Source organism: Deinococcus aquaedulcis (assembly GCF_019693445.1).
Lineage (GTDB): Bacteria > Deinococcota > Deinococci > Deinococcales > Deinococcaceae > Deinococcus > Deinococcus aquaedulcis.
Genome location: NZ_JAHRBL010000003.1, coordinates 111,708 through 220,683 on the forward strand (window position 1 = coordinate 111,708; position 108,976 = coordinate 220,683).

Below are 108,976 nucleotides of genomic sequence, written 5' to 3' on the forward strand. Positions count from 1 at the left end.
GCCACGCCCACAGGTGACGCGCATTGCGGTGAGCACGCCGCAGAGCGTGACCTGGGGCCGGGCGAACTGGGGCATTCCCAAAACGCTGGCCCGCTTCGAGTGGCTGGGCACGCCAGAGCGCGGGCAGGTGCGCATTCAGGAGGAAGGCCGCCCGCTGGCCCACCTCGCGTTTCAGGGCTTTGGCCCGGCGCTGCCGGTGTCTGCGGTGCCCGTTCCGGCCCCCTGGCGCACCCTGGCCCAGCCCCGGCTGGACGGCGAAAACGGCTGGTGGCTGACCCGGGTGGGCCTGACCGGCCGCGTGCAACCCGCCCGCCTGAGCGTGGTGGACGCGGGGGCCCTGCGCCTGGGGCTGGACCGCGTGCGGCCCCTGGTGACGGTGGCGGTGCCGTCGGGCCACCTGCACTTTCCGGTCCCCACGCCTGCCTGACCGGTCGTTCGGGGTCAACCATCCCCGGGGCGCGGTGGAATAGTGCCGGATATGGAATACCGCAAGTTGCTGGGCACCGACCTGACCGTGAGCGCGGTGGGCTTTGGCGTGTGGACCGTGGGGACCACGTGGTGGGGCGTCAAGGACGAGGCGATGGGCAAGGCGCTGCTGAGGCGGGCCTTTGACCTGGGCATCACTTTCTTTGACAACGCCGACACCTACGCCTCGGGCCGCGCCGAGGAGCTGCAGCGCGAGGCCCTGGGGGAGCTGCGCGACCAGATCGTGATTGGCACGAAGTTCGGCTACGACATCTACAACCACCCCGACCGCCCCGGGCAGCAGGAGCGCCCCCACGACTGGTCGCCGGCCCACCTGCGCCGCGCGCTGGAAGGCAGCCTGAAGCGGCTGGGCACCGACCGCATTGACTACTACCAGCTGCACAACCCCCGCATGGACGCCATCCTGCGCGACGACCTGTGGGCCGAACTGGACCGGGCCAGGGCCGAGGGCCTGATTCTGGCCTACGGCACCGCCCTGGGCCCGGCCCAGCACGAGCGCCAGATTGAAGAGGGCATAGCCAGCGTGCGTGACCGCCGCGCGCCCACCCAGATCATCTACAACCTGCTGGAACAGGCGCTGGGCGAGCAGATTCTGCCCGTGGCCGAGGAGGTGGGCGTGGGTGTGATGGCCCGCGTGCCGCACGCCTCGGGGCTGCTGGAGGGCTACATGAGCCTGGACACCGAATTTGAACCCGGCGACCACCGCAACTGGCGCATGACCACCAACGCCCGCCGCAAGGCCTGGATGGAAGACGGCCTGAAAAAGGTGGAGCAGTTGCAGGGCGCCTTCGTGGAGGGCCGGGGCCGCACCATTGGCCAGCTGGCCATTCAGTTCGCCCTGCGCTCTCCGGCAATGGCGAGCGTGCTGCCCAACATCTATTCTGAAGACGGGCTGCGCGAGTACGCCGCCACCTTCGACGCCGCGCCCCTGACCGACGAGGAGTTCGAAGGCATTCAGACGCTCTACCGCGCCAACTTCGGCATGACCCATGACCTGCGCGGTCAGGTGGTGGCCCAGTGAGCGGCGAGCGGACAGAAGGCCAGCGCCCCGAGGGTCAGCGGCCAGAAGGCGCGCTGCCCGCTGCCGCTGGCGGGCGCCCCGGCGGCGCCCCCGGTGGCCGCCCGAAGATGATGGTGGACCTGGACCCCAGCGGGCAGGTGACGCAGAGAGAACCCGACCGCGCCCAGCGCCAGTTTCTGAACTACGCCTTTTTCAAGCTGGACCCCGCCTTTCGCCGCCTGCCCCACGCCGAGCGCGAGGAGTTGAAGGCCGAGTTCCTGGCCGCTGCCCAGGACTGGGTGGACGAGGCACAGGCCGAGCAGGGCCTGATTCAGCGGCCCTACTCGCTGGTGGGCGTGCGCGGCGACGTGGATTTCATGCTGTGGCGCATCGCTTTTGACGTGCGCGAGTTTCAGGATGCCCAGGCCCGGCTGAACCGCACCCGTCTGATGGGCTACCTGTCGCAGCCGTACAACTTCGTGTCCATGAACAAGCGCAGCCAGTATGTCAACCGCGTGGAGGGCAGCGGGCACGGTCTGGAAATTCTGCCGGGGCAGGGCAAATTCCTGTTCATCTACCCCTTCGTGAAAACGCGGGCGTGGTACGACCTGACCCCCCACAGCCGCCAGGGCATGATGGACGAGCACATCTACGCCAGCGGCCCCTTCAAGGGCGTGCGCATCAACACCAGCTACTCCTACGGCATTGACGACCAGGAATTCGTGGTGAGCTTCGACTCCGACCACCCGCAGGAATTTGTGGATCTGGTGCACCGCCTGCGCTACACCGAAGCCAGCATGTACACCCTGCAGGACACGCCCATGTTCACCTGCGTGAAGAAAGACCTGGCCGAGGTCCTGAACGACCTGGGCTGAAGCCAGCCGCTACCACGTCCATCCCGGGACTGCCCTGGGATGGACGTTTTGCTGTTCAGGGCTCACACTCCTGCTCATCATGACCGCCGATGCGCTCTTTACCGTTCCCCGCCTTCAGCCCGCAGAGGTTGGCGCGTGGGTGGACACCTGGCTGCGCCAACCGGGCGGCAATCTGGGGCTGGCCGATGGGCTGCGGCTAGCCCCTCGTCAGTGGGAAGGCCCGCTGCCGGTGGCTATTGCCGCCCTGCGGCGGGCCTGTGGGCCCGAACCCGAGATGGAATACCCGGAACCCACCGTGCGGTGGACCGCCCGGCTTGACGCGCTGATGCAGGCCCACCAGCGGGGAGCCCGCTTTGCCCCGCTGATCGTGCAGCGCCGGGGAGACGTGCTCTCCGTGCGCGACGGCAACCACCGCCTGGGGGCGCTGGAACAACTTGGGGGAACCGAAGCCTGGGTGCTTATCTGGTCGGACGGCGTGGGCTGAGAACCACAAAAACCTGCGGCGGTACGTGACGACAGGCCAAAGGCCACACCCTTCCGTCAGGGTGTGGCCTTTCCCCCTGCAGGCGAGCTCGGGGGGCAGATGGTTTCATACGGACTGCCGTCCATTTCCGTCACATCCAGAAAAGAACTGGATGTTCCCCGCCTTTGGCGCTGTGCCAGCCCAATTCCCGGAAATCCGTGTTTTCTCCCTCTCCCTCTGCTGCGCAGCTGATTCAGTCCGGTCAAATAAATTCCGTAACACGTGACGGAATTTTCCGGAAGTCGTATCAGGCGGTTAGCACAGCGATGGCCCGTTCCAGGGTTTCATCATCAATCTGGTGGTGCAGCACAAACCGCACCGAATCCGGGCCCAGGGCATTGGCCAGGACGCCCTGCTCAGCCCAGGTGGCGGCCCGCTGGGCGGCGTTCGGCACAGCGGCGTACACGATGTTGGTCTGCACGGCAGCCAGATTCACGCTGAAACCGGCGTTCACCAGGGCCTCGGCCAGCACGCGGGCGCGGCGGTGGTCTTCGGCCAGCCGGGCGGGGCCTTCCCGCAAGGCCACCAGCGCGGCGGCGGCCAGCACGCCCGCCTGCCGCATCCCGCCGCCCATCATCTTGCGGTAGCGGTGCGCCTGTTTCATGGCCGCCGCCGAGCCGGTCAGGACACTCCCCACCGGCGCGCCCAGCCCCTTGCTGAGGCACACGCTGACGGTGTCGAACATGCCCGTCACTTCGCGGAGTTCCACGCCCAGCGCCACCGCCGCGTTGTACACGCGGGCGCCGTCTAGGTGAAAGGGCAGGCCTTCTTCGGTGGCCACCGCGCGGATCTGGTGCAGGACTTCGGGGGCGATCACCGTGCCACCTGCTTTATTGTGCGTGTTTTCCAGGCTGATCATCCCGGTGGGCGACTGGTGAATGCTGCGCCGGATGGCGGCGCGCACGTCCTCGGGGGCAGGCACGCCCAGCGGCGCGGGCACAAAGCGCGGCACCACGCCGCTGAAGGTGGCCATCATGCCCAGTTCCCACTCGTAGATGTGCGAGCCCTCGGCGCAGATGACTTCCTCGCCCCGGCGCGTGTGCAGGGCAATGGCCACCTGATTGGTCATGGTGCCGGACGGCATGAACAGCCCCGCCTCGTGGCCGGTGAGGCGGGCCACCTCGGCCTGCAGGGCGTTCACAGTGGGGTCTTCGCCGTACACGTCGTCGCCCACGGGGGCCTGGGCCATCGCTTCACGCATGGCCGGCGTGGGCGTGGTGACGGTATCCGAGCGCAGATCAGCAATCACGGGCAGGGTCATGGGCAGGATGCTACGCCGGGCAGGGGGCCGTGGGTCAGGGGGCGTCCAGCCGGTTCAGCACCGCCGGCGGCACCGCTGGGTTCTGACGCAGGGCCGCCACCACCGCGCCCACCGGGTCCTCGGCCAGCCGGGCGGCGATGAGGGGCGGCAGGTCTGGGCGGGCTGCCACCTGCGCGCGGGTTTCGGGGCGCAGGTGGCGGGGCGTGACCAGTTTCTCCCACAGGTCCAGCGTCATGTGCGGCGAATCCAGGACGTGCATCACCAGCCCGTCCTCGCCCCACAGGCTGTTCCAGAACGAAAAGCGTTTCAGGCGCTGCATGATCAGGTCGCGCAGCATGGCCCCTGTGAAGTGGGGGTGCCGCAGCAGGGCGCCGTCGTGGGGCGACACCACCAGCCGGGCCAGGACCTCGGGCGGGGTGTGGGGGTCGGCGATCAGGGTTTCGATGGCCGCGCCGCCCAGGGCCCGCACCTGCTCCACCAGCGGTGAAGAGGGCGTCTGTGGATTCTGCGCCAGGGCCAGCAGGGTTTCCCCCGTGGCGAACTCGCTGTACACGCCCAGCAGCGGCGCTGGAATGGGGTCTTTGGTGTGCAGGTAGGGGTTGAGCACGCCGTGGCCCAGCCGCCGCAGGACCGTGCGGGCCACCGCTGGCGGCAAAGCAGGGTTGCGCAGCAACGTTTCGGCCACCCAGGCGGCCGGGTCGTCGGCCAGCCTCTGGGCCTGCGCAGGACCAGGCGGCAGATGCAGCGCCGCCTGGGCCCGGACCTGCTCGCTGGGGTCGGCCACCAGGGCTGCGGTCACGTCCTCGGGTAAGCCGGTAGGCTTGGCCAGAGAAGGCACGCTGGCCCGCAGGTCCTCTTCTGGACGTTGTGCCAGCCGCCGCAGCACCTCCGCTGAAAGGCCACCCCGCTCCGAAAGCCGGTAGGTGGCGATGGGCCCCGTCTCGATCAGGCGCAGCAGGTCGTCGTCGGTGACTTCTGGACGGTGCACGACCACATAGGCCTGCTGCGGCTGATTCAGCAGGAAGGCCAGCACGTCGGGGTGCAGATTGGGCGCATGCCCCAGCGCCCACAGGGCATTTCTCTGGTGCGGGCTGTGGGCCACCCGCCACTGCTCGGCCAGGGGCCAGGCCGGGTTGTAGGGCTCTTCCTTCTCTTCCATACGTTCCCGCACCGCCATCTGCACGTCCTCGTCGGGGTCAGCGGCCAGCACGGCCAGGGCCTGTGCGGGCGTGGCGGCGTGCCGGGCAATGCGCGCGCGCAGGTAGGGATCGGGGTCAGCCAGCCACCGGGACAGCAGCGCCCACGGGGCATCCTGGGCCTGGGCGATGGCCCGGCGGGTTTCGGGCCCCTCCACCCCACCCAGGGCGTCCAGCAGGGGTTCGCGCACTTCTGGCGGGCAGGCGGGGTTGTTCAGCACGGCCAGCGGAAAAGGCCACTGCGGCGCGCGGGCCAGTTCACGCAGCGCCGCGCCCGGGGTGCTGGGGTTGCGGGCGACGGCCAGCCGTACGCTGGTCCAGGAGCTGCGCGACAACGCATCCAGGGTGCGCGGCAGGGTCCGGGGGTTCTGGGCCTGCTGCTGCTCTGCCTCAAAGGCTGCGTGGCCCCGGCGTGAACCCATGGAGGACATCACTTCAAACACCAGATCTCCGTGCAGGGGCAGCAGCCACTCGTCGGGAATCGCCGGGTTCAGTGCCGCCGCGCGGCGCACGCTGGGGTCGGGATGGGCCACCCAGGCCTGCACCTGCGCCTGGGAAGGCGCCGTGGCCGCCGCCACCTCCAGCACCAGCTCTTCGTTGCCCTCAAAACGCACGGCATACGTGCCGTTCAGCGAATCGCCCGCCAGATACGTCACCTCGCCGAATGGAGCAATGAGGCCCGTGCCCAGGTCCCACAGGTAGGCGCTCTGGCCGGGCAGGTCGGCGTGCTCCACGGCCTCCTCTACCTCCCGCCGGAGGTCATGGTCCAGCGGCACGGCGCGCCCCTGTCCGTCCAGGGCCTGCACCTCATAGCGCGTTTCGTCCTCGTGCCACAGGTACGCCAGCCGCACGCGGGCCACGCCCAGGCGCGCCAGCTTGTGGGCAAAACCCGCTGGAATGGTCACAGCCCGTCCTCCTCGCTCAGGCGCGCGGCGCCCCGGGTCATCCAGGGGCGCAGGGGCAGATCGCCCAGCCAGTCCTGCACGGTGGGAATCTCGCCGCCCATGTCTTCACGCACATGCTGCTCGCCAATCAGCCGCACGGGCACCTGGCGGCCATTGCCCAGGGTCAGGGTGACGCCAAAGACCTGCTCGCACAGAAAGATGCCAAAACTGGAGTGCAGCAGCGCGCGGTGGCGGGCGTCCGGCAGGTGGGCCTTGGTCTGGTCGAACCAGTTGTGAATGGGCAGATACTCCTCCGGCTGCCCGCCAAAACGGCGGGCCGAACTGACCGCGTGGTGGTACGGGTGCGCCATGGCCCCACTTAATCACGTGGCAGGACACCGGTGAGGGGCTGGCGACCGCCCATCACCGCACCCCTGGCGCACCGAGCTGCCGGGGAACGTGCGCCGGGTGGCCCCTCCCCTGTTGCCTTCGCGGTGGGCACATCCCAGGCCCTGACGCTGCCGATGGCCGCTGCCCCTCCTGTACGCTGTCGGGCATGGCGCCTTCCGAGGGGTTCTTGCAGGCACTGGGCGCGGGTGTTCTTGCCGCACTGCTCCTGTTCGGCGTTCGCGCGGCCCGCAGCGGGACCGGAAGGCCGCGCCCCACCCGGGAACAGAAAGCCGAGGCGCGGCGGCAGCGACAGCGCCGCGACGCGCATGTTCGCGAGGTCATGCGCCCCGGCCTCATTCAGGCCGCCTTCAGCCGTGACCCCGTGACCCGTGGCGACTGGGACGTGTTTCCCTGGACATTGCTGCTCGTTGAACAGGACCTCCCGGTCTCGACTGTCCTGCGCGCCGCCATGGCGGGCACCCCGGCGCCCTCTGGTGGGGCGCCGAGCACGTGGCTCATTCGCCTGTATGAGCAATTGGAAGAACCCACGCGGTCGCCGGGCGGCCCGCTGACCCGTGACGGCCGGGTGCACGTGACCGATGTGGCCGTGGTAGGGGCGCTGTGGGACGGCCCCCGCCTGTTGGTCCCGGACTTTGCCGTCTCCAGGGTCGGTCGCGCCCTCCTGCACGCCCACGATCACGGCCAGGAAGACCCCGAGGCGCTCTATCAGGCCCAGAGGACCTGCCCCAACCCCCGGGAGGAATCCACTGACCGCTCCTACACGTATGACCCGGACAAGGTTGGGCCCCCGCAGAGAAGGCTGGTCAAGGGTTCACAGCCGTAGGCCAATGAAAGCGGTCCGTTCCGTCCCAGGGGGCTGACGCCCCCGCGTGGCAGCCACAGTTGACCCACCACCGCTATGCGCCGGCCAGTTCGCCTTTGCGCTCCTCGATGATCTTTTTCGCCAGGTGGTCGGGCACCGGCTGATACCCGTGCGCCTTCACGCTGAAGGCCCCCCGGTCGCCGGTCATCGAGCGCAGGTCTGCGCTGTACGTCTGCAGCTCTGCCTGCGGCACGATGGCGGTCACGGTGATCACGGTGCCGCTGGTGTCCATGCCCTGCACGCGGGCGCGGCGGGTTTGCAGGTCACTGATCAGGTCGCCGGTGAAGGTGGCGGGCGCCCGCACCCTGAGCTGCCAGACCGGTTCCAGCAGGCCGGGCCGCGCGCCCTCCAGAGCATTTTTCAGGGCCAGGCTGCCGGCCGTGCGAAAGGCGATGTCGCTGCTGTCCACATCGTGGTAACTGCCGTCGAGCACCGTCACATGCACGTCCTGAAGAGGGTAGCCCGCCAGCGAGCCCCGGAGCATGGCGTCCTGAATCCCCTTTTCGATGCTGGGCAGGTACTTGCCGGGAATGGCCCCACCGACCACGGCGCTGCGAAAGGCAAAGCCCTCGCCGGGTTCAATCCGGATACGGCAGTCGCCGTACTGCCCGTGGCCGCCACTTTGCTTCCGGTGTTTGCCCTGCGCCTCGCACGGGGCGTGAATGGTTTCCCGGTACGGAATGCGGGGCGTGCTGGTCTTCACGTTCACGCCCAGGGCCGCCAGTTTCTCCACGGCGATGCCCAGGTGCATGTCGCCCATACCCGAGAGCAGCTGCTCGCCGGTCTGGGGCTCCCGGACAAAATGCAGGGTGGGGTCTTCCTCGCGCAGGCGGGCCAGGGCCGCGCCCAGCTTGTCCTCGTCGGCGCGGGTAACTGGGGAGATGGCCAGCGTGTGGGCGGGGTCCGGCAGCCACAGCGGGTCGTAGGTGATGGGCTGGGCCGGGTCGGCCAGGGTGTCGCCCGCGTGCAGGTCGGCCAGCTTGGTCAGCACGCCAATGCTGCCAGCGGGCAGTTCGCCCACCTCGGTCAGGTCCTTGCCGCTGGGCACGTACAGGTGCAGAATGCGCAGCTCCCGGTCCTGGGACGTGTTGCGCACGGTGTCGCCGGGGCGCAGGGTGCCGCTCCAGACCCGCACGTAGGCCAGCTTGCCCACAAAGGGGTCCACAGACACCCGCCACACCCGCGCGCTGAACGGGGCGTCGGGCAGGGGCTCGCGGGTCTGGCCGTCCACGCCGGTCAGCGGGCCCCGCTCGCGGGCCGAGCGCAGGCCCTGGACCATCAGCCGCGCCAGGATGTCCACGCCCACGCCACTGTGGGCACTGACGGGCACGACCGGGTAGAGGGCACCCGCATGCACCGCGCGCACAAAGGCCGCCTGAAGTTCCTCGGTGCCAATGGCCTCGCCGTCCAGGTAACGGGCCATGAGGTCGTCGTCGCTTTCCACAATGGCGTCGGTCAGGGCTTCACGGGCCTCGCGCAGGGCCGGGTGCAGCGCGGGGGGAATGTCCTGCGGGGGGCTGGCCTCGCCAGTCAGCACGTCTACCACGCCGGCAAAGCCTGCCCCCTGGCCCAGGGGCAGCCACGCGGCGGCCACCGGTCCCCCCAGACTGGCTTTCAGATCGGCCAGAACGGCAAAGAAGTCCGCGCGCTCCCGGTCCATCTTGTTCACCACGACCAGCCGGGGCATCTCGAAGCGGTCGGCGGTGGCCCACACCCGCTCGGTGCCCACCTCCACGCCGCCCAGGGCGCTGAGCACCACCATGACGCTGTCGGCGGCGCGGATTCCGCCGCGAATCTCCCGCACGAAGTCCGCGTAGCCCGGCGTATCCAGCAGCGTGATATCGGTGCCGTCACACGACAGGCGCAGCACCCCGGTCTGAATGGAAAAGCCGTGCGCCTTTTCGGCGTCGGTGTGGTCGCTGTGGGCGGTGCCGTCTTCCACGCGACCGGCGCGGGCAATGGCTCCGCAATGAAAAAGCAGGGCCTCAGACAGGGTCGTCTTTCCAGCGCTGCTGTGCCCAGCAAGACTGACAACGCGAACGGGCATGGACATCACCAGACCTTTCCCGGGTCCTGGCCCCGGGGGCAAAGGAGGAGAAAGCCTGCGAACGCACGCCAACGGCAGAAGGGGGGTGTTGTGCGTGGAGTGTAAGCCTTTTTGCAGGCGAAGCGGGGCACGGGCCACGGCGAAGCGGCCGAGGTGTGGCCCCACACACCACCCGGAAGGCAACGGAAGGCCAGCCCAGCCCCGTCCTGGCCGCGCGCTTCATGGCGCGCGCGGGGGTGCCGCCTGCCCCCCAAGGAGGATGCCCCTGTTCCGGCGGCTCGGCCTTGTGCTGGCCACCTGCCTGACGCTGTCCCCCGCCCCGGCGGCCCCACCGCCCAGGACGCCATGCTGAAAAACGTACAGAGCGCCGGGAACCTGGTCCGCCTGACACTCGATGACGTCACGGAAGCCGCGTTTCCCCTGACCGGAGGCCCTTTGGCTTCAGCCCCTCTCTGGCCCCCCATCCCGTTGTCCCTGCGCCAGGGAGAGGTGCGGGGGCTGGAGGCCCTCCACACCTTCCCGGGGCTTCTGAGCTGGGGCGCGGCCCCCAGACCAGCAGCGGCACCCGCCCACCGGGTCTGGGACCACCACCCGCAGCGAGGGGGGGACTGCAGGTGCCCCTGCCTTCCTCATGGGCCGCAGGTACAGTGGGGGCCAGAGATGACGGCAGGTACAGGGCAGCAGAGCGGCGCGTGGGCACGGGTGCACGCCGCGCTGGAACTTGGACGCCCGGACGAGGCGGCGCGGCTGCTGTCACTCCTCCTGGCTGCTGAGCCTGACAATGCCGCGCTGTGGATTCTGCTCAGCAAGGCGCACCATGACGCCCACCGCTACCCAGAGGCCCTGAACGCGGCAGAGCGGGGCCTGCGTGCCGATCCCCAGAGCAGCCAGGCCCTGTATTACCGGGCGCTGGGGCTGTGGAATGCCAGGGTCCGGGGCCAGAACCTGCGCCGCCGGGCGGTCCGGGGGCAGGCGCAGGCGGCCCAGGCAAGTTTGCGCGAGGCGCTGCGCCTGGAACCTTTTCATGTGGGGTACCACGTCACGCTGGCCAGCCTGCTGCTGCAGACCAGGGATCTGGCGCCGGCCGAGGCGCACCTGCGGCAGGCCCTGGCGCTTGACCCGGCCCACACAGCGGCGCTGCTGACCCTGGCCGAACTCGCCCTGCAGCGGAAAAACGCCGCCGAGGCCCTGGCCCTGGCGCAGCGGGTACTGGCCCAGGAGCCGGACTCGGTGGCGGCGCTGGGCATCCTGGCCTGGGCCCAGTTGCGGCAGAACGAGCCGCATGCGGCGCTGCGCACGGCGCTGAACGGTCTCAGGATGTCGCCGGCCGACCCCGGGGCGCAGGCGTATTTCACGGCCCTGACGCACGCCTACCTGCCCCGGCCCATGGCACGGGGCAGCTGGGTCTGGCGCGTGGCGGTGGTGCCGCAGGTCGGGGTGGTCCTCCTGCCGCTGCTGGCCGCTGGGCTTGGCGCGCGCAATGTCTGGCGTTACCGGCGCCTGCCCCCGGACCTGCGCGGCGCCGTGGCACGCATCCGGCCCCTGCGGCGCGAACAGGGGGCCCTGCTGGCTATGACGCTGAGCGCCTTGCTGCTGGTTGTGGCGGCCGGCACACCGGACCGGGACACAGCAGGCGTCCTGCTGGGCTTGGCCAGCACCCTGCTGTGTGGCGTCACGCTGTACTGGCTGGGCTGGCAGGTCTGGAAACGGCTCAGACGACCCCGGCACCCCTGAGACACAGCACCCCCGAGGAGAGAAACATGACCAATGAAGCAGTGGTGCACAGCCTGGCGGAGAGCCTGAACAACGATCCAGACAACGACGCCCTGCGGCTTCACCTGGGCGCCGTGCTGCTGCAGCTGGGCCGGGCCCACGAAGCCCTGCCGCTGGCCCAGCACGTGCTCGCCCGGCACCCGGCCGATATCGAGGCGCTGAAACTGGCCTGCTGGTCGGCCGATGAAACGGGCGACCGCGCAAAGGCCGCCGGTTATCAGCAACTACTCAATGCGCTGACCGGCGTGCAGGTGGCCCGGCCGGGCGAGCACCCCGCGCTTGATCCCGATGGCCGGTACCCGTACCGCAGCCGGGATTTGACCCCCGGGGCGCCCAGCACGGCCCAGCCTCCCGCGCAGCCCCCCAACCGGGCCGAACCGCTGCGCGCCCACGAGCCTGGAACCCCGGACGAAGCCAGCAGTCTGCTGGAGTCCCACCTGCCGCGCGTGACGTTCGCAGACGTGGCCGGCATGCACGAGGTCAAGCAGCGCCTGGACCGCGCCCTGCTGGGTCCCATGCGGCATCCGGAGCTGGCGCAGATGTACGGCAAATCGCTGCGGGGCGGCCTGCTTATGTACGGCCCGCCCGGCTGCGGCAAGACCTTCATGGCGCGCGCTGTCGCCGGAGAACTGGGGGCCAACTTCCTCGCCGTGGGGCTGGCCGACGTGCTCGATATGTATATCGGGCAAAGCGAACGGAACCTGCACGCGGTGTTCAGAGAAGCGCGCCGCCGCACGCCCTGCGTGTTGTTTCTGGACGAGGTGGACGCCATTGGCCGCAAGCGCAGCCAGATGCGGAGCTCACTGTCCAATGTCGTCAACCAGCTGCTGGCCGAGCTGGACGGCGCGACCGAGTCCAACGAGGGGGTGTTTGTTCTGACGGCCACCAACAGCCCCTGGGATGTGGACCCGGCCCTGCGCCGGCCCGGGCGCCTGGACCGGACCGTGCTGGTGCTGCCCCCTGATCTGGAGGCGCGGCGCGCCCTGCTGGAGCAGCACCTGAGCCGGCGGCCGGCGCAGGGCGTCGACTGCGCTGCCCTGGCCGCCCAGACCGAGGGGTACTCCGGCGCCGACTTAGCCCATCTGGTGGACTCCGCCGCCGAACTGGCCCTGGAAGATTCGATCCGCCTGGGGCAGCCCCGGCCCATCGGCCCGCAGGACCTGAAAAAGGTGCTGCGCGAGGTCAAGCCCAGCACCGGGCCCTGGTTCGACACCGCGCGCAATGTGGCGCAGTTTGCCAACGACGACGGCACCTACGACGAGCTGCTCACCTATATGCGGAGCCGGCGCCTGCTCTGATCGCGGGACCCACATGCTCTGAAGGGGAACCCTCCAGGGCATGTGAGTTGAGCGGCGCGAGTGATTGCACCAGAGCGCAGTTGGCGTGGCGTTGAGGGGGATGCGTTCCTCCCTTCAACGGACCGGCATACCGCTGTGAGGCCGGTGGCGGCGGGACCGGCTGGGGCAGGCCCGAGGGGGGGTGGGGCGCCTCTCCCTGCCAGGCCAAGGACGAGACCGCAGCCCTCTCCGTCCCGCAACGCTGGCCCCCCCTCCTCTATCCTGGCCCCATGACCCGCGACGACCCGCCCGCCTACGCCCTGCTGCCAACGCCGGACGGGTCGCGCACCGCGTTCAACGCCCGCTTTGGTGAGGCCTACGGGTCGCGCCACGGCGCGGCGGCGCAGGCGCAGCATGTGTTTGTCGAAGGCACGGGCACGCACGCGCACCCGGCCCCCCGGGTGCTGGAAGTGGGCTTCGGGGTGGGCGTGAATTTCCGAGCCACGGTCGCCAGCGCGGCGGCGAGGGGCGCACCCCTGCGCTACCGCGCCTACGAATTCGACCCCGCGCCGCGCGAGGTGCTGCGGGTTGTGGCGGAAGGTGCCCAGGCCGCTGACCACCCGGCCTGGACCGCGCTGCTGGCCGCGTGGCCGGAGAGGGGCAGCGCGCGGGGTGAGGTGGAGGTGGAGGCCGGCGGCGTGCTGGTGACGGTGACCTTTGCCGATGTGCTGACGGCGGAGCTGCCCGCCGCGTGGGCCACCGCCCTGTATCTGGACGGCTTCTCTCCGTCGCGCAACCCCGAGGTCTGGACCCCCGAATTCACCGCCCGCCTCGCACAGACCCTGGCGCCGGGTGGCGTGCTGGGCACCTACAGCGCGGCGGGGCATGTGCGCCGGGCGCTGGCGGCGGCAGGACTGCGGGTGGAGCGGCGGCCTGGGGCACCGGGGAAAAGGGAATGTTTGCGGGCGGTGCGGGAAATGGAGGAAGGGCCGCTTTGAACGTTGTCGTGGTGGGGGCGGGTATTGCGGGGGCCTCGGCGGCCTATTTCCTGGCGCGGGGTGGGGCGGCTGTAACGGTGGTGGACGCTGGGGCGCACACCGCCAGTCACGTGCCCAGCGCGCTGATTAACCCGGTGCGGGGGCAGTCGGGCGGGGTGGACGCGCGGGCGCTGGCGGGCATGGCGTTCACCTGGGCGCTGGTGCGCGACCTGAACAGCCAGGGGCGGCCTGTTCCCCACGGGCAGGCAGGGGTGCTCCGCCCGGTGCCGGACGAGAGGGCACGCGCCCGCTTTGAACGCAACCTGCCCCCTGACCTTGCGCACAGGTGGCTGAAGCCCGAGGAGTCACCCGAGCCGCTGGCCCCTGGCTGGGCGCATGTGCTGTCGCTGCCGCAGGGCGGCTGGGTGGACGGGCAGGCGTTCACCGGGGCGCTGCTGCACGCTTCGGGGGCGCGGGTGGTGCAGGGACGGGCGGTGGCCTGGACGGCGCACGAGGTCCAGCTTTTGGGTGCTGACCCCCTCCACGCCGACGCCGTGGTGGTCTGCGGCGGGTCGGTGGGCGCCCACTGGGCTGGCGAGGCGGCCACCCACCGCATGGGCACGCTGCTGACCCTGGACCGCGCGGTCACGCGGCAGCCCGTCAGCTTTGGGGCGTACCTGGCGCCGGCACAAACCGGCGGCGTGCTGGGCGCCACCTTCGAGGCCCCTTCGCCGCAGTGGCAGCCCGAAACCTTCCCCCTTCCCTCGCTGGGCTGGCTGCTGGGCAAGGGACTGGCGCTGAGTGACCTGCGCGGGGCTCAGGTCATCGGCCGCTGGACCGGCTCGCGGCTCTCGGGGCTGAAGGCAGGCCCTCAGCCGGACGGGACCTGGCGCCTGGGTGGACTGGGCAGCAAGGGCTTCTTGCTGGGGCCGCTGCTGGCGCATGGTCTGGCTGGGGGGCTGCTGGCGTCACGCGGCGGGTAACGCGCCACTGCGTGGGGGACGGATGAAGCGTTTCCCACCCCTGGCTTACACTGCTCAGGTTATGGCGACCTACCGCATCTGCTTGATTGAAGGCGACGGCATTGGCCACGAGGTCATTCCCGCCGCCCGCCGCGTGCTCGACGCCGCTGGCTTTAGCGCCGAATACGTGCACGCCGAAGCCGGCTACGAGTACTACCTGGACCACGGCACCAGCGTGCCCCAGGCCACCTACGACGCGGTGGAAAACACCCACGCCACCCTGTTCGGCGCGGCCACCAGCCCCAGTGGCGAGAAACCCGCTGGTTTCTTTGGTGCCATCCGCCACCTGCGCCAGAAGTACGGTCTGTACGCCAACGTGCGCCCCACCAAGACCCGTCCGGTGCCCGGCGCCTACGAAAACGTGGATCTGGTGATTGTCCGCGAGAACACCCAGGGCCTGTACGTGGAGCAGGAACGCCGCTACGGCGACACCGCCATTGCCGACACCGTGATCACCAAGGACGCCAGCCTGCGCATCGGCAAGTTCGCCGCAGATCTGGCCATGAAGCGCGGCAAGCGCCTGACGGTGGTGCACAAGGCCAACGTGCTGCCCGTGACCCAGGGCCTGTTTCTGAACACGATTCTGGACCACGCGGCGGGCGTGGACGGCCTGAACACGAACACCATGATCGTGGACAACGCCGCCATGCAGCTGGTGCGTCACCCTCAGCAGTTCGACGTGATGGTGATGACCAACATGTTCGGGGACATTCTGTCCGACCTCGCCGCCGGTCTGGTGGGCGGCCTGGGCATCGCCGCCAGCGGCAACGTGGGCGACCAGTTCGGGATCTTCGAGAGCGTGCACGGCAGCGCACCAGACATTGCCGGGCAGGGCATCAGCAACCCCACCGCCACCATTCTGGCCGCCGTGCTGATGCTGGACCACATTGGCGACCACGACACCGCCCGCCGCATTGACACGGCCGTGAACAAGGTGCTGGTGGAAGGCCCCCGCACCCGCGACCTGGGCGGCACGGCTGGCACTGAAGAGTTTACGAACGCGGTGATCAAAGCGCTGGCGTAAAGTCAAAAGGGAAGGGCCCGGACATTCGCTGTCCGGGCCCTTTTCATGTCGCAACAGCTCTGAAACCCTGCCCGGCCGAGGGGTATGACAAGGGCTGACCGTGCCAAGTCTCCGGTGAATCTGCCAAGAGACGGGTCTCGTCTTTTCGAGGCACTGGAGGCTTGCCTCTGTTGACGTTGGCTGGGGTGGCCGTGTGCGCGGGCTTCAGGTTTCTTGCTGCTGAAGCCACTGCACACGCCGCTTCATGCGCTTGAGGATGGCTGTGGACTCGTCTTGGTAGGGGTCTCTGACGCCTTCTCCCTCTCCGGCTTCCAGCACCCCGACGCTCCACAGAAGCTGGCCGAATCGCTGGTCAGGCCCAGCTTCCACAGCCTCCAACAGACGCTCCAGAATCTCAAGATTGGCTTCCTGGCGGGAAAGCGACATGGAGCGAGTTTGCCACGCGCCGAGCTGGCGAGCCCTTGCCCTTCTCCGCTCTGCCTGCTACTATTTCGGTAGTTGCCTAATTAGCCAAATAAGGCAGGAGGATTCCATGTTGCCCAGCCCAACCGCCCATGAACGACGTCTTTAAAGCCCTGGCCGACCCCACCCGCCGCGAAATTCTGGCGGTGCTGCGCGAAGGCGAGCAGACAGCCGGCCAGCTGGCCGAACGCTTTCCCCTCAGCAAAAGCACCCTCAGCGGGCACTTCAGCGTGCTTAAGGCCGCCGATCTGGTGGTCAGTGAAAAACGCGGCACCACCATCATCTACCGCCTGAACACCACCGTTTTTCAGGATGTGCTGAGCCACCTGTTTGGCCTGTTTGGGCCGACCCCCGCCCCCACCAAGGAGACCCCCTGATGCGCCCCCTGCTCTCCCTACTTCCATTTGCCCTGAGTTTCGCCCTTGCCGCCTGGGCCCTGCCTCAGCAACCGGAGCGCGTGCCCGTGCACTGGGGGGTGAATGGCCAGCCGGACCGCTGGGGCAGTCCGGCCGAGGGTCTGTTTCTGCTGCCAGCCCTGCTGCTGGGCGCCGCCCTGCTGACCTTCCTGACCGAAAAAGCCGCCGAGGGCCGCAGCAACGCGGGCGTGCTGGGCAATCTGCGGCTGGGCCTGGGGCTGCTGGCCCTGCTGCAAACGGCCCACTACGCCCTGGGCTGGGACGCCCTGCGCACAGTGCTGGTGGGGGTGGGAGTGCTGTTCTTGCTCATCGGGAACGTCATGGGCCGCACGGCGCCCAGCGCCTTCGTGGGCCTGCGCACCCCCTGGGTGTACCTGAGCCGCCGAGCATGGCACGCCTCGCAGCGCCGCAGTGGGGTATGGTTTGCCGCTTTTGGCGGGCTGCTGGTGCTCTCGGGCCTGCTGGTGCCCGCCGCGTGGCTGATGCCCTGGGTGATGCCAGTGGGAATGGTAGGCGGCGTGCTGGTGCTGGTGGCGTACCTGACCTGGGCCTCATGGCACGACTGGAAAACTGACCCCGACCCGCAGCCCATTCGCCTGTAAGGCGGGCAAGTGGGGCGCGACCGGGCCAGAAGCCCTATGGTCGCGCCCCGCTTCCTCCTTTGTGCGGGCGCCGCCTATGCCTCTAGCGCCGCCTCAAACTCGCCCAGCAGATCGCCAATATCCTCAATGCCAATGCTCAGGCGCAGCAGGTTCGGTGTGATGCCCAGGCGGCGGCGCTCGGCTTCGGGCAGCGGGCGGTGCGAGGTGCCCCAGGGCCACGACAGCGTGGTCACCACGTCCGCGAGGCTGGGGGCCAGGGGAATCCGGCCCGCCAGGGCCTTCACAAAGCCGGGCGCGTCCTCAATGTCGGCGCTGAGCATGCCGCCAAACCCCTGCGGAAACAGATCCATCGCTAGGTGAAACTGCGGGTGGTCGGATAAGCCCGGGTGGTACACCGCCTTCACGCGCGGGTGGTTGACCAGCACGTCGGCCACCGCCTGCGCGTTGCCGCTGTGGGCGCGCATGCGCAGGCCCAGTGTTTTGAGGCCCTGCAGGGTCATCCAGGCGTCAAAGGCGCTCATGGTGCCGCCCAGGCGCAGCAATCGGGTGCGGGCCTGGGCAATCAGATCCGCGCGGCCACACGCCACGCCCCCAAAGGCGGTGCTGTGCCCACTGAGGTACTTGCTGACCGAATGGGTCACCAGATCGGCGCCGTGTTCGGCGGGGCGCAGCATGGCGGGGCTGGCGAAGGTGTTGTCCACGCTCAGCAGGGCGCCGCGTTCATGGGCCAGGGCGGCCAGGGCCGGCAGGTCCGGCACCGTCATCAGCGGATTGGTCAGGCTTTCCACGTGCAAAACGCGGGTGTTCGCCCGGAAGGCGGCGGCCACTTCCTCGTGGTTGCACGCGTCCACAAAGGACACCTCAATGCCCAGGCGGGGAAACTCCTCTTGCAGTAGGGCGTAGGTCACGCCGTACACGCGGGCGTCAGTGATCACATGGTCGCCCGCTTGCAGCACCCCCAGCAGCGCCGCGCTGATCGCCGCCATCCCGCTGCCCGCCACCAGGGCGGCCTCAGTGCCTTCCAGGGCGGCCAGGGCGCGCTCCAGTGTGGCGGCGTTGGGGGTGCCGTTGCGGTAGTAGAAGCTGGCCGGCTCTTCGCCACTCATGGCGCGGTCCAGGTCGTCCAGATCCGCGAAGGCGTAGACGGTGCTCTGGTAGATCGGTTCCACCAGGGGCGCCGAGCGGTTCGGGCGGGCCTCCTCGCCCGCGCGGGCGGCCAGGGTGGTCAGGTCAGGGGCAGGCTTGGGGGCGCTCACGCGAGCATTCTAGGGGCGCTTCAGCGCCGGGCCCTCATGGCTTTTATCCAGGCCGGAAGCTGCTTGAGGGGCAGCACGTCAGCGGGCCCCGTCTGGCCGTACCGGGTCAGAACGCCGTAGGCCACCGGGCCACTGACCAGCAGGCCCAGGCCGGTGCAGGCCACAGGAGAATAACGACCAGCAGGCATGGGGGTTCCGGTTCGCCAGTCCTTACGGGTCAGTGCCAGCACCCAGCGTGTGCCGACCGGATACTGGGTGACATACGGAAAAGGCGACATGCCGTCATCACCCCGCACAGTCAGCCGCGTGGCCCCCGGCTGGCCCACGTATGTGCCCAGCACCCGCACCTGCATGTCCAGCACCGAGGAAAACCCGGTGCCGGTCCGGGGCAGATGGCGCTCCACTTCCACCAGCGCAACCACCTCGGCCGCTTTGACCGCCTGATCAAAGGCCTGAAAGGCGCAGGACGTCCCCGCCGCCTGCCCAGCCGCCCACAAGATTCCCAGCCCCAGCCATCGGCGTTTCATGGACCACCCGTATCAGGCGTCACCTGACGGCGGATGAGCCTCGTCCTCCCCGGCCCACAGTCCCTGCCGCTTCAGGGCGGCCACCAGATGCACCTCGCGCGCTTCCATGCTGCCCCCCGCGCCAAAATAGGCGTTCAGCAGCCGCACCCAGTCACCGGGTTTGCCTCCGCGCGCGGCAATGGGATTCATGATCGCCACGGCCTCCTGCAGCTCGGCTTCGGTGCCGTCGCGGTATTCATCGGTGTGAATGACCAGCGGGCGCGGCACCCGGGGGCGCTGGGGCGGCGTTTCGGCCGGGCGGCCCACCGTGAGGCCCGCAAACGGCAGCACGCCGGGGGGCAGCTTGAGCAGGTCCAGAATGCCGTCCAGGCCGTTCAGCACCCCGCCAATCCAGCAGCCCTGGTAGCCTAGCAGTTCAGCGGCGGTCAGCAGGTTGGTGCCGGCCATCACGGCGTCGCCAATGCCGAAATGCACGGCAATGGCCGGCCAGTGCCCCGGGGTACGCCCCCCCGTTTCCAGCACCCGCCCGGTGCGCCGCACATCGGCGCAGACCACAAAGGCTTCGGAGGCGGTGGCCATGTGCGCGTTCGTGGTCAGTTCGGCCATACGGGCGCGCACCTCTGGGCGGGTCAGGCGAATCAGGGAATACAGCTGCGCGGTAGCGTCGGTGGGGGCGCGCTGCGCGGCGTGCAGGATGGCTTCCAGATGCGCGGCGGGCAAGGGCAGCGGCGAGCCGTCTGGGTGCGTTTCGTACTGCCGCACGGTGCGGTGGGCATCGTAAAAGGCGGTGACCTGTTCTGGGGTCAGGGGGTGGGGCGCACTCATGCGGCGCAGGATAGCCCCACTGACGTGGACGGGCGATGGGACGCACAGGACCTCAGCCGTCCGGGCTAACTTTGGACCCGCAGCTCACTCGCCCCCTACCACCCGTCAAGCCGCCCGATGCTTCAATCAGGAGTTCGGCGCAAATCATCCGGCCCCTCCGCCTCCAGGCCCATCTAGGGGCCCTTCTCCACCATGCTAGAGGGGAACCCATCCCAGTGTTCAACCGACGACCGTACTCGTGCGTCGGCCCAAGCTCAATCCCCTACCAGTACCCCTGGTCATCACGGGGACGGGAGCTTCGGCGGGGCCACGCGCGGCTGCGGTGGCGCTGGCCGTCCGGGGTGACCAGCAGGGCCGCGCAGCCGGGGGTCTGGTCCACCAGGGCCAGGCCGCTGCGCGCGCCCACCACGCCCAGCACCGTGGCCAGGGCCTCGGCGGTGGCGCCGTCGGGGGCGATGACGGTCAGGCCGGGCACCTGGGGCGCGGGACAGCCAGTGCGGGGGTCCACCGGCGGCCGGAATGGGGCCTCAGCCACTGCATACGCGGGGCGCGCGGCGCCGCGCACGGCCAGCGCCCCGCCCTGCAGCCGCACGCGCGCCAGACACGGGGCGTTGTCCATGGCGGTAAAGGGATCGGCCACCGCCACGGTGACGGGCCCAGGGCCCAGCACCCGCAGGGCCTCGCCCGCACGAATGGCCACGCGGCGCACCCCCGCCGCCCGCGAGGCCACGGCGGCGGCCCGGTCCACCATGTACCCCCGGGCCAGCGCGCCCAGCACCAGCGGCGCCCGGGCGTGCAGGGTGGCGCGGCCATCGGCGTGCAGGGTCCACGGCGGCCCCTGCAGGGCGCTGGTCAGCCGCTGCACCTCCTGCAGCGGGGGTTCCCGGCCGGCGTGGGCCGCGTGGCGCCACAGGTCACTCAGCACCCCGGCGCCCGGGTGCAGGGCGCCCCCACTGCGCACGCGCCAGTGGTCCGCGAGGCGCAACACCGCCGTCAGGTCCAGGCTGAGGGGCAGGGACGTCCCTTCAGGGTGCACCTGCCAGCGCCGCCACTCGCTCTGCGGATCGGTGTCGCCCAGCACGCGCCCCAGACGCTCCAGTTCGCTTAGGGCGTCGTGTTCGGCCTGCTCGGCCTGGGCGCGGGTGGCCGCCACGATCTGCACCTCCAGGGCCGTGTCCAGCAGACGCGTGTACTGGCCCCGCAGCCGGTAAGGCGGCCGCGTGCCCAGTCGCCGCGCCGCCCCCAGCAGCCCGATAAAGGTCACGCCCCTCATTGTGCGCCCCGGAGGCGGCTCTGCGCGAGTGGTGAGGCTGAACCTGTCCAGAACCTGAGGGCGATACCACGCGCCGGGGAGCCGCCCCTACAGGCAACAGAACGCGGCAGATGCGCCTGACCATTGTTGTCGCGCCGGCACTTACCCGCCCGGCTGGCGGCTGAGCTGCCCGAAAATCAGGGCGATCAGCAGCAGGTCCAGCGCCCAGCTGGCGGGGCGGCGCAGGCGTTCGTCGCGCCGGGCACGCAGCACCTGCAGGCCCAGCCGCAGCAGCAGGAGCCCGCCCACCAGCGCCGGACTGGGCATGGCGCCGCCTGTCAGCAGTGGCCACAGCAGCAGCAGCGCCAGCACCCCCAGCAGGGCAAAACTCAGCAGGGTCAGGGCGTCGGGCCCCGGGCGCGGGGTGGGGTCGGGGGCACTCATGGGGGTTATTAGAGCAGGTGCGTGGCCCGGCGCCACACCGCAGCGACGCCAACGGCACCTGAGGTCTGGCCTCCATACCTCTGGGGCAAACCCAGTGCCTGTTTGGCAAAGACAGCGGCGCGGGCCGGGCTCGCCTTCTGGCCCCAGGGTGGAGCTGGCAGAGACGACGGGCGCCTGTACACGCGCAGCTGGTTCTTGCTGGCCCACTCCCGCTGGTCACGGCGGCTTCAGAGAATGCGGCCCCAGGCCCGGCGTTACTGGAGGTCCGAGGCCACCTCTGCCGCTTCAGCTTCCGCGTCTTCCCCATCAGCCAGCCCGTGGGCCGGGCTCAGCACCAGCACGCTGTTGGGGGGCAGGTTCAGGCGCAGGTGGTGGGTCTGGCCATGCCACCCTTCTTCCTTGGCCAGCAGGTCGGGCTGCTGGGTGCCAAAGCCGCCATAGTCGCCGTCATCGGTGGAGAGCAGCAGGCGGTAGGTGCCACCCTGCGGCACACCTACCGGGTACGCCTCGCGGTACACCGGGGTCAGGTTGGCCACCACCACGCTCCAGCCCCCCCCCTGCGGATCACGCCGCACAAAGGCATACACGCTGCTCTCGGTGTCGTCGGCGCTCAGCCAGAGCATGCCTTCTTCCTTGGTGTCGCCCACATGCCAGTCGGGACGGGTGCGGTACAGGCCGTTCAGGCGCCTCACCAGATTCATCACGCCCCGGTGGTCGGGCACATCGGCCAGGTGCCAGGGCAGCGGCGCGTCGTGGTTCCATTCGGTGGGCTGGGCGAACTCCTGACCCATGAACAGCAGCTTCTTGCCCGGCGTGGTCCACATCAGGGCCAGAAAGGCGCGGTAGCCGGCGCGCTGGGCGTACCAGTCGCCCGGCATCTTGGCCACCATGCTCTTTTTCAGGTGCACCACCTCGTCGTGGCTGATCGCCAGCACAAAGTGCTCGCTGGTGCGGTACACGTTGAAAAACGTCAGGGCGTGGTGGTGGTGCTTGCGCCACAGCGGGTCCTGCTCGAAGTAGCGCAGGCTGTCGTTCATCCAACCCATCGCCCACTTGTAGTCAAAGCCCAGGCCAAACGGCGCCGGGGTGGTCACGCCCGGGAACGAGGTGCTTTCCTCGGCAATGATCATGCAGCCCGGGGCCATGTGGTGCGCGACCTCGTTCAGGCGCTTGAGAAAGGCAATGGCTTCGAGGTTCTCGCGCCCGCCGTGAATGTTGGGCACCCACTCGGTGCGCGAGAAATCCAGGTACAGCATGCTGGCCACGGCGTCCACCCGCAGGCCGTCCAGGTGAAAGTCCTGCAGCCACTTCAGGGCCGAACCGATCAGGAACATCACGACCTCGTTGCGGCCATAGTCGAAAATGTAGGTGTTCCAGTCCTGGTGAAAGCCCTTGCGGGGGTCGGCGTATTCGTACAGTGGGCCGCCGTCAAAGTGCGCCAGGCCCGCGTTGTCGGTGGGAAAATGGCCCGGCACCCAATCCAGCAGGACGCCAATTCCCAGGCCATGCAGGTGGTTGACGAAATACTTGAAGTCCTCGGGGCTGCCCATGCGGCTGGTGGGCGCGTAGTACCCGGTGACCTGATAGCCCCACGAGCCGTCGAAGGGATGCTCCATGACCCCCAGCAGTTCCACGTGGGTGTAGCCCATGTACTGCACGTAGTCGCCCAGGCGGTGGGCGAGGTCACGGTAATTCATGAACCAGCCGTCGTCGCGCCGCGCCCACGAGGGCAGGTGCACCTCGTAGATGCTGACCGGGCGCTCCAGTCCCGGCTCGCGGGCCCCCATCCAGCGGTCATCGGTCCAGGTGAACGGCTGGTTCCAGATGATGCTGGCGGTGGCCGGGCGCACCTCGAAAAAGGTGCCGTAAGGGTCCATCTTGTCCTCGGTACGGCCGTCCTGGGCGGTAATACGATACTTGTAGCGCTGGCCGTGGCGCGCCGCCGGTACAAAGGCCCCCCAGAAGCCAAAATCCAGGCGCTGCATGGGGTGGTCAAAGCCGTTGAAGCCGTTAAAGTCGCCCACCACACTCACATGGTGGGCATTGGGGGCCCACACGCCAAACCGCACGCCCTCTACCCCGTTTTCCGTGGTGGGGTGCGCGCCCAGCAGGTGATCAGGGCGCACGAGGTCCGCCGTGACCAGTTGTTGCAGGTGCCCATGATCCAGCGGAAGCGGTTCACTCATGGGGCAAAGTCTAGCGGCGCCCCGTTCAGGGCCGGCACAATCTGACGGGAAGATAAAGGTGGGGTGCGGGGAGCAGGAGGCGGTGAGGAATAGGCGGAGGTCGAGGAGTCTAGGGGTTGAGGGGGCGAGGAGGGGCGCAACTGCGGCAGCGCGGGTTGTCTCTGCGTCCTAGACTGGCGCGTGCCCCTGCGACTGGACGCCCTGCCCACCGACGCCGCGTTGCCGCTGGTGGAGCAGGTGCTGGCGGCTGACCTGAGCGCGCTGGGGCCGCAGCTGACCGGCGCCTGGGCGGTCTGGGCGCCCGGCGGCGCGCTGCTGGGGGCCCTTGCCCTGCGCCCCTCGCCGGCCCACGGGCAGGAGGTGCTGGGCGGCACGCTGGTGGGGACTGAGCAGCAGGAGGCCGCGCGGTTGCTGCTCACAGCAGCGCAGGCGACAGGGCCGCTATATGCCTACGCCGACGAGGCCCTACTGCCAGCCTCTGCCCTGCAGGCCCTGGGCTGGCGCGAGGTCGGCGCCTACGCCCAGCTCAGTGGACCGCTGCCGAAGGAAGTGCCATTGACCCTCGACGGCGTCACCCTGCTGCCCCTGGCCGACCTGCCTGACCTCGCCCAGCGGCTGGCCGCACAGCGCACGTATGCCGACCGCATCGGCCACACATTCGCCACAGAAGCGGACGTGCAGCCCGGCGCAGGGGGTGTGAATGAAGACCTGAGCCGCGTGGCCCTGGCCCCATCCGGCCAACCCCTGGGCATCTGTCGCGCGTGGCTGGACGGGCATGAGCTTGCCGTGGGCAGCCCCGGCGTTCACCCAGACTGGCGCGCTGGCCCACTGCGCCGCGCCCTGCTGCTGGCGGTATGCCAGGCCGCGCGGCCAGCAGGCACCACCACCCTGATTGTGGACACCTGGGGCGACACGCCCGAAGAACGGGCCGACGATCTGGCCCTGGGGCTAAGCGTCAGAACTTACAGCCCCATCTATGCCACCCGGTAACGACAGGACACAGTGGACGGAGGAAACGCCACGGGAAAACGTTGCGGGCGCCGCAGTGCAGTCAAGATCTAGTGACGCCTACGGGGTTCAGGCGCCCACTCACGGGAAAGTCAAGGTCTCGCCTGCACTGGTGGTCACCGTCAGCGTGGGCCGCTGTGGATCAGAAACATCCACACGGCAGCTCACGATGCTTTTGGGGGCGGGCACGGCGCCGCCCTGCCTCAGGCAGTCGCCCCCTTTCGCCTTGCCCGCCACGCTGTCGGCGTAGACGCTGAGGTAGGTGTTCATCACGTACGAGCGAGTGGCGGCCTCCTGCGCCTCGCCACGGGCTTCCAACATGCCTGGAATCAGAGAAGTGAAGAGGAACACGGCTTGCAGGCCCACCGAAAGCACCAGATGAACGCCGATGATGCCCCACTTCAGGGGCTGAGCCAGGGCGGGTCTGGCCCAGTCCTGAGCGGCCTCTTTGGCAAACGTGTCGCGGTAGTGCATCAGCAGAAAGGCGGTGACGACCAGGGCAACGACAGTGCCCGCCGTCCCCCACGACTCGGTGAACAGGGAAACCGCGCTGCCCGCCACCAGCCACGCCACATGCAGGGGAATGCGGTTGAGGTAAGTAAACCCCGCCCCAGGCGCAATGAAGGTCAAGAGCAGGCCCAACCAGTAGTTTGGGCGGCGAGCGGGGACAGGCGCAGCGGCCACAGGCAAAGTGGTCATTTCATGAGAATAGATTTAATCTTCTTACTTTTCTCTTTAATCAAGTCCTCTCTGTCATTCAAGCTTTGGCCACCACAGCAACGAGAAAGGTGAGGGGCGCGGCCAGGGTCTCTCCCCCACCGCGCCCCGCCTCCTGCCTCCCGCTGCCCTTACACCCTCACCAACCAGCCTTCCGGCGCCGGGCGGTCACCGTACTGAATTCCCGTCAGCTCGTCATACAGGCGCCGAGTCACCGGGCCGACTTCCGTCTCGCTGTAGAACACGTGGAACGTCTCGCCATGCTGAATCCCGCCAATAGGCGTGATCACGGCCGCCGTGCCGCACGCGCCGGCCTCGCTGTAGCCATCAAGCTGGTCAATGTATACGTCGCCCTCTACCACCTTCAGGCCCAGGCGGTGCTCGGCCAGGTGCAGCAGGCTGTACTTGGTGATGCTGGGCAGGATGCTGGGCGACTTGGGGGTGACGAAGGTGCCGCCGTCCTTGGTGATGGCGAAGAAGTTGGCGGCCCCCACCTCCTCAATCTTGGTGTGGGTGGCGGGGTCCAGGTAAATGGCGTCGGCAAAGTGACGCTCCTTGGCTTCATGACCGGCCAGCAGGCTGGCGGCGTAGTTGCCCCCCACCTTGGCCGCCCCGGTGCCGTGCGGCGCGGCGCGGTCATAACTGGACGTGATGAAGTTGTGCGGCGTCAGCCCGCCCTTGAAATAGGCACCCACCGGAATGGCGAACACGCCGAACAGAAATTCCGATGCCGAGCGCACGCCGATGTTGTCGCCCACCCCGATCACGTAGGGGCGCAGGTACAGCGCGCCGCCCGTGCCGTAGGGGGGAATCCAGTGCTCGTTGGCCTTCACGACCTGCCGGCAGGCCTCAATGAACTGCTCGGTGCTGACTTCAGGCATCAGTACGCGGCGGCAGCTGGCCTGCATGCGGGCGGCGTTCTGGTCGGGGCGGAAGAGGTTCACGCTGCCGTCGGCGGCGCGGTAGGCCTTCAGGCCCTCAAAGCACTGCTGCCCGTAGTGCAGGGCCGTAGAACCCTCGCTGATGTGCAGCACGTTGTCCAGGGTCAGCTGGCCGCTGTCCCACTGCCCACCGCGCCAGTGCGACAGGTAGCGTTCGTCGGTGCGGATGTAGCTGAAGCCCAAGGTCGACCAGTCGAGGTTCACAGGCGGGCGGGTCTGGGTCGTCATGCCCCGATTGTGGACCACGGCGCCGGAACCGGTCCACCAGGAGCGGACAGCAGAAGGGGGGCGCGTGGCTGGCCGCGCGAGCAGGCGCCCATGGGAGTTCGCCTCCCCTGGCCCCAGTTCACTCTCCCCCCTCTACGCGCCGCCTTCCCTCTCCACCACATAGCGCCGGAACCGCTCCAGAATCGCCAGCCCCACGGCCCCGCTCTTTTCCGGGTGAAACTGCGTGGCGTGAACGTTGCCCTGGCTGAGGGCCGCCCAGAACGGCACGCCGTATTCGGTCAGCGCCCCGGCGTCCACTTCCGTCTCAATGGGTACATAGTAGGAGTGCACAAAGTACGCGTAAGCCGGGCAGGCGAGGTCGCGCAGCAGGGGACTGTCGCCCACCTTGTCCAGCGAGTTCCAGCCCATCTGCGGCACCTTCAGGCCCGGCAGGTGCTCGAAGCGGCGCACCGTGCCGGGCACCAGCCCCAGCCCCTGCACCCCGGGCGCTTCCTCGGAGCCGTCCAGTAACATCTGCATCCCCACGCAGATGCCCAGCAGCGGCGTGCCGGCGTTCGCGGCGTCCAACACCGGCTGGCGAAAACCGCTCTCGTCGAACGCTTCCATGACCTGCCGGAAGTGGCCCTGGCCCGGCACCACCACCGCCCGCGCACCGGGCACGTCGGCGGGGTCGGCGCTGACCTTCACCGTCATCCCGGCCCGCTCCAGCGCCTTGGCCGCGCTGCGCACGTTGCCTGCGCCGTAGTCCAGCAGCAACACCTCCGGCGCTCTCACAGGCTCCCCTTGGTGCTGGGCATGGCGTCAGACGTCAGCTCAAGCGCGTCGCGCAGGGCGCGGGCCAGCGCTTTCATCACCGCTTCAATCACGTGGTGGGCCTCGCGCCCGGCCAGCAGGCGCACGTGCAGCGTGATTCCGCCGTGGTTGCACAGGCCACGCAGAAATTCGCGCAGGTGGTAGTGGGTCATGCCGCCCGCCGTGCCCCACACGTCCAGCGTTTCGGGCTCAAAGGCCAGGTGCGCGCGCCCGGACAGGTCCACCACCACATGCGTTAGGGTTTCGTCCATGGGCACGAAGGCGCTGCCGTAGCGCTCAATGCCCTTGCGGTCGCCCAGCGCCTGGGTCAGCGCCTGCCCCAGCGTGATGCCGGTGTCTTCAATCAGGTGGTGGGGCTCAATGTGCAGGTCGCCTTCGGCCTGCACGCTCAGGCCCAGGCGGGCGTGGCGGGCCAGGGCGTCGAGCATATGGTCAAAAAACCCGTGCCCGGTCCGGGGCGGGTCATAGGCGGCAGTCTCAAGGTCCAGGCGAACAGTGATGGTCGTTTCGCTGGTCTGGCGGGTCACGGTGGCCGAGCGGCTCATGGCGAGCATGCTAGAGCGTGAAGGCGCCTCCAGACCGTGGCTTGTCGAGGGGGCGGCAGGCGGCGCCTGGGCAGAACACCCGCCCGCCCATTCTGCCTTGACCGTAATTCTATTCTGTTATAAACTAAATCCATGAAACTGAGCGATGTTCAGAAACGACTCCAGGCCCCGTTTCCCGCTCATATGGTGGCGTGGAAGCCCGGTGTCATCAGCAAAGACCGGAAACGCGCCCTGATGCTGGCCCACATTGACGCCCGCGCGGTGCAAGACCGCCTGGATTCCATCTGCCCCGATGGCTGGAGCTTCGAGGTGGAGGTTGTGCCCGGTACCCGCCTGCCCACCGTGAAGGGCCGCCTGACCGTGCTGGGCGTGACCCGCGAGGACATCGGCGAGGCCCAGGAAGGCGACCTGGGGACCCTGAAGGCTGCGAGCAGTGACGCCCTGAAGCGCTGCGCCGTGCACTTCGGCATTGGCCGCTACCTGTATGACCTGCCCAAGACCTGGGCCGACTGGGACGACGCCAAGCGCGCCCCCACAACCACCCCCGAACTGCCCGACTGGGCCCGCCCCGACCACGAGCGCACCCCTGGCGGCGCCCACCTGATGCAGGCCATGGAGCAGCTGCGTTACGAACTGCCCGAGGACCTGGAACTGCAGCGCGAGGTCTACAAGCACCTGAAGGCCGCCCTGGGCAGCCTGCACCCTGGCTCGCCCCAGACCGGGCGCGCGGCATGATCTGGCGTGGCCGCGAAGGCGACCGCCCCGGCACCCGACAACTGCTGGCCTTTACCCTCTCGCTGTTTCTGCTGATGCTGCTGGGCGGCACTCTGGCCCGCCTGCTCTGAGTCCCGCCCCAGGCGGGATTTTTTTTGCCCTTGCCGTGTTACCACTGAAGTACGGACAACGGAGGACAGCCACCCCTTACGCTGGCCGCATGCCCTGGAACCCCGACCTGTATGACCAGTTCAAGGCCGCCCGCAGCGCCCCGGTGCAGGACCTGCACGCGCTGATTCCAGACAGGCCCTACCGCTGGGTGGTGGACCTGGGCTGCGGTACCGGCGAGCACACGCAGGCCCTGGCCCGCCGCTTCCCCGACGCCGAAGTGACCGGTCTGGACAGCAGCCCCGAGATGCTGGCGCGCGCCGCCGCGCACGACGCCCCCAACGTGCGCTTTGTGCCGGGGAACATCGCGGCGCTTTCAGGCAGCTTTGACCTGATTCACGCCAATGCTTCGCTCCAGTGGCTGCCCGACCACCCAGCGCTGCTCCCCAGGCTGTGGAGCCACCTGAATCCGGGCGGCGTGCTGGCCGTGCAGGTGCCCGCCAACCACGACCACCCCAGCCACCGCCTGCTGAGCGAGACCGCCGCCGATTTTGCAGCGGCGCTGGGCGGCTATACCCGCTTTGGCACCGCGCACGGCGCCTCGCCGGTCCTGAGCCCGGCCGCCTATGCCGAGCATCTGGACGCCCTGGGGGCCCAGGACATCACGGCCCTGAGCAAGGTGTACCCGGTGGTGCTGGACGGCGCTGAAGGCCTGATTGCCTGGACACGCGGCACAGCGCTGGTGCCCTACCTGTCGCGGCTGGACGACGCCACCGGGGCGCGCTTCCTGGCCGCTTACCGGGCGAGGTTGCAGGCCGCCTATCCCGGCGAGCGGCTGTATTACGCCTTTACCCGCGTACTGTTCGTGGCCAGCAAACCGGCGGAGTAAGGCCGGGCGCACTGGTGACAGCTGAAGAGCTCACAGCAGGACCCAGCACGCCTTCCGAGCGAACGGGGTGGGTGACAAGGAACCGGCGCAGGCAAAACTGAGGCGCGCTTGCCCGACCCAAGGCTGGAACATGCTGCTCCTCTCAATGAGCCCACAGCCGGAGGTTATCCCTGCAGGTCAAAGCAGTCCCCTTGCAATGGGCACCCGCGCCCGCCTCAGTCCAGCAGGTCCTTGGGGTCCAGGTTCTGCTCCACCAGTTGCGGGGTCAGCAGCATCACGAGGCGCGACATCTGGCCCGAGCGGTCTTTCACGTTGCCTTCCATGAGGTACAGATTCTTGAACATGCCGTCGCCCAGGCGGTACATGTTCATCACCTCGCCGTCCTTTTTGGCGGCCTTCAGAAAGATCAGCTGCCGCGCGCCCACGAACTCGCCCGCCTTGCCCTTGGGGTTCACCAGCAGAATGGCCCAGTGCTCCGGGCTGCGCTTGGGCATATACATGAACATCAGGGCCTCGGTGGGCACGCCCGCAGGCTGGGCCCACATCTGCATGATCAGCTCCGTGCCCATGCGGCTGTCAATTACAGGCTTGGTCTTGGCCTGCCCGGTGGCGTACGACCACATGGTTTTCGAGTAGTCAGCGGCCTGGGCCAGCCCGGCGGCGCCCAGGGCAGTGGCGGCGAGAGTGGTACGGGAAAAGCGGGCGAGCGTGTTCATCGCCTCCCAGCATGGCAGCCCCCGGCCGGGCATGGGGCCGCAGGTGCGGCCCGCTGGGGGGGGCATGCCCCCAGTGCTGCCCGGCCTAAACGCCGCGCTTTTTGGTGCCCCGCATGGGCGCGTGGTTCCAGGGATCGTCGGGCCAGGGGTGCTTGGGATACCGGCCGCGCAGGTCCTTGCGCACCTCGAAATACGACGAGTTCCAGAACGAGCGCAGATCCTGCGTGACCTGCACCGGGCGCCCGGCCGGCGACAGCAGGTGCAGCAGCACGGGCGTGCGGCCCCCGTTGACGGCCGGCGTCTCGGCCAGCCCAAAGAGTTCCTGCAACTTCACGGCCAGGATGGGCGCCTCGCCGGGGCGGTAGGTCAGGCGAATGCGGCTGCCGGTGGGCACGGTGAGGTGGGTGGGGGCGAGCTCGTCGAGCTGCGCGGGCCGGGGCCACGGCAACAGGGCCTGCAGGGCGGGCAGCAGGTTCAGGCGACCCAGATCCTCACGGGAACGGGCGCTGCCCAGGTGCGGCGCGAGCCACACGTCCAGCGTCGCCAGCAGGCCCGCGTCGGTCAGATCCGGCCAGCTGTCGTCCGGGCGCCAGTGGCGCAGTGACCCCACCCGGTCACGCAGGGCCTGGGCCTCGGGGCCAAAGGTCAGCACGCCCAGGCCCTCCTCCCGCACCGCGCCCAGCAGCGCGGCCCTGCGGGCCTCCTGGGGCAGGTCCCGCAGGGGCCGCGTCTCTAGCACCAGGGCGCCAAAACGCCGCTCCTGCTGCGCCACCAGCGTGCCCGCGCGGCTGTCCCAGCGCACGGCGTCCACCCACGGCGCCCCGGCGCTCAGCACCGCCGGGTCCAGCGGCGCGGCCAGGAAGATCCGCCCCTCGGCCTGCGCGGCGTCCAGGTGGGCCACCGCCAGCGCGCGGGTGCCTGCCAGGGCGTCGCCTTCGGGCAGGGCCGCGCCCTGTCCTCCAGCCAGCAGAAAGCGCCCCCGCCGCAGGCCCGAATGGGCTTCGCGCGCCAGGGCGGCCCGCTCGGGGTAGGCACGCGCCACGAGGGCGCCCACGGCGAAGGGGTCCGGCGCCGCGTCGTCCGGGCGCACGCCCAGCAGGGTGCGCCACTGCCTGGAGAGGCGCTCGATACGTTCCAGCACAGCCACGTCGCCCCCATGGCCCTCCCGGCGGCGCCACGCGCGCAGGGCCGCCACCCGGTCGGTCAGGTCCGCGCCGCTGCCCGGGGGGAGGGGGTCGCGTTCTTCCAGCAGCGCGGCCACATCGGCGGCCAGGGCGGGGGCCTCCTGGCCTGTCAGCAGGTGGGCGAGGCGCGGGTGGGTGGGAAAGTCCAGCAGGCGCTTGCCCTCCGGGGTGATGCGGCCACGGTCGTCCAGGGCGCCCAGGCCCCGCAGCAGCTCGCGGGCCGAGGCCACCCGGCGCTCGGGCGGCAGGTCCAGCCACTGCAGGGCGGCCGGGTCCGTTACGCCCCACTGCGCCAGTTCCAGGGTCAGCGGCGCGAGGTCGGCTTCCAGCAGTTCGGGCGGGCGGGCGGCGGGCAGCAGCGCCTGGGTGCGCTCGCTCCAGAGGCGGTAGGCCACCCCCGGGGCCGTGCGCCCGGCGCGGCCCGCCCGCTGCGCCGCCGCGTCCTGCGTGACCCTGCCCGTGACCATGCGCGAGAGCCCAGTGGCCGGATCGAACTGCGCCCAGCGGCTCTGGCCGCCGTCCACCACCACCCGCACGCCCTCAATGGTCAGCGAGGTCTCCGCGATGCTGGTCGCCAGCACCACCTTGCGCCGCCCCTCTGGGTCCGGGCGCAGGGCGCGTCCCTGCTCGCGCACCGGCAGGTCGCCGTACAGCGGCAACACGGCGGCGTCCACCCCGGACAGCAGGCCCATCGCCCCGCGAATCTCACGCACGCCGGGCAGAAAGGCCAGCACGTCGCCCTCGTGCTCGGCCAGGGCCGCGCGCACCTGCCGGGCCACGGCGTCTTCCACGCGCCCGGTGGGGTCGGCGGCCAGATAGCGCACCTCCACGGGGTAGGCCCGGCCCGCACTCTCGACCAGCGGCGCCCCCAGGCGCCCGGGCAGTGCGGGGTCCAGCGTGGCGCTCATGACCAGCACGCGCAGATCGTCGCGCAGGGCCCCCAGCAGGTCGCGCAGCAGGGCCAGGGCGAGGTCGGCGTTCAGGGAACGTTCGTGAAACTCGTCCAGAATGACCAGCCCCACCCCCGCCAACTCTGGATCGCGCTGCAGCCGCCGCGTCAGGATGCCCTCGGTGACCACTTCCAGCCGGGTGCCGGCCGACACCTGCGCCTCGAAGCGCACCCGGTAGCCCACCGTCTCCCCCACCCGCTCGCCCAACCCTTCCGCCAGCCGCGCCGCCACCGCCCGCGCCGCCACCCGCCGGGGCTGCAGCATGATGATCTTTTGCCCGGCCAGCCACGGTTCGTTCAGCAGGGCCAGGGGCAGGGCGGTGCTCTTGCCGGCGCCGGGGGGGGCCTGGAGAACGACGAGGGGGTGGGTGTGGAGGGCGGTTTGGACGGCGGGAATGACGGTGTGGATGGGGAGGGTGGCGGGGGTCACGGGGGGCATGGTACGGGGGATGGGGAGGGTTCGTGGTGGCTTGCACTGCGCTGCTTGTTTGCCCCACCCCCCAGCCCCCCTACCCCGGAGGGGCAGGGGGGAGCGACGTTAGCACTGGGCAAGAGTTTTTACTGACGTCGGCTGGGGTTGCTCCATTCGTTGACGTGTCCGGCTTCGACGCCATCCTCCGCGTTCGCGCAATGGCCCGCGCCCTTCGGGCACGACGGCCTCGTCTGGACCTGGGCGGTAAGGGGGCAAAGTGTCTTGGTGCGGCCCAGCAGGTTCTACTTTGAAAGGCAAAAGCAGCTCTGGTTCTTACTGCTTTTCAAAAGTAGAACCTCGTGCCCTCAGCGTCCCCACCCTTCACCCCTACGGGGCCAGCAACGGAAGCCGTCGTGCGCGAAGCGCGCGGGCGTACGACGATAGGCGAAGGAATGCCACGGCGTACACAGCGGGGCGAAGCCGGGCCGCCCCACATCGTCAGTCAACGTTTGCCAGCGCAGCGCCGCTCCCCCCGTCCCCTCTGGGGATGGGGGGCTGGGGGGGTGGGGCAAACAAGCAAACGACCCCGCCCAAAAACCCCCCCTCACCCCAACCCCACCACCCCCCACAAATCCTTCAACACCACCTCCGGCACCTCCCCCCCCAACCCATGCCCCGTCGGCAAATACGCCGCCCGCACCCCCACCTGCTGCGGCCCCCACACATCGTTGCGCGGCGAATCCCCCACAAACCACGTCTCTGCCCCCGCCACCCCCAGCCGCGCCAGCGCCAGCTCGTAGATACGCGGGTCCGGCTTGCTCAGCCCCACCGCCTTGCTGATCACCACGTCGTCCACCAGCCCGGTCAGGCCGCAGCGGTCCAGGCAGGCCAGCTGCACCGCTGCCCAGCCGTTGGTGACCACCCCCAGCCGCACCCCCCGCGAGCGCAGTTCACGCAGAACCTCGTGGGCGTGCGGCATGGGCACGGCGTGGGCCATGTGGCCCGAGTAATGGTCCAGCAGGGCCTGGGGATCGTGGGTCAGCCCAAATTCGTTCACCAGCTGGGGCACCACCTCGGTTTTGGACCGGTAGCCGAAATCGTCCAGCTCCACGAACCGCTCGGCGTAGCCGTCTGGCAGGGCAAAGCGCGCGGTGTGCTCGGCCAGCCACGCGCGCAGGGTGGCGGCGCGGTCATGCAAGGTGCCGTCCAGATCAAAGAGAATGGCGCGTGGAGACATAGGCAGCATCTTACACACGATGCTCAGCCGAGGCTCAGGAGGCTTCGCCCTCCCCTTCCGGTTCATCGGGCGATTTGTGGAAGGCCGCGCCCATGTGCCGCACCTCCTCGTGAATCAGGGTGGTGTTCAGCGACACGGCGGCGATCATGCCGCTGGCCGCCGCGCTCATGACGTACTGCGGGGCGCCGGTCATGTCGCCCGCTGCCCACACGCCGCGCACGCTGGTCATGCCGTGTTCGTTGACCACCACGCGGCCCTTGTCGTTCAGTTCGCAGCCCAGGGCGGCGGGCAGGGTGCTGCGCTGCTGCTGGGTGGGGTTCAGGAACAGGGCGTCCAGGCACAGCGAATCAGCGGGGGTGGCCTCCCCTTCCGCCGGGTCCGCCAGCGACGCCCGGAAGCGCACGCGCACGTCCTGCCGCCCACCCAGCCGCAGAATCGGCGCCGTATGTACCGGGATGCCCACGCGGCGCAGATCCTCGCGCTGCTCGTCGGTCAGTTCGTCGGGGCCGTCGGTCAGCAGGGTCACGCGCTGCGACCACGAGCGCACGCTCAGGGCGAGGTGGTGGCCCTCCTGCCCCGAGCCCAGCACGCCCAGCCGGGCGTCCTTGTTGGGCCAGCCGTCGCAGTAGGGGCAGTGGTGCACGGTGGCGCCCCAGCGTTCACGCAGGCCCGGCACGGTGGGCAGCACATCGCGCACGCCGGTGGCAAACAGCACCCGGCGCGCACGCACCCAGCGGCCTTCCAAGCGCAGGGCAAAGCCGTCCGGGGCGGGGGCCACTTCGCGGGCCAGTTCGGGCTGCACCGTGACCGCGTAGGGAGACAGGTCCCCCAGCCCCAGCGTCTTGAGGGTCACGGGCGTGGCGCCGTCGCGGGTAAAGACCCCGTGGGCGGCCTGGGCGCGGACGTTGCGCGGCGGGCCGCCGTCCAGCAGCAGCACCCGGCGCCCGGCGCCTCCCAGCACCAGCGCGGCGTTCAGGCCGGCGGGCCCGGCGCCCACCACCACCGCGTCGTACAGGGCGGCGGCACTCATGCGCCGGCCTCGTGGGGGCGGCTGACCTGAGGCCCGGGGCGCACGCTGAGGTCCGGCAGGGTAGCGTCACGCGGGGCGTTCAGGGCAAAGGCGATGGTGGCCGCCACGGTTTCAGGCTGGATAAACGCCTCTGGGGTGTAGGGGGCCCCCTCCTGCGTGCGGACCTTCTCCTGCATGGGTGTGGCGGTGCGCCCCGGGTATACCGAGGTCACGCGCACGCCGTGCGGCGCCTCTTCTTCACGCAGAGCGTCGGCCAGGGCGCGCAGGGCGAACTTGCTGGCGGCGTAGCTGCCCCAGCCCGCATTGGCCCGCAGGCCCGCGCCGCTGTTCACGAACACCACCACGCCCTGTTCGGCGCGCACGCGGGGCAGCAGCACCCGGGTCAGTTCGGCCGGGGCCACGGTGTTGACGGCCAGCGTCCGGGTCCAGAGATCGTGGGGTTGGTCGGCCACAGCCCCCAGGTCCACCACCCCGGCGTTGTGCACGAGGTTCGTGACCCGACCCAGCCCGCCCAGCGCACCTTCAAAGGTCTCGGGGCGGGTCAGGTCCAGGGGCAGCGGCTGGGCACCCAGTTCGGCACACAGGCGCTCCAGCGCGGCCCCGCCCCGGCCACTCAGGATCAGGTCGTGGGTGGGGGCCAGAGCGTGGGCCAGCGCCGACCCGATGCCCCCGGAAGCGCCAGTGATGAGCGTGACGGGCCGGTGTGTGGTCATGGGGCTGACCTTATCTCACCTTCGGCAAAACCGTTTACGGTCGAGTCCAGGTGAAACGAGCGGGGACTGGCCGGGCTCCGGGCGCAGGGGGCCCACCGGGGGCCTGGGCCAGTGCGGTCAAGGGCCAGAGGGCGCCGGGCTGGCTTCAGGCCGCACCAGCCGCGTGTGGAAATACTGTTCCTGAAACCGGATGATGGTGGCAATCGCGTCGTCACTCCAGTGGGTGCCGTCGCGCGCCACCACCAGCTTGTCCTCGGCGTCGTTCAGGCGCTCAATCACCGCGATCACCTCGCCCTCGGCCTCGGGCACGGCCGCGTCCCAGCCCAGCAGGTAGGCGTCCACCGGCTGGCCGTCGCCGCTACAGGTGCCGGGCAGTTCGCCGTAATTCACCGGGTAGCGCAGGTCCGGGTGGCGTGGGTGCACCGAGCCCAGCGGGCGGTCCACCACCACCCGCACCCGCTGGCCCAGATAGGCGCGCAGATCACGCATGGGGGACCTCAGCCAGGGCGCGCCGCACCAGACCGTCCGCCGCGCGGGTGGTCTCGGGCAGGCGGTACCGGGGGCTCAGGCGCAGCACCCAGGCCAGGGCGGTGGGCAACGACACCCGGTGCCCCACCGACACGTAGACGGGCCGCACGCCGCTCTGGGTGCGCAGCGCCGCGCCGAGCACCTCGGGGCCGTCCAGCAGCGGGGTCCACTCACCCCGGGGGAGGCCCGGCGCTGTGTCCTCACCCGTCAGGCGCGTTTTGCCGCAGCCGATGGTGGGGATGTTCAGCGCCAGCCCCAGATGACAGGCCAGCCCGAACCGGCGCGGGTGGGCAACACCATGCCCGTCGCAGACGATCAGGTCCGGTCGGCGGCTCAGGGCCTGCACCGCCCGCGCTACCGGCGAGCATTCCCGGAAGGAAAAGAGGCCCGGCACATACGGAAAGCGCGCGTGGTCCCGGACGGTGACCTCCTCCAGCACCGTCAACGAGGTGGCGTCCAGCAGCACGGCGGCGGCCACCAGCTCACCGCTGGACTCGTGGTAAGCCACGTCCACGCCGGCCACGGTCGTGACCGGGCCCAGGGCATCGCTGGCCACGACCTGTCCCGCCCAGCGGCGCTGCAGCGCCTCGGCCGCCTGCGCGCTGGCCGGGACCTGCAGCAGAGCAGCGGGGTCCAGCGGCGCCCCGGTCATGGGCTGATCGCCTCTCATCTCGCCGCCTCAGCCTGAAACAGGTCGGCCACCCCCTGGGCGATGGCCTGGGCCATGCGCTCCTGGCCGTCGGGGCTGTGCAGCAGGCGCAGGTTACCGGGATCGGTCAGGTAGCCCAGTTCCACCAGCACACTGGGCTGGGTGGTGGGGCGCGTCAGGGCAAGGTCGGCGCCGGGTTTCAGGCCCGCCCCCGGGCCCAGGTCCGGCAACCGGGCGCGCAGGGCCGCCAGCAAGGCCGCCGCCAGAGGCTGCGCCTGCGGGTGTGAAAAGTACACCTCCGGGCCCCGGATCCCGCGCGGGTCGCGGCCATCGGGCAGGGCGTTGGCGTGAATCGAGATCAGCAGGTCGCTGCCCGCCGCCTCAGCACTCAGGCCCCGTTCCACCAGCCCCAGGGTCACGTCCCCCGTGCGGGTGAGGTTCACGGTGGCCCCCTGGGCGCGCAGCAATTCGGCGGCGCGCAGGGCGATGGGCAGCACCAACCCCTTTTCGGGCACGCGCAGGCTGCCCGCTCCGCCGTTCTGGCTGCCGCCGTGCCCCGGGTCCAGGGTGATCACGCGCCCGGCCAGGGGCCGCGCCGGGTCCACAGTGGGCGGCGGGCGCAGGGTCAGGCGCAGGTCTTCCCCCTCTGGGTTGGCGGTAAAACCCCACAGTGGCGCGGCCAGCACGGCGCTGACCTGGGTGATCAGCCCACCGGCCAGCGATTGCACTTCCAGCCGCTCCAGCGGCCAGGGCAGCGGCCCCGCCGGAGGCGTGAAAGGCGCGGCTGTCTGGCCATACACAGTCAGCGTAACCCGCCGCGCCGAGGGCTGTTCCACGGTGAAAGGTGGCCGCGCGGCCCCGATGGGCAGGCGCAGCACGACTTCGGGGGCGGGCAGGGCTGCAGGGCCCTGGGCTGGCGCCAGGGGCCCCGCTGCCGGTTCCGTGTCCACCGCCATCGGCCCCCCTGTGGGGGCAGGGGGCGTGCCGTCCAGCGGCGTCACCTGGGCGGCCGTCACCAGCGCGCCCACGCCGGGGGCCAGCCGCACGCGCAGGTCCGGGCCCACGCGGCCCACGGCGCGGAAGGTCATGTCCTCGCGCGGGTACAGCAGCGGCTGGCCGTTCAAGGTGGTCAGGCGGGTGCCCGCCGCGTTCACGCCCAGGCCTGGCACGCTGCCGGGGGGCTGCACCACCGTGCGGGCGGTGCCCGGCGCGCTACTCAGCCGGCCAGGGGCCGTCGCGCTCACCGTGCGGCCGTCGCGCCCGCGCAGGCTGACAGTCACGGGGGCGGCCCTCAGCACCGCGCCGGTGGGCAGGGTGTAGGCGCCGCTGTACACGCCGGCCGGGCCCTCGGTCAGGGGCTGCGCGGGGCCGCCCGCCACCCGGAAGGTGGCCTGCCCGCCCGGCGAGCCCTGAAAGCGCACCGGCACGCGGCGCTCGGCGGGGGTGTCGCCGGCCGGGTCCCAGAATTCGGTGGGCTGCGCGGGCTGCACGCTGGCGCGCGCGATGGCGGTGGGCACAGCCGGCAGGCTGGCGGGCACCGTGCGGGTGACGGTCAGCACCCGCGACACACTCTGGCCGCCCTGGCGCGCCACCAGCCGCAGGGCGTTGGCCCCGGCCTTCAGCGGCCACCAGGTGATGAACAGGCCGTCCGGGCCGGTGGGCACCGCCACGCCGCTGACGGTCAGGGCCGCGCCGGGGCTCACGCTGCCTTCCAAGATCACATGGTCGAAGGCCACCCGGTGGCCGTCCGGGGGGTAGGCCACGTACACGCTGGGCGCGGCCTGCGCGCTGGACAGGGCCAGCGCGGCACCCAGAACAAGGCAGGGCAGAGAAACGCGCATGCCCCCCGGGATAGCACGGCGTATGCTGCGGGGCGATGAGTGAAGGGCTGCTGGCCGCATATGAAGCCCAGTTGCCTGCCTTCGAGGGCCTGCGGGAGGCAGCAGTGGCGCACACCACCCGGTTGATTGCCGAGGCCGGGCTCAACATTCACCACATCACGGCCCGCGTGAAAAAACGCCCCAGCCTGGAAGACAAGCTGCGGCGCAAGCCTGGGCGCTACGCCAGCCTCTCGGACGTCACGGACCTTGTGGCCGTGCGCGTGATCACCTATTTCGAGTCCGATGTGGGGCTGGTGTCGCGCCTGCTGGAAGAACACCACACCCTGGACTGGGAAAACTCCATTGACAAGAGCAAGATGCACGACCCGGACCGCTTCGGCTATATGGGCGTGCATTACGTGGTGGAGGTCACGCCGCAGACGCCGGACCTGTCGGCGTACGCGGGCTACAAGTTCGAGGTGCAGATCCGCTCCATCCTGCAGCACGCCTGGGCCGAAATTGAGCACGACCTGGGGTACAAGAACCGCGAGGCCATTCCGCGCGAGGTGCAGCGGCGCTTTTACCGGCTGGCGGGCCTGCTGGAAATGGCCGACGAGGAATTCATGGCACTGCACCGCCTGTCGCGCGATTATGCCGAGACGCTGCCCCAGCGCGTGCAGGAGGCCCCCGACAGCGTGCTCATTGACGCCGCCAGCATGTCCCACCTGCTGGCCACACCCCCCGTGCGTGACCTGGACGCCGAGGTGGCGCGGGAACTGAACGTGCCGCTGCTGACCGGCTGGAACGACCCCGAGCGCCCGCAGCGACTGGCCAAGTTGCTGCACTACGTGGGCGTGCATTCGGTGGGGGCGCTGCACAAGGAATTGCGGCGCCACCAGCGCGAGGTGGTGTGCCTCGCCTCGGTGCTGATGCCGGCGCTGCGGGTGGCCTGGACCCCGGCGGGCGGCGCGCGCCCCGGCACCAGCGTGGTGCACTACGCGCTGCTGCGCGCCTGCATGAACCCGGCCCTGAACCCCCATGAAATCGTGACCCTGCTGGACCTGCGCGGGGTGCTCAGCAGCGAAGAGCTGGTGCAGGCGGTGCAGGACGCCTACGCCCAGACCTGCAATCCCAAGGCGGCGCTGCCAGCCCCTATGTCAGGCCCTCCTGAAGGTGAGCCGCGTACTCCCCCCACGGCCGGGGGCAGCCTGACGAGCGACTGACACAGCAGGCGCACCCTGAAGGCGACGGAAGAGGACACGCGCCGACCGTCCTGGTCGGCCCTGAGCGCCCTGCCGTCAAGGGAGCACTGGCCATGAGCCACCACGACCTGTTCTGTCAGTCCACGGTCAACCCTGTTCTCTGCGCCCCCCCGGCGGACCCCCTGTGGACCGCCCTGCAGCACCACGACCTGCCCCCGGCCCTGCTGCGCCGCCTCTCGCAGGCCCAGGGCTGGACACCGGCCCAGACCCAGGTGGCCGCGCGGGAATACCGGCGCTTCGTGTATCTGGCGGCCACCTGCCCGCACCCGGTCACGCCGTCGCGCGCGGTGGACGAGGTCTGGCACCTGCACCTCACCTTTACCCGCGACTACTGGGAGCGCCTGACGCCGCTGCTGCCCCGGCCCCTGCACCACGAGCCCGGCGAGGGCCACCCGGAAGACGCCGCGCGCTTTGAAGCGCAGTACGCGCAGACGCTGGAAGCCTACGCCGCCGCGTTCGGTCACCCGGCCCCCGCTGACGTGTGGCCACGCCCCCGGCCGGCCGAGGTGACCACGGCCGCTTCACCCCCACAACGTACGCGGGGCAGTGCCCGCCTGTCCGGGCTGGGCCTCGCCACGCTGGCGGCCCTGGTGGCCGGCCTGACCTTTGCCTGGAGCCCGGCCGCGCTGTGGATCGCCCTGGGGGCCTTTGCCCTCGTGCTCTTGCTCAGCCGCACAGCGCGCCCCGGACCCCGCTCGCGCCGCCGCGAGAAGGACGGCTGGGGAGACGGGGGCGTGGTCCTGCTGGGCGGCGGGGACGTGTCGGGGGCAGACGCGGCCAGCCACCACGGCGGCGACAGCAGCAGTGACAGCGGAAGCAGTTGCGGCAGCAGCTGTGGTGGCGGCGGCTGCGGCAGCTAAGCAGACCCGCCCTGGTCAGCCGCACCAGCCTGACGGAACCTCACCTCCTTGCTCTGCCCCGCACCCATGACCCGCGCGCCAGTGGCCCCGCAGGACCCAAGCCAGAGCCACCGGCGCGACCAGTTTCAGGGTAAGGAGATGGGCAGGCACAAAGCGGCGGGCAGACAGGGCGCGTGACCCGGGGGCAAAGGGGAACAGGGCCCCATAGATGGAACGGGGCCAGCCCTCCCACCGCGCCAAACGGAGCAACACTCGGGAACGAAATACGCAGGACGCGGAACCCCACTCTGCATGGGGTTCCGCGTCTGCCTCTCCTTTAGCGTGCGTTGCCTAGCAACCCTAGCTCAGCTTGGCCTTGAATTCCTCGTAGCCAAAGGTTTTCACGCGCTCGTAGGTGCCGTCCAGGCGCAGAATGCCGATGTCCGGGTGCTTAACCCCGTTGAAGAAGGTGGTCTTGACCATCGTGTAGTGAATCATGTCGTCAAAGACCACCCGGTCGCCAATGGCCAGCTGCCCGGGAAACACATATTCGCCCACCACATCGCCTGCCAGGCAGGTGGTGCCGCCGATCAGGTACGGGTGGCCGGGAGGGGCGTCCACGGCCTCGCGGTGGTCGTGTTCGGGGGGGTCACCCGCGCCCAGGATGCGGGGGCGGTAGGGCATTTCCAGCACGTCGGGCATGTGGGCCGACACCGAGATGTCCAGCAGCGCGGCGTCCTTGACGTTGTGCACCACGTCCAGCACCGAACTGACCAGCCAGCCGGTCTGCCAGCCAAAGGCGCTGCCGGGTTCCAGAATCACGTGCACGCCCCATTTCTCGCGGAAGGCGCGCACCACGCGGATCAGGCGCGGGATGTCGTAGCCCTCGCGGGTCATCAGGTGGCCACCGCCAAAGTTGACCCACTTCACCTGCCCCAGCACGTCCCCGAAGTTGCGCTCCAGCACCTCCAGGGTGCGCTCCAGGGTGTCACTGTCTTTCTCGCACAGGGTGTGGAAGTGCAGGCCGTCCACGCCGTCCATCAGCTCCGGGCGGAATTCGCGGCGGGTGACGCCCAGGCGGGAAAAGGGCCCGGCGGGGTTGTACAGGTCCGTTTCCACCTCGGCGTATTCGGGGTTCACGCGGATGCCCACATGCAGGGTGCGCCCGGCGGCCCGCGCCGCTTCGACCTGCGGCTTGAAGCGCTGCCACTGCGAGAACGAGTTGAACACGAGGTGATCGGCCAGTTCCAGGATGCGCGGAAACTCCTCGTCGCTGTAGGCGGGCGCGTACACGTGGACCTCGCCCTGCATCTCTTCGCGCGCCAGGAGGGCCTCGTTCAGGCTGCTGGCGGTGGCGCCCGTGATGCCGTACTCGCGCAGCAGGGGAAAAGCCGACCACATCGAAAAGCCCTTGAAGGCCACGATAATCTGCGCGCCGCTCTCGCGCTGCACCTGCGAGATCAGGGCGAGGTTGCGGCGCAGGCGTGATTCGTCGAGCACAAAGGCCGGACTGGGAATGGCCGTGAAATCCACGGAGGCCACCGGGGTCACCGCCGGGAGGGACAGGTCAGAAGCCGTCATGAGGCACAGGGTAGCGGGTTGGGGTGGGTCTGGGTCTGCGGTTCAGGGCACAGCTGGCTTCACATCATCAAGGCGCAGACGGTCCCCTTCAAACACTGGCCGCGCGTCGCCGCTTTCGATGCGTTCCACCAGCGCACGCTGCTCCGGCGTAAGAACCTGGCGCCACGGCTCAGAGGGCTCTGCCTGATGACACGCCCGGAACAGCACCACGGACATGATGCCCAGCGCCAGCAGGGGCCGCAGGGCCTGACCAGCGGTGGGCAGTGGCAGAGCTGAAAGCGTGGAGGGCAGGGCCGAGAGTGTGAAGGGCAGCGCCGGCCACAGCAGTGCACGCCGGGCCGTCCCCGCTTCCCAGTCACGCGCCTTGCTGCGGGCCAGCAGGCGCTGGGCACCTGCATGACCGCTCCCCCCAGCCCGCTCCAGCAGGTGGCGCGCGTAATTCAGGCTGTCCTGGATGGGGCGCGTCTTGACCGGGCGCAGCACCCCGTCTCCGCCCACTTCGACGCGCCCGGCCCGCAGCTGCTGGGCCAGCGCGACGCGGGCGTCATTGTTTCCCGCGTCTGCGGCGCGCAGCAGATAGCGGTAACGGTCTCGCTCATCCAGACCAAATTGCTGGCGAAAGGCACCAAAGTGCCCATAGACGTGCCAGCTCAGGTCGGGACTTCCCAGGTCAGCGGCCCGCAGGGCATCCCGGTTGACCTCTTCGGGCTCCTGGTCCGCACGCAGGACCACGAGCAGTTCAGCGGCCTCGCGGTTGCCTTCATCGCGGGCCCGCAGCAGCCAGGGTAGGGCGTCGGGCAGACGCCACGCAGGCCCCGCCAGTTGCAGCTTGCCCAAGCCGATCATGGCGTCGGTGTCACCCCGCTCCGCCGCGCGCCTGAGGAGGCCCGCCACGCGGGGGGCCAAGTCTTCAAGCCCCTGCCAGCCGTGCACGAAAGCAATGAGGCCATTGCCGTCCAGCGCAGCGTCCTCATCCTGCTCGGCTGCAGCCAGATAGCGCTCCAGAGCCGCGCGGCGCTCGGCCAGGGAACGCCCGGCAATGGTCAGGGCGACAAACAGCTGGTTGGCATGGAGGTCGCGCAGGTTGGCCGCCAGCTGGGCACGCTCAACCGCCACCACAAAGTCGCGGGTAAACGCCATCGCGTGGTGCGACACACAGACGTGAAATTCGGCCCAGAGGCGCTGCATGTCTGTCTCGGAGAGCAGACCGCTGGCCTGCTGCTGGCGCACGAACGCCAGCATCTGCGCCTCGCTGCCGCCCCATTCCTCGCGCAGGTGGTAGAGCATGATGCGCCTTAAGGTCAGGCTTTGCGGATTGGCCGCCAGCCCCTGGGTAAACCAGTCGGGATACTGCTGGGCGTCCACCTCGGCGGCCGAAACTCGGCAGCCCAGACTGTTGGCGGCCCAGCCACTCACGGCCCACGCTGCCAGGGGATTGGCCGTGAGTGTCACGGCGTGCCCGGCGCAGGCGGTGGCCTGTTCGGTAAAGTGCTCCAGCCCACGCCACCCCTGATCGCTCACATGGCTGGACTTCGCCTCTCCCCGCGCGGCCCAGGCCCGCGACAGCAGCCACTCTGCCAGCGCCACATGCGCCTCGTAAGAGCCCATATGCGCGTCCATCCACGCGCTGAAGCGCTCCCCCAGGGCGGGGTCCGGCTGCTGGAAAGCCTGAAAAGCGTTCAGCAGGTCGCGCTCGGCCAGCTGCCCGGCCTCAAACTGGCGCTGCAGCCCGCCCAGATGCTCTTGAAGGGTGCCGTACTGCTCGTCGCGCAGCAGGCGCAGAAAGTCGGGGGCGGCGTTCATCGAGTCTTCATGGTAGCGCCCCGCCGCCAGCCGTACCTGCGCAGCTGTGTGGCTCTACTTGAGCACTTTGAAGCTCTTGATAAAGGCGTCGTTCACCGGGGCCAGCTTGGCTTCCTGGCCCTGGCGGCTGGTGGCGGTCACCATGTAGACGCGGTTGCCCTTAACCGCGTAGGTGGCGATGAAATACAGCTTGTACTGCCCCTGGCGCCCGGTGTACACCAGCCGGTTGCCCTTCACGCCGCCCAGGGTGGCCGCCTGGTTTTTCAGAATCTTGCCGTCGGTGATCAGCTGCCCAATCTGCTTGACGTTCAGGGCGTGGTACTGCGCCTGGGTCATGCCGGCGGGAACGGGCTGCACTATCACGTTGATGTTGGAGGTAAAGTCGCCCTCGCGCTTGCCAGCGAACACCACCGCCGTGCCGGGGTACGACCCCTGCTGCCAGCCCGCCGGCACCGTGGCCGAGAAGGTGCCGGAAGGGTCCTTGTAGGTGGCGGCGTGGGCCACCCCCGAGAGCAGGATCAGGGCCAGCAGCGGGCGGAACAGGGTCATGGCCGCAGCGTACGGGGCCGGGCAGGGCGCGCAGGTCTGGAGCGCGGCCCCAGGTCTTAACCGGCCGTGAATCTCAGGGTGCCTTCGGGGGCGCCTTCACCGGGAACCAGGGTGGGCACCAGGGTGCTGGTGCTCAGGCCGGCGGCAAAGCGTACGTCCTCGCCCAGCCCCAGGCGGCTGAGGTGCTGGCCGTGGCCGCTGCTGCTCAGGGCTTCTAAGGGGTTCCCGCCGTTGCGGCGCACCGTCAGGGCAATGCGGGCGCCGTCGTCCACGGTAAATTCGCCCATCGCCAGCAGGTATTCGGCCAGCACACCGGCCGCGTACACGTCTTCCAGGCCCACATGGCTGTCGGTGCCCGCGCAGACAATGGCAATTTCTTCGGTGGCGGTGGCGCGGGCGCGGCGGGCCGCCGCGTGGGCGTTGGTCAGGGCGGCCAGAAAGATGTGCTTGCCGGTCCGGGCCGCCGTGTGGGCCGCGCCAGTGCCGTTGGTGGTGTTCATGACCACCGTTTTCCCGGTGAAGTTCTGGCCCGCTGCCTCGGCGGGGCTGTTGCCAAAGTCAAAGCCGGGAATGGGCAGGCCGCCGCGCTCGCCGCCCAGCAGGTAGGGGCTGCCTTCAGGGGCGCCGTCGCGCAGGGCCAGGGCCACCTCTGGGGTGGCGGTCAGCAGCAGGGCGTCGGCGCCGCGTTCCAGATAGGTCACGGCGGTGGTCGTGGCGCGCAGCACGTCTATCACCACCACCACGTCGGGGTAGGTGCCGTGCGGCAGCAGGTCAACGCGCAGGCGCATGGCTTACTTCAGCGCCTCGCGCAGGCGCTCCAGGCCGGCCGCCGCGCCGTCCTTGCCGTAGACCGCGCTGCCCGCCACCAGATTGCTGGCCCCAGCATGCACCACCGCGCGGGCGTTGGCGGCACTCACGCCGCCGTCCACCTGCAACTCGGCGGCGCTGCCCAGGTCGTCCAGCCAGCGGCGCACGGTGCGGATGCGCTCCAGGCTCTGCGGAATGAATTTCTGCCCGCCAAAACCCGGATTCACGCTCATGATGAGCACGAGGTCCACGTCGGCCAGTACGGGGCGCAGGGTTTCCAGCGGCGTGCCCGGGTTCAGGGTCACGCCGGCCTTTTTGCCCAGTTCCTTGATCTGCTGCACGGCGCGGTGAATGTGCGCCGTGGCCTCCACATGCACCGTCAGGCCGTCGGCCCCGGCCGCCGCAAAGTCCTTCAGGTAGCGCTCGGGGCGGTCAATCATCAGGTGCACGTCCATGAACAGCGGGCTGGCCGCGCGGGCCGCCGCCAGAATGGGGAGCCCGAACGAGATGTTGGGCACAAAGGCCCCGTCCATCACGTCCACGTGTGTCCAGTCGGCACTTTCGATGGCGCGCAGTTCCTCGCCCAGGCGGGCGAAGTCACAGGCGAGGATGCTCGGCGCGAGTTTGACGCGGCGGGCAACAGGGTCGGGCGTGGTCACGCCCCGCAGTCTACCCTGAAGCGGGCCGTGACTTCGCGCAGGTCATAAAACCCTGACCCAGTCTTGCCTCTGCAGAACCGTGGAGAAGCGCGGCCCTGTCCGAACAGGCCCCTCTCCAATTTTCAGTTTTTGGCGTTCCGACTGAAAATGACCCGGGGCATAGTGGCCCCATGAGCGACACACCGCCCCTGACCGTGCAGACCCCCGAGCAGGCCCTGGCCCTGCTGGACCCGCAGACCCTGAGCCTGCTGGGTGCCTTTGCCGAGCCCATGACCCCCAGCGAGGCCGCGCGCAGCCTGGGCCAGCCCGCCAACCGCGTGACCTACCACGTGCGCCGCCTGCTGAGCCTGGGCCTGCTGGAAACCGCGCAGACGGTGGGCAAACGCGCGCGCTACCAGGTGGTGGCCGTGACCTTCGTGGTGCCCTACCGCCTGACCGCCGCCGCCGACGTGAGCGAGATGTTCACGCCGCTGTTCCGCGAGGTCTCGGGGCGCTTTGCCCAGGCCGCGCGGGACCGCGCCCAGGAACTCAGCGAGGAGAGGCTGGAAGGCGCGATCACCCTGCGCCTGGGCCACCACCAGCCGCTGCACATGGACCCGCCCCCCGCCGCCCTGATTCGCTACGCCCTGAACGCCAACGTGCGCACCTTTGACCTGAACGCCGAGGACTACGCCGCGCTGCAGGCCGAACTGGGCGAACTGCTGGAACGCTACGCCGCCCGCGCCACCGCTGCGGGCGAGCGCCGCCCCTGCACCGCTGTGGCCATCACCTTTCCCGGCGCCCTGTTCGAAGCTGCCCCCGAGGCCGGCGCATGAGTGCCGAGCCCTCCACCCTGGCCCAGCGGCAGGCGCAGGACCGCTTTCGCCTGAAGCGCCTGGGGCTGTTTCTGCTGACCGGCACCGCCCTGAACCTGGGACTGGTGCTCAGCGGGGCCGCCGCCGGCCTGCGCGACCTGACCGGCGACGACACCCTGGCCCAGCGCGCCCTGTTCGTGGCGGCGTACGGGGCCGTGACCAGCGCCGCTCAGCTGCCGCTGGAGTACCTGCTGGGCTACCGTCAGGAGCGCCGCGCCGGCCTGCTGCGCCTGGGCACGGCGGCGTGGCTGCGTCAGTGGGGAGCGGCCAGCGCCGTGTCCACAGTGGTGCAGGGCAGCCTCTATCTGGCGGTCAGCGGCGTGTTCCGCGCGGCGCCGGACGCGTGGCTGCCCGGGGCCGCCGCCGCCATCACCGTTTTTCTGGGGGCGCTGGTGGCGCTGCAGCCCTGGCTGACGCGGCGGGCCGTGCGCCTGCGCCCCCTGACCGACGAACGGGTGAGCGCGCTGGCGCAGACCCTCTTTGCCCAGGCGGGGGTGCGCCTGACCGGGCTGCAGGTGGCCGAGGTCAGCCGCAACGCGCGGGTGGCGAACGCCTTTGTGCAGCCCAGCCTGCGCGGCGCACAGCTGATCGTCAGTGACACCCTGCTGGCCCAGGCCAGCGACGAGGAGTTGCGGTTTGTCATCGCCCACGAACTGGGACACCACGCGCGGCGCGATCTGTGGCGGCTGCTGGCGTGGCAGTGGCTGTCGCTGCTGGGCATGGTGGGCGCGGCGGCGATCCTGCTGGGCACGCTGGGCACCCAGGGGGGCCTGCAGGGGGCGGGAGATATTGGCGCCGTGCCGGTCCTGGCCCTGGCCTTTACGCTGGCGCAGCGTGGGCTGGACCTCGTGGGACACGCCCTGAAACGGCAGATGGAATACCGCGCCGACACCTACGCCCTGCGCCTGACCGGCGATCTGGACGGCATGGCGCGCGTGCTGGAACGCCTGTCGGACCAGAATCTGCAGGACCCCAACCCCCCGCGCGCCGCCGAGGTGCTGTTTCACGATCATCCGGCCCACGCGCGGCGCCTGGCGGCTGCCCGGCGGGTGCTGGCCCAGCCCCTGAACGGGGTGCGCCATGTCTGACGCCCTGACCGTCCAGGGGCTGACCAAGCGCTACGGCGCCCACCCGGTCCTGCAGGGCCTGAACCTGAGCCTGCCGGCGGGCGCCCTGGGGCTGTTCCTGGGGCCCAACGGCGCGGGCAAGACCACCACGCTGCGGCTGCTGGCCGGCCTGGAGGCCCCCGACAGCGGCACCTTCACCCTGCTGGGCCGCGCGCCCCACCCGGCGCTGCGCCGCGAGGTGGCCTTTACCCTGGAAGAACCGCGCTTTTACCCGCACCTGAGCCTGCTGGACAACCTGCGGGTGGTGGCCGGCTACCGGGGCCTGCGCCGCGCAGGGGTCTGGGCAGCGGGGGCGCTGGAGCGGGTGGGACTGCAGGCCAGCGCGCACCGGGCCTTCGGGCGCTGCTCGCTGGGCATGCGCCAGCGCCTGTATCTGGCCAGCACCCTCACCCCGGACCTGCGGCGGCTGCTGTTGGACGAACCCACCAACGGCCTGGACGTGGAAGGCCGCGAGGCCCTCTGGGCGGTGCTGACCCGCCTGCGGGCCGACGGGGTGAGCCTGCTGGTGTCCACCCATCAGGTGCTGGAAGCCGAGCGCTCTGCCGACCACCTGAGCGTGCTGCACGGGGGCCGCAGCGTTTTTGATGGCCCGCTGAGCGCCCTGCAGGCGCAGCGGCGGCTGGTGCTGCAGGTGCCCGACCCGGCCCAGACGGCGCTCGCCCTAGAGAGCCACGGCCACGCCACAGAGAGCGGGCGCGGCGCCGGCGAAGTGGTGGTGCAGGCCGCGCCCGCCCAGGCGGCGCAGGTGCTGGGCCTGCTGAGCACCCTGAACCTGCCCGTGTACGGCAGCCGCCCCGAAGACCTGGAAGAGCTGTACTGGAGAATCAAAGATGCGTCCTGAGCCCCTGCCCCTGCACCCGGAACTTCTGAAATTCAAGCGCCAGCCGCTGGCGCTGGCCCTGACGGCCTCGGCGCTGGGGCTGCCGGCCCTGCTGTGGGGGGCGCAGCACCTGGGCCCGGTGGCCCTGAGCACTTCGGCGCCGGGGTGGCTGCTGCCGGCGCACGCGGCGGTGGCCCTGCTGCTGCCCTACCTGCTGACCCTGGAAGACGGCCTGGGCACGCCGCGCTGGCTGGAGACCACGCCCACCCACCCCAGCCGCGTGGTGGCGGCCAAGGTGGTGCTGGTGCTGGCCGTGGCCCTGCTGGGCGCGGCGCTGGCCCTGGCGCTGGGCAGCCCGCTCCCCAGCCCGGCCCAGGCGCTGACCGGGCTGCTGGGCGTGCTCTCTAGCACCCTCACCCTGACGGTCCTGAGCCTGCTGACGCGCCACTTCGCCGCCACGCTGGTGATCAGCGTGGTGTGGCTGCAACTGGCCCCTGCGCTGCTGACCCTGCTGCCCGAGGGCGTGCGGGGCACGCTGGGGGCCATGCTGCCCGCCCTGGGCCTGACCCAGTTCGGGGACACGGCACATCTGCTGCCCCGGCTGCTGGCCCACGCCCTGCTGCTGCTGGTCCTGTGGGCGCTGCTGCACCGCCGCGCGCCGCACTGGTAGGCGGGAGGGACGGGGCTGGGTGGGAAGGCCTGTTGTCCTGGCCTTCCCACCCAAACGCCCGTTAGGCGGCGCGTGGCATCATGGGCCCAGACGGAGGCACCCACCCATGACCCACCCCACCGCCGATCTGGCCGCCTGGAAGGCCCTGGCCAGCAAGGACCTGAAGGGCGCCGACCCCGCGCGCCTGAACGCCCAGACCCCCGAAGGGCTGACCCTGAAGCCGCTGTACACCGCCGCCGACCTGGAAGGCGTGAACGCCGATACGCTGCCCGGCCTGCCGCCCTTTACCCGGGGCCCGCGCGCCACCATGTATGCCGCGCGGCCCTGGACCATCCGGCAGTACGCGGGCTTTTCCACCGCCGAGGAATCCAACGCCTTTTACCGCCGCAACCTCGCGGCCGGGCAGAAGGGCCTGTCGGTGGCGTTTGACCTCGCCACCCACCGGGGCTACGACAGCGACCACCCGCGCGTGGTGGGCGACGTTGGCAAGGCGGGCGTGGCGATTGATTCCGTAGAGGACATGAAAATCCTCTTCGACGGCATTCCCTTGAACGAGATGTCGGTGTCCATGACCATGAACGGCGCGGTGCTGCCCATCCTGGCGGCGTACATCGTGGCGGGGCTGGAGCAGGGCGCGCGGCTGGACGAACTCTCGGGGACCATCCAGAACGACATCCTCAAAGAGTTCATGGTGCGCAACACCTACATCTACCCGCCTGCGCCCAGCATGCGGATCATTGCGGACATCATCGAATTCACGGCGCAGGAGATGCCGCGCTTCAATTCCATCTCGATTTCCGGGTACCACCTGCAGGAAGCCGGGGCGAACGCCGCGCTGGAACTGGCCTACACGCTGGCCGACGGCCTGGAATACGTCAAGGCCGCGCTGGGCAAGGGTCTGAACATTGACGACTTTGCCGGGCGCCTGAGTTTTTTCTTCGGCATTGGCATGAACTTTTACACCGAGGTCGCCAAACTGCGCGCCGCGCGGCTGCTGTGGAGCGAACTGATCGCCCAGTTTGAGCCCAAAAAGCCCATGAGCCGCGCCCTGCGCACCCACTGCCAGACCTCGGGCTGGTCGCTGACCGAGCAGGACCCCTACAACAACATCATCCGCACGACCATTGAGGCGATGGCGGCGGTGTTCGGCGGCACCCAGAGCCTGCACACCAATTCCTTTGACGAGGCCATTGGCCTGCCCACCGACTTTTCGGCCCGCATTGCGCGCAACACGCAGCTGGTGTTGCAGGAAGAAACCGGCATTCCGCAGGTGGTGGACCCTTGGGGCGGCAGCTACCTGATGGAGCGCCTGACCCACGACCTGGCCGACAAGGCGCGAGAGCTGATGCGCGAGGTCGAGGCCCTGGGCGGCATGGCCAAGGCCATTGAAAGCGGCATTCCCAAGCTGAGGATCGAGGAAAGTGCGGCGCGCAAGCAGGCCCGCATTGACCGGGGTGAGGACGTGATCGTGGGTGTGAACAAGTACCGCCCCGCCACGGAAACCCCTGTGGACGTGCTGGACATTGACAATGCGGCGGTGCGAGAAGCGCAGCTGGCCCGCCTGGCGCACGTGAAGGCGGCCCGCGACTCCCAGGCCGCACAGGCCGCCCTGGACGCCCTGGAACACGCCGCCCGCACGGGCGAGGGCAACCTGCTGGCCCTGAGCGTAACCGCCATGCAAGCCCGCTGCACCGTGGGCGAGGTCAGCGACGCCCTGGAGCGCGTATGGGGCCGCCACGCCGCCGAGGTGCGCACCCTGAGCGGGGTGTACGCCGCTGGCTACGAGGGCGACGAGGGCTTCAGCGCCCTGAAAGGCGAAATTGAGGCCTTTGCCGAGGCCGAGGGCCGCCGCCCGCGCCTACTGGTCGTGAAGATGGGCCAGGACGGCCACGACCGGGGCGCCAAGGTCATTGCCACCGGCTTTGCCGACCTGGGCTTTGACGTGGACGTGGGCCCGCTGTTCCAGACCCCGGAAGAAGCCGCGCGCCAGGCCATTGAAAACGACGTGCATGTGGTGGGCGTCAGTTCTCAGGCGGCGGGGCACAAGACACTGGTGCCGCAGCTGATTCAGGCGCTGCGTGCCGAAGGCGCGGGGGACATCCGGGTGGTGGTGGGCGGTGTGATTCCGCAGCAGGATTACCCGGCGCTACGCGAGGCTGGCGCGGCGGGCATCTTTGGCCCCGGCACCCCGATCCTGCACAGCGCGCGCGAGGTGCTGCGCCTGCTGCGCGGGGAGGCGTGACCGGCGCCCCGGCGACCGTGACGGCTGGCCGGGGTCGGCCCGGCCCTGGTGCGGCTGGTGCAGCTGACTACCGCGTTCGGGCCGACGGTGGCGGCGGTGGTCTGCCCAGCAGCCTCGTCGTGGCTGGACCGCAGACAGGGGCCGCCGTGAGCAACCCGGCCCGCCGCCACATCGTACCGGCAGCCATGAAAGCCATGCTGCTCTCCGTCTGCACCCTGCTGACCCTGGCGGGGGCCCAGGGCCTCCCCCCTGTCCCGTACCAGAACACCCCGGCCGTGACCACGGTGGGCGGCCTGAAGGTCTGTCAGGTGGGCGAAACCCGCTACCTGCTGGACCGCGCGGGCCGGGTGCGCAGTCTGGACTACGCCCGCCTGATTCCCGACAACACCCTGCGCGTGCGCCAGAGCTATGACCGCGCCGGGCGCCTGACCGGCATGCAGGTGCAGTGGACCGGCTTTGCGGGCCGCCTGCTGGACGTGCGCGGGGCCTTCGACGCGCGGGGGCGGCTGGTCAAGGAAACGGGCTTTCGCCGGGCGGGCGTCACCACACCGCTGCGCTCGTACCTGCGCCCTGTGCCCCGGGGGCTGAAGTGCTGAGGCCCTACGTGCTGAGACGCTGGGCCGCGCTGGGCCTCCTGACCCTGAGCGTCTCGGCGGGGGCAGGTGGGGGCCACGCCCCGCTGCCTGCGGCGGCCCAGACCCAGGCGGTGCGGACGCTGGTGGCGCAGACCGACGCCGCCCGGGGGCAGTTCGTGGTGTTCTCGGGAAGCTCTGTGCCGTGCATCGTGGACGCGGCGTTCCAGGTGGACACCTGGACGGACCGGCGGGGCGTGGTGCGCCGCCTGTTCTTTTCGGCCACCAACCTGCTGGAGGGGGGCCGCACCGAGTATCTGGTGTACTGGGACGCCAGCGGCCACCCCCGGTATCTGTCCCAAAGCCAGTTGCTCCGGGCCGGGCCCACCGCCGGGCCGCAGCCCAGCCCAGGGGGCACCACCCGCACCGAACTCTTCATTGACCCTTCAGGCCGCGTGGTGCAGCGGCTGGAACAGGGGCCGATCACCGAGCAGGACCGCGTGCTGTGGCCGCAGATTCTTCAGAACCTCCGGCCCGCCGACCTTGTCAAGGAGCTGACCTGTCCACCCACCCGCTGACCTCTCCCCTGCTGTCGGGTCACCGCCGGGCGCTGGCCAAGGCGATCACGCTGACGGAATCCACGCGCCCCGAGCATGAAGAGAGCGCCCAGGCTCTGCTGGCGGAGGTACTGCCACACGCGGGCCGCGCCATTCGCCTGGGCCTGACCGGCGTGCCGGGCGTGGGCAAAAGCACGTTCATTGAGGCGCTGGGCCTGCGTCTGGCGGATGCCGGGCACCGCGTGGCCGTGCTGGCAGTGGACCCCAGCAGCGCCCGCACAGGCGGGTCCATCATGGGCGACAAGACGCGGATGCCCCGGCTGACGGTGCACCCCCAGGCCTTTATTCGCCCCAGTCCGTCCGGCGGCACCCTGGGCGGGGTGGCGCGGCGCACCCGCGAGGCCATCACGCTGTGCGAGGCCGCCGGGTACGACGTCGTGCTGGTGGAAACCGTGGGCGTGGGCCAGAGCGAAACCCAGGTGGCCGCCATGACCGACCTCTTTCTGCTGCTGACCCTGCCCAACGCCGGGGATGAACTGCAGGGCATCAAGCGCGGGATCATGGAACTGGCGGACCTGTGTGTGGTGAACAAGGCCGACACCAACCCGCAGGCGGCGGTGCGTGCCCAGACAGAACTGCGCGCGGCCCTGACCCTGCTGACGCCCCATGACGCCCCGTGGCGCCCCCTGGCCCTGCGCGCCTCTGCGCTGACCGGCGAAGGACTGGATGAGGTGTGGGCCGCTGTGGAGCGCTACCGCGAGGCCGTGGACCTGAGGGCCAAGCGCCGCGCCCAGACCGCCGTGTGGTTTGACGAGCTGCTGCGCGAGGCCGCGTGGCGCGCATTCCAGGCCGGGGTGGACCCGGAGCAGCTGCGCCAGCTGCGCGCCGAGGTGGAAGCCGGGCGCCTGACCGCTGTTCAGGGCGTGGCGACGCTGCTGGGCCTGTCTGCCAACTGAGACGGGCCGACTCTGATTCCAAAGCCTCTTGGGAAAAAAGAAGCGATGCTTTTCCATCGCCGTCGTCCCGCAAGTTCTGGTGTTCGCTTTGCGATACAGCGGTGCAAGTCCGCTCACCCCTCGCCTTCGGCTCACCTGAGTCCCGTCTGAGCCCCTCCGCCCCCAGCACTGGGCTTACCCGGCGACACCCACGCGTTGCCCGTGATCAGAAAGCGCCAGGGCAACTCGGCCCCCTGGCGCAGGCCCACGCGGGCGGTGGTGGTCACCTGCTCGTCTGGCACAGGCTCGCCGGGCACCAAGTAAAATGCCGGCCCATTGATCGGTTGACCGCGCAGCTCTGGGTCCAGGTGCAGGGCCTGCACCAGCTTGGCGGGGCCGTTGGTCAGGTCCACGCGGCGCTTCACGGGGCGGCGCTCGCGCATGCGCTCCTCGCCCAGCAGCGGCTCGGCGGCGCGCACCAGAATGGACGCCTGCACACCCTGGGGGCGGCAGATCACGTTCAGCAGCGGCTGGTCGTAGGCGAGGTGGTAGTACACGCGCCCGGGTGGCCCGGCCATCATGGCGGCGGCGCCGGGCAGACGGGCGATGACGTGGCAGCTGGGGTCACGCGGGCAGTCGTAGGCTTCGGTTTCCACGATGCGGGCGGCCAGGGTCACGCCGTCCGGCAGCACCCGCACCATCACGGCCCCCAGCAGCGCGCGGGCTACGGCTACCGGATCACCCGCGAAGAACTCGGGGGGCAGGGCCTGCTCCTGCGGAAAGGCCGGCGCAAACAGCATGGCTGAGCTTACGAAACTGGGCGGCCCAGGCCCCTGGGGCCACCTTGATCGTCCATCAACGATCAACCATCAACTGTCTCCCACCACCTCCATGCTGGGCAGGGCCGGTGACACCCAGAGATTGCCGCGAATGGTAAAGCGCCAGGGCAGGTGGCGCCCTTCCTTGATGCCCACGCGGGCGGTCACGCGCACGGCGTCATCGTCCAGGGGGGTTTCTGCGGGCAGCAGATGAAGGGCGGGGCTGTCCACCCGCGTGCCCGCAATCTGGGCGGGGTTCAGGCCCAGGGCATAGACCAGCTTGGCCGGGCCGTTGCTCAGGTCGCGCTCGCGGGTCACCGGGCGGAAGGTGAGCATCTGGCCCAGGCCTTCGAGCGGCTCTATGGCGCGGATCAACACACTGGCCGACACGCCTTTGGGCCGGCAGGAGACCTGCAGCAGGGGGTGACCGTGCGCCGCCCAGAACAGCCAGTGGCCGGCGGCAATCGCCATTTCAGCGCTGCGGGCAGCGTGAAAGCGCCCGGCGGTGCAGGCGGGGTCGCGCGGGCAATCGTAGGCTTCGGTTTCGACAATGCGGCCACTGAGGCGCTCGCCTGTGTCCAGCACGCGCACCAGCGTGGCCCCCAGCAGCGCGCGGGCAATGGGCACCGGGTCGCCCGCAAAGTGGCTGGGAGGCAGGTTCACCGGGCTGGGCGGCGGCTGGCAACGATCACCCAAATGAGGCCCACGCCAACCAGCAGGGCAAATCCGATGTCCAAACCCGTCAATGTCTCCTGGCGCGCCAGCTTGAGGATGGGACGCGCCAGAGGGGGCCATGCCAGCGCCACCATGAGCGGCCAGGGCGGGCCCTGAACAACCGGCCGTCCCCGCGCCCGCCACAGCTCAGCGCCCGCCCAGATGATGAAGGCGAAGGGCACCAGAGCCAGCACCACACGCAGCGCCCGGTGATCGGGCAGCACCAGCAGACCCATGGCAGAAGCGCCGGCGTACGCGGTCACGATGACCAGCATCAACCACCCTGCCCCCACGCTGGGCGGCGGGCCCCGGTAGGTTTCCTGCTCTGGCTGTGGCCCAGTCATGACGCGTCACTGGGGTGACACGCCGCCACCACGAACAGGCCCAGCAGCGCCACCAGCCCAGCCAGCAGGGCGCCATCAAGGACGGGGACGCCGGCGTCCAGCGCCCGCATCACCCGCCGGCCCAGCAGCTGAGCGGTCAGGAGCACCATCATGGTCATCACGAGGCGCTGGCCGTGGTCCTGCGCTGTGGCCTCCCCTGGGCCGCGCACCAGCCGCCGAAGCAGCCAGCCAGCCAGCCCAGCCTGCACCGCCGCCACAGTCCAGGACAGGGCGTGGTGATCGGCGGGCGGCAGCCACAGGGCCAGCTGAACCCCGGTGCCCAGCAGCGCCAGCACCACCAGGCCCCAGAGCAGCAGCTTTTCCCCGCCACGCGGCGCGTGTTGGGGAGCAGTGCGGCGCGTCATGTCCCCGAGTGTACCGCCCCCCGCAGCAGCCCGCCCTCGTAGATGCGGCGAATGGTGGCCTCGATGTCGGGCTCTTTCACGGTCAGGTCGCGCACGGGGGCGTGGGCGGTCACGCGGGCAATGGGGCCAGCGGCGGGGCCGGTAAAGGCGTAGCGGGCGCGGGGCCCCTCGGTGCCCAGCAGGGTCAGGCCGGGCACCTGGGCATCGGCGGGAGACGCGTCGTAGTCCACATGCAGTTCACGGGCGCTGCCGTAGCGGGTCTGGAGCTGGCTCAGGTCGCCATCGTAGAGCAGCTGGCCGTGATCAATGATCAGCACACGCCGGGCCAGCCGTTCCACGTCGCCCAGGTCGTGCGTGGTCAGCAGCACCGTCACGCCGCGCTCGCGGCTGACATGGGCCACAAAGTCGCGGATGCGCTCCTTGGCCACCACGTCCAGGCCCACGGTGGGTTCGTCCAGAAACAGCAGTTCCGGGTCATGCAGCAGCGCGGCGGCCAGATCGGCGCGCATGCGCTGGCCCAGGCTAAGGGCCCGCGCCGGGGTGTGCAGAAAGGGCCCCAGGTCCAGCAGGTCAGTAAAGGTGGTCAGGTTGTCCTGCCAGCGGGCCGGCGGTACCCGGTACACGTGACGCAGCAACTCCAGGCTGTCGCGCACCGGCAGGTCCCACCACAGGGTGGTCCGCTGCCCGAACACGGCCCCCAGCCGCGCCACATGCTGGCGCCGCGCCTTCCAGGGCACCAGCCCGCCCACGCGCACCTCGCCCCGGTCTGGCACCAGCAGGCCAGTCAGAATCTTGACGGTGGTGCTTTTGCCTGCGCCATTGGGTCCCAGGTAGCCCACGACCTCGCCGGGCGCCACCTGAAACGAGATATCGCGCACGGCCTCATGGACTCGCCGCACTGGGCGCAGGGGCGAGCCACCCCGGCTGGTAAAGGTCTTGTGCAGGTGTTCAACGTGAATCATGGAACCTCCTTGGCGAATGGTGGGGAGGAAGTGGGCAGTGGAGAAGGCGCGAGTGCTGTTTCACTCACCACTTTCCACTCCCCTCACGTTCCAGTGCCCTGATAGCGCCGCAGGCCCACGCGCCAGAAGGCGAAGGCCAGGGCCAGCACCGCCGGGCCCACCAACGGCGAGAGAAAGGCGGCGGCCGGGGGCAGGCCGTCGGGTAGGGGGCGGCCCAGCAGGTGCAGCACCGGGAAGTACGACAGAAAGGCCGCCGGAATGAGGTAGGTAAAGGTCTTGCGCAGCCACTCGCCGTAGATGCCCATGGGGTAGCTGATCAGGGTGCGCCCGCCGTAGGTCAGCACGTTCATGGCTTCCACGCTGTCCACCGTCCAGAAGGTGAGGGTGCCTCCCACCACGAACAGGCCGCCGAAAAAGCAGATCAGGCCCAGCACGCAGCCCGCCAGGAGTGCGGCGTCGCCCAGGGTCCAGGCGTGGGCGGTGTGCGTCACCCCGTAGGCAAAGATGGCGGCGGCCAGCCCAATACGCGCCACGCGCCGCAGCGCGAAGTCGGACCCGAACACCTGCACCACCAGCGGCACCGGGCGCAGCAGAAAAGTGGAAAAGGTCCCGGCCCGCACATGGGCCGACAGGTTGGGGGCGTCAAAGCCGCCGAACAGCAGGTCCATCAGCACAAAGGACAGTTCGGCCAGCCCGTACAGCAGGCAGACTTCGCCCAGGGTCCAGCCGCCCAGGCCCCCGAAGCGGGGCAGGACTAGTGCCAGCGCGCCAAACTCGGCGGCGGTGATCAGCAGGGTGCCCAGGGCGTCCAGCACCAGGGCCCCCCGGTACGTGGCCTGCGAGCGCACCTGCGCGCCCAGCAGCCGCCCATACAGCTGCAGATAGTGCGCAGCGCTGCGCAGCGCCCTAGCCACCGGCCACCTCCAGGCGCCGCAGCCCCCGGTGTAGGGTAAAAGCCGTAACGGCCAGCATCCCCAGCGCCCAGGCGGCCTGCACCCCCAGCGCCTCCCAGGCGGCGGCGCCGCGCTGCACGCCCACCCAGACCTCCACGACGGTGTTCAGCATGGCGGGAAACGGGGTCCACGAGAGCCACGCCTGAACCCAGTCGGGGAAAAAGGCCAGCGGCATCAGAAAGCCGCAGCCCAGCCCCAGCACCGCCCAGCCAAAACGGCCAAAGCCCGCCGCGTCCGGCGACCAGAAGGCCGCGCAGTTCACCAGAAAGCGGAATAGAAAGCCGCAGGCCCAGGCCAGCAGCACGCTCAGGGTCGTCTGCAGCCAGCCCAGGGCGCCGTCCGGCCACACCATGCCCCACAGCGCCTCAAAGAGCAGCAGCATGGGCAGGCCGCGCAGCACAAACTGCCCGGCGGCGCGCCCAGCGTCCTGCGCGGCCCAGAAGCCCAGCAGGTTCAGGGGCCGCAGCAGATCGGCCGCCACCTCGCCCCGGTGCACCGTGCGCATGAAATCGGTCCAGCCAAAGAGGCTCAGGGCCATGATGAACGCCTGGGTCAGGCCGGTGTAGGTGATCGCGTCCTGCGCGGTGTAGCCCGCCACCTGGGGGCGCGTGCCGAACAGCGCCAGCAGCACCGCCACGCGCAGCACCCCAAAAAAAGTATTCGTGATCAGGCCCCACAGCGCCGCCTGCGGGTAGGCGAACTGCCGCCGAAACCCCAGCCGGGCCACCGCCCAGGGCAGGGCGAGCGGCGACAGCAGGGCGCCGCCCCTGACGCGCGCAGGCGCCGGTGCATTGGTCATAGCTTTTTCCCCCTCTTTCCAGCATGCCGAACCGGAAGCGCTCAGGGTAGCGGGCGCGGGCCAGGGCCGAACATAGGCCGCTTGGCGGAGGGTGGGCGGGAGAGGGGGCCTGTCCGGTTGTCGAGGGCCCCAGCTTTTTCTGCGCCAGGGGCCGGTTTTTCAACCCAGTAAACTCGCCAGCCTCGAGGCACTTGGCCCGCACCCCACACGCAACCTTGCGCGCGGGGCCGGGGCGCGCTCCCTACACTACGGGCAGTCATGAGCGCCGCTGCCTCTCCGCCCCACCCCACGCTCTGGCGCACGTTTCTCCTGACCCTGCCGGACCTGCTGCGCAGCCAGCCGTGGCTGAGCGGCGGCCTGCTGCTGATGGGCGCGGTGCAGGGCGTGATGCCCGCCGTGACCATTCTGATCGGCCAGTGGACCGTGGACGGCCTGGGCCGCCTGCTCACGGGCGGGTCGGCCAACCTGACCGGGCTGGCCGCCGCCTGGGCCGGCGCCGCGCTGCTGACCCAGATCACCACGGTGCTCACGCAGGTGCTGCAGGGCGCGGCGGCCGATCACTACACCCTGCAGGTCAATCAGCGCCTGATGGCCCGCATGCAGACCCTGGAAGGGCTGGATGTGCTTGAGGACCCGCAGTTTCACGACGACATAGAGGTGCTGCAAGCCGGCGCCTCGCACCGGCCCCTGAATCTGGTGTCGTCCATCGTGTACGGCCTGCGGGGGGTGGTAGCGGCGACCAGCGTGGCGGCCACGCTGCTGGTGATTGGCTGGTGGGTGCCGCTGGTGGTGGTGGCGGGGCTGATGCCGCTGCTGTCGCAACAGATGAAGTTTTACCAGCTGGGCTGGAGCCTCTACATTCAGGGCACCCCGCAGGCCCGTGAGATCAACTATCTGGCACGCGTGGCCCTGCGCCACGAGTACGCCAAGGAGGTTCGCCTGTACGGGCTGGCCGCCGAGTTGCAGGCGCGCAGCCACCGCCTGACCCGCGATTACCTGCAGGTGCTGCGGGCCCAGCGCACCCGGGGCCTGCTGGCCCTGCTGCCTTACGAAGTGCTGTCGCTGGCCGTGACCGCTGGCCTGTTCATCTTCGTGGTGGCGCAGGCCCAGCAGGGGCAGGTGGGCGCGGGCAGCGTGGTGCTGGTCATCACCGCGCTGGCGGCGCTGCGCAGCGAACTCTCTGGCCTGTCTGAAACCCTGTCTACCACCAGCCAACACCTGAGCTGGTTTGCCAAGCTGCACGCCTTCTTGCAGGCCCCGGGCGGCGTGCAGTCGCCGGCCCAGCCCCGGCCCCAGCCCCGCAGCGGCACCCTGCGCCTGGAGAACGTGTCTTTTGCCTACCGGGGCCAGCCGCCCGTGCTGCACGGCCTGAATCTGGTGATCCCTGAGGGCCAGATTGTGGCTATTGTGGGCGAGAACGGCGCCGGCAAGACCACACTGATCAAACTGCTGCTGCGCTACTACGATCCCACCGGGGGCCGGATCGTGGTGGGCGAGGGCCCAGGCGCCACCGACCTGCGTGAGCTGGACCTGAGCAGGTGGCGCGCAGGCATCGCCGCCGTGTTTCAGGATTTTGCCCGCTTTGAGTGGAGCCTGCAGGACAACATTCTTCTGGGCCAGCCGCTGAACGAGGCCAAGCTGAGCGCCGCCGTGCAGGGCAGTGGGCTGGGGGCGGTGCTGGACCGGGTGGGGCCGCTGGAGACCCGGCTGGGCCAGGCGTTCGGGGGCGTGGACCTCTCGGGGGGCCAGTGGCAGAAACTCGCCACCGCCCGCGCCCTGTACCGCGACGCCCGCCTGCTGATTCTGGACGAACCTACGGCGGCCCTGGACCCCCGCAGCGAGGCCGAGGTGTTTGCCACCTTCGCGTCGCTGGCCCAGGGGCGCACCACCCTGCTGGTCACGCACCGCCTGGGCAGCGTGCTGATGGCCGACCGGATTCTGGTGCTGAAGGGGGGCCGCCTGATTGAGGACGGCCCGCACGCCGAGCTGCTGGCCCGGGGCGGTGAATACGCCGAACTCTGGCGCCTGCAGGCCCAGCAGTACCGGCCCCTGGTGCCGGAGGCGACGGCCTGAAGCGGGCGGCGCGTCTTCCGTTCCGTTGAGGGGAGGAAGAGACCCCCCTCAACGTCACGCCAACCGCCCTCTGTCGCGGTCACTCGCGCTGCTCGCCTCACAGGATCTGAACGGTTCACCTTCAGGTCCTGTCGTGACCGCTGTGAGCCCCAGGTACGTCTCAGGGTTTTCTCAACGCGCGCTGCACGCCAAGCTCAGCGGCAGAACCTAGGCTGGAACGCACGTTGGGCCATAAGGAGGCACACCATGATGGACATTCTCAGTCAACTGGGCGGCCTGGGCGGCGCCGGACAGACCCTGGGCCGGCAGCTGGGCACCAGCCCGCAGCAGACCGAAGCGGCCATGGAAGCGGCCCTGCCCCTCCTGCTGGGCGCCCTGACGCGCAACGCCGCGCAGCCCGGCGGCCTGGACACCCTGGGCCGCGCGCTGGACCGCCACGACGGCTCGGCCCTCAGCGCCTTTGGACAGGGGCAGATGCCCGACATGACCGACGGCCAGAAGATTCTGGGCCACGTGTTTGGCGGCCAGCAGACCCAGGCCGCGCAGGCGGTGGGCCGCCGCGCAGGGATTGATCCGCAACTCGCCATGCAGCTGCTGACCATGCTCGCGCCGCTGGTGCTGGGCTACCTCAGCCGGCAGCGCCAGGGGCAGGGCGGCGGAGGCTTTCCTGGCCAGGGGGGCGCGTTCCCCGGGCAGGGCGGGGCTTTCCCCGGCCAGGGTGGCGGCGCCGATCTGGGCAGCATTCTGGGCGGGCTGCTGGGCGGCGCGGGCGGCGGCCTGGGCAACATCCTGGGGGGGATGCTGGGGGGCGCCCCGGCCCAGCCCATGCCGCGCCAGCCTGACCCCTACACCCAGGGCGGCAGCGTGCTGGGCGGTGGCCCCGTGGTTCCGGGCTACCCCAGCCCGGCCTCGCCGCAGGGTCAGGCCCAGAGGGGCGGCGGTGACCTGTTTGGCACCCTGAACCGCGCCCTGGACCGTGACGGCGACGGCGGCGCCCTGGATGACCTGATCGGGATGTTCGGCGGCGGCCGGCGCTAAAACGATCAGGCGCGGTTCGCTTTAACGCGCCCCAACACGCAAAGAAGCCCTCCCGGACGCCACTGGTCCGGGAGGGCTTTGCTGTGGGGGGCTCAGGCCGGTTGTAGGGCCTTGGCTGCCAGTTGCTGGGCCAGAGCGCGGGCGCGCTCAGCGGCTTCGGCCATGATCTCTTCGCTGCGGCCGGGGTCGAAGTTCAGGCCCTCGGCGAACACCGTTTCCACGTCGGTCACCCCCAGGAAGCCCAGGAAGGCGCGCAGGTGGCTGGCTGAATGTTCCATGGCGCTGGCCTCAGGGGCGCTCCAGAAGCCGCCGCGCGTCTCCAAGATCACGGCCTGCTTGCCGGTCGCCAGGCCTATGGGGCCCTGCGGACCGTAACGGAAGGTCTTGCCCGCCACCGCCACGGCGTCCATGTACGCCTTGACCATGGGGGGGTAGCCAAAGTTCCACATGGGGGCGGCGAACACCAGCAGGTCGGTGTCCAGGAACTGGTCCACCAGTTCGCCCAGGCGAGCTACCTTCTGCGCCTCGTGGGGCAACAGGTCTTCCTGCCGCGCCAGCTTGCCCCAGCCGGTCATCACATCGGCGTCAATGAAGGGAATCTCGGCCGAGTACAGGTCCAGGGCCGTCACCTGCGCCCCCGGGTGAGCGGCCACGTAGGCCTCGACAAAGTGCTGCCCCAGCTGGCGCGAGGTCGATTCCGCCAGCGGTTTGGGATTGCCCTGAACAAACAAGACTTTGGTCATGATGTGCCCCCCAGAAACAAGTGGGCGCCTGCGTGACGCCTCTGCTGTGTCACACCATAATTCCTTCCGGTTTATTTTATCAACTTGAGTGAATCGCCCAGGCCTTTAAGGTTTGAGGCAAGGCAGCTTCTCTGCGCTTAGCCCACCAAGTCCCGTGACCGGGGCTGGTAGCCCGGGGGCGTATCTTCCTGGCCGGCAAAGAGGCTGGTGGTGAGGTAGCGGGCACCCGTGTCGCAGGCGATGGTTGCCACGCGCTTGCCGGGCCCCAGGCGCCGGGCCACCTCCAGCGCGGCCCAGACCATCGCGCCGCTGCTCATGCCCACGAACACGCCTTCCTCGCGTGCCAGCCGCCGGGCCAGGGGGTAGGCGTCCTCTTCCCAGACCTCCATCACCTCGTCAATGACCGAGCGGTCCAGGTTGTCGGGGATAAAGCCGGGGCCCATGCCCTGAAAGCCGTGGCTGCCCATCACGCCGCCGCTGAGCACGTTGCTGCGCGCAGGCTCGCAGGCGATCACCTGCACGGCCGGGTTCTGCCTTTTTAGAAAGCGCCCCACCCCGCTGATGGTGCCGCCGGTGCCGCTGCCGTACACGAAAGCGTCAATGCGGCCGTCCATCTGCGCCCACAGTTCGGGGCCGGTGGTGCGCTCGTGGGTGGCGGGGTTGGCGGGATTGGCAAACTGGTTCATCATGACGGCGCCGCTTCGATGCACGATCTTCTCGGCCTCTTCAATGGCGGCCAGCATCCGGCGGGCTGGGTCGGTCAGGACCAGTTCGGCGCCGTAGGCCACCAGGGTACGTTTGCGCTCCTCGCTCATGCTGGCGGGCATGCACAGGATCAGCTTGTAGCCCTTGGCTGCCGCCACCTGCGCCAGCCCAATGCCAGTGTTGCCGCTGGTGGGTTCCACAATGGTGCCGCCGGGCTTCAGCACGCCCCGGCGCTCGGCGTCCTCCACCAGCCCCAGGGCGGTGCGGTCCTTGATGCTGCCGCCGGGGTTCTGGCCCTCCAGTTTCACGAACACCTCGGCCATGCCGCTCTCCGTGACGCGCTGCAGTTGCAGCAGCGGGGTCTGACCGATCAGTGCCTGAATCATGGGCCCCAGGATAGGCCGCGCCCGGCCCCCACAGGTGGGGCCGCCCCCACACAAAGCAGGAGCGGCCCGGGATGCAGGAAGGATTTACAGGGGACGTTCGGTGCGGTTCGGGTCCGTCTGTGGCTGTGTGGTCTGTGTGGTCTGGGGCTGGGTGGCCTGGGTCTGGGTCGCCTGACCCTGGGCAGGCTGGGTGACCTGGGGCTGGCCGGGCACCGCAGGCTCGGGCTGGCTCTCCAGCGCCGCTTCGCCGTGGGCTTCCGGGCGGCTGGCGAGGGGGTCCAGGTGCGGCTCGTCCTTGCTGACACTGCTCACCAGGATGTCCAGCACGTCGCCGTCGCGCGCGGCCTGCACCGCCTTGTGGGTCACGATTTCGCCAATGTTCAGGATGATCGAGTCGTCAGGGGCCAGGATCACGCGGGTGACCGGGCGGCCCAGGGCGTCGCGCACCCGCTGTTCCATGGCGTCCTGCTGGCGCTGTTCCAGGGCGCCCTCGGCCTGCTCGCGCTTGTCGCCCAGCCACGCCTTGGCGCGGTCAATCAGGCTGCCCGCGCTTTCGGTCACGCTGGCCAGCCCGCTGCTGGCGGGGGCAGCCGCCGCGTGCACCGCGCTGCCGGTGGTGGCCGCAATCAGGGCGCTTTCCACACCCACATGGCGGGCACGGTCGGCAATGGCCGGAGTCACGATCTGGCCGGTGGCCGCCACGATGCTGCCACCCGGGGCGCGCACGTCGGTCTTCACCCGGCGCCCAATGGCCGCTTCCACCGAGTTGGGGTCGGCCTGCTGGCGCTCGCGGTAGCTCTGCACGCCTTCCTGAATGGCGCCGCCCGTGGCTGCTGCGGTCAGGGCCGCCAGACGGCCGGTCTGCTCGGCGCGGTCGGCCTGGTGGCTGGTGATCACGGCGCCAGCCGGCACAATCACTTCGCCGGCATCGGTGCTGATTTCGCTGCGGGCGGTCTTGCCCACCACGTAGGCCTTCTGGCGCTCGGCGGTGGCGTTCTTCACATCCTCGTAGGTGTCCTGCACGCGCTCGCGGGCGCTGCCGTAGGCGTCGGCCAGCACGCCCCCGGTGGCGGCAGTGGCCAGCGCGGTCAGCTTGCCAGCGGCGTCGGCGGCCTCGGCGTGGGCTTCAGTAATCGTCTCACCCTTGGCGACCAGCAGGCGGCCGTCCTCGTCGGTGATGTCGCCGCCCGCCGTCTTGCCCACCACGAATTCCTTCTGGCGCTCCTTGGTGGCGTCGGCAATGTTCTCGTACGCGCCCTTGATGCTCTGCCCAGCCGAGGCCAGCGCGCCCTTGAGGCCGCCGTCTTCCTGCTCCTGCATGGCCTGGGCCACGGCCGGCGGCACCAGCGCGGTGTCCACGCCAATCTGCACCTGTTCAGGCGCCGGCACAAAGGTGCGCCCGCTGCTCAGATCGGCAAACAGGCCGCCCGTGGCTTCGTAGCCCTCCACGCGGCCGGTGTGGTCATCGAAAAACACGTCGGCAATCTTGCCCAGGTTCTGGCCGTCGGTGGTCAGCAGGGTCAGGCCCACGAGGCTGACTTTGCTGTCCAGGGCGTCTTTCAGGCGGCCGTCCTCGCGGGTGGTGGTCACATCGTCGGGGGTGCCGATCATGATGGCGTCCTCGCCGATGCTGCGAATGCGCTCGAAGGGCACCACCTTGGCGGCGCTGAACCAGCCACCCTCGTCCACCAGCAGCCCCAGCACCTGATTGGCCTGATGGTCAAAAATCACGTCGTGAACGCGGTCGATGCGCTCGCCGCTGCCCACAGCGACAATCGGGCGACCCAGCAGATCCTTGCCTTTAATCATGCAGCACGCTCCAGAAAGGGAAACAAGAGAGGGAAAGGGGGAGCAGGGCCTGTTTCAGCCCCGCACCGGCACGGCCAGGCCGGGCTGCCGCCTTGCACCTTCAGGCGGAGATCCGGCCCCAGCCCGCCTCAGATAAAGCCGAGATCCAGCAGCCCCTGGGGCTTGAGGTAGAAGAAATACAGCAGCAGGAACAGCACCAGCAGGATGAGCACGATCAGCAGCACGCGTCCGCCGCCGCCGCCGGAATTGCCTTTTAATCGGGTCATAGGGCCTCCATCAGGCAGTGTAAGAAGGCGTGAGCGCCCGGCGCCATGTCTTTGCCGTTACCGCCGCTTGACCCATTCTTGGGCTCCTCTTTAATGACCTTCAGGTTTCATAAGAAGGTAAGCGGGCGCGCGGTTTGAAAACACTGTTCCACCCCCGCCAGAAGCCCAACAGCGAGGGCGGGCCCACGGCCAGGGCCAGTCGGCTGGACGGCGGCCCGCAGGGTGCCCAGACCAGGGCGTACTCTCGGGGCCATGAGTGCTGCTTTGGCGTTTTTGAGGGCTGCCCCTCCCCTACCCGGCCCCGGTGAGCGCCCGCTGGCCGCGTGGCCCCTGACCGTGCTGGTGGGGGTGACCGGCGTGGGCAAAAGCACCGCACTGGCGGCCCTGCAAGGACTGGGCAGCGGCGTGCAGGTATTGCCCGACCGGCGCGAGGTCACCGACGCGGTGGTGATCGGGCCGCTGGCGGGCGGCCCAGTGCGTGACCGGGAAGAGCGCTTTGCCCTGACGGCCCGCTACCGCGAGACGCATCCGGGCGGTATGGCCCAGGCGCTGGGTTCCCTGGTGGCGGACACGGCACACTGGACCGGCCCTCTGGTGTTCGACGGCCTGCGCGGGCTGGACGAGGTGCAGTACGCGGCGCAGACCTTCCCGGCGTGGCGTTTTGTGGCGCTGGGGGCGCCGGACCGCGTGCGGGTGGAGCGCCTGCTGGGCCGCGCCGACGCCTTTGATCAGGTGGCTGCGGCGGGCAGCGGCCAGAACCTGCGCGCCGAGCTGGCGGCCCTGCCCGGCGCGGCGCAGGTGTTCTCGGCCGCCGAACTGGACACGCTGGCGGCCCAGGGCCACGCCCCGGCCGACCTTCTGGCCAAGACGAAGATTGTCCTCAGCGAGCGCCGCCATTACGACCCAGCCGCCGCCGAGGCCTTTTTGCGCACCCTGCCCCCCACGCGGGCGCTGGTGCTGGACACCCACCGCCTCGCCCCGGCCGAGGTGGCGGCGGCCATTCAGAACTGGGCGGGTGAGGCGCCATGAGCGCGCCCACGGTGGCCCGGGTGCAGGCGGTGCCCTACCGCCTGCCGCTGACCTCGGCGCTGGCCTGGGGGGCGCATTCGGCCCTCAGCGCCGCTGAGCACGTGCTGGTGCAGGTCACCCTGTCTGACGGCACGGTGGGCGTGGCCGAAGCCACCCCAAGGCCTAGCATCTACGGCGAAACCCCCGTCAGTGTGGTGGCGATTCTGGCGCACCTGGAGGGCGGGCTGCTGGGTCTGCCAGTGACCGACGAAGCCGCCCTGAACCGCATACGAAACAGCGTGGCGAACAACCACACGGCGCGCGGCGCCCTGGACATGGCCCTGCACGACGCCCGCGCCCGTGCCCAGGGCCAGAGCCTCTTTGACACGCTGCTGGGCCCCAACACCCAGGTGCGCGTGAGTTTCATCCTGGGTATCGCCCCGCCCGCCGAGATGCTGGCCGAGGCGCGCCGGGTGGTCACGGCGGGCGTGCGCTGCCTGAAGGTAAAGGTGGGGCGCGACCACGCCCGCGACCTGGCCGTGATTGCGGCGCTGCGCCAGGAATTTGGGGCCGACGTACAGCTGTATGCCGACAGCAACGAAACCCTGACCCCAGACACAGCCCCCGCTGCCCTGGACGCCATGCGCGAGGCGGGGCTGCTGTACGTGGAAGAGCCGCTGCCGGCCCGCGCGCTGCGTGCCCGCGCCGCGCTGCACGCCCAGGGCCGCCTGCCCATCGTGGCCGACGATTCCTGCTTTACCCCCGCCGACCTGGAACGCGAACTGGATTTTGATACGTTTGACGTGCTGAACGTGAAAACCGCCCGCAACGGCTTTACCGATGGACTGGCCATGCTGCGCCGCGCGGCGGCAGCAGGCAAACGCGGCATGGTGGGCTCGCAGGCCAGCACCGGCCTGGGCACCCTGCACGCTGCGCTGCTGGCCACCCAGAGCGAGGTCACCGAGCCCTGTGAACTCAGCTTTGTGTTGAAACTGCAAGACGACCTCCTGAACCAGCCCATCGTCTTCCAGAACGGCTGGCTGGACGTGGCGGCCCTGCGCCATCACGCCCTGGACCCAGACAAGGTGGCCCGCTACCGGCTGTGAATGGAGGCGGGGGGAAAACAGCGGGGGTCGGGCGGAATTCAATGGATGCCACACCCGTCCGGGCCACCCGATGGCCCCCTCACCCTTCCGTCGCTCTGCTCCTCCCTCCCTCTCCCACAAGGGGAGAGGGGAAAACGGAAAGCGATCTCGAGAGAAGCCGGTCACTTTCATCCCGTCTCAAGCGGCCTTTCAGGGGCGGCTTGTCTTCTTAGGCCGGTAGGTGCCCCGCACCGCACCGAACTCCACCCTGGGCCTCGAAGTCACTCCCCCAGCACCGCTTCCTCTGCATCACCCATCAACCTTCAACCATCACCCTCCCCCCCTTCTTGTCTAGACGCTGACCCTTTCTCGGACAAAGGTCATACGCTTGTCAGAAACGGCAGACAATAATGAGGCATGGATCAAGAGATGTTAAACGCCCTGCTGCTGCCGCTGATGTTCAGCATGATTGGGGGCACCTTTGTCTTTCTGTACCGCCCCGAACAGCGCGCGCAGGGCCTGCTGATCCTGACCCTGTTTCAACTGGTGGGCGCGGCCGGCTACGCCATGAAGCCCACGCTGGAACTGTTCGCCCTGCTGTGCGTGCACGCCCTGACCGTGCTGGTGCTGCTGACCCGCCACCTGCAGGCGCCGCTGCCTGTGGCGCAACCCGAACGAAAATAATCCCGCTTTCAAGAAGTTCCGGCAGACTTGCCGGAATTTTTTTGTTTCGAGAGCTTTAGAGAGATACACCGGGCCGGACCCCAGAGAAAATATGAAGGCGGATTCTCGGAAGTGGAGCGAGGAGAAGAGCAACGATCAGGGCCCCGTGCGGCCCGCAGCAGATGCCTAGCCGCGTGCGTTGCAATGGCGCCTCCCCGTCCACCCTCAACCCGGAGGACGCAACAGGAGACGCATCGCCGCTTCCATGCCGCGCAGCACAGGCGGGCTGCGCAGGCAGCTCACCAGAGCCCGTTCGGCGGCGTGCTCACTGCCGCCCAGGGCCCCCTGCAGGGCCTCGCGAACCGGGGGGTGCCACTGCCCCGCCTGGGTCAGCAGCAGGCGGTCGAGCAGATCAGCCACCGGCAAGCTCTGGCCCGGACGGTCCCCGGGCCACCACGTCTGCAACTGCGGCTGGCCCAGGCGGTCCAGGGTGACTTCGGCGCGCAGGGGCGTGCCAGAGCGGCGCGCCACCTGTTCCAGGGTGGGCAGCAGGGCCCCCATCAGATTCAGGGCGAGGCTGCGGCCCAGCAGGGTCAGGCGGGGTGGGTCCTGCGCGCTGACCTGCAGGGTCTGGGTCAGGCGCCGGGCCAGGCGGTCACCCTCGGCCAGCAAGGCGAGGCGCACCTCATCGGAAAAGGTCACAGCCGCCATGCTGCCACGAAACGGCGCCCAGCCCACCCCCCCAGCGCCGTACAGACGAGGCCCAGGCAGCGCGAACCCAGGCCAAAGGGCCGTCGTGTAAGCTCAGGGTTGTATGAACGTCATTGGTAAAGTCACGGTGCTGCCTCAGCTGCCGGCCCAGATCGCGCGGCTGTCAGAACTCGCTTATAACCTCTACTGGTCGTGGACCCCGCACGCGCAGGACCTGTACCGGGACCTGGATCAGGCCATTTGGGAGCGCTTCCAGCGCAACCCGGTGCGCACACTGCTGGAAGTGCCGCAGGCCCGCCTGCAGGCCGTGGCCGCCGACCCTGCCTATCTGGCCCGTTACACGCAGGTGATGGCCGAGTTCGACGCCTACATGGGCAAAAAAGACACCTGGGCCAGCAAGAACGCGCCCGGCATGAAGCCCGTGGCGTACTTCAGCATGGAATACGCCTTCCATGAGTCGCTGCCCATCTACTCGGGCGGCCTGGGCGTGCTGGCGGGCGACCACTGCAAAAGTGCTTCGGACCTGGGGATCTCCTTTACGGCCGTGGGCATGCTGTTTCACCAGGGCTACTTCCGGCAGCTGTTCGACAAGGACGGCTGGCAGACCGAGGCCTACGACGAGCTGGACCTGACCACCCTGCCCATCACCCCGGCCCAGACGCCTTCGGGTGAGGACGCCCGGGTGAAGGTGCGCATTGGCGAGCGCGACGTGCACGTGCGCGTGTGGAACCTGAACGTGGGCCGCATTCGCGTGCTGCTGCTGGACAGCAACGTCCCCGAAAACAGCGAGGACGACCGCAAGCTGACTGCCCGCCTGTACGGCGGCAACCAGGAACTGCGCGTGCAGCAGTATGTGCTGCTGGGCGTGGCGGGCATTCGCGCGCTGCGCCTGCTGGGCATTCCCGGCGAGGTCTACCACATGAACGAGGGCCACGCCGCCCTGCTGAGCCTAGAGCGCATCCGCGAGCAGGTGGCCCAGGGGCTGGACTTCCGCACGGCGGTGGAAACCGTGGCGGCCAGCACGCTGTTTACCACCCACACCCCGGTCCCGGCCGGCAACGACGCCTTTGGCTACGACCTGATGGACCGTTACCTGGGCAAGTGGCCGGGCCTGCTGAACACCAGCCGCGACGACCTGTACGCCCTGGCCCGCCACGACCAGATGTGGGACGGCCACCTGGTCCCCACCTTCTCCATGACCGTGTTCGCCCTGAACATGAGCCGCGCGGCCAACGGGGTCTCCGAACTGCACGGCGAGGTCAGCCGCGACATGTGGAAGTTCCTGTACGAGGGCGCCGAGGCAGAAGAAGTGCCGATTGGGCACGTGACGAACGGCGCGCACAACCTCACCTTCACCAGTCAGGCCATGCGCGACCTGCTGTCCACCGTGCTGCCCGCCGACTGGACCGAGCGCCTGGAAGACGAGGCGATGTGGCAGGCCGTGGAGAAGCTGACCGATGAGCAGCTGCGCGGCGTGCAGCGCGAGATGAAGCGCGAGATGATCACGTTTGTGCGCGCCCGGGTGCGCGAGCAGAAGCTGCGCAACGGGGCCTCGGCCGCCGAGGTGGCCGCTGCGGGCACCCTGCTGGACGAGAACACCCTGACCATCGGCTTTGCGCGGCGCTTTGCCACCTACAAGCGCGCCACGCTGCTGTTCCGCGACAAGGAGCGCCTCTCGCGCATTGTGAACCACCCCGAGCGCCCGGTGCAGTTTGTGTTCGCAGGCAAGGCCCACCCCGCCGACAACCCCGGCAAGGCCTTTATCCAGGAGATCTACCGCGTCAGCCAGGAACCGGAGTTCCGGGGCAAGATCGTGATTCTGGAAAACTACGACATGAATGTGGCCCGCCACCTCGTGCAGGGCGTGGACATCTGGCTGAACAACCCCCGCCGCCCGCTGGAGGCGTCCGGCACCAGCGGCATGAAGGCCAGCTTCAACGGCAGCCCCAACCTCTCCATTCTGGACGGCTGGTGGCGCGAAGGCTATGACGGCACCAACGGCTGGCCCATTGGCGAGGAGCGCGAGTACGCTGACCTGCAGGTGCAGGACGACGCCGACGCCTACTCCATGTACCAGACGCTGGAGCAGGACATCACGCCGCGCTACTACGGCGCCCAGACCGGCGAGGACTCCTGGGCCGACACGGTGCGCCGCGCCATTCAGACGGTCAGCCCGCGCTTTTCCATGCAGCGGCAGGTCATTGACTACACGCAGAAGTACTACCTGCCCATTGCCCAGCGCGGCGCGCAGCTGGCCGCCAGCAGCAGCGCCCGCGCCCGCGAGATCGCCAGCTGGAAGGGCTGGGTGCGCCAGCAGTGGAACTACACCACCCTGACCGCCCAGGCGCAGCTGCCCGCCTCCACCCACCCCGGCCAGACGGTGCCTGTGCGCGCCCAGGTGAACCCGGCCGGCATCAACCTGAACGAACTGCGCGTGGAGGCGGTGCTCAAGCGCGGCGAGCACCTGACCCGCGTGCCCCTGAAGAGCCACGGCGACGGCACCTTCAGCGCCGACGTGCCCCTGAACGACAGCGGCCTGTACTCGGTCGGCGTGCGCATGCTGCCGGTCATTGACGGCCTGAGCAACGACCTCGAAGCCGGCCTGATCAAGTGGGCGTAAAGGAATAAGTGCCAGAGCCCCCGGGAGCGGTTGCGCGCCGGGGGCTTTTTGTTGGGCCATGAGCCATGGGCTCTGGGCCATGAGGAACGGCAGGGGGCGGGGCGGGCTTTTCCCCCTTGGTTTTTGCCATCTGCCATAAGCCATGGGCCATGAGCCGGGGTCTCCCCCACAGCCCATGGCCCAGAGCCCTTACCCCTTACTTGTTCTGCGACAGGCGCTCCAGCACCAGACGGCTGACCGTCTTCAGGGTCTCGAACACGCCCACGCCCTTGTCGGACATGGCCTCGAAGACCTGCAGTTCCTGCTTGGGGTCAATTACGGCGCGGATCATGGAGGTCGGCAGGGCGTCGGGGAGGTCGCGCTTGTTGATCTGCAGCACGATGGGCACGTCGCGCACGTCAATGCCGTGTTCCTGCAGGTTCTCGCGCAGGTTGCGCATGCTCTCGGCGTTGGCGCGCAGGCGGTTGGGGGCGCTGTCGGCCACGAACACGATGCCGTCCACGCCGCGCAGAATCAGCTTGCGGCTGGCGTTGTAGAACACCTGCCCCGGCACGGTGTACAGGTGAAAGCGGGTCTTGAAGCCCTGCACCGAGCCCAGGTCCAGCGGCAGGAAGTCGAAGAACAGCGTGCGCTCGTCTTCGGTGGCCAGACTGACCATCTCGCCGCGCAGGTGCCCGGGCACCTTGGAAAACACGTGCTTGAGGTTGGTGGTCTTGCCGCTCATGCCGGGGCCGTAGTACACGATCTTGCAGTTAATTTCACGCGCCGCGAAGTTGATGGTGCTCATGGGTGTCCTCCTGAAGTGTGCGCGCGGCCTTAACCGAGCAGGTCGTCGAGCAGGGACGCCGCACCCTGGCTGAAGTCGTCATTCAGTTGCACGGGAGGCAGGTCCTTGAGTTCGTCGAGGATCGCCGCGATCTGCGCGATGGTCTTCTTGGCGTACACCTTCACCTTGCCCAGCGGCACGGAGGCGTCGAAAATCAGCGTGAGCAGCGAATCGGTGCCGACCGATTCCACGTACAGGGTGCCGTTTTCACCCTGGTGAATCTGCTCGCTGAAGGTGCGCTCGCCCAGCATGTTCGCCAGCGCGGCGGTGGCGGCGGCGTTGCTGGCCACCAGCGTCGCCACACTGTCCAGCGCCGGGGGGCGGGGGGCCCACAGCGCTTCTTTGTGTGAAAGCACGAACCCCTTGCGGTCCACCAGCAGGCCGTAGCGCACGCCCGTGGTTTCCAGGAGCTCCTGAATATGCTGATCCACGCGCTCAAACGCGTCGCCGTAGAGTGCCAGGGTGGGTTCGATCATATGCCCGTCAGTGTAAGGGCGTTTTTCATACAAGAGCCTGACTGAAGGTGAGGGCGCTTCCGGTCCCCCGGACAGGACCACCCAGCCCCTCTGCCCCAAGCTGACGAAGGGCTCACCCACGCGCGCAGGCGCGGCACTACACTCGCCCGCGTGACGGTCAAGCGCAGGCGCGGCAATCGGCAGTTCATGGCCCTGGCACTGCTGGGCGCCCTTCTGGGCGGGGCGGCGGGCGCGCGCCCGGTGGCCATTGGGGGCCTGGTGCAGGGCAGCGCCGTGGACACCCGGCAGTTTGCCGGCGGCGAGGCCCTGGCCCTCTGGACGCTGCCCCGGCTGGGCGTGGCGGTGCGCAACGATCCCCAGGACGTGCGGCTGCAGTACGGCGCCCGCGAGTTGCGCTACGCCCCGGCCACCGGCTGGCGGGCGGTGGGCTTCTCGCTTCCCCAGAAGTTGCCGCTGCCTGAACTGGCGGGCGGCAGCCTGTACGTGCCGCTGGCCGCCCTCACCGCCCTGGGGGTGCCGGTGCTGGCCGATACGCCGGGCCTGCTGGACTTTGCCGCCCCCGCCAGCGTACCCGCCGACACGCTGCCGCCCTCGCCAGTGACGCCGGCCCCGGCGCCTGTGCCCCCAGCGCCTGCACCGGCCCCCAGCCCAACCCCCCAGCCCCCCGCCGCGCTGGACACGCAGCTGTCCACCGTGCGCGTCAGCCGCACCCTGCACCGCACCGTGGAAGTGCAGCGGGTGGTGCTGGAACTCACGGGGCCAGCGGCGCACACCCTCACGCGCGAGGCGCACGGCCTGAGCATCACGCTGCCCGGCGTGGGGGCGCAGCCGGGCACGCAGACGCTGCCTTCGGGCGACACCCTGAGCATCACCGCCGGGCCCACCGGCAGCGCCGTGTACCTGGGCACGAACGGCGGGCGCAGCGAGGTCTTTACCCTGGCCGATCCGCCGCGCATCGTGGTGGACACGACCACCTACACCGATAACCGCGTGCCGCCCCCCGTGAACCCCGACGCCCTGCCTGAGGGCGTGACCTACCGCGCCACGGGCAAACTGCACCTGTTGAGCTTCGATCCGGCGCTGTACGTTCCGCGCGTGGTCACAGCGCCCGCCGGCCGGGCCAGCGGCGTGGCCGATCTGGTGCGCTCGGTGGGGGGGGTGGCCGGGGTCAACGGCGGGTACTTTGACCCCGCCAGCAACCTGCCGGTGGATCTGGTGGCGGTAGGCGGGCTGATGACGGCCCCCAGCCTGGAAAAGCGCGCCACCCTGGGCTTTACCGCGCAGGGCGAGACGCTCTTCGGCTACCCCAAGCCCCGCTACGTGCTGTCGGGCCCCGGCTACAGCGTGACCGTGAATAGCGTGCGCAGCAGGCCCGACGCCGCCCTACTCACCGCCTTTGTGGGCGACGGCAGCACCCGCGTGGGCGCCGACACCCTGACCACCGTGCACGTCACCCCCGGGAGCACCACCGTGGCCCGCGCTGTCACCGGGGTGCATGTGCCCCCGGTGGGCACCCTGGCCTTCACCTTTGACCCCGCCCGTTTTCCGCAATTGCCCCAGGCGGCCGGCGCGCCCCTGACGGTCAGCCTGAACTGGCGCGCCACAGACGCCCCCTGGGACAGCGCCCAGGACGCGCTGAGCGCCGGGCCGCTGCTGGTGCAGGGCGGGCGCGTGGCCCTGAACCCGGCGCGCGAGGGCTTTAACACTGCCACCAACGTCTGGCGCCCCACCCGGCAGGTGGCCCTGGGCACCCTGGGCGGGCAGCCCACCGTGGCCTACTTTGAGCACGGCACCCCCGAAGCGTTTGCAGCGGCCCTGGCCGGCGCGGGCGTGCGCGACGCGGTGCGCCTGGACAGTGGCAGCAGTTCGTCGGCCTATCTGGTGGGGGGTTACGCGGGTCTGGGCGGCTACCTGAACACGGTCTGGAGCCGCCCAGTGCCCAACGCGGTGGTGTTCGTGCCGCGCTCGGCCTCGGCGCGCAAGTAATATGGCTTCCGAAAAATTCCGTCAGGTATGACGGAATTTTTTCGACCGGAGGGAGAGGGAAAAACACGGATCTTCGGGAATTGGAGGAGCATCCGGCTCTGTTCCGGATGTTCCGGAAATGGACGAAATCCGTAGAAGCCTGGGGGGCGGCTAGACCCCCACGCCCAGGCGTTCCATCAGGCGCACGTAGGCCTGGGCGGTCACCTGCACGTCCCCAAAACTGCGGTGGCGGCCCCCCGGGGCAAAGTTCAGGCCCAGGCGGTCGGCCAGGGCGTTCAGGTTGTGGGCGCGTTCCCGGGGAAAGGCGCGGCGCGAGAGCTGCACGGTGCAGTGCTCAGCCGCCGGCTGCCATTCCAGACCGTGGCGGCGGGCATGCACGCGCATAAAGCCCCCGTCAAAGCCTACATTGTGCGCCACCACTGGCCAGCCGTTCACGAAGTCCAGAAACTCCGGCAGCACTTCTTCAGGGGTGGGGGCGCCGCGCACCATCTCGTTGCTGATGCCGTGGACCTTCTCGGCACGCCAGGGAATCAGCAGGGGCTGCCCACCCTCGCCCGTGGGGCGCACCAGGGTCTCGAACTTCTGCGTTTCATCCACCTGGCCGTCCACAATCCGCAGCGCCCCAATTTCCACGATGCCGTCTCGCTCGGGCGATAGGCCAGTGGTTTCCAGGTCGAAGACAACGACGTTCACGCCCTGCAGGGTAGCGCAGGACGTGGGCCACAGGCGGTGTGCAGTAGGACAGTGCTCAGCGCACCAGCAGCGGTTCGTAGGCGGTTTTCACCGCGCCGTTGGCAAAGGTCAGGCGGGCGATGGTGTTCAGGCTGGTCACCCGGCGCCCCGGCACGTCCTTGACGGCGAGGCTGAGGTTGGCGGTAATCGTGCGGCCCTGCTGGGTCAGGCGGGGGTCCAGCGGGCCCGGGGTACGGCCGGGCAGCCACACCTCTTTTTCGGGCAGCAGCTTTTTCACGTACTGGCCGCCCTGCACGTATTCGATTTCGTACTGGAATTCGGCGCGCACCACCGCGCTCTGGGCGCCCTTGGTTTCAATCACGAGGTCACATCGGGCCGCCTGCCCTATTTCCAGGTAGGTGTTGACCCCGCTGGCCGACTTGCAGGAGCGGAAGGCCCAGACGTTCAGCTTGGTGGGGCCGCCCGTCAGGGTGGCGGCGCTGGGGGCCGTGCGGGTCAGGTACGCGCGGTCAGCTTCGATGACAAAGCGGGTGTACGCCGGGTCCCAGTCGCAGTAGATGCGCGAGGTGCGGTCGTCAGGGCTGGTGGCCAGCACACGGTATTCACTGCCGTCCAGCGCGTAGCAGTTGTCCAGGCGGCCCGTGTTGGACACGAAACCCATCGCCAGCTTCTGCACAGCCGCAAAGGTGGAGCGGTCCAGATCAGCGTTCACGTCGTCGTTGTACGAGTGCAGGCTGATGGCCGTAATCCGGCTGCCCGGCTCGCTGGACTCGCGCTGCACCTCCAGCAGCTGGGCGCCGTTGCGCCGCAGTTCGTAGGTCCAGGTGCGCCCCGACTGTTCCAGCAGCGCGCAGCTGTACTGCTGGCAAAACGTGCTGCTGGACACGGCGCTGCCCGTCCCCAGCACACCGGCGGCCCCAGCAGAGGCGGCCAGCAGAAAGGCGGTGGTCGTCGCAAGGCGAAACAGGCTCATGCCCAGAGCATAGAAGGCGCGCCCCGCGTCCACACGCCACTTTGACCACCCCCCTTCAGCGTTTCTTCAGGGCAGCCCCAGCATCGCCAGCGCGCGGTCACGCAGGTCCTCCGGGGTGTCCTCGGGGGCCACACGCAGCGTCAGCACGTCGGTTTCGCTGGGCATGGGGGGCTCCAGGGACTCAAACTGCGAGGGCAGCAGCTCAGGCCCTGCAAAGTGGCCGGCGCGCGCCTGTAGCCGTACGTACACCAACTCGGGCGGCACCTCCAGATAGAGGAAGCGGGTGCCGGGCAGGCGCAGAATGTCGCGGTAGCGGCGCTTCAGGGCCGAACAGGCCAGCACCACTTGCCCGTGCTCACCCAGGGTGCGGCGCAGGGCCAGCAGCCAGGGGCGGCGGTCATCGTCGCTCATGGGGGTGCCGGACGCCATCTGGGCACGCGCCTGCTCCGAGTGGTAGTCGTCGGCGTCCAGAAAGGGCCAGTCCAGGGCCTGGGCCAGGGTGCGGCCCAAGGCGGTCTTGCCACTGCCGATCACCCCCATCACCACCACGCGCATGCCCCAGTCTGAAGGGGAACCCCGGCCGCGCGGCTTTAAGGGGCGTTTAGCTTTTGCAGCGCGGCCAGGGCCTCTTCCTTGCCCTTGGCCTCCACCTCAATCCAGGCCACGTCGGCGTAGGCGCTGGGGACCGCGCTGATCAGGTGGCTGTGGCGGCGATCACCGGGGCCGTCCAGGCCGTTGCTCAGGTGCACCACCTGCCAGTCCGGGGGCCGCCACGTGCGCCGCGCGGCCAGCACCCACTCGCGCACACTGGGGTCTTCCTGGTCCGGCAGCTTCTCGCGCACCACGTGGTGGTGGGCATCGAAAACCAGGGGCGTGCCCGTGGCCTCGCAGATGGGCAGCAAGTCAGCCGGGCCGTAAGCGCGCTCGTCGTTTTCCAGCCCCAGACGCAGGCGCGCGCCGTCTGGCAGGTCGGGAATCACCGCCTTCAACTCGGCGGCGCGCCCCCCCTTGCCGCCGTGCAGCAGCAGTAGATTCCAGGGGCTGCGCGCCAGCCCCAGGCCGTCAAGCACCCGGGCGTGGCTGGCCAGGGCCTGCACGCTGGCGGCGCGGACCTCGGGGCGGTCACTGTTGAGCACAATGAACTGTTCCGGGTGCATCAGCACGCGAATCCCGGCGTCCACAAACGCCTGCCCCGCTTCGCGCAACTGCGGCGCCAGGTGGTCCAGCACCGCCGCGCCGGTGTCATCCCCGGCCAGGTCCAGCATGGGAAAGAGGCTGGAACTCAGGCGGTAGAGCCGGATGCCGCGCGCGGCGCAGAAATCGGCGGCGCGGCGCACGCGGGCGATGTTGTCGGCATAGAGATCCAGCAGCTTGGCCTCGCGCTCGGCGGGGGACAGCAGCTGGTAGCGCGAGAGGGTCACCGTGCGAAAGCGCACCTCTGGCCCCACCGTCATGCACACCAGGCCGTAGGCGGGGCCAGTCATGCGGGCCTCTGCTTGGGTTGCTTGCGGCAGCGGTCAGAGCAGTATTTGACCTGCTCCCAGTCGCGCGCCCATTTGCGGCGCCAGGTGAACGGCAGGCCGCACGCGGCGCAGACCTTGCTGGGCCGCTGACTGGGGGGCCGCCCTTTTCCGAACGAGGCTTGCGTGGCCATTGCGCGCAGCATGCGCCGCACAGTTTGCGGGCGACAGTGCCTGCGCTTGCTGTTTTCTTGGGGTTAGGAGGCGAAAGAGGTGAGAGCTACGAAAACGTATTCACCTCTACGCCTGGACTCAACACCGTTATCAGCAACAACGACAAGCTCCTCTACCCATCCAACCTTGACAGCGCTTTCATAACCTCTTACGCTGCGGCCAAGCAGTCCAATCTTGTCCGGCCCTGGCTTCAGGGCGTCTCTGCACGTCAGAAGGTGCCGTCCTTCTGGTGCTGGCGGCTGCTTTTCCCGCCCCTCGCCCCCTGCCCCGGAGGACCTATGCGCCAGCCTGCCCGCCTGAGTATTCCCCGCCTGACCCTGCCCCTGACCGTGCTGCTGGCGGCCTGCACCCCCACCGCTGCCACCGAGCCCAGCCCTGTCTGGCAGGACGAATTTAGTGGCGCGGCCCTGAGCAGCCAACGCTGGAGCCCGCAGATTGGCAACGGTTTCATGGCGGGCAACGACTACGTATCGGGCTGGGGCAACAACGAGCTGGAATACTACACCGACCGGCCCCAGAACCTGCGCCTGGAGAACGGCGAACTGGTGATCACCGCCCGCAAGGAGACCTTCACCGGGCCCACCGGCAACACCAGCGGCACCTTTGGCTGGACCTCCGGGCGCATTCGCACAGCGGGCAAGTTCAGCCGCACCTACGGCCGCTTTGAGATTCGCGCCAAGTTTCCCCGGGGCAAGGGGCTGTGGCCCGCCATCTGGATGCTGCCGGAAGAGCCCAATCCTTACGGCAGCTGGGGCGCCAGCGGCGAGCTGGACATTGCCGAGGGCTGGGGCAGCAAACCTGGCGAGGTGGCGCAGACCATCCACTACGGCGGCCTGTGGCCCAACAACGTCTATGCGGGCAACACGGTGAAGTACCCCCAGGGCGCCATGGACGACTGGCACGTGTACGCCGTGGAATGGACACCCGGGAAAATCCAGTGGTTTATTGACGGCCAGCTGACCTCCGAGAAGACTGAGTGGTGGAGTGCGGGGGGCACCCCGCCCAGCGGCGACGCTGATCTGCACCCCTGGCCCGCGCCGTTTGACCAGCCGTTCTACCTGCTGCTGAACCTGGCCGTGGGCGGCAACTTCGATGGCAACCCGGACGCCACCACGCCGAGCGCGGCCGAGATGCGGGTGGACTACGTGCGCGTGTACGGCCTGGAAGCGGAAAAACAGCCCGCCGGCCAGCGGCCCAAGATGACCTACCCCTGGACCCCGGTGCCGGCACGCCCCGCGCTGCCCGACGGCAATCTGGTGTACAACCCCAGCTTCGACTGGGCCGACACCGACCCACGCGTCACCCCCGGCGCGCCCCGGCTGGAGGGCGTCAGCGGCTCGGCCTTCTGGACCCTGTTCACCAGCGACGGCAAGGTGACCCTGAGCAGCGACGCCGCTGCAGGCAACGCCCTGAAAGCCGACATCACGGCGCCCGGCAGTGTGAACTACGCCGTGCAGGTGCGCCAGGACGGCCTGAATGTGGAAGCGGGCGGCAAATACGAAGTGAGTTTCGATGTCTGGGCCGCCCAGCCCCGCGCCATGATGGTGAAGGTGGGCGGCGGCCCCGACCGGGGCTACGCGGCCTATTCCGGCGAGCAAACCGTGCAGATAGCAACGACCAAGGCGCGCCGCACCCTGACTTTTGACATGAAAGCCGTGACCGACGCCGCCGCCCGGCTGGAATTCAACCTGGGGAATGCGGGGGCGGGCCCGGTGTGGCTGGACAACGTGGTGGTGAAGCGGGTGGGCAACGCGGCGGGCGCCCGCCCCCCGGCCAGTGACGGCAACCTGCTGTACAACGCGGGCTTTACCCAGAACAGCCCCGCCCACCCCGGCATTACGGGCGTGCCCGGCACCGCCTACTGGAGTACCTGGGAGAGCGGCGCGGGTGGCCTGAGCACCAGCGCCAGCGGCGGCGAGGTGACCCTGAGCGTGGCCCGCGTGGACCCGGCCAACAACTGGCATGTGCAGTTGAACCAGACCGATGTGCCCCTGGTGGCCGGCCAGTCCTACACCCTGACCTTCACCGGCCGCGCCAGCAGCCCGCGTGAGGTGGGCGTGGTGATCGGTGAAAACGGTGGCAGCTACGCCCGCTACCTGGACGCCAAGGCGGCCCTGACCCCCACGGCCACGGGGTTCACGTACACCTTCACCGCCCCCGTGACCAACCCAGCGGCACAGCTGCAGATTCTGGGCGCTGTGGGCCAGCCGGGCGAGAGTTACAGCCTGTCGTTCAAGGACTTCAGGCTGGTGCCGGCGCCGAAGTAGAGGGTGGGGCGGGCAAAGAAGGCGCCAGCCCCGCCCTTTACTTTTAACGCGATCTACCTGACATCACAGCACCGCATGGGGCCACCAGCACGCCAACTGGTGGCCCCTGTCGCGCTTCTCCCCTACCCGCCCACGGCCACCCGGCCCAGCGCGGCGTGGGCTTCCAGCAGCAGGGTCTCGGTCTCGTCCCAGCCCACGCAGGCGTCGGTCACGCTGAGGCCGGGCACCAGGGTGCCCAGATCGGCGGGAATACCCTGTTTGCCGGCCCTGAGGTTGCTCTCGATCATCAGGCCGCGAATGGCCGTCTGGCCGCTTAAGCGCTGGTGCAGCACGTCGCGCCAGACCAAGGCCTGCCGGGTGTGGTCCGAGCAGCTGTTAGCGTGCGAGCAGTCCACCATCACCGCCGGGCTCAGGCCCGCCGCCGCCATCAGTTCGGCGGTCTCTCGCACGAATTGCGGCGCGTAGTTGGGCCCGCCCCGGCCCCCACGCAGAATCACGTGGCCGTCGGGGTTGCCCAGCGTGTGCACGATGCAGCCCCGGCCGTCGTCGTCAATGGTGAAAAAGGCGTGCGGGGCGCGGGCGGCCACAATCGCGTCCACCGCCAGCTTGATGCCGCCGCCCGTGCCGTTCTTGAAGCCCATCGGCGCAGACACCGCGCTCGCCATGACGCGGTGGGTCTGGGACTCGGTGGTGCGGGCGCCCAGGCAGGCCCAGGCCACCGCGTCGAACACGTACTGCGGCGCAAAGGGGTCCAGCAGTTCGGTGGCCACCGGCAACCCCAGTTCGCTCACCTGCACCATCAGGCGCCGGGTGAGTTCCAGGCCCTTGTTGATGTCGTTGGACCCGGTCATATCCGGGTCCAGCAGGTAGCCGCGCCAGCCCACCGTGGTGCGCGGTTTGTCCACGTACACCCGCATCTGCACTTCCAGGCGGTCCCTAACCCGCTCGCGCAGCGCCGAGAGGCGCTCGGCGTAGGCCAGGGCCTGTTCGTGGTCGTGAATGGAACACGGGCCCACCACCACCAGCAGGCGGTCATCCTGCCCATGCACGATCTCCTGGGCGGCGCGGCGCCCCGCCAGCACCGTGCGTTCGGCGGCCGGGGTCAGGGGCCAGCGGGCCTTCAGGGCACGTGGGGTGACCAGCGGGGTAAAGCCGCTGACATTCAGGTTCTCGGTGCGGCCAGGGGCAATGGTGGGCTCGGGGTGGGTCATGGGCAGGTCCTCGCAGGGTGAAAGAAGCATCGCGCCCGGTGGCCTTGGGAGGCTCACCGGGCGGGTGGGAAAAGACAGCGCGCGTCAGGCCCGGTGAGAACCGAACCAATAAAAAAAGGGCGCGCGCGTGGACATGGGCGCAGTCTAGGCGCCCGGCGCGGGCCCTGGGGCCTGCCCGGTCTAGAGAGGACCCCTGTTGCCACCTGGGCGGCGACTGAAACCGGCGGTGTTTGCGGGTCTGGCGTGGGAACGTACCGCTGGCAGGGTTTGGGCCGCGCTCTTCCCAGCAGCCCCAGCCGGTTCAGCCTTCAGCAATCTGGCGCAGCTTTTCCACGCGGGCGGCCAGTTCGTTCAAGTCCAGAGCCTTCAGGGCCTTGACGGTGCGGGTCAGGCCAGCGTCGTCCACGCGGCCCTGGTTCCAGCCCGCGATCAGCATGGCGCAGCCCTGCAGGGCGTCACTCACAGTTTCTTTGTGGAACATGGCGGCGAGGTTCCCGGCCTGGGCGGGGGCCGTCTGCTGGGCCTGGGCCTGCACGTCCAGCACCACCTGCATGAACACCTGATCCAGACGGGCGCGGTCATCGGGGGCAATCGGGGTTCCGGTCATGGGGCGCAGTGTAGTGGGCGCCGGGCCACCCTAGGCACACAGGCCGGTGTACAGGGCGGCCAGGGCTCCCTCCAGCGCGGGCCAGAACGCCACGCACAGCGGCGCCAGGGCGGGCTCACTCAGGGCAGCCTGCACGGCCGGGGCTGGGTCGCCCATGGGGTACAGGCCCGCAACCAGCGCCTGGGTGTAGGTCAGCAGCGCCAGCGCCCGCCCGGCGTCCAGCGCGGGCAGGGCGTGGACCAGGGCCGGCAGCAGGGGCTCCAGGCGCGACAGCAGCCACTGCTTGTGCGCCAGCGCGCCCTCGGGTGTGAGGTTGCGTTCCAGCAGCCCGGCGAGATGCGGCATCAGGCGCGTCAGGTCCGCATGGTCACGCAGCAGCGCCGTGCTCAGGGTGGCCAGCGAGGCGGGGGTGTGGGTGCCCCCCAGCGTCAGGTGCCGCTGCCAATCGGCCAGGAAGTCGCCCAGCAGCGTTTCATAGAGCGCCAGAAAAAGGCTTTCCTTGGTGGGAAAGTACCCGTACAGCGCGGCCTTGGTCAGCCCCAGGCGGGTGGCGACCGCCTGCAGGGTGATGTCTTCGTAGCGGTGGGCCCGCCACAGCGCATGGGCCACCCGCACCATCTCGGCGCGGCGGGCGGCTTTGGCCCCCTCGCTGCGCGCCCGAACAGAAGTCACCATAGGTTAATTGTAGCAGGAGCGGCGTGGCAACGTTCCACTGGTCCGTCCCGAACACCTCTTCGACACCATTGCAGATCCAACCATTGACAAACTAACCCTTGGTTACTAAACTCCTCTTACTTACCCGGAGTTACTTATCCGGCAAGGAGGCCCCTATGACCCCATCTCCCGCCCTCGCCCTTGTGACTGGTGCCAGCAGCGGCATCGGTGAACACCTCGCCCGGCAGCTGGCGGCGCGCGGCGCCCCGCTGGTGCTGGTGGCCCGCAGCGCCGAACGTCTGCAGGCCCTGGCCCAGGAGCTCCAGGCGCGCCACGGTGTGCCCGTACATGTACTGCCCGCCGACCTGGCGCAGCCCGGCGCCGCCGGGCGCCTGACCGATGAACTGCACGCCCGGGGTCTGTACCCCGAGATCCTGGTGAACAACGCGGGCCTGGGCACCTTCGACGAGTTCCTGCAACAGACCCCAGAGGCCATTTCTGGCCTGATCGCCCTGAACATCACCGCGCTGACCGAACTGACGCGGCTGCTGGCGCCGCATATGGTCGCGCAGAGGCGGGGGCGCATTCTGAACGTGGCGAGCACCGCCGCCTTCCAGCCCGGCCCGCTGATGGCCGCTTACTACGCCAGCAAAGCCTATGTGCTGAGCCTCAGCGAGGCCCTAAACGAAGAATTCCGCGCCCACGGCGTGAGCGTGACGGCGCTGTGCCCGGGGCCAGTGGAAACCGGCTTCCAGGCGGCCAGCGGCCTGGGCCGCAGCCAGTTGCTTCAGGGCCCGGTGCGCCTGGCCATGCTGAGCGCCGAGCAGGTGGCCCGCGCAGGCATTGAGGCCATGCTGCGCGGACAGGCCGTGGTGATTCCCGGCCGGATCAACCAGTTGCAGATTGCGGCCCTGCGTCTACTGCCGCGCGCCGTGGTGCCGCCCATGATCCGCCGCCTGCAGGCCCAGCGCCACGCCTGAGAGCGGTCTTCCGTTCCGTTGAAGGGGTGCTTGCCTCCCCTCAACGCCACGCCAACCGCTGTCTCTTGCGGTCACTCGCGCCGCTCGCCCCACATGACCTGCAGGGTTCACCTTCAGGTCATTGGTGACTGCTCTGAGAGCGGCGGCCCCTTCCACCCTGGAGCCAGAGGTCGCCCCTCGATTCGGCCCACACCACTGTCTTTTGCGCACACGCACGTCGTTCGCCGCAGGATGATCCCAGGGCCGCTCTGCATGCGGCGGGTAGCACAGAACCCGGCGCGCCCCAGAGACGGGCTTGCCCTTCAGCGCCGGGCCCGGGGGTCACCAGGGGCCACGGCGAACACGCCGCCCCAGGCCCGGTAACTGCTGCGAATCACGTCGGTGCGGCGCGTGCCCCCCGGCCACAGGACCTGCCGGACCACCTTGGCCTGTGCCCCAGGCGCAGGCATGTCCACGCGGCGCACCTCGTCCGGCGCCATCGCCGGGTCCACCATGTAGGTGGGGGCCGGCGCCGCCGCCACGCCACTGACCTGCACCGGCGCCAACTGCACCCGGCGACCATCCGGGCGGGCGAACAGGTGAACAGAGAGCTGTTCCCGGGCCACATCCCACTCGGTCTGCACCAGGACCACGCTGCGAAAATCGTTGCGCCATCGCAGGTTCTTGCTGGGGGCATAGACGGCGGCGTCCTGCCCGGGGTCGCCGTAATAGCCCACCTGATACGAATGGGCGTGCCGCTCTGTAATAGGGACGCCCGAGCGCAGCGCGGCGCGGAAGACGGTGGTGCTCACCTGACAGAGCCCGCCGCCGTCCTCCAGCGCCAGGGTCCGCCCCGTGACCACGTAGCCGGGCCTGAAGCCAGTACGGGCGGCCACCAGCCCCACCAGGGCATTGAAATTGAAGGTGGCGCCCGCCGCAAGCCACGTTCCCTGCAGGCGCGCGGCACCCACACGGATGTTGTGCACCCGGAACTCCGGGCTGCCCGCAAAGGAGGATGTGCCGGTGGCGACATGCTGCAGGCCCTGCGCCTGTGCCCAGCGCACGCTGCGCGCTGGGGCCCGCAACTTGACCGGCAGGCGCGCGCCATCCTGCCCCGCCCGCAGGGCATCCAGCACCGCTCCATCGGCCGCTCGGCGGTCCAGCGTCCAGCCGGTGACGGCCTCGCCCACCCACCCCTGCGCGGTCCGGCGAAAGCGAATGTCACGGGGCACCCGCGCCTCTATACGGGCATAGGCGCGGTCCAGGGCCTGTCTCAGGCCGGTTAGGTTGCCCCCCTGCCGGGCGGCCATCACGTCCTGGGCGCGTAGCGGCAGGGTAACTGAGCGGTGCAGCAGTGGCCGCTGCAGCTGAGGGCCAACCAGCTGGGGCTCAGGCACACTCCAGCGCAGGGTGAGGGTGGCCGGCGCGGCCGGGCGGGACGCGGCAGCCACCTGAACCGGGACGGGCGGGTTCGGTTCCGCCCGGGGTGGTGCCGGCGGGGCCAGCAGGCTCCCCAGCACCACGCCGCCCAGGGCCAGCAATGAGACAACGTGCACAACAGGCTTCATGGGGGTCACCAGGGGGGTGGATGAGGGCGTGTGGACGGGACGGCGGGAGGCCACAGAACGCCTCACAGCGCGGCGGCCAGGAGCCCTGCCCCCAGCCGCCACGTCCCAATCCAGGGCCTGTGCCGCTCAGGGCATCAGAACCGTGTCCACCACATGAATGATGCCGTTGCTGGCGCGAATATCGGCGCGCGTCACGGTGGCGTCGTTGATCATCACCATGTTGCCCGAGGTGCTGATGTTCAGGCTGGCGCCGTTGACTGTCTTGGCCGAGCTGAGGCCCGTCACCTGCGCGGCTGTCACGCGACCGGGCACGACGTGGTACAGCAGCAGGGCCCGCAGGCGCTCGCGGTCATTGAGCAGGGCGTTCAGGTCTGCAGCGGGCACCTTGGCAAAGGCTGCGTTGGTGGGCGCAAAGACCGTGAAGGGCCCGGCGCTGTTCAGCGTGTCCACCAGCCCCGCCGCCTGAACCGCGCTGAGCAGCGTGCTGAAGTTGGGATCATTCGACACGATGGCGGCAATCGTATTGCCACGCGGCACAGCACTTCCCCCACCCGCCACAACCATTCCCGGCAACATCAACGCAACAAGCATGGCCAACTTCTTCATAGGAAGCCTCCTTAAAGAAACCTGCGTTTTTAAATGACAGACCGCATCTGAACCACAGAGGACGCTCCTCTTGGTTGATATCAAACTAAATGCCAAGCAGGACTCATACGGTACCAGCGCGCACAAAGAGAAATTGACTGTTCTTTAAATGGAGTGTGCGGCTACAGTTCGGCGCTCACGGTCAGGTGGGGCCCAAAAGTGAGACAATTGGTCTGTGATGACGGACCCCTCCCTGACCTCCGGCGAGCAAACCCACTCTGGCTTCGTGGCCATCGTGGGCAAGCCCAACGTCGGCAAAAGCACCCTGCTCAACGCCTTTCTGGGCACCAAGGTGGCCCCCACCAGTCCCCGGCCCCAGACCACCCGCCGGGGCGTGCGCGGCATTCACACCAGTGGCGAGCGCCAGATCGTGTTCGTGGACACGCCGGGCCTTCACAAGCCCAAAGACGCCCTGGGCAAGTACATGAACCACGAGGTGCACTCCGCCCTGGCCGATGTGGACGCCGTGGTCTGGGTGGTGGACCTGCGTCACCCCCCCACCGACGAGGACCAGTTGGTGGCGCGGCAGGTGCGCGACCTGCCCAAGCCCCTGTTTCTGGTGGGCAACAAGACCGACGCCGCCAAATACCCCGACGAAGCCATGAAGCTCTACCGCGCGCTGCTGGAGGGCCGGGACGCCGAAACCAGCGAAACCATGCTGAGCGCCCAGAACAACCCGAACGCCGTGGCCACCCTGCGCGAGCAGCTGCTGGACGTGCTGCCCGAAAACCCCTTCTTCTTCCCGCAGGGGGCCGCCAGCGACCAGAGCCGCGAGATGTGGGCCGCCGAGATCATCCGCGAAGAGGCCATGAAAAAGCTGCGCGACGAACTGCCCTACGCGGTGGCCACCCGGGTCAACCGCTGGACCGAACGTGAGGACGGCCTGCAGCGCATTGAGGGCGAGATCGTGGTGGAGAAGAATGCCCACAAGGGCATGGTGATCGGCGCGGGCGGCAAGCAGCTGCGCGAGATTGGCCAGGCGGCGAGGAAGCAGCTGGAGGTCTTCCTGAGCCGCAAGGTGTTCCTGGGCCTGGAAGTGATCGTGATTCCCGGCTGGCGCGAGGACGAAGAAGCCCTGCGCGAACTGGGCTACGAGTAAGAGGCTGTGGGCTTTGGGCCATGAGCCCTGAGGTCAAAGAAAGCGCCCCACTGTCGGGGCGCTTTTTTCTGTCCGTGTTTGGTCGAGGGGCTGGCACTCGACTTTCTTTTCAGGGCCCGGGCCTGGAAGCCGCGCTGCATCCGCCGGAAAACTGGGCCCCAGGGCTCATGGCCCCTTCCCTCAAGGCATCCTCGTAAAACAGTTTCGTGTGGTACATGCGAATCTGCCCGGCGTCGTACAGGGCCGCAAAGTCGGCCTGGGACACGCAGCGCACCTCGGCCACCTCATCACCCAGCACCGGGCGGAAGGTGGAGTCGGGCAACGCCTCGGCCAGCCAGGCATGGCGCAGCACGGGCACGCCGTCGGGAAAGCGGCCCAGGTACGCGGCCAGGAACTTCAGCAGGCGCACCCGGACCCCGGCTTCTTCCCAGGCTTCACGCACCGCCGTATCCTGCGGATTTTCGCCGTCCTCGACTGTGCCGCTGGGGATGTGCCACAGCCCGGCCTTCTGCCGCTGCCCAGGTACGCCCTGTTCGCGCACCAGCAGAATGTCGCCCGCGCCATTCAGGATCACCACCCCCGCCGCGCGGTGGGAGACCGGCGTGTGCAACTCTGGGCCAAACTGCATTACCAGCCTTCCCGCCCGCGCAGCCCGGTAATGTGGGCCACGTGGTGCTGGCCGTGCCACGCATACATGGCCAGCAGCGTATCGAGCGTGTAGGTGCGCCCCTGCGCCGGGTGGGTCCAGGGGCGGGCCCAGATGGCTGCGTCCTCCAGCGGCGTGCCTTCCAGCACGGCCACAAGGCGCGTGTGCAAGGCGTCCAGTAGGTTCAGGCTGACTTCCGGCGGCAGGCGACTGTCGGGCAGGTCGGCCCACAGGCCTTCCTCGTAGGGCTTGACCGACGGGTTGTCTTCGGTCAGCGCCAGTTTCACCCGGGCAAAGGCATTCAGGTGGCTGTCGGCCACATGGTGGACCACCTGCCGCACCGTCCAGCCCCCGGGGCGGTAAGGGGTATCCAGCTGGGGCCCGGTGAGCCCGCTGACGGCAGCGCGCAGGGCCTCTGGCAGGGTCCGCAGGGCCTGCAGAGCGGCGGCCCGTTCCTCTGGGGTCAGGTGCAGCGGCGTGGGCATGGGGCCCAAGGGGTAACGGAGGTCGGTCATGGCTGGGCTCCCTCTTTGCTGGCTCCCTCTTTTCTGGTCCAGCGGTCTGCGTCCCGGCCCTCCACCTTGGCCATCATGCGCTCAAAACCCCGTTCCAGGCTCAGGCCGCGCTCGTTGGCCATGCACAGCATCACGAACAGCAGGTCCGCCAGTTCCATTTCCAGGTCGCCCCGGTCCTCGCCGGGCTTGGGGGTCTTGCCGTGGTCGTGGGCGATCACGCGGGCAATCTCGCCGGTTTCTTCGGTCAGGCGCGCCAGCATCAGCAGCGGCGGAAAGTACCCCTCCTTGAACTGCGAGATATACGCGTCCACCCGCTCCCGGGCCTCCTCGAAGGTCAGACTCATGGCCGTCAGCATACTGGCGGGATGTTCAAGCTTTCGCTCTCCCAGACCATGCGCGGCGGAGCAGCGTAATGTTGGGGGGAGCCACCGTCAATCCGGCGGCAGACTTGTATCGTGGCCGCCGGCGGCCTTCCAGACACGCGCTTGTGTTCTCAACGGCTTCTGGACCATGCTAAAGCGGTTGACAAAAGAACCCCTCACCCCTCGCTGCGCGAGGCCCTCTCCCACGAGGGGAGAGGGTCAAGAACCAACATCTTCTTTATGTCAACTGCTCTAACGTTCCTGGACCCGCTGGCCGTCTGTTCTACCAGCGCCATTCATGCTGGGCAAGCTCTCCTTCTTCAGTGGCCCGGCCATCCGGCTCAGCCGCCGCTCCGCCAGAAGACCGACGTATCTTGAGGTGTCCACCCCGCAGCATGGGCGCATGTCGGCCTTCTCTCCCCTGTTCAGCGCGGGCCCGCCTGTGTGGAATGTGGCGCGTCCAGCCGAACTGGGACCGCTGGACCCCGCACCACCCGATGTACAGGGCAACCTTGCCGCCCTGCGCGGCGCCTTGGCCGGAGTCCTGACAGCAGCGAGCGGGCACGATCTGGTCTTTGTGGGCCGCTCGCCCGAACCGCTGCGGGCCTATCTGGGCGGGCTACTGGCCGGGGTGGCGGTGCCCTGGGACACACGGGGCCTGAATGTCTCGCTGCTGCATACCGAACTGGACGCCGCCCAGCAGGTCGCCCTGCGGCCTCTGCTGGGGGCGGCCGGCCTGAATCCATGGGTCCTGGCACAGCAGGATCGCCGCGTGGCCCTGGTGGATGTGGTGGCCTCGGGGGGCACCTTTGCTGAACTGCATGGCGCGCTACGGGTCTGGGGCACGGCACAGGGGCTGCCCACGCAGAGCGTGGTGCGGCGTGTCCGGCTGCTGGGGTTGGAATGCTCTGGGCCGGCCCGCCCGGGCGCCGCACACTGGTCGAATCAGTCGGGCCTGCGTGGATTACAGACCCGCAGCATCCTGACCGATCCAGCGCTGTGGCGGTGGCTGGCGTGGTACGAATCGGTCAAGGTGGCCCCGCGCTGGCCCCCAGACGCCTGGAGCACCGCGCCTGACTACCTGCCCGAACGCACTGCAGAGCGCCTTCAGGCCCTGGCACAGGCCCGCGCACTTTATGTGCTGGGCACACAACACACCGAACGCGAGGCCATGGTGGCGGCCCTGAACCGCGCCGGGGGGCAACACGTCCAGGCCATTCGTGCCCTGGTGCAGGTGTGGCGCAGCACCCGCCAGCGACCGGTACGGCGCCGCCATGGACGCCTGCCCTCGCCCCGTTAGAGCGCCAGCAGAAGGGGCGGCCCCAACTTGGAGGGCCGCCCCTGGGACTTGGTTAGCGAATGTACAGGTAGGTTTCCTGCACGTCGCGGTCAGCGGCGTTGTAGGGCTGCAGGTAGGCGTCGCTCTCGGCGTTCCAGCGGCCATTGTCGTAGGTGCCGCGCAGCACAAGGTCGGTGGTGGGGCGCACGCGGGTAAAGATGGCGCGGATGCGCTGCAGACCACGGGGCTCGGCCACGTTGAAGGTCACGCCGTCGCTGGCCCGGGGGAAGGTGGTGGTGCCCGCCTGCACATAGGCGTTGCGCACCAGCACGCTGGCATTGCCGTTGCTCTGCAGGGCCAGCAGGGTCACGTACCCGGGGGCGCGGGTGGAAATGCTCACACGCACGGCCTCGCCCACCGCGTAGGTGCTGCCCTCGCCCCGGTCCGGGCGCAGGCTGGTGATCAGGTTGCTGCCCGAGCCTTGCAGGCCCACGTTGGGGCGAACGGTGACGGTACAGGCGCTGAGGCCAAGGGCCAGCGAGCCGAGCAGAAATGCAGTGCGCATAACAAACAGCATAGGGAGCGGACCTGACGGAAAGCTGAGGCCCGGCTCAGGGCCGCCTGCGGCTTGCCAGTCGGCCAAGCACCCAGGCGCCCCCGCCGCCACAATGTGGGACAGGAAAAGACCGTGCTGGGCTACGCGGCGTAGCATGAACCATGCGCCGCGCCGCCTGCCTGCTGACCCTGCTTCTGCTGAGCCCGGCCCTGGCCCAGGGGCCTGCCAGTCCGGCCCCGGGCAGCGAGCCCTACACCACCAACCGCTTTTTTGCCGACCTGCAGGCCGGGCAGGTCTCGCGCGTGGTGCTCAGCAGCGCGGGGCAGGCCACCGTCACGCTGAGCGGCCCCAGCGGCCCACAGGTCAAATCCCTGCTGGTGCCCCCAGACGGCGCGACCCTGAACCGCATCCGGCGCGCCGGGGTGCCGCTGCAGGTGACTCCGGCGGGCAGTGGGCTGGCCTGGGTGGCGCAGGTGCTGCCGCTGGTCCTCACGGCCCTGATTCTGGTGGTGCTGTGGCGCTCCATGCGTGCAGGAAGCAGCGGCAACAGCGCGGCCAGTTTTGGGCGGTCAAAGGCGTCGGTAATTGGGGAGGGGCAGATCAAGCTGACCTTCGCCGACGTCGCCGGCTGCGACGAGGCCAAAACCGACCTGCAGGAAGTGGTGGACTTCCTACGCCAGCCCGAGCGCTACCACCAGCTCGGCGCCCGCATCCCCCACGGCGTCCTCCTCGTCGGCCCCCCCGGCTCCGGCAAAACCCTGCTCGCCAAAGCCGTCGCTGGCGAAGCTCGGGTGCCGTACTTCTCGATCTCCGGCTCCGACTTCGTCGAGATGTTCGTCGGTGTCGGTGCCGCCCGCGTCCGCGATCTGTTTGAGCAGGCCCGCAAGTCGGCCCCCTGCATCGTCTTCATTGACGAGATCGACGCCGTGGGCCGCAAGCGCGGTCTGGGCTTCCAGGGCGGCAACGACGAACGCGAACAGACCCTCAATCAATTGCTGGTCGAAATGGACGGCTTTGGCAGTGGACAGGAGGTGATCATCCTGGCCGCCACCAACCGCCCCGATGTGCTGGACGCCGCCCTGCTGCGTCCAGGACGCTTTGACCGACAGGTGGTGGTGGACGCGCCGGATGTGCGGGGCCGGGAGATGATCCTGCGCATTCATGCCCGCAAGAAACCATTGGATGCCGGGGTGGACCTGGGGGTGATCGCCCGGCGCACGGCGGGGATGGTGGGGGCGGATCTGGAGAACCTGCTCAATGAGGCGGCGCTGCTGGCGGCGCGGTCGGGGCGGGGGCGGATCACGATGCGGGATGTGGACGAGGCGCGTGACCGGGTGCTGATGGGCCCGGAGCGGCGCTCGCTGGTGGTGCGCGAAGCCGACCGCAAGGTCACCGCCTACCATGAGGTCGGTCATGCCTTGGCCGCTCAACTGCTGCCCCATGCCAACCGGGTAGCCAAGCTGACCGTGGTGCCCCGGGGCCGCGCGGCGGGCTACATGATGCCGGACGCCGACGACCGCCTGCACGTCACCCGCCCTGCCCTGGAGGACATGCTGGCCGTGGCCCTGGCAGGCCGCGCGGCCGAGGACGTGGTGTTCGGGGACGTGACCACGGGCGCGCAGAACGACTTTCAGCAGGCCACCGGCTTAGCACGCCGCATGGTCACCGAGTGGGGCATGAGTGCGCGCATTGGCAAGGTGGCGCTCGCCAGCGACCAGGGTGATTACCTGGGCGGGGGTCCCCAGCCCCTGCCCATGAGTGAGGCCACCGCCTTTGCCGTGGACGAGGAGGTGCGCGCCCTGCTGGACGCCGCCTACGCCCGCGCCGTGGCCCTGGTGCGCGAGCACCTGCCCCGCGTGCACGAGATCGTGACGGTGCTGCTGGCCCGTGAAACCCTGAGCGGCGAGGAATTTACTGCGCTGCTCCAGGGCCATGCGCTGGAGCACCTGCCCCCTGCAGCGCCCGCTCCCGCCAGCCTGCCGGGGTGAGGTCGCAGGGGCAGGGCCTGGCCCTTAAGGGGTGGGAGCTGGAGCGCTGTCTGCGAGGCGGAATGACCAGTGCTGGTAACCATTGGCCCGGTTGCTGGGGGTGACCGTCAGGGCGCTGACCGAACCCGTCAGGCTGCCGCCCCCGGTGAAGGTGTCGAAATTGCGTGGGCCGCTCTGCGCCCGGCTGGCTTTCCAGCGCACCTGCGGGTTATTTGCGTCGCAGGGGGCCAGGATCACGCGCGCACCCGGACCCTGCGACGCGAACAGCGACCAGCTCAGGCACTGGAGATTCTCGCGGTTGCGCAGCATGAAGACTTCCTTGTACTGGTCTGTTCCTGGCAGGAACAGGCGCTCCCACTGCTGCAGGCGGTTGGCCACGTTGCAGGTGGCCATCACCGGGGGCTGCCCAGGGACCGTGCTGTCAATGCACTTGCCGGTGGGTTCGTTGCGCGTCAGCAGGTAGCGGATGGGCGGGGGCGGGCTGGGTTCAGCCGGGCCCTCTTCCGGCGGTTGGGGCAGCTGCTCCAGGGTGATCTCCAGCAGCGGGTTCTGGGCCACCTGGAAGTACCGCTCGCCGCCCAGCCGCACAGCACCGTAAAACACTTCGGCGGCCAGCAGGCACTTCGCCTTGTCAATCGGATTAAAGGCATTGCAGATCACGCGCATGTGTTCCAGCATCTGATCGTCAATGATCTTGCGGTAGTTTTCGTTGTGCAGCCCTGGATAGAACTTCACGTTGCGGTACCCGAAATCATGCTGTACGCAGGCCGGATGGAAGACGAGGCTCCATACCGTCGGCAGGGGCGAGCTGCACCCGTCTGCGGTCCAGTCGAACAGCGGAAAGGCCGCCTTGAGGGCCGGAAGATCGGCCGTAAAGGTGTTGGAAACCACGATGGTGTTGTAGGTGTTCTGTGGATAAGGGGCCGGCGGCGCCGCCTGAGTTTCAAGCGGCTGAAGACCCGAGGGGGGGGTGGCCGTGCCGCAGGCCGCCAGGGTCAGCAGCAGGGTGAGCGGGAGAATGGGCAAGGGAGAACGGGTCTTCATAGCAACCTCACTTCGAAGGCGAATCCGCCGTCTGCGGCTTCGGGAAGGAGACTAGGAGCCCGGCTGGGACAGTCCGGGAACAGGCGCCGGACAAGGCAGGAACAAAGCTGGTGCGCTGGGTTCCAGTACTGGAGCACGCCCCGGGACAGAGCGCCGCGTGAAGGCCGCTTCCTGAGGCGTTATACGGGTTTCCTCTGTTTCGCCGACATATGGGTCAAGAGCCGATGTGCCGGCTCCACGCCCGGAGGGCCCTGCTTCTCCTGCTCGCACCTGAATCGCTGGAACAAGCGCGCACCAACCACTTCACCGCAGGCTTTATGCCGTGGCATCGGCCAGCATTTCCCCTGCCGCCGTGGACCACTGTTCTAGCGGCGGCGGGTCTACTGAAGTTCGTTGTCTTCCGGGTCGCGGGTTTCGGCGGGCTTGACGGGGGCGTGGGTGCGGTCCTGGCCGGCGCGGGTGTCGCCGCGCAGGTCCTCACGGGTCAATTTGATTTCAATGGGGGCGCCGCCAAAATTCAGGCTGCGCTGCGGGAAGGGAATCTCAATGCCCGCCTCGTCCATGGCGATCTTGATCCGGCGGTTGAACTCGCGGCCAATGGCGTACTGGCTCTTGGGCTGCACCTTGAACAGCGCGCGCAGGGTCACGCCGTCGGGCGCCAGTTGCGTGACGCCCTGCACCTCCGGGGCCTCCAGAAAGAAGCCCTTCCATTCCTCGGACTCGTACAGCTCGGTGCTGACCGCTTCCAGCACGCGCAGGGCGTCGTCAATATTGGCGTTGTAGGTCACGTCCACGGTGGCCACCACCCGCGACCAGTCCTTGCTGCTCACGCTGACAGTCTGAATCTGGCCGTTGGGCACGATGTGCACGGTGCCGTCCAAGGCGCGCAGGGCAGTCACGCGCAGGTTCAGACGCTCCACCGTGCCGGTAATCAGCCCGGTGTTGACCGTGATCACATCACCCACGCCGTACTGGTCTTCCAGCAGGATAAAAAAGCCGTTGAACACGTCCTTGATCAGGCTCTGGGCCCCAAAGCCTACCGCCAGCCCCAGCACCGAGACCCCGGCCAGCAAGCTGGTGGCGTTCACGCCCAGCGCTTGCAGGGCGGCAATCAGGCCGATGACGACCACCACCACCCGCAGCGTGCTTTCCACCACGCCTTTGAGGGTCTGCACGCGCACGGTCCGGCGGTTGAATTCCTCGTCGGGCACGATGCGGCCGGTCAGCGCCCCGATCAGGTTCCAGGCAATCAGGGCCAGGGCCAGCACCACGAGCAGCTGCCCAGCGGTGTGGCGAAACCCGCTGGTGATCTCGCGGCCCAGCTCGAACAGCACCGGCACACTGGGCAGGTACGCCACAAAGGTGGCCACCGCCAGCCACCCCACGGCGACCCCCAGCCCCCACGCAACCCGCAGCACCGGGCGCAGCGAGGTCGGCACATGCGGCTCCAGAGCGCGGATCAGCGTGCGGCCAAAACGGTAGATGGCGTAGGCAGCCAGGGCCGTTAGCGCGAGGCCCAGCCAGACCTGGGGTTTCGTGAATTGAATGCTCAGTTCAGCCAGCATGACGATCACCTTAATACGGATTCCGATTGAGTCGTTTGCTGAAACGACTCAATTCGAGCGAAGCGAGCAGGAAAAAACGGGTTCCGGGCGTGGAGTTTGCCACTCGGTTCTCTCCCGAGTGGCAGACGAAACAGACGGAATCCGTTGGGGCGTGGCCCCTTGGTTTCATGAACGGAAACGAAAGGCGGCGCCAAGGGGATAACCTCCTGGCGCCGCTGACCCCTCCGGCCTGGGCCGCTCAGCTCAGGCGGGGGTCACCTGCGCCATGGCCGCGTCCAGGCGGGCAATCAGGTCGGCCTCGTGGGCGCGTTCGGCCCGCAGCAGGGCGTTTTTCACGGCGCGGGCATCGGCGCTGCCGTGGCCGATAAAGGCCAGGCCCCGCACGCCGATCAGCAGGCTGGCGCCGTAGGTGCTGGGGTCCATGCGCTCGGCCAGACCGCGCAGGGCCCCGCGCACCAGCAGGGCGCCCAGCTTGGCCTTTAGGGTGCTCGTCAGGGCCTCGCGCACCCAGCCGAACAGCACCTTGGCTTCGCCCTCGGCCAGTTTCAGCACCACGTTGCCGGTAAAACCGTCGGTCACCACGATGTCGGTGGTGTTCAGGAAGATGTCGCGGCCCTCCACGTTGCCGTGAAAGTGAAGGCCCTGGCCGTGCAGGGCCTTCAGAAGCGCGTGCGCTTCCAGAACCAGCGCGCTGCCCTTGTGGTCTTCCTCGCCAATGGACAGCAGGCCCACCGTGGGCGCCTCGCGGCCTTCCACCACGCGCAGGTACACGGTGGCCAGCTGCGCCCACTGGGCGTAGTAGCTGGCCTTCACGTCGGCGTTGGCGCCCACGTCCAGCAGGGTGGTAAAGCCGCCCCTGGCCGGCAGGTGGGTGAGGATGGCGGGGCGCTCCACGCCGCGCACGCGTCCCAGTGTCAGCAGCGCCGAGGCCATCGTGGCACCGCTGTGCCCCATGCTGACCGCCGCGCAGGCCCGGCCTTCCTTGACCAGCCGGGTGGCCACGTTGATGCTGGCCCCGGTGCGGCGCCGCACATCGCTGGCGTGCTCGTCCATGCCGATCACGTCGCTGGCCTCCACAATGTCCAGCGGCAGGTTGGCGCTGCCGGGGTGCTTGCCCAGTTCGGCGTGCAGTTTTACGCGGTCACCCACCAGCAGCACGCTCACCCCGGCGCGCGCTGCCTGCACCGCGCCGTCCACCAGGGGCACGGGACCGTGGTCCCCCCCCATGGCGTCCAGCGCGACGGGCAGGCGGGCCGGAACTTTAGCGGTCATCGGGGTCACTCAGCGCCGCCGAGGCATAGAAGGGCCGGGGCTCGCTGCGCTGGGTGCTGGGCAGACGATAGCCGGGGCGCTCCACCTGCTCGCGGATGTCCTTGAAATCCACGTACTGGTCGGCGGCGTTGCGCAGCTCGTAGCTGGTCATCTCGGCAATGCAGGCCACCACCACGCGCTTGCCCCGGGCGCGCAGGGCCTCCACGGGGCGCTCGAAATCGCCGTCGCCGGTCAGCAGCACGGCCGTGTCATAGCGGTCACTGGTCAGCAGCAGGTCCGTCACGATCTCAATGTCCAGGCTGGCGCGGCGCGACACCTCGCCGCTTTCATCAGACACTTCACGCAGAGGACGGGTGCGCACGGTGTAGCCCATGTAGGTCAGGGCGTCGGTGAAGCGCTTTTGCTTGTCGTCCATGGGCACCGGCACGGCGGTGTAATAAAAGGCGTTGTGCAGCGTGCCCTGGGCCGCAAAGTAGTCCAGAATCTTGCGGTGGTCGAAGTTCCAGCCCAGGCGCTTGGCGGCGGCATACACGTTGGCGCCATCAATAAAAAGTGCAATGCGTTCCATTTATTCTGTTCTCCTGTGCAGCCAGGGCGCGGCTGTCCGGGCCCCTGCAGCGAACCCGGAGGCTCGCGGGCCCCAGGATACTTGATCGCCCCTTACGAGCTGGACCTCGCCCGTAGGCAGTGGGCCAGGGGACAGGTCAGCCCAGGTCCGCCTGCCCAGGCTGAGGCTGCAGGGCCGGGCGCAGCTCTGGGTCATGCAGGGCGGCCCAGACCTCGGCCCGCAGCCGCTGCAGGTCCACCCCGGCGTACTCGGCGGGTAAGGTGTCCAGATACCGCTCGGCCTTGTAAAAGTTGCGGTGCGCCGTGCTGCCGTGGTGCCAGCGCTTGTGCAGGGCAGCGGCCAGCAGGATCAGGGCCTGCAGGAAAGCGCGGTCTGGGCCCCGGGCCAGCAGCCACGGCGCTTCCCAGGCTTCATGGGCCTCCCACCAGTGCCCAGCCGCAAAGAGGGCCGCGCCCCGCTCCAGGGCCGCGCGAAAGGGGAGGTCCGACATGGCCGGTAGCCTACCCCGGCCCTAGGCTGGGCGGGCAATTGGGCGCCAGGTCACAGCGGTTAAACGACAGGTGAGCGGTCTGTCCATGCGCGGCATATCCGGTGCCCAGAAGGCAGGCGTATAGTCGGAGCATGAAGCCTGTGGAACTCACGGACAGCACCTTTAAGGACGAAATCGGTCAGGGCCTGACCCTGGTGGACTTCTGGGCACCCTGGTGCGGTCCCTGCCGCATCATTGCGCCGGTGATCGAGGAACTGGCCAGCCAGTACGAGGGCCGCGTGAAGATCGCCAAACTGAACGTGGACGAAAACCCCGTCACCCAGGGCCAGTACCGCGTGATGAGCATTCCCACCCTGATCCTGTTCAAAGACGGCCAGCCGGTCGAAGGCGTGGTGGGTGCCCAGCCCAAGCGCGCGTTTGAAGCCCTGCTGGACAAGCACAGCGCCGAGATCGCCAGCGCTTAAGCCCCAAAAGTGGCCGCCCCCGCCGTACGGTGCGGGGGCGGCTTTCTGTTGCCGACGGTTGGTTCAGAAGCGCACGACCTCAGGGGGGGTCCAGGCGTGCAGGGCCTCGGACAGCAGCACCTCGCCCTCGGGCCAGTCGCCGTGACCGCTGGCCACGTTGATGTGCCCCGCCTCGCCCGCCGAGACCAGTTCGGCGCCCCAGGCCGTTGCCAGCTCCTCGGCGCGCGCAAAGGTGGTGTAGGGATCGTTCTCGCTGGCGACCACCAGCGCCGGGAAGGGCAATTCGGCCAGGGGCAGTGGGGTCAGGGCGCGCACCGCCGGGTACAGGGCCGCTGTCTGGGGCGCCTCGGCATCGGTGGGGCCCACCAGCAGGGCGCCGCGCACCCGCGCGTGCCCGCCGGTTTGCGCGGCCCAGTGCACGATGGTCAGCACCCCGCAGGAGTGACCCACCAGAATCAGCTCGCCGGGCGTGGCCTCGATGGTCTCCTGCAGTCGCGCGGCCCAGGCCCCGGGGGTGGGCTGGTCCGGGTCGTCCTGGCGCACGCGGGCGGCGCCGAACTTGTGCTGCCAGCGGGTCTGCCAGTGGTCGGGGCCGCTGTCGCCCAGGCCGGGCACAATCACGAGGGTGGGGGTCATACTGTCAAGGTACGGCCTGCGGGTGCGGCAGGAAGCGGGAGGTGCAGACCGGACCCTGCCCGTCCGCGTGCGCGGCGCCTGACCGCGGCGGCCCGTTCCATCCTGGGCCCACAAGGTGGCCCCCTATCTCTCTGGGCGCCCTTGCCTTTTTCAAGCCCCTCTTTCGTTGGGCTCAGAAGCGTTTGAGCGCGCTGAGGCCAAGGGGGCGAACCGGCGGCAAGCCCAGCGGCGGGGGTGGCGTTCGGTCTCTGCCCTTAGGCCAGAACGGGCCGCCCCTTCAGGCAAGGAAAGAGACAGAGCCCGTCAAGACTCTGCCTGCTGTTCCTGCGCCCTAGTCCAGCGCCGGATCGTCCTCGTCGGGGTCCTCGCTGTCGCCCAGAGGGGTGATGGTTACCTCTTCATGGGTCACGCGGTATGGCCCTTCCTTGGCAATGTAATCGGCGGCCATGCGCAGGGTTTCTTCCACCCAGCCGTAATCGTTGCTGATGGTCGCCACGCCGATCACTTCCCAGTCGTGGGCGTTCAGGCCGTCCAGGCGCGCGACGGTGAGAGGAAAACGGACCTTCAGGCGTTCCACCACCGGGCGCACCAGGGCGCGTTTTTCTTTCAGGTTGCCCACCCAGGGCATCTCCACCCGGATGGTGAGCACCCCCACGTAGCCCAGGGCCACGGGGCCTTAGAGCATGCCGGCCAGGAACCCCTGACGGCGCACGGCGCGCACAAGGTCCATGACGGTCAGCTGCGAGGGGTCGTAGTGCACTTCAATCTGGCCTTCGTCCGGCGTGGCCTTGACCACCCCAGGCAGGGCGGCCAGGGCTTCGGAAACGGTGGTGCCGGCTTCGCGGCTCATGCCGCGCACGCCCAGCAGTACGCGGGTGGCTTTGTTCGTCATGCCGCCCAGTATACCGGCGTAAGGTCCAGCCCCAGATGCCCGAATGGGGGGGCAGTGGACCAGGGGGTCGGTTGACCACACGTCCACTCAAGCCGGAGCCGCACTGCGGTAACGGGGCGCCGGGTAGTGTCCATCCCTCACGCCCGGAGAGGGGCCGCCGACCCTGCCCGCCACCTCCAGTTCAGTCTTGCGGCGCCAACCGCTCGCCTGGGGCGGTCTTGGCGCGGGTGCCCAGGTGGCAGACGGCGTACTGCCCGGTCACCACCGCTTCCTCCTGCGCCGCCGCCCCGGCCAGTGCAGGGGTCAAGGGAAAATGCACCTCGTAGACGGCGGTGTCGTAGGCGCTCTTGACCACGGCGTGCAGCAGCCCCCCGGCCACCTCGGGGGCCGCCCCGGGGCGCAGGGTGAGGGTGCGCACCAGCACAATGGGACGGTCTCCTTGCCACACCGACTGCGCAAAGACAAAGCCGTGCAGGTCGCCCCCCAGTTCGGCCACGAAAGAGTGTTCGCTGCGCTCGTAGAACTTCAGGGCGGCGAGGCTGCTGTGCGTCCGGCCGTCGCGTTCGCGCTCGGGCAGGGTGTCGAAGGCGGGGTCAGCGCCGCGCTGCGCGCTCAGGTCCAGGGCCTGCAGGGCCTCGTAATCGTGCTCGGTGAAGGTGCGGTAACGCATGGGCCCAGGCTAGGGCATGGGGGCGGTGGGGCGCGTGGCGGCCCCGGCCGCTTCAATCTCGGGCCACAGGGGCATGGCGGCCTGCGCGCCGCGCCGGGTGCAGGCCAGGGCCGCCGCCACACCCGCCCAGTGCAGGGCGTGGGGCAAGGGGTCACCCGTCTGCAGGCGGGCAGCCAGCACCCCGCAGAAGGTGTCGCCCGCCCCGGTGGTGTCGGTGACCGACACCGGATGCGCGGGCAGGACGTGGGTCGCTTCGGCAGTCACCGTCACGCTGCCCCGGGCGCCCAGGGTCACCGTCACGGCTTCCGGGCCCCGGGCCAGCAGGGCGCGGGTCTGTACTCTGACCTCGCCTTCACCGCCCGCCAGGGCCGACAGTTCGTGCTCGTTGACGATCAGGTGGTGGGTGGCCGCCAGCAGTTCGGGCGCCGTGTCCCGGCTGGGGGCCGCATTCAGCAGCACACGCAGCCCGGCGGCCCGGGCGCGCTGGGCCGCCGCCAGCGTCACAGCCGGGGGCAATTCCTGTTGCAGCAGCAGGTGGCTGTAAGGCCCCAGGTCGCTGGGCAGGTGGGCCGCTTCCAGCCCCGCATTGGCGCCGCTGGCCACTGTGATGGCATTTTCACCGCCCGAGGCTACCGTGATGAGGGCCACCCCAGTGGCGCCAGGGACCGCGCGCACGCCACTCAGATTCACGCCCGCCGCCTGCAGCAAGCGCAAGGCTTCTGGGGCAAAGGCGTCCTGTCCCACCGCGCCCACCAGCGCTGCAGCGGCCCCAGCCCGCGCCGCTGCCAGCGCCTGATTGGCCCCCTTGCCGCCAGGGGACACCTGCAACTCGCCGCCCAGCACTGTTTCGCCGGGGGCGGGAATGCGCGGGGCCGGCACCGTCAGGTCCACGTTCAGGCTGCCCACCACCAGCACGCCCGGCACGCTCAGAGCCCCCGGGTTTCTTCGGGGTAGCGCGCCTGCCACAGCGCCCAGCCTTCTTCTGGAAAGGCGCGTCTGGCTTCGGGGGCGAACAGCCGGGCGCCCTCGCGTTCCAGGGCGGGGTCGGGGGTGGGCACCACCTGGGTCTGCTGCATGGCGGGGTGGTCTTCCCAGCGCAGCAGGCGCCCAGAGCCGCCCCACGGATCAGCGGTGGCCCACACCACGCGCCCCACGCCCAGCAGCGCGCTGGCGCCGCCGCACATCAGGCAGGGTTCCAGGCTGCTGTACAGGGTCAGGGTTTCGGGGTCTTCCAGCTTGCCCATCTGAAAAAAGACGTCCATCTCGGCGTGGGCCACGCTGGCGCCGCCCACATGCTCGGCAGTCTGCGCCTGCCCCACGCGGTTGTGGCCGCGTGCCAGCACCTCGCCCTGGGCATCCACCAGCAGGGCCCCCACGGGCGCGCTGCCCGCCGCCTGCCCCTGGCGGGCCAGCGCCAGCGCTTCTTTCAGGTACGCAACATGATCCAGCTGTGGCAATTCAGGCATGGTCCCAGTGTGCCAGCCCAGGCCCTGTGCCCCGGGTGGGGGCATGGAGCGAAATCCTTGAACGTTGCCCGGTTTACCTTATACTGAGTCCAATCTCAGTTCCGGCTCATCCGCCCACTGGCCGCCGCTGCCCGGTGCCCTTCCCGCCGCCCCGGGCCTCTCCCCTTCTCGACAGGAGCGCCCCATGACCCAGCCTCTTCCCCGTCCCTGGCTTAGCCGCTACGAAGCGGGCGTGCCCCAGACCTTCGTGCCCAGTGGCCTGACCCTGCCGCAGCTTCTGGAACGCGCCGCCAGCAAATACCCCGACCGCACCGCCCTGAGCTTTATTGGCGCCAAGACCTCGTACCGCCAGCTGTGGCAGGACGCCGGGCGCTTTGCCGCCGCGCTGCAAAAAATGGGCGTGCAAAAGGGCGACCGGGTGTCCATCATGCTGCCCAACATGCCGCAGTTCGTGGTGGCCTTTTATGGCACGCTGCTGGCGGGCGGTGTGGCCGTGAACACCAGCCCCATGTACACGCCCAGCGAACTGGAGCACCAGCTCACCGACAGCGGCAGCGAAACCCTGGTGATCATGGACACTTTTTACCCGCGCTACGCCGAAATCGCCGCGCGGGTGCCGGTCAAGCGCGTGCTGGTGACCGGGGTGCAGGACGCCCTGCCCTTTCCGAAGAACCTGCTGTATCCCCTTAAGGCGCGCAAGGAAGGCACCTGGGTCAAGGTGCCCTACGGCGAGCGCGTGCTGTCGCTGACCAAGGTGGTGGCCTCGCAGGCGCCTGGCCCCCAGCCGGTCACCATGTCGGCCGATGACGTGGCGCTGCTGCAGTACACGGGCGGCACCACGGGCGTGCCCAAGGGCGCCATGCTGACCCACCGCAATCTCGTGACCAACTGCGAGCAGGCCCGCAGCTGGATGACCGACCTGCGCGAAGGCCAGGAAGTGACGCTGGCAGCCATTCCATTTTTCCACGTGTACGGCATGACGGTCGCCATGAACCTGAGCATCCTGATTGGCGCGAGCATCGCCCTGGTGCCCAACCCGCGCGACCTGAAGATGGTGCTCTCGCAGATCACGGCGTCGGGCGCCACGCTGTTTCCCGGCGTGCCCACGCTGTACAACGCCATCAACAACCACCCGGACACCCCCAAGCACGACCTCACCTGCATTCGCGCCTGTATCAGCGGCTCGGCGCCGCTGCTGCTGGAAACGGCCCGGCGCTTCAAGGAAATCACGGGCGGCGCCAATCTGGTCGAAGGCTACGGCCTGACCGAGGCCAGCCCCTGCACCCACACCAACCCCATTTTCGGCAACCAGAAAGAAGGCAGCATTGGCCTGCCCATGCCGGGCGTGGACGCCGTGGTGGTGGACGATAGCGGGCAGCCGGTGAAGGCGGGCGAAGTGGGCGAACTGTGGGTGGCCGGCCCCATGATCATGAAGGGCTACTGGCAGCGCCCCGACGAAACCGCCAAGACCCTGCGCGAGGCCTTTGGGCACACGTGGCTGATGACCGGCGACATGGCCACCATGGACGAGGACGGCTATTTCCGGATCGTGGACCGCAAGAAGGACCTGATTATCGCGGGCGGCTTCAACATCTACCCCCGCGAGGTGGAAGAGGCCCTGATGACCCACCCGGCGGTGCTGGAAGCGGCGGCCGTGGGCCTGCCCGACGAGTACCGGGGCGAAAGCGTGCACGCCGTGGTGGCCCTGAAACCCGGCCAGAGCGCCACCGAAGCCGACCTGATCGCCCACTGCAAAGGCCTGCTGAGCGCCTACAAGGTGCCCCGCAGCGTGGAATTCCGCACCGAACTGCCCAAGACGGCCGCCATGAAGATCCTGCGCCGCCAGCTAGCCCAGGAGGCCAAGGCCGCGCGGGGAAGCACGAAGGCCAGCGCCTAAACCGCGCCGGACGAAGGAAAAGGGGGGCCCGGCGCCGCAGTGGCGCTAGGCCCCCCTTCTCCGCTACACGCCTCTACCCGCCCTGGCGCACAGCGGTCGCCAGGGGCGCGTATGCCACGGCGCCTTCTTCCAGCGCGCTGGGGGCCCGGCCCGCCTGAATGGCGGCGGCGGCGGCCAGGGCGATCATGGCGCCGTTGTCGGTGTTCAGGCCCGGACCGGGAAAGACCACGTTCAGGCCAGTGGCCGCAAAAGCTTCGCGCAGGGCGCGGTTGGCCGCCACACCGCCAGAGACCACGACCGTGCCGCGCCCGGTGGCCTCGGCGGCGCGGGCGGTGGTCTTCACCAGGGTCTGCACAGCGGCGCGCTGAAAACTGGCGGCCAGATCATCCGGGGCCGCACCGGCCCGGTGGGCTAGCAGGGCCGCCGTTTTCAGGCCACTGAAGCTGAAGTCAAAGCCGCTCTGGCCCTTCAGCGGTTCCTTGAACGGCACCGCGTCCGGGTTGCCACTTCCCGCCGCCGCCGAGATGGCCGGGCCGCCGGGGTAGCCCAGGCCCGCCAGCCGGGCCACCTTGTCAAAGGCCTCGCCGGCGGCGTCGTCGCGCGTGGCGCCGATCAGCACATATTCGCCCTCGCGGGGCACATCGAACAGGTGGGTGTGCCCGCCGCTCACCACCAGCGCAAGGTAAGGCGGGTGCAGGTCGGCGTCGCTGGCCGCCGCGTAGATATGGCCTTCGAGGTGGTGGGCCGCGTAAAAGGGCACGTTCAGCGCCTGGGCCAGCCCCTTGCCGTACATCAGCCCCACCAGCAGGGCGCCCACCAGCCCCGGGCCCGAGGTGGCCGCCACCGCGCTGATGCTGGTCAAGTCCAGGCCCGCTTCCGAGAGCGCCTCGCCCACAATTGCGTCAATGCGCTCCACATGCTCGCGGCTGGCCAGCTCGGGCATCACGCCGCCGTACTGCGCGTGCACCGTCTGGGACCACACCCGGTTGGCGCGCACCTGCACGGCCCCGCCGCCCAGTTCCACAATCCCCACCCCCGTATCGTCGCAGGAGGTGTCAATGCCCAGAATGAACTGGGGCGCAGCAGACGGGGGCACAGTCACCGGCGAAGTGTAGCAGGGGCCGCCCGCCGCTTCCGGCGAGCGCCGCACAAATGAGGGGGAGAAGCAGGCCAAGGGCCAACGGACTTCGTTGAAGGCGTCCGGGCTAACGCTCATCGTGGCTACGGGAGGCGCTTAGGGGGCAGAGGGGCGCCGGTGAGCGGCGGCAAAGCGGGAACATGGCCCGAGTGACCAGACTTCGTTGCAGGCGTCTGACAACGGCCTTCCGTTCCGCCCAAGGGAGGAAAGCACCCCCCTCAATGCCACTTCAACCGCTGTCTATCACGGTCACTCGCGCCGCTCGCACCACATGACCTGAAGGGTTCAGGTCATGTGGTGACCGCTATGAGGTGGCTTGCGGCTGTAGGAGGCGTTTCGACGACCACTTTGAGGCGAATCTGGGCGTGCTCTACCACCTGTCGCCTTGCCAACCCAGCCTCTGCGCCGCCCCTCCTCTCTCTACCGCTGCTGGTCGCGTACAGCCGCCAGCGTCTCTTCAAATTCGTCCAGAAATTCGTCTTCCAGCAGGCGGTCGCGGATTAGGGCGTCCTGTTCGGTGGTGGCTTGCTCGCGGGCCCAGCGCACGCGGGCCTGCCGCGCGCCACTCACGTTGCCCTTGCCCGCGATGAAGCGTGCGGCGTGGCGGATGGCGGCCACCGGGTCCTCGGTGGGAGCGGTCACGGACAGGTTGCGCAGGCCGCCCTGATCGTTGACCAGGGAACACGTCACCTCCACGCGCAGGCCGCGCCGCGCCAGAAACACCTGATCCACCCGCCACATGCTGGTGGCCCGGATAGGCTCGGGGGCACGCGCGGGCCTACGCCGGGCCACGAACCACCCCGGGCGGGGTCCACTCCCGCGCCGCTTCCAGGCCCAGCAGAACCCGACCAGCGCCTTCCGCCAGGGCTTCAAGTTCCACCTCGCCGGGCATGATGAACACGGGCGCCATCCAGGCCACGCGGCGCTCAATGCGGTCCACCAGTTCGTCCCAGCGGGCAATGCCCCCGGTCAGCACGATGGCGTCGGGGCGGGCGCTCAGGGCGCCGGTCTGCTCGCCAATCGCCTTGGCCACCTGATGCACAAAGGCCCCCATCACCGCCTGCACCTCGGGGTCGCTAGGGGCGCGCGCTTCCAGGTCGCGCAGGTTGGCGCTGCCGGTGAGCGCCAGGAACCCGCCCTCGCTGGCGAGATGGGGCAGGGTGCGCTCACCCAGGTCGGCGGCCAGCCGCAGCAGGGCGCGGGCGGGCACCGGGCCGCTTTGCATGGCCCCCAGCGGCCCGCCGTCGGCGCCGGCCCCGGTGGTATCCACGGCCCGGCCCTGGTCAAAGGCCGTCACGCTGGTGGTGGCCCCCAGGTGCGCGACCACCACCCGCGCCTCGTGGAAGCGCTTGCCCACCTCGTGCGCGGCGCGCCGGGCCACCGCGCGGGCGTTCAGGGCGTGGAATTCGCCCCGGCGGGTCACACCGCGCAGGCCAGTCAGGCGGGCTTCGGGCAGCAATTCATCGGCGCTCTGGGGGTCCACGATAAAGGCCGGCACGCCGCGCACGCGCGCCACCGCCAGGGCCAGCGGCCCGCCCAGATTCGGGGGGTCCTGGCCGGCCTCGCCCTGCAGCGCGTAGGCGGCCAGTTCCTCGGTCACGCGGTAGGTGCCGGTGGGCACGCGGCCAATAAACCCGCCGCGCCCCACCACCGCGTCGGGGGCGGGCCAGTCGGCAGTGAGGGCCAGGATGGCCTGGGCCAGCGCTGGCACCCCGGCCGGGCTGGGCGGCGCATCCAGCGGTACCTCGGCGCGGGTCAGCTGCAGGCGCAACTGGCCCGGGAGCGCCGGGTTCGCGCTGGGTTCAAGAACCGCGCAGGCCAGCTTCACGCCGCTGCTTCCGGGATTGATCACGTGGGCGATCACAACGGCCGCAGCGTAGCAGACCGGACGGGGCACCAGAAGAAGCGCGCGTCTCTGTGGGGACGCGCGCTTCTTCTGGTGCCTACCCGCGTTACGCGCTGGGTTCAATCAGGCCGTAGTGGCCGTCTTTGCGGCGGTACACCACGCCGCAGATGCCGGTTTTCATGTTCATGAACACGTAGAAATCGTGGCCCAGGGCTTCCATTTGCGCCACGGCGTCCTCAGGACTCATGGGGCGCATCTCGAAGCGCTTCTGGCGCACGATTTCCGGCTGGAACTCGGCCACGTCGTCCAGGCCGGCTTCCACGTCGGCTTCGGCCGGGCCCGGCTCGGGGGCAGGCACCGCGTCGTGGCGGTGCTTGAGGTAGCGGGTCTTGAACTTGCGCAGCTGGCGCTCCAGCACGTCGCTGGCGCGGTCAATGGCGGCGTACATATCCGCGTGGTGCTCCTCGGCGCGAATAATGCCGTGGGGCACGTTGAGCTGCACTTCCACGCGGTTGCGGCGGGCGGCGTCACGCACGTCGCGCACGGTGAGGGTCACCCGCGCGTCCGTGATCTGGTCGTTGAAACGGTCCAATCGGGAGAGCTTTTCCTCCACGTAGTCCCGCATGGCATCAGTGACTTCGACGTTCCGGCCTGACAGCTTGTAGATGTGCACGGCTTTCACCTCTTCCTTTTCCCGGACGGTGGGGTTGCGCTCCGGTGCCCCCCACTCTAGGCCCAGGGTCATGAGACTGTCATGCGAGCACGTTACAGCGCCCGCCGCGCATTCCGGGGTATGCTCCGGAGTGGAGCGCGCCCCCCCCAGCAGGGTGAAGGCCCGGCTCATGGTTGTGCTGCGGGCCCGGCGGTAGACTGCCAGGCGTGAAGGTGGACCGCCAGGAACAGGACGAGGCCCGGCGCGAGCGCATTGCCCGCGCGGCCTTTGAGCTGTTTGCCCGCAGCGGCCTGGACGCCATCAGCGCGCAGGACATTGCCCGCGCGGCCTATGTGAGCCGCACCAACCTGTACCGCTATTTTCCCAGCAAGGTCCACATGCTGCTGGCCCACTTTGAAAAAGCCGTGCAGGCCAGCCGCGACGACGCCCTGGAACGCCTGCGGGCCGGCGCCAACCCGCAGCTGGTGTGGGACCGCGTGACCGCGCGCATGGCTGATCTGGGCGTACGCTACCGGCATCTGGTGGGCGCGGTGGGGCAGGCGGTACTGGGGGCGCCCCCCGAGGCGCCCGGCGAGCCGGCGGGCGCCCCCGCCCGCCCCGGCGACGGCCTGCGCACCGCCCTGACGTTGGCGGCCCTGGTGCAGCCGGTGCTGCTGGCCATGCAGGCCCAGGGCCGCCTGCGCCCTGAAGCCAACGTGCAGATGCTGAGTGTGCTGCTAGTGGACGCCTTTATCCTGGCGCTGCTGCACGGCGGTCACCGCGACCAGCGCGAGGTACTGCGCGACTGGCAGGAGCGCTTCAGCCTGCTGATGCACGGCGCCCTGAGCCCGGACACGTCCCTGCGCGAGCGGCTGTAACGCGAAATCGGACCCCAGATCAAAGAAGAACCATGCCCTGAGGGTGGACAGGCAAAGCTCTGCACCAACCTGGCACCGCTCTGTGAATCTGCGATAGAGGGGTCCCTCTCCGAACGAGGCATGAGGGCGTCTGACTTTGTCCCACGCGCAGGACGCAGAACGCGGAGAGGGCGAGGTCACGACCATTGCACCTCTCTGTCTGGCCCCCATCCCACCCCCCCTTAATGGCCGCCTTGTGCGCCAGCGCCCGGAGCGCGTCTGATGACGTGGTGCCGACAATTGAATGCTGGACTCTGCGGGTGAAACAACCCGCTGCCGTTCTCCTGG

Annotated in this window: 112 protein-coding genes (2 of these 112 only partly in view); 41 read left to right on the forward strand and 71 right to left on the reverse strand. The window is 69.3% G+C overall.

What is annotated here, in order from left to right; genetic code table 11:
• The 4 genes from KMW22_RS05415 to KMW22_RS05430 all read left to right on the forward strand — a co-directional run.
• A protein-coding gene (locus tag KMW22_RS05415) for a hypothetical protein (RefSeq protein WP_235692648.1) crosses the window boundary here: on the forward strand, nucleotides 1–427 show its 3' portion. It extends 158 nt beyond the left edge of the window; 427 of the gene's 585 nt are visible here — the last part of the coding sequence; the start codon falls outside the window, past its left edge; its stop codon occupies nucleotides 425–427.
• A gap of 51 nt (nucleotides 428–478) precedes the next feature.
• A complete protein-coding gene (locus KMW22_RS05420) occupies nucleotides 479–1,507 on the forward strand; it encodes an aldo/keto reductase (RefSeq protein WP_221089017.1) in 1,029 nt (342 codons plus the stop codon).
• Nucleotides 1,508–1,614: 107 nt separating this feature from the next.
• Nucleotides 1,615–2,361, forward strand: coding sequence for a chlorite dismutase family protein (locus tag KMW22_RS05425; RefSeq protein ID WP_221089245.1), 747 nt, complete (start codon nucleotides 1,615–1,617; stop codon nucleotides 2,359–2,361).
• A gap of 79 nt (nucleotides 2,362–2,440) precedes the next feature.
• Nucleotides 2,441–2,845 carry a hypothetical protein gene (locus KMW22_RS05430; protein ID WP_221089018.1) on the forward strand — a complete coding sequence of 135 codons (405 nt, stop codon included), beginning with the start codon at nucleotides 2,441–2,443 and terminating at the stop codon, nucleotides 2,843–2,845.
• A 286-nt stretch (nucleotides 2,846–3,131) separates the two neighbouring features.
• On the opposite strand, the gene KMW22_RS05435 is transcribed toward KMW22_RS05430, so the two are convergent.
• From KMW22_RS05435 to KMW22_RS05445, 3 genes are read right to left on the reverse strand one after another with little or no spacing between them, the layout of a single operon-like run.
• Complete coding sequence (locus KMW22_RS05435; protein ID WP_221089019.1) at nucleotides 3,132–4,145, reverse strand: threonine aldolase family protein; 1,014 nt, start codon at nucleotides 4,143–4,145, stop codon at nucleotides 3,132–3,134.
• A gap of 34 nt (nucleotides 4,146–4,179) precedes the next feature.
• Complete coding sequence (locus KMW22_RS05440; protein ID WP_221089020.1) at nucleotides 4,180–6,246, reverse strand: hypothetical protein; 2,067 nt, start codon at nucleotides 6,244–6,246, stop codon at nucleotides 4,180–4,182.
• The gene (locus KMW22_RS05445) at nucleotides 6,243–6,596 is read right to left on the reverse strand and encodes a DUF6915 family protein (protein ID WP_221089021.1); all 354 of its coding nucleotides are present in this window, start codon (nucleotides 6,594–6,596) and stop codon (nucleotides 6,243–6,245) included. The genes KMW22_RS05440 and KMW22_RS05445 overlap by 4 nt, the downstream gene beginning before the upstream one ends.
• A 185-nt stretch (nucleotides 6,597–6,781) precedes the next feature.
• On the opposite strand from KMW22_RS05445, the gene KMW22_RS05450 reads away from it, so the two are divergent.
• Nucleotides 6,782–7,459: a hypothetical protein gene (locus KMW22_RS05450; protein ID WP_221089022.1), complete on the forward strand. Its 678-nt coding sequence runs from the start codon at nucleotides 6,782–6,784 to the stop codon at nucleotides 7,457–7,459.
• A gap of 73 nt (nucleotides 7,460–7,532) precedes the next feature.
• Here the strand turns inward: KMW22_RS05450 and KMW22_RS05455 are convergent, their stop codons facing one another.
• Nucleotides 7,533–9,545, reverse strand: coding sequence for an elongation factor G (locus KMW22_RS05455; RefSeq protein ID WP_221089023.1), 2,013 nt, complete (start codon nucleotides 9,543–9,545; stop codon nucleotides 7,533–7,535).
• 660 nt (nucleotides 9,546–10,205) lie between these two features.
• On the opposite strand from KMW22_RS05455, the gene KMW22_RS05460 reads away from it, so the two are divergent.
• The 5 genes from KMW22_RS05460 (at nucleotide 10,206) to KMW22_RS05480 (ending at nucleotide 15,618) form a co-directional block, all read left to right on the forward strand.
• Nucleotides 10,206–11,279, forward strand: coding sequence for a tetratricopeptide repeat protein (locus KMW22_RS05460; protein ID WP_221089024.1), 1,074 nt, complete (start codon nucleotides 10,206–10,208; stop codon nucleotides 11,277–11,279).
• A gap of 26 nt (nucleotides 11,280–11,305) precedes the next feature.
• Nucleotides 11,306–12,616 carry an AAA family ATPase gene (locus KMW22_RS05465; RefSeq protein ID WP_221089025.1) on the forward strand — a complete coding sequence of 437 codons (1,311 nt, stop codon included), beginning with the start codon at nucleotides 11,306–11,308 and terminating at the stop codon, nucleotides 12,614–12,616.
• A gap of 269 nt (nucleotides 12,617–12,885) precedes the next feature.
• On the forward strand, nucleotides 12,886–13,593 hold the full coding sequence (gene mnmD, locus KMW22_RS05470; protein ID WP_221089026.1) for a tRNA (5-methylaminomethyl-2-thiouridine)(34)-methyltransferase MnmD: 708 nt from the start codon (nucleotides 12,886–12,888) through the stop codon (nucleotides 13,591–13,593).
• A complete protein-coding gene (locus tag KMW22_RS05475) occupies nucleotides 13,551–14,555 on the forward strand; it encodes an FAD-dependent oxidoreductase (RefSeq protein WP_221089027.1) in 1,005 nt (334 codons plus the stop codon). The genes mnmD and KMW22_RS05475 overlap by 43 nt, the downstream gene beginning before the upstream one ends.
• A 61-nt stretch (nucleotides 14,556–14,616) precedes the next feature.
• A complete protein-coding gene (locus tag KMW22_RS05480) occupies nucleotides 14,617–15,618 on the forward strand; it encodes an isocitrate/isopropylmalate dehydrogenase family protein (protein ID WP_221089028.1) in 1,002 nt (333 codons plus the stop codon).
• A 204-nt stretch (nucleotides 15,619–15,822) separates the two neighbouring features.
• Here KMW22_RS05480 and KMW22_RS05485 read toward each other — a convergent pair whose 3' ends face one another.
• Entirely contained in the window at nucleotides 15,823–16,044 is a 222-nt protein-coding gene (locus KMW22_RS05485; protein ID WP_221089029.1) for a hypothetical protein, read from the reverse strand.
• A 128-nt stretch (nucleotides 16,045–16,172) separates the two neighbouring features.
• On the opposite strand from KMW22_RS05485, the gene KMW22_RS05490 reads away from it, so the two are divergent.
• Both KMW22_RS05490 and KMW22_RS05495 read left to right on the forward strand, forming a co-directional pair.
• Nucleotides 16,173–16,457, forward strand: coding sequence for an autorepressor SdpR family transcription factor (locus tag KMW22_RS05490; protein WP_221089030.1), 285 nt, complete (start codon nucleotides 16,173–16,175; stop codon nucleotides 16,455–16,457).
• The gene (locus KMW22_RS05495) at nucleotides 16,457–17,098 is read left to right on the forward strand and encodes a DUF1648 domain-containing protein (RefSeq protein ID WP_221089031.1); all 642 of its coding nucleotides are present in this window, start codon (nucleotides 16,457–16,459) and stop codon (nucleotides 17,096–17,098) included. The genes KMW22_RS05490 and KMW22_RS05495 overlap by 1 nt, the downstream gene beginning before the upstream one ends.
• Before the next feature lie 74 nt (nucleotides 17,099–17,172).
• Here the strand turns inward: KMW22_RS05495 and KMW22_RS05500 are convergent, their stop codons facing one another.
• From KMW22_RS05500 to KMW22_RS05525, 6 genes are all read right to left on the reverse strand, one after another.
• The gene (locus tag KMW22_RS05500; protein WP_221089032.1) at nucleotides 17,173–18,354 is read right to left on the reverse strand and encodes a trans-sulfuration enzyme family protein; all 1,182 of its coding nucleotides are present in this window, start codon (nucleotides 18,352–18,354) and stop codon (nucleotides 17,173–17,175) included.
• Between the two features lie 20 nt (nucleotides 18,355–18,374).
• Complete coding sequence (locus tag KMW22_RS05505; protein ID WP_221089033.1) at nucleotides 18,375–18,881, reverse strand: hypothetical protein; 507 nt, start codon at nucleotides 18,879–18,881, stop codon at nucleotides 18,375–18,377.
• Between the two features lie 12 nt (nucleotides 18,882–18,893).
• Nucleotides 18,894–19,706 (reverse strand): nitroreductase family protein, encoded by an 813-nt coding sequence (locus KMW22_RS05510; RefSeq protein ID WP_221089034.1) that lies wholly within the window; start codon nucleotides 19,704–19,706, stop codon nucleotides 18,894–18,896.
• 262 nt (nucleotides 19,707–19,968) lie between these two features.
• Entirely contained in the window at nucleotides 19,969–20,979 is a 1,011-nt protein-coding gene (locus tag KMW22_RS05515) for an FAD:protein FMN transferase (protein WP_221089035.1), read from the reverse strand.
• A 141-nt stretch (nucleotides 20,980–21,120) separates the two neighbouring features.
• Complete coding sequence (locus KMW22_RS05520) at nucleotides 21,121–21,402, reverse strand: hypothetical protein (protein ID WP_221089036.1); 282 nt, start codon at nucleotides 21,400–21,402, stop codon at nucleotides 21,121–21,123.
• 254 nt (nucleotides 21,403–21,656) lie between these two features.
• The gene (locus KMW22_RS05525) at nucleotides 21,657–23,588 is read right to left on the reverse strand and encodes a 1,4-alpha-glucan branching enzyme (RefSeq protein ID WP_221089037.1); all 1,932 of its coding nucleotides are present in this window, start codon (nucleotides 23,586–23,588) and stop codon (nucleotides 21,657–21,659) included.
• A 180-nt stretch (nucleotides 23,589–23,768) separates the two neighbouring features.
• On the opposite strand from KMW22_RS05525, the gene KMW22_RS05530 reads away from it, so the two are divergent.
• Nucleotides 23,769–24,578: a hypothetical protein gene (locus tag KMW22_RS05530; RefSeq protein ID WP_221089038.1), complete on the forward strand. Its 810-nt coding sequence runs from the start codon at nucleotides 23,769–23,771 to the stop codon at nucleotides 24,576–24,578.
• 99 nt (nucleotides 24,579–24,677) lie between these two features.
• Here the strand turns inward: KMW22_RS05530 and KMW22_RS05535 are convergent, their stop codons facing one another.
• The 4 genes from KMW22_RS05535 to hisB all read right to left on the reverse strand — a co-directional run bounded on the left by KMW22_RS05535 (nucleotide 24,678) and on the right by hisB (nucleotide 27,840).
• On the reverse strand, nucleotides 24,678–25,295 hold the full coding sequence (locus tag KMW22_RS05535) for a hypothetical protein (protein ID WP_221089039.1): 618 nt from the start codon (nucleotides 25,293–25,295) through the stop codon (nucleotides 24,678–24,680).
• Nucleotides 25,296–25,444: 149 nt separating this feature from the next.
• Nucleotides 25,445–26,482: a branched-chain amino acid aminotransferase gene (locus tag KMW22_RS05540; RefSeq protein WP_221089040.1), complete on the reverse strand. Its 1,038-nt coding sequence runs from the start codon at nucleotides 26,480–26,482 to the stop codon at nucleotides 25,445–25,447.
• A gap of 132 nt (nucleotides 26,483–26,614) precedes the next feature.
• On the reverse strand, nucleotides 26,615–27,256 hold the full coding sequence (hisH, locus tag KMW22_RS05545; RefSeq protein ID WP_221089041.1) for an imidazole glycerol phosphate synthase subunit HisH: 642 nt from the start codon (nucleotides 27,254–27,256) through the stop codon (nucleotides 26,615–26,617).
• On the reverse strand, nucleotides 27,253–27,840 hold the full coding sequence (gene hisB / locus KMW22_RS05550; protein ID WP_221089042.1) for an imidazoleglycerol-phosphate dehydratase HisB: 588 nt from the start codon (nucleotides 27,838–27,840) through the stop codon (nucleotides 27,253–27,255). Before hisB ends, hisH begins: the two co-directional genes overlap by 4 nt.
• A gap of 132 nt (nucleotides 27,841–27,972) precedes the next feature.
• On the opposite strand from hisB, the gene ddrA reads away from it, so the two are divergent.
• Nucleotides 27,973–28,575, forward strand: coding sequence for a single-stranded DNA-binding protein DdrA (gene ddrA / locus KMW22_RS05555; RefSeq protein WP_221089043.1), 603 nt, complete (start codon nucleotides 27,973–27,975; stop codon nucleotides 28,573–28,575).
• Between the two features lie 199 nt (nucleotides 28,576–28,774).
• Nucleotides 28,775–29,551: a methyltransferase domain-containing protein gene (locus tag KMW22_RS05560; protein ID WP_221089044.1), complete on the forward strand. Its 777-nt coding sequence runs from the start codon at nucleotides 28,775–28,777 to the stop codon at nucleotides 29,549–29,551.
• Nucleotides 29,552–29,766: 215 nt separating this feature from the next.
• Here KMW22_RS05560 and KMW22_RS05565 read toward each other — a convergent pair whose 3' ends face one another.
• From KMW22_RS05565 to KMW22_RS05600, 8 genes are all read right to left on the reverse strand, one after another.
• Nucleotides 29,767–30,267 (reverse strand): hypothetical protein, encoded by a 501-nt coding sequence (locus tag KMW22_RS05565; RefSeq protein ID WP_221089045.1) that lies wholly within the window; start codon nucleotides 30,265–30,267, stop codon nucleotides 29,767–29,769.
• An 85-nt stretch (nucleotides 30,268–30,352) separates the two neighbouring features.
• Complete coding sequence (hrpB, locus tag KMW22_RS05570; protein WP_221089046.1) at nucleotides 30,353–32,839, reverse strand: ATP-dependent helicase HrpB; 2,487 nt, start codon at nucleotides 32,837–32,839, stop codon at nucleotides 30,353–30,355.
• A gap of 577 nt (nucleotides 32,840–33,416) precedes the next feature.
• On the reverse strand, nucleotides 33,417–34,049 hold the full coding sequence (locus KMW22_RS05575) for an HAD family hydrolase (protein WP_235692649.1): 633 nt from the start codon (nucleotides 34,047–34,049) through the stop codon (nucleotides 33,417–33,419).
• A gap of 34 nt (nucleotides 34,050–34,083) precedes the next feature.
• The gene (locus tag KMW22_RS05580) at nucleotides 34,084–35,079 is read right to left on the reverse strand and encodes an NAD(P)/FAD-dependent oxidoreductase (RefSeq protein ID WP_221089048.1); all 996 of its coding nucleotides are present in this window, start codon (nucleotides 35,077–35,079) and stop codon (nucleotides 34,084–34,086) included.
• A complete protein-coding gene (locus KMW22_RS05585; RefSeq protein ID WP_221089049.1) occupies nucleotides 35,076–35,792 on the reverse strand; it encodes an SDR family oxidoreductase in 717 nt (238 codons plus the stop codon). The genes KMW22_RS05580 and KMW22_RS05585 overlap by 4 nt, the downstream gene beginning before the upstream one ends.
• Nucleotides 35,793–35,909: 117 nt before the next feature.
• Nucleotides 35,910–36,281 (reverse strand): inorganic diphosphatase, encoded by a 372-nt coding sequence (locus KMW22_RS05590; protein ID WP_235692651.1) that lies wholly within the window; start codon nucleotides 36,279–36,281, stop codon nucleotides 35,910–35,912.
• Nucleotides 36,274–36,990: a deoxyribonuclease V gene (gene nfi / locus KMW22_RS05595; RefSeq protein WP_221089050.1), complete on the reverse strand. Its 717-nt coding sequence runs from the start codon at nucleotides 36,988–36,990 to the stop codon at nucleotides 36,274–36,276. The genes KMW22_RS05590 and nfi overlap by 8 nt, the downstream gene beginning before the upstream one ends.
• Nucleotides 36,987–38,810: an N-acetylmuramoyl-L-alanine amidase gene (locus tag KMW22_RS05600; protein WP_221089051.1), complete on the reverse strand. Its 1,824-nt coding sequence runs from the start codon at nucleotides 38,808–38,810 to the stop codon at nucleotides 36,987–36,989. The genes nfi and KMW22_RS05600 overlap by 4 nt, the downstream gene beginning before the upstream one ends.
• A 35-nt stretch (nucleotides 38,811–38,845) precedes the next feature.
• Here KMW22_RS05600 and KMW22_RS05605 point away from each other — a divergent pair, with 35 nt between their 5' ends.
• Nucleotides 38,846–40,012, forward strand: a complete 1,167-nt coding sequence (locus tag KMW22_RS05605) for a GTP pyrophosphokinase (protein WP_221089052.1) — start codon at nucleotides 38,846–38,848, stop codon at nucleotides 40,010–40,012.
• 92 nt (nucleotides 40,013–40,104) lie between these two features.
• Nucleotides 40,105–40,911: a glycine-rich domain-containing protein gene (locus KMW22_RS05610; protein ID WP_221089053.1), complete on the forward strand. Its 807-nt coding sequence runs from the start codon at nucleotides 40,105–40,107 to the stop codon at nucleotides 40,909–40,911.
• A gap of 339 nt (nucleotides 40,912–41,250) precedes the next feature.
• Here the strand turns inward: KMW22_RS05610 and nspC are convergent, their stop codons facing one another.
• The 5 genes from nspC to rpe are packed head-to-tail and all read right to left on the reverse strand — an operon-like array spanning nucleotide 41,251 to nucleotide 46,289.
• Nucleotides 41,251–42,471 carry a carboxynorspermidine decarboxylase gene (nspC, locus tag KMW22_RS05615; protein ID WP_221089054.1) on the reverse strand — a complete coding sequence of 407 codons (1,221 nt, stop codon included), beginning with the start codon at nucleotides 42,469–42,471 and terminating at the stop codon, nucleotides 41,251–41,253.
• A 42-nt stretch (nucleotides 42,472–42,513) separates the two neighbouring features.
• Entirely contained in the window at nucleotides 42,514–44,274 is a 1,761-nt protein-coding gene (locus KMW22_RS05620; RefSeq protein ID WP_221089055.1) for a DUF4034 domain-containing protein, read from the reverse strand.
• Between the two features lie 54 nt (nucleotides 44,275–44,328).
• Complete coding sequence (locus KMW22_RS05625) at nucleotides 44,329–44,823, reverse strand: PsbP-related protein (RefSeq protein WP_221089056.1); 495 nt, start codon at nucleotides 44,821–44,823, stop codon at nucleotides 44,329–44,331.
• 56 nt (nucleotides 44,824–44,879) lie between these two features.
• On the reverse strand, nucleotides 44,880–45,611 hold the full coding sequence (locus KMW22_RS05630; protein WP_221089057.1) for a 2-phosphosulfolactate phosphatase: 732 nt from the start codon (nucleotides 45,609–45,611) through the stop codon (nucleotides 44,880–44,882).
• A 3-nt stretch (nucleotides 45,612–45,614) separates the two neighbouring features.
• On the reverse strand, nucleotides 45,615–46,289 hold the full coding sequence (gene rpe / locus KMW22_RS05635; RefSeq protein WP_221089058.1) for a ribulose-phosphate 3-epimerase: 675 nt from the start codon (nucleotides 46,287–46,289) through the stop codon (nucleotides 45,615–45,617).
• Nucleotides 46,290–46,459: 170 nt separating this feature from the next.
• On the opposite strand from rpe, the gene KMW22_RS05640 reads away from it, so the two are divergent.
• The 8 genes from KMW22_RS05640 (at nucleotide 46,460) to meaB (ending at nucleotide 54,087) form a co-directional block, all read left to right on the forward strand.
• Nucleotides 46,460–47,104 (forward strand): winged helix-turn-helix domain-containing protein, encoded by a 645-nt coding sequence (locus KMW22_RS05640; RefSeq protein WP_221089059.1) that lies wholly within the window; start codon nucleotides 46,460–46,462, stop codon nucleotides 47,102–47,104.
• Nucleotides 47,101–48,231, forward strand: a complete 1,131-nt coding sequence (locus KMW22_RS05645) for a M48 family metalloprotease (RefSeq protein WP_221089060.1) — start codon at nucleotides 47,101–47,103, stop codon at nucleotides 48,229–48,231. Before KMW22_RS05640 ends, KMW22_RS05645 begins: the two co-directional genes overlap by 4 nt.
• Nucleotides 48,224–49,111, forward strand: coding sequence for an ABC transporter ATP-binding protein (locus KMW22_RS05650; RefSeq protein ID WP_221089061.1), 888 nt, complete (start codon nucleotides 48,224–48,226; stop codon nucleotides 49,109–49,111). Before KMW22_RS05645 ends, KMW22_RS05650 begins: the two co-directional genes overlap by 8 nt.
• Nucleotides 49,101–49,760: a hypothetical protein gene (locus tag KMW22_RS05655; protein WP_221089062.1), complete on the forward strand. Its 660-nt coding sequence runs from the start codon at nucleotides 49,101–49,103 to the stop codon at nucleotides 49,758–49,760. The genes KMW22_RS05650 and KMW22_RS05655 overlap by 11 nt, the downstream gene beginning before the upstream one ends.
• A 106-nt stretch (nucleotides 49,761–49,866) precedes the next feature.
• Complete coding sequence (gene scpA, locus KMW22_RS05660) at nucleotides 49,867–52,002, forward strand: methylmalonyl-CoA mutase (RefSeq protein ID WP_221089063.1); 2,136 nt, start codon at nucleotides 49,867–49,869, stop codon at nucleotides 52,000–52,002.
• Nucleotides 51,999–52,598: a hypothetical protein gene (locus KMW22_RS05665; protein ID WP_221089064.1), complete on the forward strand. Its 600-nt coding sequence runs from the start codon at nucleotides 51,999–52,001 to the stop codon at nucleotides 52,596–52,598. Before scpA ends, KMW22_RS05665 begins: the two co-directional genes overlap by 4 nt.
• Nucleotides 52,599–52,606: 8 nt before the next feature.
• Nucleotides 52,607–53,152: a hypothetical protein gene (locus KMW22_RS05670; RefSeq protein WP_221089065.1), complete on the forward strand. Its 546-nt coding sequence runs from the start codon at nucleotides 52,607–52,609 to the stop codon at nucleotides 53,150–53,152.
• The gene (gene meaB / locus KMW22_RS05675; protein ID WP_221089247.1) at nucleotides 53,134–54,087 is read left to right on the forward strand and encodes a methylmalonyl Co-A mutase-associated GTPase MeaB; all 954 of its coding nucleotides are present in this window, start codon (nucleotides 53,134–53,136) and stop codon (nucleotides 54,085–54,087) included. The genes KMW22_RS05670 and meaB overlap by 19 nt, the downstream gene beginning before the upstream one ends.
• Nucleotides 54,088–54,218: 131 nt before the next feature.
• On the opposite strand, the gene KMW22_RS05680 is transcribed toward meaB, so the two are convergent.
• The 7 genes from KMW22_RS05680 to KMW22_RS05705 form a co-directional block, all read right to left on the reverse strand.
• Nucleotides 54,219–54,866: a DNA-3-methyladenine glycosylase gene (locus KMW22_RS05680; RefSeq protein WP_221089066.1), complete on the reverse strand. Its 648-nt coding sequence runs from the start codon at nucleotides 54,864–54,866 to the stop codon at nucleotides 54,219–54,221.
• A 69-nt stretch (nucleotides 54,867–54,935) separates the two neighbouring features.
• On the reverse strand, nucleotides 54,936–55,547 hold the full coding sequence (locus KMW22_RS05685) for a DNA-3-methyladenine glycosylase (RefSeq protein WP_328774606.1): 612 nt from the start codon (nucleotides 55,545–55,547) through the stop codon (nucleotides 54,936–54,938).
• Entirely contained in the window at nucleotides 55,544–55,873 is a 330-nt protein-coding gene (locus KMW22_RS19280; RefSeq protein ID WP_235692652.1) for a hypothetical protein, read from the reverse strand. Before KMW22_RS19280 ends, KMW22_RS05685 begins: the two co-directional genes overlap by 4 nt.
• Before the next feature lie 65 nt (nucleotides 55,874–55,938).
• Entirely contained in the window at nucleotides 55,939–56,346 is a 408-nt protein-coding gene (locus KMW22_RS05690) for a hypothetical protein (RefSeq protein ID WP_221089068.1), read from the reverse strand.
• On the reverse strand, nucleotides 56,343–57,308 hold the full coding sequence (locus KMW22_RS05695) for an ABC transporter ATP-binding protein (protein ID WP_221089069.1): 966 nt from the start codon (nucleotides 57,306–57,308) through the stop codon (nucleotides 56,343–56,345). The genes KMW22_RS05690 and KMW22_RS05695 overlap by 4 nt, the downstream gene beginning before the upstream one ends.
• Nucleotides 57,309–57,391: 83 nt before the next feature.
• Nucleotides 57,392–58,222 (reverse strand): ABC transporter permease, encoded by an 831-nt coding sequence (locus KMW22_RS05700; RefSeq protein ID WP_328774607.1) that lies wholly within the window; start codon nucleotides 58,220–58,222, stop codon nucleotides 57,392–57,394.
• Nucleotides 58,215–59,060 carry an ABC transporter permease gene (locus tag KMW22_RS05705; RefSeq protein WP_221089070.1) on the reverse strand — a complete coding sequence of 282 codons (846 nt, stop codon included), beginning with the start codon at nucleotides 59,058–59,060 and terminating at the stop codon, nucleotides 58,215–58,217. The genes KMW22_RS05700 and KMW22_RS05705 overlap by 8 nt, the downstream gene beginning before the upstream one ends.
• Nucleotides 59,061–59,318: 258 nt before the next feature.
• Between KMW22_RS05705 and KMW22_RS05710 the strand changes: the two genes are divergently transcribed.
• Both KMW22_RS05710 and KMW22_RS05715 read left to right on the forward strand, forming a co-directional pair.
• A complete protein-coding gene (locus KMW22_RS05710) occupies nucleotides 59,319–61,133 on the forward strand; it encodes an ABC transporter ATP-binding protein (protein ID WP_221089071.1) in 1,815 nt (604 codons plus the stop codon).
• A 246-nt stretch (nucleotides 61,134–61,379) separates the two neighbouring features.
• Entirely contained in the window at nucleotides 61,380–62,171 is a 792-nt protein-coding gene (locus tag KMW22_RS05715; protein ID WP_221089072.1) for a DUF937 domain-containing protein, read from the forward strand.
• 92 nt (nucleotides 62,172–62,263) lie between these two features.
• Here the strand turns inward: KMW22_RS05715 and KMW22_RS05720 are convergent, their stop codons facing one another.
• The 4 genes from KMW22_RS05720 to KMW22_RS05735 all read right to left on the reverse strand — a co-directional run bounded on the left by KMW22_RS05720 (nucleotide 62,264) and on the right by KMW22_RS05735 (nucleotide 66,080).
• Nucleotides 62,264–62,914 carry an FMN-dependent NADH-azoreductase gene (locus tag KMW22_RS05720; RefSeq protein WP_221089073.1) on the reverse strand — a complete coding sequence of 217 codons (651 nt, stop codon included), beginning with the start codon at nucleotides 62,912–62,914 and terminating at the stop codon, nucleotides 62,264–62,266.
• Between the two features lie 137 nt (nucleotides 62,915–63,051).
• Nucleotides 63,052–64,005: a cysteine synthase A gene (cysK, locus tag KMW22_RS05725; RefSeq protein ID WP_221089074.1), complete on the reverse strand. Its 954-nt coding sequence runs from the start codon at nucleotides 64,003–64,005 to the stop codon at nucleotides 63,052–63,054.
• Between the two features lie 84 nt (nucleotides 64,006–64,089).
• Nucleotides 64,090–65,814 carry a PRC-barrel domain-containing protein gene (locus tag KMW22_RS05730; protein ID WP_221089075.1) on the reverse strand — a complete coding sequence of 575 codons (1,725 nt, stop codon included), beginning with the start codon at nucleotides 65,812–65,814 and terminating at the stop codon, nucleotides 64,090–64,092.
• A gap of 128 nt (nucleotides 65,815–65,942) precedes the next feature.
• Nucleotides 65,943–66,080, reverse strand: a complete 138-nt coding sequence (locus tag KMW22_RS05735) for a hypothetical protein (protein WP_199188308.1) — start codon at nucleotides 66,078–66,080, stop codon at nucleotides 65,943–65,945.
• Nucleotides 66,081–66,332: 252 nt separating this feature from the next.
• Between KMW22_RS05735 and KMW22_RS05740 the strand changes: the two genes are divergently transcribed.
• From KMW22_RS05740 to KMW22_RS05750, 3 genes are all read left to right on the forward strand, one after another.
• Nucleotides 66,333–67,109 (forward strand): ATPase, encoded by a 777-nt coding sequence (locus tag KMW22_RS05740; RefSeq protein ID WP_221089076.1) that lies wholly within the window; start codon nucleotides 66,333–66,335, stop codon nucleotides 67,107–67,109.
• The gene (locus tag KMW22_RS05745; RefSeq protein ID WP_221089077.1) at nucleotides 67,106–68,194 is read left to right on the forward strand and encodes an enolase C-terminal domain-like protein; all 1,089 of its coding nucleotides are present in this window, start codon (nucleotides 67,106–67,108) and stop codon (nucleotides 68,192–68,194) included. The genes KMW22_RS05740 and KMW22_RS05745 overlap by 4 nt, the downstream gene beginning before the upstream one ends.
• 396 nt (nucleotides 68,195–68,590) lie before the next feature.
• Nucleotides 68,591–68,857 carry a hypothetical protein gene (locus tag KMW22_RS05750; protein WP_221089078.1) on the forward strand — a complete coding sequence of 89 codons (267 nt, stop codon included), beginning with the start codon at nucleotides 68,591–68,593 and terminating at the stop codon, nucleotides 68,855–68,857.
• 204 nt (nucleotides 68,858–69,061) lie between these two features.
• Here the strand turns inward: KMW22_RS05750 and KMW22_RS05755 are convergent, their stop codons facing one another.
• The gene (locus KMW22_RS05755; protein ID WP_328774608.1) at nucleotides 69,062–69,538 is read right to left on the reverse strand and encodes a hypothetical protein; all 477 of its coding nucleotides are present in this window, start codon (nucleotides 69,536–69,538) and stop codon (nucleotides 69,062–69,064) included.
• Nucleotides 69,539–69,650: 112 nt separating this feature from the next.
• Between KMW22_RS05755 and glgP the strand changes: the two genes are divergently transcribed.
• Entirely contained in the window at nucleotides 69,651–72,167 is a 2,517-nt protein-coding gene (glgP, locus tag KMW22_RS05760; RefSeq protein WP_221089080.1) for an alpha-glucan family phosphorylase, read from the forward strand.
• 196 nt (nucleotides 72,168–72,363) lie between these two features.
• On the opposite strand, the gene mglA is transcribed toward glgP, so the two are convergent.
• Complete coding sequence (gene mglA, locus KMW22_RS05765) at nucleotides 72,364–72,954, reverse strand: GTPase MglA (protein WP_221089081.1); 591 nt, start codon at nucleotides 72,952–72,954, stop codon at nucleotides 72,364–72,366.
• A gap of 29 nt (nucleotides 72,955–72,983) precedes the next feature.
• Nucleotides 72,984–73,469, reverse strand: coding sequence for a GTPase-activating protein MglB (gene mglB / locus KMW22_RS05770; protein WP_221089082.1), 486 nt, complete (start codon nucleotides 73,467–73,469; stop codon nucleotides 72,984–72,986).
• Nucleotides 73,470–73,655: 186 nt separating this feature from the next.
• Between mglB and KMW22_RS05775 the strand changes: the two genes are divergently transcribed.
• Nucleotides 73,656–75,455 (forward strand): phosphodiester glycosidase family protein, encoded by a 1,800-nt coding sequence (locus KMW22_RS05775; protein ID WP_221089249.1) that lies wholly within the window; start codon nucleotides 73,656–73,658, stop codon nucleotides 75,453–75,455.
• Nucleotides 75,456–75,605: 150 nt separating this feature from the next.
• On the opposite strand, the gene KMW22_RS05780 is transcribed toward KMW22_RS05775, so the two are convergent.
• The 5 genes from KMW22_RS05780 to KMW22_RS05800 form a co-directional block, all read right to left on the reverse strand.
• Entirely contained in the window at nucleotides 75,606–76,148 is a 543-nt protein-coding gene (locus KMW22_RS05780) for a 3'-5' exonuclease (RefSeq protein ID WP_221089083.1), read from the reverse strand.
• Between the two features lie 55 nt (nucleotides 76,149–76,203).
• The gene (locus KMW22_RS05785; protein WP_235692653.1) at nucleotides 76,204–77,121 is read right to left on the reverse strand and encodes a hypothetical protein; all 918 of its coding nucleotides are present in this window, start codon (nucleotides 77,119–77,121) and stop codon (nucleotides 76,204–76,206) included.
• A 66-nt stretch (nucleotides 77,122–77,187) separates the two neighbouring features.
• Entirely contained in the window at nucleotides 77,188–77,676 is a 489-nt protein-coding gene (locus KMW22_RS05790) for a gluconokinase (protein ID WP_221089084.1), read from the reverse strand.
• A 35-nt stretch (nucleotides 77,677–77,711) separates the two neighbouring features.
• A complete protein-coding gene (uvsE, locus tag KMW22_RS05795) occupies nucleotides 77,712–78,605 on the reverse strand; it encodes a UV DNA damage repair endonuclease UvsE (RefSeq protein ID WP_221089085.1) in 894 nt (297 codons plus the stop codon).
• On the reverse strand, nucleotides 78,602–78,787 hold the full coding sequence (locus KMW22_RS05800) for a DUF2256 domain-containing protein (RefSeq protein WP_328774609.1): 186 nt from the start codon (nucleotides 78,785–78,787) through the stop codon (nucleotides 78,602–78,604). Before KMW22_RS05800 ends, uvsE begins: the two co-directional genes overlap by 4 nt.
• A 306-nt stretch (nucleotides 78,788–79,093) precedes the next feature.
• Here KMW22_RS05800 and KMW22_RS05805 point away from each other — a divergent pair, with 306 nt between their 5' ends.
• The gene (locus tag KMW22_RS05805; RefSeq protein ID WP_221089086.1) at nucleotides 79,094–81,082 is read left to right on the forward strand and encodes a carbohydrate binding domain-containing protein; all 1,989 of its coding nucleotides are present in this window, start codon (nucleotides 79,094–79,096) and stop codon (nucleotides 81,080–81,082) included.
• A gap of 122 nt (nucleotides 81,083–81,204) precedes the next feature.
• Here KMW22_RS05805 and KMW22_RS05810 read toward each other — a convergent pair whose 3' ends face one another.
• The 3 genes from KMW22_RS05810 to KMW22_RS05820 form a co-directional block, all read right to left on the reverse strand.
• Nucleotides 81,205–82,293, reverse strand: a complete 1,089-nt coding sequence (locus KMW22_RS05810) for a 3-deoxy-7-phosphoheptulonate synthase (RefSeq protein WP_221089087.1) — start codon at nucleotides 82,291–82,293, stop codon at nucleotides 81,205–81,207.
• A gap of 301 nt (nucleotides 82,294–82,594) precedes the next feature.
• On the reverse strand, nucleotides 82,595–82,900 hold the full coding sequence (locus KMW22_RS05815; RefSeq protein ID WP_221089088.1) for a hypothetical protein: 306 nt from the start codon (nucleotides 82,898–82,900) through the stop codon (nucleotides 82,595–82,597).
• Between the two features lie 30 nt (nucleotides 82,901–82,930).
• The gene (locus KMW22_RS05820) at nucleotides 82,931–83,575 is read right to left on the reverse strand and encodes a TetR/AcrR family transcriptional regulator (RefSeq protein WP_221089089.1); all 645 of its coding nucleotides are present in this window, start codon (nucleotides 83,573–83,575) and stop codon (nucleotides 82,931–82,933) included.
• A gap of 155 nt (nucleotides 83,576–83,730) precedes the next feature.
• On the opposite strand from KMW22_RS05820, the gene KMW22_RS05825 reads away from it, so the two are divergent.
• Complete coding sequence (locus tag KMW22_RS05825) at nucleotides 83,731–84,534, forward strand: SDR family NAD(P)-dependent oxidoreductase (RefSeq protein WP_221089090.1); 804 nt, start codon at nucleotides 83,731–83,733, stop codon at nucleotides 84,532–84,534.
• 302 nt (nucleotides 84,535–84,836) lie between these two features.
• Here the strand turns inward: KMW22_RS05825 and KMW22_RS05830 are convergent, their stop codons facing one another.
• Both KMW22_RS05830 and KMW22_RS05835 read right to left on the reverse strand, forming a co-directional pair.
• Complete coding sequence (locus KMW22_RS05830) at nucleotides 84,837–86,081, reverse strand: VanW family protein (RefSeq protein WP_235692654.1); 1,245 nt, start codon at nucleotides 86,079–86,081, stop codon at nucleotides 84,837–84,839.
• A gap of 126 nt (nucleotides 86,082–86,207) precedes the next feature.
• Nucleotides 86,208–86,618 (reverse strand): fasciclin domain-containing protein, encoded by a 411-nt coding sequence (locus KMW22_RS05835; RefSeq protein ID WP_328774610.1) that lies wholly within the window; start codon nucleotides 86,616–86,618, stop codon nucleotides 86,208–86,210.
• A 286-nt stretch (nucleotides 86,619–86,904) separates the two neighbouring features.
• Between KMW22_RS05835 and era the strand changes: the two genes are divergently transcribed.
• On the forward strand, nucleotides 86,905–87,825 hold the full coding sequence (gene era / locus KMW22_RS05840; RefSeq protein WP_221089092.1) for a GTPase Era: 921 nt from the start codon (nucleotides 86,905–86,907) through the stop codon (nucleotides 87,823–87,825).
• A gap of 109 nt (nucleotides 87,826–87,934) precedes the next feature.
• Here era and KMW22_RS05845 read toward each other — a convergent pair whose 3' ends face one another.
• From KMW22_RS05845 to KMW22_RS05855, 3 genes are read right to left on the reverse strand one after another with little or no spacing between them, the layout of a single operon-like run.
• Nucleotides 87,935–88,453 (reverse strand): Nudix hydrolase, encoded by a 519-nt coding sequence (locus KMW22_RS05845; RefSeq protein ID WP_221089093.1) that lies wholly within the window; start codon nucleotides 88,451–88,453, stop codon nucleotides 87,935–87,937.
• Complete coding sequence (locus KMW22_RS05850) at nucleotides 88,453–88,986, reverse strand: YfiT family bacillithiol transferase (protein ID WP_221089094.1); 534 nt, start codon at nucleotides 88,984–88,986, stop codon at nucleotides 88,453–88,455. The genes KMW22_RS05845 and KMW22_RS05850 overlap by 1 nt, the downstream gene beginning before the upstream one ends.
• Entirely contained in the window at nucleotides 88,983–89,330 is a 348-nt protein-coding gene (locus KMW22_RS05855; protein ID WP_221089095.1) for a nucleotide pyrophosphohydrolase, read from the reverse strand. Before KMW22_RS05855 ends, KMW22_RS05850 begins: the two co-directional genes overlap by 4 nt.
• 421 nt (nucleotides 89,331–89,751) lie before the next feature.
• On the opposite strand from KMW22_RS05855, the gene KMW22_RS05860 reads away from it, so the two are divergent.
• Complete coding sequence (locus KMW22_RS05860) at nucleotides 89,752–90,648, forward strand: hypothetical protein (RefSeq protein WP_221089096.1); 897 nt, start codon at nucleotides 89,752–89,754, stop codon at nucleotides 90,646–90,648.
• Between the two features lie 52 nt (nucleotides 90,649–90,700).
• Here the strand turns inward: KMW22_RS05860 and KMW22_RS05865 are convergent, their stop codons facing one another.
• On the reverse strand, nucleotides 90,701–91,192 hold the full coding sequence (locus tag KMW22_RS05865; protein ID WP_221089097.1) for a DUF4384 domain-containing protein: 492 nt from the start codon (nucleotides 91,190–91,192) through the stop codon (nucleotides 90,701–90,703).
• A 152-nt stretch (nucleotides 91,193–91,344) separates the two neighbouring features.
• On the opposite strand from KMW22_RS05865, the gene ftsH reads away from it, so the two are divergent.
• Entirely contained in the window at nucleotides 91,345–93,171 is a 1,827-nt protein-coding gene (ftsH, locus tag KMW22_RS05870) for an ATP-dependent zinc metalloprotease FtsH (RefSeq protein WP_221089098.1), read from the forward strand.
• 24 nt (nucleotides 93,172–93,195) lie between these two features.
• Here ftsH and KMW22_RS05875 read toward each other — a convergent pair whose 3' ends face one another.
• The 5 genes from KMW22_RS05875 to KMW22_RS05895 all read right to left on the reverse strand — a co-directional run bounded on the left by KMW22_RS05875 (nucleotide 93,196) and on the right by KMW22_RS05895 (nucleotide 98,110).
• On the reverse strand, nucleotides 93,196–94,215 hold the full coding sequence (locus KMW22_RS05875) for a phospholipase A2 (protein ID WP_221089099.1): 1,020 nt from the start codon (nucleotides 94,213–94,215) through the stop codon (nucleotides 93,196–93,198).
• 380 nt (nucleotides 94,216–94,595) lie between these two features.
• The gene (locus KMW22_RS05880) at nucleotides 94,596–95,780 is read right to left on the reverse strand and encodes a mechanosensitive ion channel family protein (RefSeq protein WP_221089100.1); all 1,185 of its coding nucleotides are present in this window, start codon (nucleotides 95,778–95,780) and stop codon (nucleotides 94,596–94,598) included.
• Nucleotides 95,781–96,023: 243 nt separating this feature from the next.
• Entirely contained in the window at nucleotides 96,024–97,052 is a 1,029-nt protein-coding gene (plsX, locus tag KMW22_RS05885) for a phosphate acyltransferase PlsX (RefSeq protein WP_221089101.1), read from the reverse strand.
• Nucleotides 97,042–97,620 carry a LabA-like NYN domain-containing protein gene (locus KMW22_RS05890; protein ID WP_221089102.1) on the reverse strand — a complete coding sequence of 193 codons (579 nt, stop codon included), beginning with the start codon at nucleotides 97,618–97,620 and terminating at the stop codon, nucleotides 97,042–97,044. The genes plsX and KMW22_RS05890 overlap by 11 nt, the downstream gene beginning before the upstream one ends.
• Before the next feature lie 136 nt (nucleotides 97,621–97,756).
• The gene (locus tag KMW22_RS05895; RefSeq protein WP_221089103.1) at nucleotides 97,757–98,110 is read right to left on the reverse strand and encodes a DUF309 domain-containing protein; all 354 of its coding nucleotides are present in this window, start codon (nucleotides 98,108–98,110) and stop codon (nucleotides 97,757–97,759) included.
• Between the two features lie 101 nt (nucleotides 98,111–98,211).
• Here KMW22_RS05895 and trxA point away from each other — a divergent pair, with 101 nt between their 5' ends.
• Nucleotides 98,212–98,574, forward strand: coding sequence for a thioredoxin (gene trxA / locus KMW22_RS05900; protein WP_224606227.1), 363 nt, complete (start codon nucleotides 98,212–98,214; stop codon nucleotides 98,572–98,574).
• A gap of 63 nt (nucleotides 98,575–98,637) precedes the next feature.
• Here the strand turns inward: trxA and KMW22_RS05905 are convergent, their stop codons facing one another.
• The 6 genes from KMW22_RS05905 to KMW22_RS05930 all read right to left on the reverse strand — a co-directional run bounded on the left by KMW22_RS05905 (nucleotide 98,638) and on the right by KMW22_RS05930 (nucleotide 102,238).
• On the reverse strand, nucleotides 98,638–99,210 hold the full coding sequence (locus KMW22_RS05905) for an RBBP9/YdeN family alpha/beta hydrolase (protein ID WP_221089104.1): 573 nt from the start codon (nucleotides 99,208–99,210) through the stop codon (nucleotides 98,638–98,640).
• 331 nt (nucleotides 99,211–99,541) lie between these two features.
• Complete coding sequence (locus tag KMW22_RS05910) at nucleotides 99,542–99,880, reverse strand: DUF503 domain-containing protein (protein WP_221089105.1); 339 nt, start codon at nucleotides 99,878–99,880, stop codon at nucleotides 99,542–99,544.
• A 6-nt stretch (nucleotides 99,881–99,886) separates the two neighbouring features.
• On the reverse strand, nucleotides 99,887–100,102 hold the full coding sequence (locus KMW22_RS05915) for a heavy-metal-associated domain-containing protein (protein ID WP_199188377.1): 216 nt from the start codon (nucleotides 100,100–100,102) through the stop codon (nucleotides 99,887–99,889).
• Between the two features lie 181 nt (nucleotides 100,103–100,283).
• On the reverse strand, nucleotides 100,284–100,772 hold the full coding sequence (locus KMW22_RS05920; RefSeq protein ID WP_221089106.1) for a DUF1999 domain-containing protein: 489 nt from the start codon (nucleotides 100,770–100,772) through the stop codon (nucleotides 100,284–100,286).
• A gap of 9 nt (nucleotides 100,773–100,781) precedes the next feature.
• Nucleotides 100,782–101,696 (reverse strand): ribokinase, encoded by a 915-nt coding sequence (locus KMW22_RS05925; RefSeq protein WP_328774611.1) that lies wholly within the window; start codon nucleotides 101,694–101,696, stop codon nucleotides 100,782–100,784.
• A 2-nt stretch (nucleotides 101,697–101,698) separates the two neighbouring features.
• Nucleotides 101,699–102,238 (reverse strand): nucleoside deaminase, encoded by a 540-nt coding sequence (locus KMW22_RS05930; RefSeq protein ID WP_221089107.1) that lies wholly within the window; start codon nucleotides 102,236–102,238, stop codon nucleotides 101,699–101,701.
• Between the two features lie 184 nt (nucleotides 102,239–102,422).
• Between KMW22_RS05930 and KMW22_RS05935 the strand changes: the two genes are divergently transcribed.
• A complete protein-coding gene (locus KMW22_RS05935; protein ID WP_221089108.1) occupies nucleotides 102,423–104,135 on the forward strand; it encodes a long-chain-fatty-acid--CoA ligase in 1,713 nt (570 codons plus the stop codon).
• A gap of 73 nt (nucleotides 104,136–104,208) precedes the next feature.
• On the opposite strand, the gene tsaD is transcribed toward KMW22_RS05935, so the two are convergent.
• From tsaD to hpf, 4 genes are all read right to left on the reverse strand, one after another.
• Nucleotides 104,209–105,237: a tRNA (adenosine(37)-N6)-threonylcarbamoyltransferase complex transferase subunit TsaD gene (gene tsaD / locus KMW22_RS05940; protein ID WP_328774612.1), complete on the reverse strand. Its 1,029-nt coding sequence runs from the start codon at nucleotides 105,235–105,237 to the stop codon at nucleotides 104,209–104,211.
• A gap of 456 nt (nucleotides 105,238–105,693) precedes the next feature.
• The gene (locus tag KMW22_RS05945; protein ID WP_221089110.1) at nucleotides 105,694–106,065 is read right to left on the reverse strand and encodes a hypothetical protein; all 372 of its coding nucleotides are present in this window, start codon (nucleotides 106,063–106,065) and stop codon (nucleotides 105,694–105,696) included.
• On the reverse strand, nucleotides 106,052–107,137 hold the full coding sequence (locus KMW22_RS05950; RefSeq protein ID WP_221089111.1) for a butyrate kinase: 1,086 nt from the start codon (nucleotides 107,135–107,137) through the stop codon (nucleotides 106,052–106,054). The genes KMW22_RS05945 and KMW22_RS05950 overlap by 14 nt, the downstream gene beginning before the upstream one ends.
• Before the next feature lie 88 nt (nucleotides 107,138–107,225).
• Entirely contained in the window at nucleotides 107,226–107,792 is a 567-nt protein-coding gene (hpf, locus tag KMW22_RS05955) for a ribosome hibernation-promoting factor, HPF/YfiA family (RefSeq protein WP_221089254.1), read from the reverse strand.
• 206 nt (nucleotides 107,793–107,998) lie between these two features.
• On the opposite strand from hpf, the gene KMW22_RS05960 reads away from it, so the two are divergent.
• Nucleotides 107,999–108,649, forward strand: coding sequence for a TetR/AcrR family transcriptional regulator (locus KMW22_RS05960; RefSeq protein WP_221089112.1), 651 nt, complete (start codon nucleotides 107,999–108,001; stop codon nucleotides 108,647–108,649).
• 299 nt (nucleotides 108,650–108,948) lie between these two features.
• On the forward strand, nucleotides 108,949–108,976 hold the 5' end (the start) of the coding sequence (locus KMW22_RS19630; protein ID WP_221089113.1) for a DNA/RNA non-specific endonuclease. 725 nt of this gene lie beyond the right edge of the window; only the first 28 of its 753 coding nucleotides appear in the window; it begins with the start codon at nucleotides 108,949–108,951; its stop codon lies off the right edge, out of view.

Coding starts and splice junctions, on each gene's coding strand:
- KMW22_RS05420 (WP_221089017.1), top strand. CDS start 479: ATGGAATACCGCAAGTTGCTGGGCACCGACCTGACCGTGAGCGCGGTG.
- KMW22_RS05425 (WP_221089245.1), top strand. CDS start 1,615: ATGATGGTGGACCTGGACCCCAGCGGGCAGGTGACGCAGAGAGAACCC.
- KMW22_RS05430 (WP_221089018.1), top strand. CDS start 2,441: ATGACCGCCGATGCGCTCTTTACCGTTCCCCGCCTTCAGCCCGCAGAG.
- KMW22_RS05435 (WP_221089019.1), bottom strand. CDS start 4,145: ATGACCCTGCCCGTGATTGCTGATCTGCGCTCGGATACCGTCACCACG.
- KMW22_RS05445 (WP_221089021.1), bottom strand. CDS start 6,596: ATGGCGCACCCGTACCACCACGCGGTCAGTTCGGCCCGCCGTTTTGGC.
- KMW22_RS05450 (WP_221089022.1), top strand. CDS start 6,782: ATGGCGCCTTCCGAGGGGTTCTTGCAGGCACTGGGCGCGGGTGTTCTT.
- KMW22_RS05455 (WP_221089023.1), bottom strand. CDS start 9,545: ATGCCCGTTCGCGTTGTCAGTCTTGCTGGGCACAGCAGCGCTGGAAAG.
- KMW22_RS05460 (WP_221089024.1), top strand. CDS start 10,206: ATGACGGCAGGTACAGGGCAGCAGAGCGGCGCGTGGGCACGGGTGCAC.
- KMW22_RS05465 (WP_221089025.1), top strand. CDS start 11,306: ATGACCAATGAAGCAGTGGTGCACAGCCTGGCGGAGAGCCTGAACAAC.
- mnmD (WP_221089026.1), top strand. CDS start 12,886: ATGACCCGCGACGACCCGCCCGCCTACGCCCTGCTGCCAACGCCGGAC.
- KMW22_RS05475 (WP_221089027.1), top strand. CDS start 13,551: ATGTTTGCGGGCGGTGCGGGAAATGGAGGAAGGGCCGCTTTGAACGTT.
- KMW22_RS05480 (WP_221089028.1), top strand. CDS start 14,617: ATGGCGACCTACCGCATCTGCTTGATTGAAGGCGACGGCATTGGCCAC.
- KMW22_RS05485 (WP_221089029.1), bottom strand. CDS start 16,044: ATGTCGCTTTCCCGCCAGGAAGCCAATCTTGAGATTCTGGAGCGTCTG.
- KMW22_RS05490 (WP_221089030.1), top strand. CDS start 16,173: ATGAACGACGTCTTTAAAGCCCTGGCCGACCCCACCCGCCGCGAAATT.
- KMW22_RS05495 (WP_221089031.1), top strand. CDS start 16,457: ATGCGCCCCCTGCTCTCCCTACTTCCATTTGCCCTGAGTTTCGCCCTT.
- KMW22_RS05505 (WP_221089033.1), bottom strand. CDS start 18,881: ATGAAACGCCGATGGCTGGGGCTGGGAATCTTGTGGGCGGCTGGGCAG.
- KMW22_RS05510 (WP_221089034.1), bottom strand. CDS start 19,706: ATGAGTGCGCCCCACCCCCTGACCCCAGAACAGGTCACCGCCTTTTAC.
- KMW22_RS05515 (WP_221089035.1), bottom strand. CDS start 20,979: ATGAGGGGCGTGACCTTTATCGGGCTGCTGGGGGCGGCGCGGCGACTG.
- KMW22_RS05520 (WP_221089036.1), bottom strand. CDS start 21,402: ATGAGTGCCCCCGACCCCACCCCGCGCCCGGGGCCCGACGCCCTGACC.
- KMW22_RS05525 (WP_221089037.1), bottom strand. CDS start 23,588: ATGAGTGAACCGCTTCCGCTGGATCATGGGCACCTGCAACAACTGGTC.
- KMW22_RS05535 (WP_221089039.1), bottom strand. CDS start 25,295: ATGACCACTTTGCCTGTGGCCGCTGCGCCTGTCCCCGCTCGCCGCCCA.
- KMW22_RS05540 (WP_221089040.1), bottom strand. CDS start 26,482: ATGACGACCCAGACCCGCCCGCCTGTGAACCTCGACTGGTCGACCTTG.
- hisB (WP_221089042.1), bottom strand. CDS start 27,840: ATGAGCCGCTCGGCCACCGTGACCCGCCAGACCAGCGAAACGACCATC.
- ddrA (WP_221089043.1), top strand. CDS start 27,973: ATGAAACTGAGCGATGTTCAGAAACGACTCCAGGCCCCGTTTCCCGCT.
- KMW22_RS05560 (WP_221089044.1), top strand. CDS start 28,775: ATGCCCTGGAACCCCGACCTGTATGACCAGTTCAAGGCCGCCCGCAGC.
- KMW22_RS05565 (WP_221089045.1), bottom strand. CDS start 30,267: ATGAACACGCTCGCCCGCTTTTCCCGTACCACTCTCGCCGCCACTGCC.
- hrpB (WP_221089046.1), bottom strand. CDS start 32,839: ATGCCCCCCGTGACCCCCGCCACCCTCCCCATCCACACCGTCATTCCC.
- KMW22_RS05575 (WP_235692649.1), bottom strand. CDS start 34,049: ATGTCTCCACGCGCCATTCTCTTTGATCTGGACGGCACCTTGCATGAC.
- KMW22_RS05580 (WP_221089048.1), bottom strand. CDS start 35,079: ATGAGTGCCGCCGCCCTGTACGACGCGGTGGTGGTGGGCGCCGGGCCC.
- KMW22_RS05585 (WP_221089049.1), bottom strand. CDS start 35,792: ATGACCACACACCGGCCCGTCACGCTCATCACTGGCGCTTCCGGGGGC.
- KMW22_RS05590 (WP_235692651.1), bottom strand. CDS start 36,281: ATGCGTGATCTGCGCGCCTATCTGGGCCAGCGGGTGCGGGTGGTGGTG.
- nfi (WP_221089050.1), bottom strand. CDS start 36,990: ATGAGAGGCGATCAGCCCATGACCGGGGCGCCGCTGGACCCCGCTGCT.
- KMW22_RS05600 (WP_221089051.1), bottom strand. CDS start 38,810: ATGCGCGTTTCTCTGCCCTGCCTTGTTCTGGGTGCCGCGCTGGCCCTG.
- KMW22_RS05605 (WP_221089052.1), top strand. CDS start 38,846: ATGAGTGAAGGGCTGCTGGCCGCATATGAAGCCCAGTTGCCTGCCTTC.
- KMW22_RS05610 (WP_221089053.1), top strand. CDS start 40,105: ATGAGCCACCACGACCTGTTCTGTCAGTCCACGGTCAACCCTGTTCTC.
- nspC (WP_221089054.1), bottom strand. CDS start 42,471: ATGACGGCTTCTGACCTGTCCCTCCCGGCGGTGACCCCGGTGGCCTCC.
- KMW22_RS05620 (WP_221089055.1), bottom strand. CDS start 44,274: ATGAACGCCGCCCCCGACTTTCTGCGCCTGCTGCGCGACGAGCAGTAC.
- KMW22_RS05625 (WP_221089056.1), bottom strand. CDS start 44,823: ATGACCCTGTTCCGCCCGCTGCTGGCCCTGATCCTGCTCTCGGGGGTG.
- KMW22_RS05630 (WP_221089057.1), bottom strand. CDS start 45,611: ATGCGCCTGCGCGTTGACCTGCTGCCGCACGGCACCTACCCCGACGTG.
- KMW22_RS05640 (WP_221089059.1), top strand. CDS start 46,460: ATGAGCGACACACCGCCCCTGACCGTGCAGACCCCCGAGCAGGCCCTG.
- KMW22_RS05645 (WP_221089060.1), top strand. CDS start 47,101: ATGAGTGCCGAGCCCTCCACCCTGGCCCAGCGGCAGGCGCAGGACCGC.
- KMW22_RS05650 (WP_221089061.1), top strand. CDS start 48,224: ATGTCTGACGCCCTGACCGTCCAGGGGCTGACCAAGCGCTACGGCGCC.
- KMW22_RS05655 (WP_221089062.1), top strand. CDS start 49,101: ATGCGTCCTGAGCCCCTGCCCCTGCACCCGGAACTTCTGAAATTCAAG.
- scpA (WP_221089063.1), top strand. CDS start 49,867: ATGACCCACCCCACCGCCGATCTGGCCGCCTGGAAGGCCCTGGCCAGC.
- KMW22_RS05680 (WP_221089066.1), bottom strand. CDS start 54,866: ATGCTGTTTGCGCCGGCCTTTCCGCAGGAGCAGGCCCTGCCCCCCGAG.
- KMW22_RS19280 (WP_235692652.1), bottom strand. CDS start 55,873: ATGCTGGTCATCGTGACCGCGTACGCCGGCGCTTCTGCCATGGGTCTG.
- KMW22_RS05690 (WP_221089068.1), bottom strand. CDS start 56,346: ATGACGCGCCGCACTGCTCCCCAACACGCGCCGCGTGGCGGGGAAAAG.
- KMW22_RS05695 (WP_221089069.1), bottom strand. CDS start 57,308: ATGATTCACGTTGAACACCTGCACAAGACCTTTACCAGCCGGGGTGGC.
- KMW22_RS05705 (WP_221089070.1), bottom strand. CDS start 59,060: ATGACCAATGCACCGGCGCCTGCGCGCGTCAGGGGCGGCGCCCTGCTG.
- KMW22_RS05710 (WP_221089071.1), top strand. CDS start 59,319: ATGAGCGCCGCTGCCTCTCCGCCCCACCCCACGCTCTGGCGCACGTTT.
- KMW22_RS05715 (WP_221089072.1), top strand. CDS start 61,380: ATGATGGACATTCTCAGTCAACTGGGCGGCCTGGGCGGCGCCGGACAG.
- KMW22_RS05720 (WP_221089073.1), bottom strand. CDS start 62,914: ATGACCAAAGTCTTGTTTGTTCAGGGCAATCCCAAACCGCTGGCGGAA.
- cysK (WP_221089074.1), bottom strand. CDS start 64,005: ATGATTCAGGCACTGATCGGTCAGACCCCGCTGCTGCAACTGCAGCGC.
- KMW22_RS05730 (WP_221089075.1), bottom strand. CDS start 65,814: ATGATTAAAGGCAAGGATCTGCTGGGTCGCCCGATTGTCGCTGTGGGC.
- KMW22_RS05735 (WP_199188308.1), bottom strand. CDS start 66,080: ATGACCCGATTAAAAGGCAATTCCGGCGGCGGCGGCGGACGCGTGCTG.
- KMW22_RS05740 (WP_221089076.1), top strand. CDS start 66,333: ATGAGTGCTGCTTTGGCGTTTTTGAGGGCTGCCCCTCCCCTACCCGGC.
- KMW22_RS05745 (WP_221089077.1), top strand. CDS start 67,106: ATGAGCGCGCCCACGGTGGCCCGGGTGCAGGCGGTGCCCTACCGCCTG.
- KMW22_RS05750 (WP_221089078.1), top strand. CDS start 68,591: ATGGATCAAGAGATGTTAAACGCCCTGCTGCTGCCGCTGATGTTCAGC.
- glgP (WP_221089080.1), top strand. CDS start 69,651: ATGAACGTCATTGGTAAAGTCACGGTGCTGCCTCAGCTGCCGGCCCAG.
- mglA (WP_221089081.1), bottom strand. CDS start 72,954: ATGAGCACCATCAACTTCGCGGCGCGTGAAATTAACTGCAAGATCGTG.
- mglB (WP_221089082.1), bottom strand. CDS start 73,469: ATGATCGAACCCACCCTGGCACTCTACGGCGACGCGTTTGAGCGCGTG.
- KMW22_RS05775 (WP_221089249.1), top strand. CDS start 73,656: ATGGCCCTGGCACTGCTGGGCGCCCTTCTGGGCGGGGCGGCGGGCGCG.
- KMW22_RS05785 (WP_235692653.1), bottom strand. CDS start 77,121: ATGAGCCTGTTTCGCCTTGCGACGACCACCGCCTTTCTGCTGGCCGCC.
- KMW22_RS05790 (WP_221089084.1), bottom strand. CDS start 77,676: ATGCGCGTGGTGGTGATGGGGGTGATCGGCAGTGGCAAGACCGCCTTG.
- uvsE (WP_221089085.1), bottom strand. CDS start 78,605: ATGACTGGCCCCGCCTACGGCCTGGTGTGCATGACGGTGGGGCCAGAG.
- KMW22_RS05800 (WP_328774609.1), bottom strand. CDS start 78,787: ATGCTGCGCGCAATGGCCACGCAAGCCTCGTTCGGAAAAGGGCGGCCC.
- KMW22_RS05805 (WP_221089086.1), top strand. CDS start 79,094: ATGCGCCAGCCTGCCCGCCTGAGTATTCCCCGCCTGACCCTGCCCCTG.
- KMW22_RS05810 (WP_221089087.1), bottom strand. CDS start 82,293: ATGACCCACCCCGAGCCCACCATTGCCCCTGGCCGCACCGAGAACCTG.
- KMW22_RS05815 (WP_221089088.1), bottom strand. CDS start 82,900: ATGACCGGAACCCCGATTGCCCCCGATGACCGCGCCCGTCTGGATCAG.
- KMW22_RS05820 (WP_221089089.1), bottom strand. CDS start 83,575: ATGGTGACTTCTGTTCGGGCGCGCAGCGAGGGGGCCAAAGCCGCCCGC.
- KMW22_RS05825 (WP_221089090.1), top strand. CDS start 83,731: ATGACCCCATCTCCCGCCCTCGCCCTTGTGACTGGTGCCAGCAGCGGC.
- KMW22_RS05830 (WP_235692654.1), bottom strand. CDS start 86,081: ATGAAGCCTGTTGTGCACGTTGTCTCATTGCTGGCCCTGGGCGGCGTG.
- era (WP_221089092.1), top strand. CDS start 86,905: ATGACGGACCCCTCCCTGACCTCCGGCGAGCAAACCCACTCTGGCTTC.
- KMW22_RS05845 (WP_221089093.1), bottom strand. CDS start 88,453: ATGCAGTTTGGCCCAGAGTTGCACACGCCGGTCTCCCACCGCGCGGCG.
- KMW22_RS05850 (WP_221089094.1), bottom strand. CDS start 88,986: ATGACCGACCTCCGTTACCCCTTGGGCCCCATGCCCACGCCGCTGCAC.
- KMW22_RS05855 (WP_221089095.1), bottom strand. CDS start 89,330: ATGAGTCTGACCTTCGAGGAGGCCCGGGAGCGGGTGGACGCGTATATC.
- KMW22_RS05860 (WP_221089096.1), top strand. CDS start 89,752: ATGTCGGCCTTCTCTCCCCTGTTCAGCGCGGGCCCGCCTGTGTGGAAT.
- KMW22_RS05865 (WP_221089097.1), bottom strand. CDS start 91,192: ATGCGCACTGCATTTCTGCTCGGCTCGCTGGCCCTTGGCCTCAGCGCC.
- ftsH (WP_221089098.1), top strand. CDS start 91,345: ATGCGCCGCGCCGCCTGCCTGCTGACCCTGCTTCTGCTGAGCCCGGCC.
- KMW22_RS05875 (WP_221089099.1), bottom strand. CDS start 94,215: ATGAAGACCCGTTCTCCCTTGCCCATTCTCCCGCTCACCCTGCTGCTG.
- KMW22_RS05880 (WP_221089100.1), bottom strand. CDS start 95,780: ATGCTGGCTGAACTGAGCATTCAATTCACGAAACCCCAGGTCTGGCTG.
- plsX (WP_221089101.1), bottom strand. CDS start 97,052: ATGACCGCTAAAGTTCCGGCCCGCCTGCCCGTCGCGCTGGACGCCATG.
- KMW22_RS05890 (WP_221089102.1), bottom strand. CDS start 97,620: ATGGAACGCATTGCACTTTTTATTGATGGCGCCAACGTGTATGCCGCC.
- KMW22_RS05895 (WP_221089103.1), bottom strand. CDS start 98,110: ATGTCGGACCTCCCCTTTCGCGCGGCCCTGGAGCGGGGCGCGGCCCTC.
- KMW22_RS05905 (WP_221089104.1), bottom strand. CDS start 99,210: ATGACCCCCACCCTCGTGATTGTGCCCGGCCTGGGCGACAGCGGCCCC.
- KMW22_RS05915 (WP_199188377.1), bottom strand. CDS start 100,102: ATGACGAACAAAGCCACCCGCGTACTGCTGGGCGTGCGCGGCATGAGC.
- KMW22_RS05920 (WP_221089106.1), bottom strand. CDS start 100,772: ATGCGTTACCGCACCTTCACCGAGCACGATTACGAGGCCCTGCAGGCC.
- KMW22_RS05930 (WP_221089107.1), bottom strand. CDS start 102,238: ATGCCTGAATTGCCACAGCTGGATCATGTTGCGTACCTGAAAGAAGCG.
- KMW22_RS05935 (WP_221089108.1), top strand. CDS start 102,423: ATGACCCAGCCTCTTCCCCGTCCCTGGCTTAGCCGCTACGAAGCGGGC.